Below are 113,666 nucleotides of genomic sequence, written 5' to 3'. Positions count from 1 at the left end.
TCGCCGAAAAGCACAAGGTGACATTGACCATCGTGCCGTCGCCGGTCAGGGCCTTGCAGGTCTTCAGACCGTCGATCGTCAGCGGAACCTTGATGCAGACATTGTCGGCGATCTTGCGGAGGATCTCGGCCTCCTTCATCATCGTTTCATGGTCGAGCGCGACGACTTCGGCCGACACCGGACCGTCGACGAGCGCGCAGATTTCCTTCGTCACTTCCTTGAAGTCGCGGCCGGACTTGGCGATCAGCGACGGGTTGGTGGTGACACCGTCGAGCAGCCCGGTGGCGGCGAGCTCCTGAATGGCGTCGATCTCGGCGGTGTCGGCGAAGAATTTCATGGGTGCGCTTTCCTTTGCGGACGGTGATTCGGGATTGCGATACCCCCTACTGCCCTTTCGGCGCCATTGCGAGGGTGGGAAATTGCTGGCGTTCCATATTTGTTCCGGTTAAGCGATCCGCATGGCCAAAGCGAAACGTCAATATGTCTGCCAGAATTGCGGGGGCGTGAGCTATCGCTGGCAGGGGCAGTGCGCCGATTGCGGCGAATGGAACACGCTGATCGAGGACGTCCCCGAAACGGCGTTTTCGGCGAAGCATGACCTCAGTCGCGGCGGGCGGACGCTGGCGCTCGAAACGCTCGATGCCGACAGCCCGATGCCCGCGCGGATGCTGTGCGGTATCGCCGAGTTCGACCGCGCGCTGGGGGGCGGTTTCGTCGCGGGATCGGCTACGCTGATCGGCGGCGATCCGGGGATCGGCAAGTCGACGCTGTTGTTGCAGGCCGCGGGGCGGCTTGCGAAGGCGGGCAGGTCGGTCGTCTATATCAGCGGCGAGGAAGCGGCAGCGCAGGTGCGTCTGCGCGCGCAGCGGCTGGGGCTCGGCGAGGCGCCGGTCGCGCTCGCGAGTGCGACCTCGGTGCGCGACATCCTCGCGACGCTCGATGGGCGGGGCGCCGATTTCGTCGTGATCGATTCGATCCAGACGATGCACAGCGATGTGATCGACAGCGCGCCGGGCACGGTGAGCCAGGTCCGCGCGAGCGCGCAGGAACTGATCCGCTATGCCAAGGACAGCGGCGCCGCGATCGTGCTCGTCGGGCATGTCACGAAGGACGGAACGATCGCGGGACCGCGCGTGCTCGAACATATGGTCGACACCGTGCTCGCCTTCGAGGGCGAGCGCAGCCACCAGTATCGCATCCTGCGCGCGGTGAAGAACCGCTTTGGCGGAACCGACGAGATCGGCGTATTCGCGATGGGCGAGGAAGGGTTGGGCGAGGTGTCGAACCCGTCGAGCCTGTTCCTGACTGACCGCAGCCGCGACGTCCCGGGATCGGTGGTCTTTCCGGCGCTCGAAGGGACGCGCCCGGTGCTTGTCGAGGTGCAGGCGCTGACCGTGCGGCTGGCGAGCGGCGCGACGCCGCGCCGCGCGGTCGTCGGTTGGGACAGCGGACGCCTCGCGATGGTGCTCGCGGTGCTCGAAGCGCGCTGCGGGCTCCAGATGGGTGCGGCCGAAGTCTATCTCAACATCGCGGGCGGCTATCGCCTCACCGATCCAGCCGCCGACCTCGCGGTCGCCGCGGCGCTGATCTCCGCGTTCAGCGAGCGGCCGGTGCCGTCCGATGCCATCGTCTTTGGGGAATTGTCGCTGTCGGGCGAGGTGCGCCCCGTCGCGCACGACGCGCTACGCTTGCGCGAGTCGGCAAAGCTCGGCTTTTCAAGGGGATGGGGTCCGAAGGCGATGAAGGGTGTGAACGGGATCGATGTGACCGGTTTCGGCCGGCTCGGCGAACTCGTTGACCTGATGCTGGGCCGTGACTAGACCGGCCAGCGCCATCTTTTTCCGTTCGCCCTGAGCTTGTCGAAGGGCTGTTCTTTTCCTTGCGGGGAGAAAAGGACGGTGCTTCGACAGGCTCGGCACGAACGGATTATTGTATGAACTCTGGTTTGATCGCGGCACTATGGGAAGTCTGACGGCCATGGATATTGTCGTGTTGCTGCTCGTGGGCGGCGGCACGATCCTGGGCTTTTCGCGGGGGCTGGTGCAGGAGGTGACCTCGCTCCTCGCGTGGCTGCTCGCCATTCTTGCCGTGCGCTTCTTTCACGCGACGCTGACCGGTCTGATCGCCGATTATATCAGTGCGCCGGGCGGCGCCGCGATGCTGGCTTTCGTGCTGTTGTTCGGTGGCGTGTTCGCGATCGCGAAATGGGGATCGCGGGCCATGGGACAGCGCAGCCGCGCCTCGATCGTCGGTGGCTTCGACCGCGGTCTCGGGGCGGGGTTCGGCGCGGTCAAGGGGCTGGCGCTCGCCACCGTGCTGTTCATGGGAATCACCCTTCTTTATGACATCGGCTATGGCAATAGCGCGCGCCCGGCGTGGATGACGGGCAGCCGCACCTATCCGGCGCTGAATGCCACCAGCGCGGCGCTGAGCAAGGTGATCGCCGAACGCCGCGAGGACGCGCGCGAAACTGAGGCAGCGGCCGCCGAAGCAGGTACGGCGCGATGAGCGCGGCGCTCTATAATCGCGACATATTGTCGCTGGCGGTCGCAACGGCTGACTTTCCGCTGATCGAAAACGCACGCCGCGCTTCGCTGCGCGCGCCGCTTTGCGGCAGCCGGATCATTGTCGACGTCGATGCGGGCGCCGACGGGCTCGTCTCGGCCGTCGGCCTGCATGTCGAAGCCTGCGCGCTCGGACAGGCTTCGGCGGCGCTCCTGGCCCGCCACGCCGCCGGTCGCAGCGCCGACGACTTGCGCGCGACGCGCGACGCGATCGCCGGCTGGTTCGCGGGCGGGGACGATCCGCCCGACTGGCCGGGATTCGATCTACTCGCCGCCGCCCGCGACTATCCGGCGCGTCATGGCGCGATCCTGCTGCCCTTCGATGCCGCGGTCGCCGCGCTCGAAAGCAGGGAAGCGGGCGCATGAGCGGCTTGATCCTTGCCGCTGCGGTCACCGAACGTGCGGCCGAAACGCCGACCGATACCCTGCTGTTCGAAGGGGCGATCCTTCTCGGCGTCGCGACGCTGTTCGTGATGATCTTTCGCCGGCTCGGGCTTGGCGCGGTGCTTGGCTACCTGATCGCCGGTGCGCTCGTCGGCCCGCACGGGCTCGGGCTGGTCGGCGGCGGCGAATCCAAGCTCGCGATCGCGGAGATCGGCATCGCCTTTCTGCTTTTCCTCGTCGGGCTCGAATTGCATCCGCGGCGCCTGTGGGATCTGCGCAAGGCCATCTTCGGTCTCGGGCTCGCGCAGGTGGTCATCACCGGGCTCGTGCTCACCGCGCTGATCCTGCTTACGCAGGGGTTCAGCTGGCAGGCCGCGCTCGTTCTCGGCCTCCCGCTCGCGCTGTCATCGACGGCGCAGGTGTTGCCAAGCCTCAAAAGTTCGGGGCGGATCAACTCGCCCTTCGGGGAAAAGGCCTTTTCGATCCTGCTGTTCCAGGATCTTGCAATCGTACCGATGATCACGATCGTCGCGGCGCTGTCGCGCGCGCCCGCCGACCCGTCGACCCCGCCGGGCGGGATGCTCGCTCTCTATACGGTGCTTGCGATTGTCGGACTGGTGCTCGCGGGACGTTTTGTCGTCAATCCGCTGCTTACCGTCATCGGCCGCTATGGCGAGCGCGAATTGTTCGTGGTCGTCGGCCTGCTCGTGGTGCTGGCGAGCGCCGCGCTGATGCACAGCCTGCATCTCTCGACCGCGCTCGGGGCCTTCATCGCGGGCGTGATGCTCGCCGATTCGCCCTATCGGCACGAGATAGAGGCCGATGTCGAACCATTCCGCCTGATCCTGCTCGGTCTCTTTTTCCTCGCGGTCGGCATGGTGCTGGACGTCAATGTCGTGCTTGCCGACCCGCTCCGCGTCCTTGGCCTTGCCGCGGGGCTCGTCGTGGTCAAAGTCGTCGTGCTGACCCTGCTCGTGCGGGCGTTCGGAAAATCCTGGAAGACCGCCCTCGGCCTTGCGCTTCTGCTCAGCCAGGGCGGCGAGTTCGGTTTCCTGCTTTTCACCCAGGCGCAGCAGGCGTTGCTGATTGCGCCGCAGGCGGCAAGCCTGTTCAGCGCCGTCGTCACGCTGTCGATGGTTTCGACCCCGTTCCTGATGCTTTTCGCGCGCAATCTGGAGTTTGCTCCCGACCGCGACGGTCCCGAGCTGGAAGGCCCCGACGAAGCGCCGCGCGGATCGGCGCTGGTGATCGGCTATGGCCGCTTTGGGCAGATCGTGTCGCAGATGCTGCACGCGGTGGATTGTTCGGTGACGCTGATCGACAAGAAGCCGAGCCAGATCGAGTTGTCGGGCCGCTTCGACACCAAGGTCTATTATGGCGACGGTCTGCGCATCGACCTGTTGCGACGGGCGGGCGCCGACGAGGCGCGACTGATCATCTATTGCATCGACGATGCCTCGGTCGACGCCGATACGCTTGCTCCGATCATCGAGGCCTTCCCACAGGCGAAGGTGCTGATGCGGGTGTTCGACCGCCGGCAATTGATGGCGATCGACGGGGCGGGGACGAGCGGTGCGATCCGCGAGGTGTTCGAAAGTTCGGTCGCGCTTGGCCTGATGGCGCTGGAACAGCTGGAAATCGACCCGCGCGAGATCGAGGATGTCGAAACCGCGCTGCGCCAGCTCGACGAGACGCGGCTTGCGGCGCAGATGGACGAGGGCGACCTGTCGGCGGGCCGCGACCATCGCTTCAAGCCCGGCGGCGGCCGCGAATCGGCGAGCGTGCTCGAAACGCTGCGCCAGCGGCGGCAGGCCGCGAAGCTGGCGCGCGACGAAGAGGAAACGATGCAGGCCGCGGACCCGCGGCCGTCGTCAGCCGGTTGACGCCGCGCCGTCCAGAAAATCGGCCACCATGTCGAGGCCATAGTCTTCGGTCACGAAGCTGCGCCCAATGCCGCGGGTCAGGATCAACGGCAGCTTGCCGCCGCGTACCTTCTTGTCGTGCGCCATATGCGCCGCCAGCGCCGCGCCGCCCGAGTTGACCCCCGCGCTCGTCAGGCTGTGCGGCAGGCCGACACTGGCAAGATGGTCGCGTACGCGCATCGCATCCTCTGGCGAGCAAAGGCCGCGGTCTGCCGAAAACCGGTGCGCCAGAACCATCCCAGCGGCAACCGCTTCGCCGTGGAGCAGGCGATCCGAATAGCCGGTTTCCGCTTCGAGGGCGTGGCCGAAGCTGTGGCCGAGATTCAGGAGCGCGCGGACGTCCTGGGTTTCGCGTTCGTCGGCGGCGACGATCCGCGCCTTTGCCGAAACGCTGTGCGCGATCGCCTTGTGCCGTGCGCCGCTGTCGCCCGCGAGCAGGGCGCCGCCGTTCGTTTCGCACCAGGCAAAGAAATCGGCGTCGTCGATCAAGCCATATTTGACCACTTCGGCATAGCCGGCGGCGAGTTCGCGGCGCGGCAGGGTCGCAAGCGTCGTCGGATCGATCACGACCAGCGCCGGCTGGTGAAAGGCGCCGATCAGATTCTTGCCCGCCGCGACGTTGATCGCGGTCTTGCCGCCCACGCTGCTGTCGACCTGCGCGAGCAGCGTGGTGGGCACCTGCACGAACGAACAGCCGCGTTTGACGATGCTGCATGCGAAGCCCACGAGATCGCCGATCACGCCGCCGCCCAGCGCGATCACATGATCGCCGCGTTCGACGCCTTCGCCGATCAGCCACTCGGTCAGGCGCGCGAGCCCGTCCCAGCTCTTCGTGCTCTCGCCGGCGGGGAGGACAAGCGAGGAGAAGGAAATCCCCTCTGCGGCGAGCGAAGCGCCGACGCGGGAGAGATAGGGGTCGGCGACATGCGTATCGGTGACGATCATCGTGCGCGGGCGTCCGAGCAGCGGCGCAACATGCGCGCCGATGTCCGCGAGCAGCTCGTCACCGATCACTATGGGGTAGCTGCGCTCCCCCAGCTCGACCGTCAGCTTTTCCATGTCGGATCTTCCCATTGTGCCAGAGCCTCCAGTATCGCGCGCACCGTTTGCTCGTGCGGGTTGCTCGCCGAACCGACGCGCAGATGCGCCTCGGCGTAGATGGGATTGCGCACGGCCGCGAGCTCGCGCAGGACAGCGCCCGGGTCGCGATCCTTGAGCAACGGACGGTGGCTGCGGCGTCCGACGCGTTCGACGAGCGTCGGAATGTCGGCATCGAGCCAGATGCACAGGCTGTCCTGCAGGATCAGCGCGCGGGTCTCGTCATTGATGAAGGCGCCGCCGCCGGTCGCCAGGACCAGCGGCTTCCCGGCCAGCAGCCGCGCGATAACCCGGCGTTCGCCATCGCGGAAATGCGCCTCGCCAAACTTTGCGAAAATATCCGAAATCGTCATGCCGGCAGCGCGTTCGATCTCGTCGTCGGCATCCGCGAAAGCCATGCCGAGGCGCTGTGCCAGCCGCCGCCCGATCGTCGACTTGCCTGCACCCATCAGGCCGACGAGCACGATCGGCCGCGAACGGATCGCGGGATCGATGGCCGGGGCCGGGCTTTTCGGGTTTCGCCGCATGATGCGCGCGGCTATACCGCCCGAAGCGCGCGGGACAATGGTTTTCGGCGCGACGATGTAACCAGGGGTCGCCGGGATATTGCGCAATCAAGACAGATCGGGGAAAGGCCGCTGGGTCGGGCGACTGATCGTGGCGGCCTTGCTGCTTGTCGCCTTCGGGCTGTTGCTATTGTTTCTGGGCCGGCCGATCGAGCCGACGATGATTGAGGTGGATGTGACCGACACGATTGCCGCAGGGGCACCCCAATGAGGGCCAGGTCGCTCGCGCTGACGCTTGCCCTGTCGGGCAGCACGCTCGCCGCGGCGCTTATCTTGCCCGTGGTTGCGCAGGAATCGCTGCTCCCCGAGGGGTTCGGGAACCCGCCGGAGGCACCGGCACCGGCACCGGCACCGGCCCCCGCTCCGGCGCCGGCCCCTTCTGCCGCCCCGACCCCGACGCCAGCGGCATCCAGGCCGGGCGGACCGGCTGTGCCGACGGTTGCGCCGACGCTCGGCGCACCCGCCGACGCCGCCGACACCGACGATGGCGAGGCGGCGGAAGAGGACGGCGCACTTTCGAGCCGCCTCAAATACGACCTGCCGCCGGGCGCACGCCGCCTGCTCACGCGGATCGGTCCGCTGACTCCCGAAACCGGCGGCATGGCTCCCGATGCGTTCGGGGCGCGCGGCCAATATGCCGCGGCCATCATGCGCAACACCGACGGCCGGCTCGCGTCGCGCTGGGCGCAGATCCTGCTTCGTCGCGCGCTCCTGTCGGCGATCGATACGCCGAAGACGATCAACGGCGCCGACCTGGCCGCCGATCGCGCGGCCCTGTTGCTGCGGATGGGCGAATCGATCGGCGCGCGGTGGCTCGTGCAGTCGGTCGATTATGACCGGGCAAGCAAACGGCTGGTCTCGGTGGCCCAGCAGACCTATCTTGCAACGGCGGATCCCGCCGGCTTGTGCCCCTATGTCCCGGCGGGCCTGGCACATGGCGATCAGCACAGCTGGCGCCTGGCCGCCGCGATCTGTTCCGGACTGTCGGGCGACGCCGGTCCGGCCGGCTGGGCTATCGGGCGTGTCCGGTCGAGCGGCAAGATCCCGAATTTCGACATTTTGCTGGCGGAGCGCGTTCTTGGTGCCACGGGCGCAGGGCGTCGATCGACGACGATCGAATGGGATAATATCGAGCGGCTGACCAGCTGGCGCTTCGGCATGGCGACCGCGACCTCCATCGGCATCCCGGAAAAGCTTCGGGCCTCCGAGCCCTTCTATATGCGCGGCTGGACGGTGCTCGCTCCGATGACCGACATGGCCGACCGCGTTGCGGCCGCCCCCGACGCAGCGGCGCGAGGCGTGCTGTCGAGCGAGGCGTATGTCTCGTTGCTCAGCGCGGCGTCGAGCGAAGCCGAACCCGCTGCACCGCTGGCGGCACGCGCCGACACGCTCCGCGACGCCTTTGCGGCATCGGCGGCCGCCGATCGCTATGCGGCGATGCAGTCGATGTGGAATGCAGAGGGCGATGGGTTGCATCGCTATGCGGCGCTGATCGCCACGGCCCGTGCCGCCGCGGCACTGCCGACGGGGACAGCGGTCGGCGACGATCCCTGGCAACTTATCGGCTCGATGCTCGCCGGCGGTTACGATCGCAACGCGATGAACTGGGTCCCACAGGTGGATGTCGGAAGCCACGCCTGGGGTGTGCTCGCGGTTGCGTTGCCGAGGCCGCTCAACGGCACCAGCGCGGGACGGATCGGCGAATTTGCCGGCAGCGACGACAGCGCGGACCAGCTCCGTTCCAAGCTGCTTCTTGCGGGGCTGGCCGGCCTTGGGCGGATCGATGCAGGCGCGGCCTCTTCGGCGGCGCAGGACCTGGGGGTCGATCTCGGCAAGCAGACGCGTTGGACGCAGGCTATCGAGGCCGCCGCAGACCGCCGCGAGCCGGGTATGGTCGCGTTGCTCGCGGCAACCGGGATGCAGGGCGACTGGTCGAAGATCCCGCCCTATCATCTCTATCATATCGTTCGCGCGCTGCGCGACGTCGGGCTGGAAGCCGAAGCGCGGATGATCGCCGCCGAAGCGTTGGTGCGTGTCTGACGGCGTGCCCATGGACGGGCAGCGATCATGCAGTCCGTGAGGGACGCGGCGCTGATCGATCGCTTCCTCGAAATGATGGCGGCAGAGCGGGGCGCTTCGCGCAACACGCTCGCGGCCTATCGCCGCGACCTCGATCAGGCGGCACGGCTCGCCGATGGGCGTCTGGCCCAGGCGGACACGGCCTTGCTACGCAAGATCATGGCCGATTATCGCTCGCTCGCGGCGAGCAGCGCGGCGCGCAAATTGTCCGCGCTGCGGCAGTTTTTCGCATTCCTGCTCGATGAAGGCGAACGCGCGGACAATCCGGCGCTGGATATCGCGCGGCCGGCAACCCGGCGGCCGCTACCGCGCCTCCTGACCCACGACGATGTCGAACGGCTGTTCGCGCAGGCCGGCGAAGAGGCCGATGGCGAAGCGCCGCCGGCCGCCGCCGTTCGGCAGCTCTTGTTGCTCGAACTCCTCTACGGCTCCGGGCTGCGCGCGAGCGAACTCGTCTCGCTGCCCCGGCGCGCGATAGCTGGCGAGCGGGCCTTTCTGATCGTCCGGGGCAAGGGCGACAAGGAACGGCTTGTGCCGCTGTCCGAACGCGCCCGGACGGCGCTCGACCGTTGGCTGCCGCTCGCGGGCGACGCCTCCCCCTGGCTCTTTCCGTCGGGGAAGGGGCATGTGTCGCGCGTCCGCCTGTTCCAGCTTCTGCGCGAACTCGCCGCTCGGGCCGGGCTCGACCCGACCGCGATCAGCCCGCACGTGCTGCGCCATGCCTTCGCCACGCATCTTCTGGAAGGTGGCGCCGACCTGCGCGCCTTGCAATTGATGCTCGGCCACGCCGACATCGCGACGACCGAAATCTATACCCATGTCGACAGTCGCCGCCTCGTCGAGCTGGTCAACCGCCGTCATCCGCTGGCGCGGATGGACCGCTCGGCAGGCGTTGACGTCGAAGCGCCATCCGCCTAGCGATTCCGCATGACAGCCTTTCTGGATTTCGAAAAACAGGTCGCCGCGCTCGATCGGCAGATTGCCGAGCTGCGCGATATGGGGGACGACCCCACACTCAATATCGAACAGGATATCGCCCGGCTCGAGGCGAAATCGTCGAAGATGCTGCGCGACATCTATGCGAAGCTGACCCCCTGGCAGAAGACGCAGGTCGCGCGTCACCCCGACCGGCCGCATTTCAAACATTATGTCGCGGGCCTGTTCGACGACTGGATGCCGCTCGCAGGGGATCGCAATTTTGGCGACGATCAGGCGATTCTGGGCGGGCTTGCTCGCTTTCGCGGTCGCCGCGTGATGGTTATCGGCCATGAAAAGGGCGACGATATCCCGTCGCGCATGAAGCATAATTTCGGCATGGCGAAGCCCGAGGGGTATCGCAAGGCGATCCGTCTGATGCAGCTTGCCGATCGCTTCGGCCTTCCGGTCGTCACCCTGGTCGATACGTCGGGCGCCTTTCCGGGCATCCAGGCCGAGGAACGCGGGCAGGCGGAGGCGATCGCACGGTCGACCGAGCAATGCCTCGCGCTCGGGGTGCCGATGGTTGCCGCGGTGGTGGGTGAGGGCGGTTCGGGCGGAGCGATCGCGCTGGCGGCCGCGAACCGTGTCCTGATGTTCGAACATGCGGTCTATTCGGTGATCTCGCCCGAAGGCTGCGCCTCGATCCTGTGGCGCACGTCCGACAAGGCGCCCGAGGCCGCGGCGGCGATGAAAATGTCGGCCGACGACCTACTGGGCCTGAAGGTCATCGACCGCATCGTTCCCGAGCCGGTGGGCGGGGCCCATCGCGCGCCCGAAATCGCGATCCAATCGCTCGGCGACGCAATCGCGAGCGAACTCGATGGGCTCGCCGGCCTGCCGCGCGATGCCTTGCTCGCGGCGCGCGAAGAGAAATTCCTTGCGATGGGGCGGGGTTAGACGGCGATGCGAAGCCTGTGTGCTCCCGCGAAGGCGGGAGTCCATCTCCCGATGGCGCTATTTCAAACCGGCCGGAGATGGGTCCCCGCCTTCGCGGGGACACACGATTTTCAACCGAGTACGATCTTGTGCGGACGGGAACCCGATCGCTTGCGGTGACGTTCCTTTTCAAGCCCCTCCCCCGAAGGAGGGGGGGTGGCAAGGTAAGAGGGAGACGCAATTCATGGCGCGAACGACGCTAACGACGGCGCTGGCGATAGTGCTGGCGGGAGGTGCGATGGCGGGGAGCGGGGTAAGCGGTCCCGCCGAGGCACGGACCAAGACGATCCGGACCGCGACCAACATCACGGCGGCCGAACGCCAGCAGGGCGCCGAAGCTCATCCGCAGTTGCTCCAGGAGTTCGGCGGCGCCTATTCCGGCCCGCAGGCGGCCTATGTGACGCGTGTTGGACAGACCATCGCCGTCCAGTCGGGCATGTCGAACGCGCGCGGCGACTTCACCGTCACGCTGCTCAACTCGCCGGTGAACAACGCATTCGCGATTCCCGGCGGCTATGTTTATGTCACCCGTCAGTTGATGGCGCTGATGAACGACGAGGCCGAATTGGCCGGCGTTCTGGGTCATGAAGTCGGCCATGTCGCCGCGCAGCATAGCAAGAAGCGGCAGAAGCAGGCGACGCAGAACAGCATATTGGGCGTGCTCGGTGCGGTGCTTGGCGGCGCGATCGGCGACAATGGCGGCCTGCTCGGCACATTGGGGGGCTTCCTGCAGAATAATGCCATGAAGGCGGCGCAGCTTGCGACGCTGGGCTTTTCGCGCAGTCAGGAACTGGAGGCCGATCAACTCGGCGTTCAATATCTGAAGAGCGCGGGTTATGATCCGATGGCGCTTTCTACCGTCCTTGCGAGCCTGGCGAACCAGACCAATCTCGAGGCCCAGCTGGCGGGCGGCGATGCGCGGGCGATTCCCGAATGGGCGAGCACCCACCCAGACCCGGCCTCGCGCGTGCGCAATGCGCAGCAGCTTGCAAGCCGCTATGGCAGCGGCGGAGTACGCAATGCCGACGCGTTCATGGCCTCGGTCGATGGCGTGCTCTATGGCGACGACCCCGCCCAGGGCGTCGTCGAGGGACGCCAGTTCCTCCACCCCGACCTCAAACTCGCTTTCACCGTGCCCAACGGCTACGGCATGCAAAATGGCACGACCGCGGTCAGCATCAGCGGCAACGGCGGGCAGGGAGAGTTTTCCACCGCACCCTATAGCGGTGACATGAACGCCTATATCGCGTCGGTACTGAAGAGCGTGGGGGGCGACGCCAACCTGACTCCCGGCACAATCCAGCGTACCACGGTGAACGGAATTCCGGCCTATTACACCACGGTTCGGGCGAACAGCCAGTCGGGGCAGGTCGATGTGACCGTCTTTGCCTATGAATTTTCGCGCAGCAGCGCCTTTCACTTCGTGACGCTGGCAAAGGCGGGCGGATCGGGCACCTTCAATTCGATGTTCGGCAGCCTGCGCCGCCTGAGCGCAAGCGAAGCGGCGGCGATCCGGCCGCGGCGCGTCGATGTCGTGACGGTGAAGAGCGGCGACAGCGTCGCGAGCCTGGCGCGGCGGATGGCCTATGGCAAATACCAGTCCGAGCGGTTTCAGGTCTTGAACCGCCTGGCGTCCAACAGCCGCCTGACGCCGGGCCAGAAGGTCAAGCTGGTCGTTTACGCCGGCCGCTGACACGAAAAAGGGACGGTGGAAGACCACCGTCCCTTCGTCAACTTTGCCGGCGAACCGGCGAAAAGCTGCTTACTTGAGCTCGTCGCCCACCTTGTTGAAGGTGTTGCTCACGCCTTCGCCGACCGAGGTCATCGCAGCGATGCCGGCAACGGCGATCAGAGCGGCGATCAGGCCATATTCGATGGCGGTCGCGGCCTTGTTGTCGCGAACGAACTTTTTGATGAACTTCATGTCTGGTCTCCTGATAAGTCACTTACCCTGTTGACGGTCTGGTCAAGTCAACGACACTCGATCTACGGGGAATTGGTTTTGAAACTCTTAATGGCTCCGGCACTTTCCGATGGCGGCTGTCCCAATTCGGGCAGGCGGCTACATCGCATCTTCGGCTGCAGTCGACACGTTGGTCCACATGTTAATGGCCGCGGTCCCGAAATTGCTTACGGCCCCGACGGCCGCCAGAAAGATAAGGGCCAAAAGCAGCCCATATTCGACGGCTGTTGCGGCCCTGGTCGACCGCATCAGCCCGGCAATCATCTTCATTGTTCCGCCCCTGACTGAAGTTATAGTTCCCGAGGCGTCGAGGATCGCACAGGAAAGTTAACAATTTGACCGTTTCGCTTCCCCCTGAATCGCAAGAAAAATCCCTGATGGTGGTCGCTGTCGCGCTGGTCGACGGCGATGGTCGGCTGCTGGTGCAGCGCCGGCCGGAGGGCACGTTGATGGCGGGCCTCTGGGAGTTTCCCGGCGGCAAGATCGAAGCCGGCGAAACCCCCGAAGCCGCGCTCGTCCGCGAACTCCGGGAGGAACTCGCCATCGACGTCGAGGCGGCGTGCCTGGCGCCCGCCTGCTTCGCGAGCGACCGGATCGGCGACCGGCATCTTCTGCTGCTTGTCTATGCGTGCCGCAAATGGCGCGGGGCGCCGCAGGCCGTCCACGCGAGCGAGTTGCGGTGGGTCCGTCCGGTCGATCTCTATGCGCTCGACATGCCGCCCGCCGACCGGCCGCTCATCGGCCTGCTGGAGGCGCTTCTATAAGCCTGCGCGCCCGACCTTAAGGTTCCTCGCCGTCGCCCCGGGGCTTCAGCGCGTCCGCCAGGGAGGCCGTCCCGCTGCCCCGCCGCGCCGGGCGTGGTTGGTCGGGATGGGGGGCCCAGCCGCTGAAATGGACCAGGCGGAATTCCTCCGCAATGCGGCCGTCGGGATCGGCCTGCGCCGAATAGGCGGCGGCTATTCGCGCGGCTTCTTCGCGGGTCAGCGGTGGCGGGGCCGGAAGCAAGCGGTTCGCCAAGCCTGCGGCCCGAAGGTCGCGGACCAGCGCGAACCAGTCGCCATAGCGCACCGTCAGCGCCTCGACATCGACGACGGGCATGGTGAAGCCGGTTCGTTGCAGCAGGTTGCCCATCGCCGAAAGGTCGATTTGCGGGTGCATGCGCGCGATCGGGCGCACGCCGTCGGCCATGATCGCGCGGCGATGGCGTTTCAGGCTTCCGTCGCCGACGAACGCCCCGAGCAGCAGCCCGTCGGGGGCAAGAAGCGCGTGGAGCCGGACGAGCGCGCCGGGAACGTCGTTCACGCTGTCGAGCCCGCCGGGCCAGACGACCAGGTCAAAGCTGCCGAGGGGCAGGTCCACCGCGTCCGCTTCGCCTTCGATCGCCCCTGCCGTCCGGGCAAGCCGCGGGCCGGCCTCCAGGATGGTCAGTGTGGAGCCGGTCGATCGCAACGCGTCGATCAACCGGGCATCGTGCGCACCGATCAGCAGCGTCCGTTCGAAATCGCGTGTCACCATCGACAGGCGATCGAGCAGCGTCTCGGCGATGATCGGGGCGAGGAAATCGGCACCGGCGGGCAGCCGCGCCATGCGATCGCGCTGCGCACGGTGGCGCGCGCGGGCGAAGAGGGGGGCGGGGGAGGCGGACATGCGGCGCTTGTGCCGCTTCGCATCCTGCTTCACAAGTCCGCTATGGCGATCGATCCGGACCCGGGCAGGGCTGTGCATTCGCTGCGCTTCCTGCGCGGGGCGGGGCGCGCGATCGTCGACTATGCGTTGCCGCCGCGGTGCCCGGCATGCGGAACGATCGTTGGCGCCGACCGCCAATTCTGCCTCGACTGCTGGTCCGGCCTTCATTTTCTCGACGGTCCGGCCTGCATCCGCTGTTCGATACCGCTTCCGCTCGCGCAGCCGGCCGGCGATCTTGAATGCGGCGCCTGCCTGGCCGATCCGCCGCCCTTCGACGGTGCTCCCGCCGCGGTCGCTTATGGGGCCGCTGCGCGCACCGTTGCGCTGCGGCTCAAATATGGCCGTCGACTCGGCCATGCGCGGTTGATGGCGGGATTGATGCTTCGTCCGCTGCGGAGACTCTGCGAAAGTGGCGAGGCCCCGGGTGCCGCCCCTCTGCTGGTGCCGGTTCCGCTGCATCGCTGGCGGCTGTGGTCGCGCGGCTTCAACCAGGCGGGACTGGTGACCGACGAACTCGCGCGGCTCAGCGGCTTTGCGCGCGATCCCGATCTGCTCCTGCGCAAGAAGGCGACGCCGTCGCTGCGCGGCAAGGGCCGCCGCGAGCGCGAGCGTGTCGTCGCGGGTGCTTTTGCGCTCGCGGCCGATGCGAAGTCGCGCGCGGCTGGGCGCCACCTGATCCTGATCGACGATGTGCACGCCAGCGGCGCAACGCTGCGCGCGGCGGCGCGCCTGCTCCGGCGCAGCGGGGCCGCGCGCATCTCGGCGCTCACATGGGCCCGCGTCGTCCCGGAGGCTGCGGCCGCGGGCGACCCATTTGACTTTGCCGCGCTCGATTCCGATATGAGTGACGAAAGGATGACAGGATAGCCCCATGGCGAAAATCGAAGTCTATACGAAATTTCTCTGCCCCTATTGCTCGCGGGCGAAGGCGTTGCTCGAGCGCAAGGGCGTCGAGGTCGAAGAGATCGACGTGACGATGGACCGCGCCGGGTTCGACGCGATGGTCGAGCGCGCCGGCGGACGCCGGACGGTGCCCCAGATTTTCATCGACGGCCGTCACATCGGCGGCAGCGACGAGCTTGCGGCGCTCGATGCAGGGGGCGGCCTCGACCCGCTGCTTGCGAAGGGCTGACCCTTGATCGTCTTCGACCTGTGCTGCCGCGCCGGCGATCATCGCTTCGAAGCGTGGTTCGCCAGTAGCGAGAGCTTCGCCGACCAGCAGGCGCGCGGCCTGATCGCGTGCCCGGTCTGCGGCGACAGCGCGGTGCAAAAGGCGGTCATGGCGCCGCGCGTCGGTGCGAAGTCGAACCAGCGGGGCGCGCCTGCGCCGCCCGCGCCCGCCGCCCCCGACGCGGCACAGCAGGCGGCGTCGGACGCGATGCGCGAGATGCTCGCGGCAATCGCGTCCAGACAGGCGGAGATGCTGCCCCGTTCGCGCTGGGTCGGCCGCGACTTCGCCGATGCTGCCCGCGCGATGCACGAGGGCCGCGCGCCCGAGGACCTGATTCACGGGCAGGCGTCGCCCGAAGAGGCGCGCGCGCTCCATGACGACGGCATCGCGGCCATTCCGCTGCTTGTTCCCGTCGCCCCGCCCGATGCGGTGAACTGACAGTCCGATTGACGCCCTGCCTCCGACGCCGCTACACGAGCCGCGGCGCGCCCGTAGCTCAGCAGGATAGAGCATCAGATTCCTAATCTGGGGGCCACAGGTTCGAATCCTGTCGGGCGCACCATTCTCGAACAAAAGAGAGAACTGCGGGCGTGGTTTTGGCCACGCCCGCTGCAGCACTCCGGGCCAACACGGCCTTGGAGCCGCTGATACGGATTTCCCGATCGTTCACGCGCACTTCGCTCAGCAGCAGCCGGGCATAAGCCTGACGCAGATCAGGCTGGCCGTGATGCAGCTTATCACGGAGAAGCAGTGCCAGCTTCTCGATCTTGGCAGGCGTGATCACCGGCTCGGCCATAGCCAAGCGGCGGGTAAGATCGGAAACTTGCTCGGCGAGTTCATCCCGGCGGAACCGCAGGTTCACCAGACGCTCGCGCATCGAAGCGTCCTCGGCATCCATCAGGCCCCTCTCGACCAGTTCCAGCAGCCGGGCGATGCCTGCTTCGGCTTCCTTGTGGTCCTGGCGCATCTGCCGCAGCCGATCACGGTTGCGGTCCTCGCGTTCCAGAGCGGTGCGCAGATAGTCGCTGAGCAGGCCAACGAGATGTTCGGGCTGCAATATCTGCTTCGTCACCTCGCCGATGACGATTCCGTCGAGCTTGTCCATCGGCATGCGCAGCCCCTTGCAGCCGAAGGGACCTTCCTTGAGGCGGCGCGAGCAGCAGTAGTAGCGATACTGCCCGCCCTTGCCGGTGTTCTGGATCAGGGCCGCGCCGCAATGACCGCAGCGAGCGACACCAGCGAGCAGCGTGGGCGAGTTGACGATGCGCGGAGCGATCCGCTTGGGCGCCCGGCTCTGGAGCAGTGCCTGCACGGCGTTGAAGGTCTTCTCGTCGATGATCGTAGGCACCACGAACGGCACCCACTCTGACGGCGGTCGGGGCCGACCATTGCGGCTGTCGGTGCGATTGAAGTAATGCTGCCCATGATAGGTGGTGGAAGTCAGGATGTCGTGGACACCGCCAGTGGTGAACCTGCGCCCACGCCGCAGGATGCCACGTTCGTTGAGCCATGTGGCAATAGCCTTCACACCCATGGGACGACCCTCGGAGCCTATGGCCATGTCGAAGATCATGCGGACGATCCGCGCCTCGGGCTCGTCGATGACCAGCACCTTCTTGTCCTTGTTGCCACGCCGTTCGGCGATCTCGACGCCATAGCCATAGGGCGGGCGTGAGCCGTTCCAGAAGCCCTGCCGGGCATTCTCCAGCATGGCGCGGTGGACGTGTTTCGCGGTCTCCCGGCTCTGATGCTCGTCGAAGATATGCAGCAACTTGCGGAACATCTCGCCGGTCGGGTCTTGGCCGACCTCCTGCGTGATCGAGACCAGTTCGACCCCGGCTTTCCGCAGCTCGCGCACGTAGAGTTCAGAATGCAGCGAGTCCCGGCTGAACCGGCTCAGCGAATGCACGACCACGAGATCGAAGGGTTTGTCAGTCCGCTTCGCCGTGTGGATCAGTTCCTGAAAAACCGGCCGGTCCTCGTCGAGCGCCGAAGCGCCCGGCTCCGAGAAGATTTGCACGACCTCAACGCCCTGCCGCTGACACCATATGCGGCACTGGGCAATCTGATCGGGGATCGACAGGTCGCGCTCGGCCTGCCGTGCGGTCGACACGCGGACATAGATCGCCGCGCGGGTCATGGGCGGTCACTCCTGGTCGAAGAGGATCGAGTCGATCTCCCTGCCGAGATAGGCGCGCAGGATCGCCACCTCATCGCGCAGCACCGGCATTGCCGCCGGGAAGTCACTGACCACAACCTGCTCATCGCTGACAGGCTGCCTGACCGGCGGCGGAGGCAGAGCCCGCCTGCGCCGGATGACGATCCGACCACTGCGCTTCGGCGCAGGGTGGCCCCTGGACACGGGGCAGGAGGCGGGCTGGGCGTCCATCTCCCATTGTCTACGGGCAACGATCGCATGCAACCAAGACCCAAATATCCGGGCGGGACACAGCCTGTTCCACTTGGCTCGGATCGTGCAATTAATTGCACGAAGTTAACCGACATGGCGCTGTCCTTTCTGCGCTTTGAAACGATCCAGAGCCGCCATTCTCCTGGCCTCGAAGGCGGACTGCACCGCATGATGGGCGCGAGTGCCGTTGGCAAGGATGTAGTATTTGTGCGCAGTCTGATGATCGGCATGGCCGAGGAGATCGGGGACCAACCCCACCATGTCGGGATCGTGATCGACGAAGCTGGTCGCTGCAATGCTGCGGACCAGGTGCGGCCAGACATGGCGACCGAAGGCGGCGCAGGTCCGTTTCTCGATCTGGGCGCGTATCGCTCCTTCCTGCATGGAGCGTCCCCAGCGGTCGATCCAGAGCCTGTCGGTCTTCTCGCCGTTGCTCCGTGCCAGCAGCCTGCGTCGATGATCTCGCAGATAGACATCGACATAGAAGCTCAGCGCCGGGGACAGTTCCCCTTCATAGGCACGGCCGTTCTTCGTTTCCTCAGCACTGAAAGACAGGCGATAGCTGCCGTCGCCGAACCAGAGATGCTCGCCGATCGCGATGGCGGTGAGATTGGCGATCCTCACCGGGCAGCTTACCAGGACCGCGATCAACAGGCCGTCACGCAAGCAGGTCGCCGCATGGTAGCGATCGCCCATGTCCAGCGCCCGGTTCATGAGATCGACACCCAGGGCGAGAAGCTGGCGTGCGTCGACCATGTGACCGCGCTTGTCGCGTTCGGATTTGGCGATCATCTTGAGCCTAGAGACAATCCTCTGGAGCCAGACCCAGTCCTGATCCGGCGCCATGGCCACGAGCATCCGGGTCAGGCCCTCGACCATCATCGCCACACTCCAGGAGGATACCCGTTCCTGAAGCTGGATCACGAATAGCCTGATCCGATCCGCCGTCACCCGCGCTTCGGGCGACAAATCGGGTTCGAGCCAGCCGTTGCGGGCGAGAAAGGACAACCACTGGCCATAGCCTTGCTCGACGATAAGGCAGCGGCGGTCACTCCATTTCCGCGCGGGCTTCGGCCCGGACAAGAAGCTCGTCACCTCGCGGGCATCACGGTATCGCGACTGGTCCATGACCGGCCAGTCATGCAGCTTGATGCAGAGAGGCATCCTCACAGCAGGTCCTCCCTCTCATCGAAACCGCCACCTTCTGTCCGGCGCCTGGCGCGCTTGATCCTGATGCGGGCCGTTTCACGACCGCGCAGAATGTGCTCCTGATAGTGGCGCGATGCCTGACGTTGCTTGGACCGGGCGTAATAGCGCCGGGTCGTGTTGACGTCGCGGTGCCCCAGATGCTGGCTGACCGTGAACAGGGCTTCCGGATTGTCCTGCAGGAACAGTTCCGCCGAGATATGGCGGAATTGATGCGGAGTGATGGCGACGCCCAGCACACGCTTCGACTGCGCCCCCACGGCATAGGCCATCGTCTTGGGATTGATGCAACTGCCGTCGGCCGCCGGAAACAGCCAAGGACTCGCTGACGGACACAGCTTCGGCCGCCAGTCCCGGAGATAGGCTTCGAGCATGGCCACGGTCTGGTCGGGCAGGCGGAAGCGCAAAGGCTCCTCGTTCTTCACTTCCTCGGCGTCATGCTCAACGATCCAGAAAGCATCGTCGCCCTGACCGATCCGCCTGATCGACTTGTCGAGTTCGAGCCCCACAAGATTGGCGCGGCGGACGCTGCAGACGAGAAGCAGTTCGATGGCCATGGCCGTGCGGGCAAGAGCCGGAGCCCAGGATTTGTCCGGGTTCTTGCGCGCGCGTTCGAGCAAGATAAACGGCAGGAGATGGATCAGGTCGCGGAAGCGCGGGTCGTCCAGCCTGTCGAGCAGCGCCCTGTTTTTGGCCGTCATGCCCCGGTGCTGGTCCCGCTGATCACGCACACTGCGGAATATCTGGTCGAGACGGTCGAGATCGCTCTTCGGCAGTTCGCACCAGCGGGCGATGGTCCGGACGCGAAGCGCCAACTGGAACATCTGCGGCGTGATCCTGCCGTCCGCGCGGCTGTGCAGAAACTGCATGACCCGATTGATATTCTCGGGCCGAACCACGTCCGCGAGAGACGACAGGGTGGAGATCGGAACGCCGCCACGAACCAGCGCCGACACGGCAATGGTCACATTGTGGCGATACTGATCGATCGTCGTGGGCTTCAGGGGCTTGTGGTGCTGTGCCTCGAAACAGGATGGCGCCGACAGCGACGCCAGAAACGCCTCCCGTTCCGTCACCAGCCTTTCCGGCCATTGCTCGTCTGCAATCCAGTAGCTGACCCGTTTGAGTGGCGGCGGCGTCAGTTGCGGCAAGCCATTGGTAGAGGCGGCCAGCCTGTTCCATGCCTTGATGCTGCCGCGCAGGACGCCTTCCCAGTCTCCGACCATCGCCTCGTCGCGCAGATGAGCCACGAAACGCTCGATCACCGCGTCCGACATCTTGTGCGGCGGAACACCCAGCCCTGCGGCGAAGTGGAACAGGCGCGAGGTGGCTCGCTGCATCTTGGTGTCGAGCGATGCCTGCAACTCCCCCCACTCGCCCTTGAGCGGAAAACGCGAGCGCGGGTTGACCAGCTTGCCTTGCGTTCGCAGGATGCGGAACGCCTTGCGGGTCCTGGACTTCAGATTGGCAAAAGACTGGTCGGTCATCCCGGCCATGGCTGGAGACAGACTATCCAGCCGCTCGAAAATAAGGCGCTCGTTGGCGGGCGTATCCAGGGTCCCGTGACCAACCAGTTTGTCGACGCCCTTGAGAGCTGAACGCATGAAGGTCACTTCCGCATATGGAGCCCCGCATTTGAGCAGAGCTTCGCGCATATCGCCTACATTGTGGATAGCATAATTCTGATCATACTCACCGTTGTTATGGTCATTCGTGTGCATTGTTATTTATCCTCGCTCATATGTGAAAAATTGTGAAACCCCATATATATTATTCCCTGGCTGTAGTTATTTGGGGTATTCATAAGGATCAGTTGACCTCACCTTTGAGGAACTTAACGAGGTCCGCCTTGTCGATCCTGACCCGGCCTCTTTCCTTGGAGCGGTAGGCGCGAAGCCCCTCCTCGCGTATCCAGCGGCGGACCGTGGGCTGCGACACCTGGGCGAAGATCGCGGCCTGACGCACCGTCAGTAGTTCGACGGGCATGGCGATGGCCGGGGTGGGCGTGGTGGATTTGCGCAGGGGCTGAACCGGACTGGCGGTCTTCCTGCGATTAAGATTGAGCACCTTGGGTCTCCTTCTACCAATGGACCATGCCACCGGGAGGAGACTGTTGGGCTGTGCGATCACGCTGCTACAGGGCAGCGGATCATGGCCTGACAACCACCTCGGCGCCTCGTCGGCGGCGTTGGTGGTTGGGCATAATGATCAGGACTGTGCGGAAATCATCAACAAAATTCGGGGGTGGGACACGCTGCGTCCCACTTGGCAGGTCCCGCTTGGGGAGACGAGGGCGACTGACGTCGCCGGGTTAGTGACGGGCGGCTCCATCATCGGACAAGGTCAGCAGTCCCGCCTGCTCCATCTCCTCCACTTGCGGTATGGACCAACGGTCGTTTTCCTCGCGAAGGTAACGGATCGCTTCCAGCATCTCGTCATCGGCACCGTGCTCGAGGATGAGAGCTTCGATCCGACCGAGCTGTTCGTCGATCCATAAGGCCGTCTCATGCTCCTCGATGTCTTCGAGGGTGGGCGCTTGCCGATCCGTATTGTTCATTTGCCTGTTCCTCATGCTTGACGAGGGGGATGATGCCGAACCCGCCAGGCAGTTCAAGTGTCCGTCGAGGCCCTGGAGCAAAATGCGACCAGAGCAACGCTTCCCGACTGCCTGGCGGAAGCAGGGCTCAGCCGGAATGGCTGCTGGAAAGCAGCTTGGCCAGCGCCTCGGTCAAGGCCGCCTCCTTGTCGCCCAGCCCCCTGCCGGATTTGACGCCGCCATAGGCCGTGATCGCAAGCTGGAATATCTCATATTGATCGGGGGCCAGATACAGGACGACGCAGCGGGCATCGGGGTCCGGCTCCTCGCCCTCCATCAGCTTCTTGAGTTCATAGGCGGAATGCGTCTCGGCAAGATCGAGAAGCTCCTCGCAATTATCCTGGTCGATCTGCGAGGCGATGATCTGGAGTTTGGTCCATCCTATACGCCGTAGCCGATCCGACGCGATGCCCAGATCATGGAAGCGGCGGTCAATCCTCGCAAGCGCATAGGCTTTGCGACGCCCGATTTTCAGCTTTCTCGCGACCGACACGAAATCGTCGGGATGCTCGTCCTGTATCTCGCGCAAGTAACGGGCCGCTTCCAGGAAATGATCGCCGATCATCTCGATGAACGCCTGCGGCACCCTGGGCGCCTTCGATTTTGTCCCTTTCATCTGCTTAAACCTTTGATGTTGTTGGGACTTATTTCCTATGGAAAAGACGCCCTCAGGCAATGGATATTGGTCCGAAAAATGGCTGATTTCCGAGCTTTGAGAGTTAATGGCTTGGTGCAATTAATTGCACGAAAAGGGGCAGGAAGGGAGCGGGTGTCGATTGCTACGCCTTTATTGTCCCCAAAAGCCCTTCACGACGAGGACAAGTTCAAGCACAATCGTAGCCGCCACCATCCAGGTGATCTGGCGCACCTCGCGATGGAGACGGATCAATCTGGTCCGAGCATTGTTCATGGCCTGAACCTGCTTCAACCGGAACAAATGTGCAATCCCGTCATCGTTGCTGCTTGGTGATCAGGCTATGTTTCGATATGGCGCTTGCCAGAAAACTCCGTTGCTTTCTCCGCATCGAACAGTTCGGCGACGTCGACCTTCAAAGCATTCGCAATCCTGACGAGCACCTTCACTGACGGATTGCGGACCCCACGCTCCACCCCACTGATATATCCGCGATCAAACCCGCTGTCGGTCGCGAAATCCTCCTGCGTGATCTCCCGCTCCTTCCGCAGCCGCCTGAGATTCCAACCTATGCGCGTGTGCCTATGCGCGTGTGGACGTCCATTGAGGTGGACGATCAGTTCATGTGACTGATTAGCCCACGACTTATGAGTCTCATTTTTCTGGACGCAATTGCACCGATCACGCAGAGAAGGAGCATGGCAAGGCATCGAGCAGTCCCGGTTCTCATCACCCACGACAACAATCGCAGCGCGTTGACGCGCGTTCGGCTTGGGGGCGGCCTGCATGACGAGAAGTGGCTCCAGGCGCTGATCCATGATCACCCGACTATCCTGCCGATCTCGGACATCGAGCCTGGCTTCAGCGACCTGATCGCCGTCGCCCGCGAAGTTCCCTGCGGCCACGGATTTATAGACAACCTTTATCTCACGCCGTCAGGCGACATCGTGCTGGTCGAAACGAAGCTGTGGCGGAACACCTATCGACGCAACGCCTAGCCCGAGGGGCATCTCGACTTCGATCGATGCGAACGGGTTAGGGAGCGTGAGTGTCTACGTCCGGTCGTTTCCGGGCACTTCAGCCACTTCGCCACCGATCGCCCTGTTTCGGCTGGATTTCAGACATCGGACGGGATGCGGGCGCATGGGGCGCGATCCGGGCCGTCCTGGTGAAACGATATCCTGCATCTTCGCCGGTCGTGCCGTATCATGGCTCGCCCCCCCCCCGCCGGTACCGGATCGTTTTCCCGCTGATTTTTGGCGACTTTGCGGCTGGACGGTTGCCGAGCGCCGTTAAATTGTCCATCCAGTGACGGCATCGACATCGGTCGAGCGCGGCAAATATTTGCGAGGGGGGTGAATGACAAAGCCGGGAGAGCGTTGGCTGCTCGTCGCCCTGACCGCCGCGGGCCTTGGCGCTTGCAGCCCGTTGACTCGCCAGGCGCCGCCGCAATCGGCGATCGCGGTTCCCGATCATTGGTCGGTCGAGACCAGCGCGCGTGCGGCCGACTTGGCGCATTACTGGACGCGCCTCGGCGACCCGCTGGTGGATCGCTATGTGGACCTTGCGCTGGCGAACAATCGCGACATCGCCCAGGCGGCGGCGCGCGTCGCGCAGGCCCGCGCCGGGGTACGCGCCGCGCGCGCAAGCTATTTCCCCCAGATCGACGCGTCGGCGGGGGTGCAGCGCGATGTCGGCGACCTTGCCGACGATCGCTATCAATTTTCAATCGGAGCCGATGCCCAGTGGGAGATCGACCTGTTCGGCCGCATCGGCAACGACGTGGCGGCGTCGCGCGCCGACCTCGCGGCGGCGGGTTATGGCCTGGCCGATGTACGACGGCTGATCGCGGGACAGGTCGCCCAGACCGTCGTTTCGGCGCGCACGCTCGCCGTGCAGCTTGCCATCGCGCGCGAGACGCTGTCGATCCAGGACGAAAATCTGCAGATCGCGCGCTGGCGCCTCCAGGCTGGTCTCGTATCGAGCCTCGACGTCGAGCAGGCGGCGGCGCAGCGGGCGCAGACCGCGGCGAGCATTCCCGCGCTCGAACGCGACCTGGCCCAGGCGGCGAACAGCATTTCGACCCTGATCGGCGAGCCGCCCGGCCCGGTCCGCGCGGCCTTTGCCACCGATACCGCCGCAATCCCGGCGCCGCCCGACGAGGTCGGCCTGGAGGCGCCCGCGGCGATCCTGCGCGCCCGTCCCGACGTCCGGCAGGCCGAAGCGAGCCTGATGGCGGACAGCGCGCGGATCGGCGTCGCGCGCGCGCAATTGCTGCCGCTCGTCCGGCTGACCGGAAATGTCGGCACCTCTGCCTTTGGCGTCGACAATCTGTTCGACATCGTCACCGGCGGTCTGTTCGCCGGGGTCAGCCAGCTGATCTTCGACGGCGGCCGCGCCCGCGCCCAGGTGGCGAGCGCGCAGGCCGCGGCGCAGGCGTCGCTCGCGGCGTGGGAAAGGGCGATTCTCGGCGCGCTCGAGGACGTCGAGAGTTCGGCCGCCGCCGCCAGTGCGGCGCGCGATCGCGTCGACCTCTATCGCACCGCACTCGACGCCGCGAACAACGCCGCGCTGCTCGCCCGCAGCCAGTATCAAAGCGGCCTGATAGACTTCCAGACGCTGTTGACGACCGAAAACCAACTGCTCAGCGCGCGCAATGCGCTCGCGGCGAGCGAAGCCGAACGCGCCAATGCGTTCATCGCGCTCAACCAGGCGCTCGGTGGCGGCTGGGACGAGGCCGCTGCGGACCCGCAAACCCCCGATCCGAGTGAGGGATGAGACCATGACCGACACCCCCGCCGAGCCGAACGAGCTCGACGACTTCCTCGGTGCCAAGCCGCGTCCGCGCTGGCGGCGCTGGATGAAATATTGGCTTCCCGCCATCCTCATACTCGTCCTGCTGTTCGGTATCGCGACCTGTTCGGGCGGCGGCGGCAAGGCCGGATATATCACCGAGCCGGTGACCGAGCGCTCGCTGGCGCTCAGCGTCACCGCGACGGGCAATCTGCGCCCCACCAACCAGGTCGAGGTCGGGTCCGAAGTGTCGGGCAAGATCGATCATATCTATGTCGACGTAAACGATCGCGTGTCGCAGGGCCAGGTGCTGGCGCGGATCAACACCGACGTCATCGAGGACCAGATCACGCAGGCGCAGGCCAATCTCAACGCCGCGCGCGCGCAGGTCGCGCAGGCTCAGGCGACGCTCGATGTCGACAAGGCGCAGCTCGCCCGGCTCGAGACGGTGTTCAAGGTGTCGGGCGGAAAGGTGCCGTCGCAGGTCGAACTCGACCAGGCGAAGGCGTCGGTCAAGCGCGACACCGCCGCGGTCGTCGCGGCGCAGGCGAATGTCCGTGCGGTCGAGGCGCAGCTGTCGTCGGCGGTCACCAACCGCGACCGCGCGGTGATCCGCTCGCCGGTATCGGGCGTGGTCCTTGCGCGGCAGGTCGAACCTGGGCAGACCGTCGCGGCCAGCTTCAACACGCCGACGCTGTTCATCATCGCAGAGGATCTGTCGGCGATGCAGCTTCGCGTCGAGATCGACGAGGCCGATGTCGGGCAGGTGGTCGAAGGGCAACAGGCGACCTTCACCGTCGATGCCTATCCGGGCCGCCGCTTCCCCGCGCGGGTCGAGCGCGTCGACCAGGCTTCGAGCAACACGGCGTCGACCGCCAGCCAGCAGAGTTCGGCGGCGAGTGCGAGCGCCAACGCGGTCGTCAGCTATGAGGCGCGGCTCGCGGTCGCCAACGCCGACGGGTTGCTGCGTCCGGGGATGACCGCCACGGCCACCATCGCGACCGGCAATACCGGCAAACAGCTGCTCGTCCCGAACAGCGCCCTGCGCTTTCAGCCCGACGCGAAGGAGAAGGAGGCCGGAGGCGTGCTCAATCCCGAAATCGGTCTGGAACGCGGCGAGCAGAAGGCGACGATCGGCGTCGGGAGCCGCCAGCGCGTGTGGGTGCTCGAGGCGGAGGACAAGTTGAAGCCGGTCGACGTCGTTACGGGCCAGAGCGACGGGCGACAGACCGCGGTCACGTCGAAAGACCTGCGCGCGGGGATGAAGGTCGTGACCGGCAAGGGAGCCGGCGCCCCGTGAGCACGGCGCCGCCCCGCGACGCGCCGCTGATCGAGCTGGAAGGAATCACCAAGACCTTCGGCACCGGCGAAGCCGCGTTCCAGGCGCTGAAGGGCGTCGACATGCGGATCGACCGCGGCGATTTCGTCGCCGTGATGGGGCCGTCGGGGTCGGGCAAGTCGACGACGATGAACATCCTCGGGTGCCTGGACGTACCGACGAGCGGCGTGTTCCGCTTTCACGGCGTCGAGGTGCAGGCGCTCGACCGCGATCAGCGCAGCCTGCTCAGGCGGCGCTATCTGGGCTTCGTGTTTCAGGGCTTCAACCTGCTGGCGCGAACGAGCGCGGTCGAAAATGTCGAACTGCCGCTGCTCTATCGCGGCGAAAAAAAGGCGGTCCGGCACGAAGTCGCGATGCGCGCGCTCGATCAGGTGGGGCTTGCGCCGTGGGCCGATCACACCCCCGCCGAACTGTCGGGCGGCCAGCAACAGCGCGTCGCGATCGCGCGCGCGCTCGTCACCCAGCCCGACGTCCTGCTGGCCGACGAGCCGACGGGCAATCTCGATAGCGAACGCTCGGTCGAGATCATGCAGCTTCTCACCCGCCTGAATGGCGAGGGCATCACCATATTGATGGTCACCCACGAAGAGGAAATGGCCGATTTCGCGCGCACGATCGTGCGCTTTCGCGACGGCCTGGTCGAAAGTGTCGAGCGCGGCATAGGCGCCCGCACGAAAGGGGGCGCGTGATGCTCGGCATGTTCGGCGCGACGCTCCTGCTCGCCTTTCGGGAGATCCGGCGGCACCTGTTGCGCTCGTTCCTGACGACGCTCGGCATCATTATCGGGGTCGCGGCGGTGGTGACGATGGTGACGCTCGGCAACGGCGTCACCGCGTCGGTCAAGGATCAGATCAGCTCGCTCGGGTCGAACGTCCTGATCGTCTTTCCGGTGCAGGGCGACCGCGGGACGCCGCGCGCGTTCCGGCAGGACGATATCGACGCGGTGCGCAAGCAGATCGCCGGGGTCGAGGAGGTTTCGGGCAGCGTGTCGTCGAGTGCGACCGCCTTTCACAATGGGCAGAGCTGGCGCACGACGGTGCAGGGGGTCGAAAACGCCTTTCTGCGGGCGCGGTCGATCGAGATCGATACCGGCCGCGCCTTTACCAGCGAAGAGATGACCGCCGGGAAGAATGTCTGCCTGATCGGGGTCAAGGTCCGCCAGGCGATATTCGTCGTCGGCGCGAGCCCGCTGGGCGAGAATATTCGCCTCAACAACGTATCTTGCACCGTGGTTGGCGTGCTCAAGGAGCGCGGCGAGGGGGGCGGGCCCGACCAGGACAGCGACAACGTCGTGATGATGCCGCTGAAGACCGTGCAACGGCGTTTCACCGGCAGCAACGACCTCAATTATTTCGTGATCAAATATGACAGCGCCTATTCGAGCGCGACGATCCAGGATTCGCTCGTCCGGCTGCTGCGCGAACGCCGGCTGCTGCAGGAAGGCACCGACAATGACTTCAACATCGTCGATACCGCGCAGGTCAATCAGGCGCTGGGCGCGGCGACCGGGGCGCTGACCGCGATGGTTGCGGTGATCGCGGGGATCAGCCTGCTCGTCGGGGGCATCGGCATCATGAACATCATGCTGGTGTCGGTGACCGAGCGGACGCGCGAGATCGGCATCCGCCTCGCGATCGGCGCGCTCGCGCGCGAGGTTCAGCTGCAGTTCCTGACCGAAGCGGTGGTACTTTGCTGCCTTGGCGGACTGATCGGGCTGGCGCTCGCCTTCCTGCTTTCCTGGGGATTGTCCAGCGCGATCGACGTCCCGTTCATCTTCAACCCCGTGGTCAATGTGCTGAGCTTTCTCTTCTCGGCGCTGATGGGCATTACCTTTGGCTATTACCCGGCGCGGCGCGCGTCGAAGCTCGACCCGATCGACGCGCTCCGCCACGAATAGGCGGCCGCGCGGCGATATGGCTTGCGTCGCGCGCGTCGATCCGATTTGTATCGGACGGGACCGGGTATCGACCGTAATTGCGGCGATGGACGACGGGGTCGGTGGACCCTGCCGGCAAGAGGAGAGGATATGTCCGCCATCCAGCCGATCGACCGGCTCGACACGCACGAGGTGTTCAACCAGCCGCCGCCGTTCGAAAATGTGAACCTGTTTTCGGGCGACCGCGCGCTCGTCGATGCGGTGACGCAGGCGGGTGGAGGCGAACATGCCGGGCGGCTGGCGGCGCTCGGGGAACGCTGTGGCTCGGCCGAGGTGATCGAATGGGGGGTGGAGGCGAACCGCCAGCCGCCGGCGCTCGAAAGCTTCGATCGCTATGGCCACCGCGTCGACGAGGTGCGTTTCCATCCCGCCTATCACCACCTGATGCGGCTGGGGCTGGATAATGGCTTCGCCGCGTCGGCGTGGGACGGCAGCGCACGCGGCCATATGCTGCACGCGGCAATCCTGTTCCTGACCGGGCAGGCCGATTCGGGAACAAGTTGCCCGATGACCATGACCTATGCCGCGGTTCCGGCGCTGCGTGCCGAGGCCGCGGTCGCCGATGTCTGGGTGCCGCGCATCGCCGCGGGACGCTATGACCCCGCGGCTCGCCCGGCCGCGGACAAGGCCGGCGTCACCATCGGCATGGCGATGACCGAGAAACAGGGCGGCAGCGACGTGCGCGCGAACACGACGCGCGCCGAGCCGGCGGGCGACGACGGCTGGTACAGCCTGACCGGTCATAAATGGTTCTGTTCGGCGCCGATGTGCGACGCCTTCCTGACGCTCGCCTATGCCGGGGGCGGGCTGACTTGCTTCCTCGTGCCGCGCTGGCTTCCGGACGGGACGCGCAACGCCGGGTTCCGGGTGATGCGCCTGAAAGACAAAATGGGCGATCGCTCGAATGCCTCGTCCGAAATCGAATATCATGGGGCGCTCGCGCAGCGGCTGGGGGAGGAAGGGCGCGGCGTCGCGACGATCATCCAGATGGTCCAGCACACGCGGCTCGACTGCGTGATCGGATCGGCGCAACAGATGCGAGGCGCGCTCGCGCAGGCCCTGTGGCACACGGCGCACCGATCGGCGTTCCAGAAGCGGCTGGTCGACCAGCCGGCGATGGCCGCGGTGCTCGCCGACCTGGCGGTGGAGAGCGAAGCCGCGACCGCGCTCGGCTTCCGGCTCGCGCAGGCGTTCGACGAGAATGACGCGTTGACGAGGCTGTTGACGCCGATCGCCAAATATTGGGTGTGCAAGCGTGCGCCGGGCCTGGCCTATGAGGCGATGGAGGCGCATGGCGGCGCCGGCTATGTCGAGGCGGGGCCGATGCCGCGCCTGTTCCGCCAGTCGCCGCTCAATGCGATATGGGAAGGGTCGGGCAACGTCATCGCGCTCGACGTCCTGCGCGCGATCGCCCGCGAGCCCGAAGGGGTCGAGGCGTTGCGGGCATTGCTTGCCGCTCCGCGCGGCCGGAATGCGGCCTATGACGCGTGGATCGACGATATCGACCTGGCCGCCGGGCAGGAGGGAAGCGCGCGCCTGCTGGTCGAACGGCTCGCGCTCGCGGCGCAGGCCGCCATCCTTATCGAGCAGGAGAATCCCATGGCCGATGCGTTCTGCCGCTTGCGTCTCGCTTCGCGGGGCAGCGCCTATGGCGCCTTCGACGCCGCCATCGACACGCGCGCGATCATCGACCGCGCGATGCCCGTCGCATGAGCGTCTCGATCGCGAATGACGGCGCGATCCGCACCGTCACCATCGACCGGCCCGCGTGCCGCAACGCCGTCGACCCGGCGACCGCCGACGCGCTGCGCCAGGCGTTCGTCGATATCGAGGCGGACGATAGCGTCGCGGCCGCGGTGCTGACCGGCGCCGGCGGGCATTTCTGCGCCGGCTTCGACCTGAGGGCGGTTGGGTCGGGGGAGGACCGCTACGACCCCGAAGGCGTCGGGCCGATGGGGCCGACGCGGATGCTGCTGTCGAAACCCGTCATCGCGGCGGTCGAGGGCTATGCCGTGGCGGGCGGGCTCGAACTCGCGCTGTGGTGCGACCTGCGGGTCGCGTCGCGCTCGGCGATATTCGGCGTTTTCTGCCGTCGTTGGGGCGTCCCTCTGATCGACGGGGGAACGGTCCGCCTGCCGCGTATCGTCGGGCAGGGCCGTGCGCTCGACATGATCCTGACGGGACGGCCGGTCGATGCGGCCGAAGCGGTCGCGATCGGCCTTGCCAACCGGCTGGCGCCCGAGGGCGGGGCGCTCGCGGCGGCGCAGGCCCTGGCCCGGGACATCGCGCGCTTCCCCGCCGTCTGCATGCGGGCCGACCGGATGTCGGCGCACCGTCAGTGGGACTTCGACCTTGCCGACGCCTTGCGTTTCGAGGGCCGCGAAGGCGCAAAACCACTGAAGGCCGAAGCGGTGGCAGGCGCCGGCCGCTTTGCAGGCGGGGCAGGGCGCGGCGGCCGGGTCGACTAGATCTGCCCGAGCCTATTTGACTGTCATCGGCAGGCCTGCGACGAGAAAGGTCACGCGGCCCGCCGCCGCGGCGACCGCCTGATTGACCCGGCCCGCGGCGTCGCGAAAGCGGCGAGCGAGGGCGTTTTCGGGCACGATCCCCAGCCCGACCTCGTTCGACACGAGCAGCACCGGGCCCGCCGCCGCGTCCAGCGCCGCGACCAGGTCCGCCGCTTCGACCTCGATATCGCGCGCCGCGTGCATCAGGTTCGACGTCCACAGCGTCAGGCAATCGACCAGCAGGATGCGGTCCGGCCCGGCGTGCGCGCCGATGGCATCGGCCAGGTCGAGCGGCGCGTCGATCGTCCGCCATCCGGACCCGCGCTCGACACGATGCCGTGCGATACGATGGGCCATTTCGGCATCATGGGCCTCGGCGGTGGCGATGAACAGCCGCTCGCCCGCGGCCCGCTCGGCCAGCGCCTGTGCGTGGCGGCTCTTGCCCGACCGGGCGCCGCCCAGGATCAGATGGACCGCCGGCGTCACCGGTCCGATCCCCGCGCGATGGCAAGCAGCTCGTCGAGCGCGACATGCCGTTCGAGTTCGGCGGCGATATCGTCGAGCGCGGCATCGACGGCGGCATGATAATCGGCGCCGCCGCCTCGCTGGCCCAAGCGCGCGAGCAGCGCGCCGCGAAAGCCGGGGCTGGCGAGAATGCCGTGGATATAGCTTCCCATCACGCGCCCGTCGGCGCTGATCGCCCCTTCGGTGCGGTGGTCGATCGTGGCAAAGCCGCGCGAGGTGCCGGCTCCGGCGGTCTCGCCCATGTGCATTTCATAGCCGTCGATCGTGGCCCCCAGCGCCGTGCCGGCCACGCGCCGCAAGGTCTTGGCAGGGGCGATCCGCGTTTCGACGTCGAGCAGGCCCAGCCCCTCGACCGCGCTCGCCGCTCCCTCGATGCCGTCGGGGTCGGCGATGCGCCGGCCCAGCATCTGATAGCCGCCGCACAATCCCATCACCGCGCCGCCGCGCCGGTGGTGGGCAAGCAGGTCGATGTCCCACCCCTCGGCGCGCAGCGCGGCGAGGTCGGCAATCGTCGCCTTCGATCCGGGCAGCACCACGAGGGCCGCGTCGGCGGGGATCGGCTGTCCCGGCGGAACCATCACGAGCCGGACGGCGGGTTCGAGTTTCAGCGGGTCGAGGTCGTCGAAATTGGCGATGCGCGGCAGGATCGGGCAGGCGACGACAAGGCCGGCGCCGCACTCCGCGCGATCCTTTTCGAGCACCACGGCGTCCTCGCTCGGCAGATGCTTCGCCGCGGCGAGCCACGGCACGATGCCGAAACCCCGCCAGCCGGTGCGGGCCGCGATCGCGTCATAGCCGTCCGCGAACAGCGCCGCGTCGCCGCGAAACTTGTTGATCAGGAACCCGCGGATCATCGCGGCGTCGGCCGCGTCGATCACCGCTTTCGTCCCGACGAGCGACGCGATCACCCCGCCGCGGTCGATATCGCCGATCAGGAGCACCGGGACGTCTGCCGCACGCGCGAACCCCATGTTGGCGATATCGCCCGCCCGCAGGTTGATCTCGGCGGGCGACCCCGCGCCCTCGACGATCACGAGGTCGGCGTCGCCGCGCAGACGGTCATAGCTTTGCAGAACCTCGGCGAGCAGGCTTTGGCGTGCTTCGCGGAAATTGGCGCTGCCGAGCGTCCCGCGCACCCGCCCGTGGACGATCAGTTGCGAGGTGCGGTCGGCCTGCGGCTTCAGCAGCACCGGGTTCATGTCGCTGTGCGGTTCGACGCGGCAGGCGATCGCCTGCAAGGCCTGGGCGCGCCCGATTTCACCGCCGTCGGCGGTGACAGCGGCGTTGTTCGACATATTCTGCGGCTTGAACGGGCGCACGCGAAGCCCGCGATTGGCGAACGCGCGGCACAGACCCGCGACGAGCACCGACTTGCCGACGTCCGACCCGGTGCCCTGAAGCATCAACGCGCCCATGCCATGCCTCCGGCGATCAGCCACAGGAGCGCGCAGGCGCGGATATGGATGCGCAGCGCGCGGCGAAGGTCGGCGGCGCTTGCGTCGGGGCGACCATCGCCGATCCAGGGTTTGTCGTGCATCGCGCCGTCATAGGCGACCGGCCCCGCGAGGCGAAGCCCCAGCGCGCCCGCCATCGCCGCTTCGGGCCAGCCGGCATTGGGCGAGCTGTGGCGCCGAGCATCGCGCCACAGGATGCGCCAGCCGCCGCCGCCGGCGAGGCACAGCACCACCGCCGCCACGCGGGCGGGGACCAGATTGGCCAGATCGTCGAGCCGCGCCGCCGCCCAGCCGAAGGCGCGCCATCGCTCCTCGCGATGGCCGATCAGGCTGTCCGCGGTGTTGACCGCCTTATAGGCCCACAAGCCGGGCAGCCCGAGCAGCAGCAGCCAGAACAGCGGCGCGGCGACCCCGTCGCAAAAGCTTTCGGCAAGGCTTTCGATCGCGGCGCGGGCCACGCCGGCCTCATCGAGCCCTTCGGTATCGCGCCCGACGATCGCGCTCACCGCAGCGCGCGCCTCGGCGGTGCTCCGTCGCTCGAGCGCGTGGGCCACCGCGGCGACATGGTCGAACAGGCTGCGCTGGGCGAGCGCGGGCCAGGCCATGAGCGCGGTCGCGATCCAGCCGGACGATTCCAACATCACGCCGGCCAGCCTCTGCGCCCCCCATGCGACGGCTGCGGCCGCGCCGACGAGCAGGCCTATCAAAAGACTGCCGAGCGCCCGGCGACGGGCGAAGCTGGAACCGGGGCGATTCCAGCGCGCCTCGCCGCGCTCGATGAGCCATGCGAATGCGCCCACCGGATGCCCGATCCGACGATAGAGTCGCAGCGGCCAGCCGAAGGCAGCGTCGAGCGCCAGCGCGGCGAGGGCGCCCGGCTCAGCCATCGGCCAGCGCCGCGGCCAGACGTGCGCGCGCCGCCGCGTCGCGGGGCAACCCGATGCGCAGCCAGTCGGATCGCGCATCGAAAGGGCGTGTCAGGATCGCCGCGCGCGCCAGTCGCTTGAACAGGGCGGCGGCGTCGGGGGTTTCGACCAGGCGGAACAGCGGGCAGTCGCCTCGCGGTCGAAAGCCTGCCTCGATCAACAGCATATCGAGCGCCGCGACCTCCTGGGCCAGTCGGGTCCGCGTCCGCACGATCCAGTCGGCATCGCGATAGGCGGCGGTGCCGATCGCGACGGCGGCGGCCGATACCGGCCACGCCCCGATCAGTGCGCGCAACTCTGCAAGCAAAGCCTGCGGACCGAGCACGAAGCCGAGACGGACACCGGCGAGACCGAAGAATTTGCCGAACGAGCGAAAGACGATCAGGCGCGTATCGTCGCGAATGCGCGGTGCCGCGCCGATCGCCGGATCGCAATCGGCATAGGCCTCGTCGACCACCAGCCAGTCCGCCGGCGCGCGCCGGTCGAGCAGCGCCCCGATCGTCGCGCTCCCGACGATGCGGCCGTCGGGATTGCCGGGATTGGCGAGGATCAGCGTGCCGGTTTGTTCGCGGATCGCCGGCCAATCGGCGGCCACCGACCCTGCGATCATCGCGCCGTGGGTGCGATAGCCGGGGGCGACATGACAGGCGCGGCCGCCAATCAATCGCCCGATCAGGCGCAACCCGATTTCGCTGCCGGGGACCGCGCAGACATGGCGGGCATCGAGTCCGAAGGCGGCGGCTGCGCTGGCTTCGAGCGCGGCGATCGCCTCGCGTTCGGGCAGCCGGCGCCAGTCGATCGCGATCGTCTCGGCGCCCGGCCAGGGATGCGGGTTGATCCCGGTCGACAGGTCGATCCACGGCGCATCGCCGCTGCCGAACCGCTGCTGCGCCGCGGCGAGGGCGCCGCCGTGCCAGGTCCAGTCGGCGGTCATCCGATATGACTCCAGCCGAGCGCGACGGCCAGCAGCGCGCTCTCGCCGATCTCGATTCCCGCGCCGTGCCCGTCGCCCGAAATCCCGCCGATCCGGCTTTTGATCCATATTCCCCAGGCGATCAGTATCGGTGGCGCCAGCAGCAGCGAGGGGGACAGGAGCGCGGCGGCAACGAGCGCCGCGCTCCACAACAGCAGATGGGCGGGGCGCACCACGCCGCGAAAGGTCGAACCCAGTCCGGCATGCAGGTCGGGCAGCCAGCGCGACCAGAGCAGCGGGCCGATCCGCGCCGCGAATGCGGTGAGCGCGATCGGCGCGAAGGCATTCGCCGCGATCAGGCCGTGGAGCAGTACCAGCTTGGCCAGCACTTGCATCGCGATCGCGGTTACTGCGAAGCTGCCGGCATGTGGATCGGCGAGCACGGCGAGCAGGCGGGCGCGGTCCTTGTGCACCGCGCCCGCAGCATCGGCGATATCGCCCAGCCCATCGAGGTGCAGCGCCCCCGTCACTCCGACCCACAGCAGCAAGGCGGCGAGCGCCCCCGTCCACGGATCGATCCGCGACCCGGCCCAGCCGCCTGCCGCGACGATGACCCCGATGATCAGGCCGGCGGCGGGAAACCAGCACATCGACGCGGCAAAATCCGCTGCGGTCGCGGTGACGCGGGGCAGCGGCAGGCGGGTCAGAAACTGGAGGGCGACGACCAGTCGCTTCACGGCGCGATCTCGACGATTTGCGCGCTGGTGACGTCGCCGCGCCAGACGCGCAGCGATACGAGCACGCCATAAGGCAGGTCGAACGACCATATCTGACTGGGGTCGAACCCGCACAGGCTGTGCAGCGCGGCGCGGATCGTGCCGCCGTGGGTGACGATCAGCGTCGGCAGCGGGTCGAGGGCTACCAGCGCCGCATCGACCCTTGCGACCAGCGACGACCAGCGCTCGCCACCCGGCGGGGGACAGCCGTCGGGGTCATTCCAGAACCGGGCGAGGGCATCGTTGTCGATCTGTGACCCCGCGCGCCCGTCCCACGCGCCGAAGTCGAGTTCGCGCCAGCGGGGATCGACGGTGGGAACGATCCCCTTCGCGTCGCCGATGATGGCGGCGGCCTGTCGGCAGCGCAGAAGGTCCGACGTGACGATCCGCTCCGCCGCGACGCCGCGCGCCTTTGCCGCGCAGGCGGCGACGCCCGCGGCGCTCGATCGCATGTCGGTGCGGCCGAGCAGCAGGCCCGGCGTTTCCGGTGCGCCGTGCCGCAGCAGGTGGAGCGAAAACCCGGTCACGCGGCCCCCGCGACCGCCGCTTCGGCAAAGGTCGCCATCTCTCCATGCGCCGCGAGAGCCGCCCGCACGATGCTCGCCGCGACCGCCGCACCGCTCGCTTCGCCGAGCCGCATGTCGAGCGAGAGCAGCGGATCGAGGTCGAGGATGTCGAGCAGGCGTCGATGCCCCGGTTCGGCCGAGCAATGGCCGGCCAGGCAATGCGCGGTAATCGCGGGGTTGTCGGCGGCCAGCGGTGCGATCGCCGCGCAGCCGATGAACCCGTCGAGCAACACCGGCACGCCAAGCTGCCGTGCGCGCAGGACCGCCCCGGCGATCGCCGCAATCTCGCGCCCGCCGACCCGGCGCAGCGTCTCGAATGCCGACCGCGCGGCATAGTCGTGCACCGCCAGCGCGCGTTCGACGACCCCCACCTTGCGCGCCACGCCTTCGGCATCGACGCCGGTGCCCGGTCCGACCCAGTCCGACACCGCGCCGCCCAAGCTGCGCGCGCAGAGCGCGGCGGCGGCGGTCGAATTTCCGATCCCCATTTCGCCCGGCACGATCATGTCGAGATCGCCCGTCACCGTCGCCGCGCCGGCATTGAGCGCGTCGAGGCAATCGCCCGCGTCCATCGCGGCCGCCGCGGTGAAATCGGCCGTCGGCCGATCGAGATCGATTGCGACCACCGACAATTCCAGCCCCGCCGCCGCCGACAGCGCATTGATCGCGGCACCGCCGGCCTTGAAATTGTCGACCATCTGCCCGGTGACGCTGGTTGGAAAGGCGCTGATCCCGTGCGCCGTGACGCCATGATTGCCCGCGAAGACCGCTACACGCGCGCGGTTGATCCGTGGTTTTTCGCGTCCCTGCCAGCCGGCGAAGAAGATCGCGATGTCCTCCAGCCGTCCCAACGAGCCCGCGGGTTTGGTCAGCTGGGCCTGCCGCGCGCGTGCGGCGGCGGCGGCGGCAGGATCGGGCGCGCGCAAGTCGGCGAGCGCGGCCTCGAAGGCGTCGATGGTCGGAAAGGCGGTCATTCGGCGACAAATCCTGCTGGCGGGATGCGAACGATGAAATGGCCCTTCACCCCGTCGGGCCAGTCCGCATAGGCGACGCGGCCATGCACGCTTTCGGCATAGGCGAGCGCATAGTCGAGGATCGCGCGCGCGGCTGCCGCGTCCGGGGTGAAGCGGCCCAGGACGTACCCGACCTTGCCGGGCGCGCGCAGATGGACGGTGCAATGATCCTGGCAGGCGAACAGGCAGGGCATCGGCTGGATCGCGATGGCGGCATAGCGCGGATCGGCATCGCGAAGCCCGCGCAGGGCCTGGGCGAGGCGCGCGCCGCCGGTCACCCCGGCGGCGTCGCTGCGCTGCCCGGCGCTGTGGCGGCAGGTGTCGCACACCACCACCGCCGGTCCCCCGTCGACGCGCGTCAGCATCTATGCGGCCGCCCGGGCCGGCCGCACCGGGGGAATCCCCAGCGCGACGAGCCCGCGATAGAGGCCATAGAGCGCAATCAGGATCGCGCCGTTGCGCAGCAATTGCTGCGCAAGCAGCGCCGGTGCCAGTGCCGTCGCGACGCCGCCGAGGAACAGCGCCCACATGAGTATCACCAGCTTGAACGCGACAAAGCCCCCGCCGTAGGCCAGAGCCAGCCGCGTCGCGGTGCGCGCGCCGCCGGACCATCGCAGCGCCGCGGCGGCGCCAAGGAGCGCGACGACCGCCGCGCTTCCCAGGCCTGCGCCCCAGCACCAGGTTTCGGCTGTGCGCGGATAGCCGAGGACCAGCAACCCCACCGCCTGGCTCGCGAGCCAGACCGCGAGCATCAGCGCGATCCCGTCGCGCCGCCGCATATGCACCGCGGCCAGCGCCGCCAGCGAGGGGAAGGGCGTGGCGCAGGCCAGCGCGAGCGTCGTCGCCGTGCTCGCCGCGGTGAACAGCGCGATCCACAGCGGCGATGCGCCATCGGCGCGAGCGCGGGCGCCCATCAGAAGCGCCCCCGCAGGCCGGCAAAGATACTGCGGCCGAGGGCGCCATAGCGATAGGCGGTCATATATTGCTCGTCGAACAGGTTTTCGGCGCGCGCGAACAGACTCACCCGCTCCGACAGCGCCACTTCGGCGCGCAGGTCGACGAGGGTGTAGGCGTCGAGCTTCGTCGTGTTCGCCGCATTGTCATAGCTTTTGCCCGACCAGCGCACCGCGGTGCCCAGCGTCAGACCGAACGGAAAGCGATAGCTGGCCGAGGCATTGGCGCTGTGGCGCGGGCGGCGTGCCAGCCAGTTGCCGAAGTTCGCGCTGTCCGGCGAACGATCCTCCGCGACGGTCCAGCTGTAGTTGCCGTCGAGCGACAGCGCCCCGACGGTCAGCGCGGCGGCCGCCTCGATCCCGTGCGCCTTGGCGAGCGCGACATTGGCATAATAGCCCCAGCGCGGCGTCGACGGGTCGCCGGGGACATGGCAGAGCGGATCGCTCGATCCCGTCGAACAGCCGTTATAGACGATCTGCTGCGTCGTCGTGCGGTCGAACCAGGTCGCGCCGACGGTCAGACGGTCGTCCAGAAAATGCTGCTCGATCCCCGCTTCCCAGCCGTGCGCCTGTTCGGGGTTCAGGTCGGCGTTCCCATATTCGCTGAACAGCTGGTACAATGTCGGCGCCTTGAAGCCTTCGCCATAGGTGGCGCGCAGCACCGTGCCGCTGGCAAGCCGCCACACGCCGCCGGCGGAGAACAGGCTTTGCCCGCCATAGCGATTGTGATCGTCGTAGCGGACGCCGCCGTTCAGCGTCAGCCCGTCGAGGGGCTCGATGCTGAGCTGGCCATAGGCGCTGGTCGTTTCGACCCGGCCGCCGACGAAGTCCGGCAGCGGCGTCGCGAGCGCGGCGGCGGGCGATCGGCTTTTGAAGCGCGAGCGTTCATTTTCGAGCCCGAAGATGGCGGTCACGCCCTGCGTGATCGCCAGGCTGCCCTGATATTCCCAGCGCCGGTTCTGCCCGTCGGCCTGAAAGCTGCGCTGACGCTCGCGGTCGGGGTTGAAATTATCGCGGTTGGTGTCGGTATAGGCGAAGGCGACGCGGTTGCGGAACGCGCCGTTCAGCAGGTCGAAATTCACCCCGACATAGCCGACGAACTCCTGATTCAGCCCATAATCGTTCGAATCGCCGTTGAACGCGTCGAATTCGACGCGGCCCGACGAATAATAGCCGCGCAGGTCGACGCTCAGATGGGGCGCAAGCTCGAGCTCGGCGCGTCCCGTCGCGCTGCGGTTACGATAGCCGTCGCGCTCGCCGCCGCCGAATTCGGGGGCGATTGCCGAAATGCCCGCGGTGGTGAAGCTCTGCCCGCCGACCCGCCACGCGAGCGGGCCGCTGCGTCCGCCGATCGCGGCGCGGGCGCTCACCGTGTCGCGCGATCCCGCTTCGACGTCGAAACTGCCTTCGAGCGGCTTTTCGGGCGTGGCGGTGACGATGTTGACGACGCCGCCTATCGCCTGGCTTCCCCACAGGGTCGACTGCGGACCGCGCAGCACTTCGATCCGCGCGATGTCGCCAGTCAGCAGATTGGCGAAATTATAGCCGCCGCCCGTCGACGACGGATCGTTGAGCTTTACCCCGTCGATCACGACGACGGTGTGATCGGATTCGGCGCCGCGAATGCGCAGCGAGGTCGAGGTGCCATAGCCACCGTTGCGCGACAGGCTGACGCTGGGCGTACGCAGCAGCAATTCGGTGACGCCCATGTCTTGCGCACGGTCGATCGCCGCCTTGCCGAGCACGCTTACCGACGCCGGGATCCGGTCGGGGCTGAGCGCGGCGCGGGTCGCGGTGACGACGATGGAGCCGGCGCCTTCGGGCGCGGCGGCATCGGGGGCCGGCGCCTGTTGCGCGTGGAGTGGGGACGCGGCGGCGAGCGCCGCGCAGGATGCGGAGAGGCAAATCGGATATTTGAACACGGGTCTTCCCTTTCGACGACACCGTGCCTCGACGCGCGCGCGCCGGTACCGGGCGCAGCGCGCACAGCACCGGGCGGGCGCCCAAAGGCACGGCCAATGCTGTCGTCTCTCGGGTTCACCCCCGTCCGCCCGGCACACCCTGTCCGCACGAAGGACGACCGCGGCGGGCAGGTCTCCTGGCTTGCGGGTCAACGCCGGTTCGACCGCCTTCTCGGGATGGATGTCCCAATGGCATTCGGCCGATGGCTCGCCGCGTACAGTTGCAGGGGCAGCCGGGGTTTTCCCGTTCCCTTTTGATCCCCGTAAGGGGAACCCGTCGCGTCGCGGGCGTTACATCGAATGCGAAGCGTCGGTCAATTGCTGCGATGCAAAATCGTCAAATCCGGCCAAGGGTCGTCACCGTCGGCCAGTCGCCGTCGGTCTCGACGCGGGCGGCGATGCCATAGACGGCGCGCAGCAATTCGAGGGTCAGCACCTCGGCGGGCGGGCCGTCGGCGGCGATACGCCCGGCATCGACGATCAGCAGGCGATCGCAATAGCGCGCCGCCATCGTCAGGTCGTGGAGCACCGCGATGACCAACGACCCCGCCGACGCTTCGGCGCGCAGCAGGTCCATCACGTCGATCTGGTGCCCGGGATCGAGGCTGGCGAGCGGTTCGTCGGCGATCAATGCGGGTGCCTCGACCGCGAGCGCGCGGGCAAAGAGCACGCGCGCGCGTTCACCGCCCGACAGCTCGGTCGCATCGCGTTCGCGCAGGCTCAGCACGTCGGCGCGTGCCATCGCCCGGTCAATCGCGGCCCGGTCGGCGGCGCCGATCCGCGACATCGGCGCGAGGTGCGGCAGGCGCCCCAGTTCGACCAGCCGTTCGACCGTCAGCGGCCAGTGCAACGATTGCCCCTGCGGCAGATAGGCGACCCGGCGCGCCAGCTCCACGCGGGGCATCGCCTGCGCCGGCCGACCGTCGATCTCGATCCGTCCGGTCGCCGGCACCAGCGCCAGCATCGCGCGCGCCAACGTCGATTTTCCCGCGCCGTTCGGCCCGACGATGCCGGTCAGCGTGCCGGGCGCGAACGCCGCGTCCACCTGATGCAGCACGGCGCGCCGCCCGAGCGTCACCCCGACGCCGGAGAGGGTCAGCGTCACCATAGCCGCCGCTCGCGCATCAGATAGATCAGGAACACCGGTACTCCCAGGAACGCCGTGACGACGCCCAGCTTCAGTTCGTTGGTCGTCGGGACGATCCGCACCCCTATGTCGGCGAGAGTCAACAGCGCGGCGCCGCCGATCGCCGAGGGGAGCAGGATCGCCGACGGGCTGCGATCGGTGAGCGGGCGGATCAGATGGGGCACGATCAGCCCGACGAAGCCGATCGCGCCCGACACCGCGACCGCACCGCCGACCCCGATCGCGGTGCCGAGCAACAGCCGCAGCCGCGTGCGCTTCAGGTCGACGCCGAGAGCCTGCGCGCCGTCCTCGCCCAGCGTCAGCGCATCGAGCGCGCGGCCGTCCCACAGCAGCAGCAGCCCGCCGAGGGCGATGCAGGGCAGGGCAACCCACAGATGCGCGAAAGACCGGTTCTCGAGGCTGCCGAGCAGCCACGTCATGATCTCCATCGCCGCGAAAGGGTTGGGCGACAGGTTGAGCGACAGGCTGATCCCCGCGCCGGCGAGGGTGGCGACCGCGATCCCGGCGAGGATCAGCGTCAATGGGCTTTCGGCGCGTCCCGCGAGCAGGAACAGGATCGCGAGCGCGACGACCGCGCCGCCGATCGCCAGCAGCGGCAACATGGCCGGATGCAGCTCCGCGAGCCCGAAATACAGCGCCGCGACCGCGCCGAGCGCCGCGGCGTTCGAGGTGCCCAGCACCGAGGGTTCGGCGAGCGGGTTGCGCAGATAGCCTTGCAGCGCAGCGCCCGAAAGGCCCAGGATCGCGCCGACCGCCAGCGCGAGCAGCGTGCGCGGCAGGCGCAGGTCGAACAGGATGATCCGGGCGATACGGTCGCCGTCGCCTGCCGCCGCGTCGAACAGTCGGGCAAGGGACAGGTCGACCGGACCGAACAGCAGCGAAGCGAGCGCGGCGGCGATAGCGAGCGCCGAAAGCGCGGCGAGCAATGTCCAGCGGGGCGGGGCGAAGCGCATCAGCTTGCGGCCCCATCGATGCGCGCGATCTGCGCCGCGATGCTCCGCGCCGCATCGACATAGGCGGGGCTGCCGCACACCGTCCATGCCTGCGGCACGCTGATCCGCGGAATGCCGTCGAGCGCGGGGTGGTGCAGCATTTCGCTGCCTTGGTCGGTGACTTGGTTCGTCGCGCTTTCGACGATCAGGAAATCGGGCTTCGCCGCGACCATTTCTTCCAGGCTGACCTGCGACAGCGGCGGCTTGCCCAGTTTTGCGGCGAGATTGACGAGGCCGAGCCGGGCCATCAACTCGTCGACGAGCGTCCCGGTGCCGGTCATATAGCCGCGCCGCTGGTAATAGGCCGCGACACGCCCGCGTCCCGGTTTCGGGAGCCCGGCCAGCGCTCGTTCCATCTGGCTCACCAGTGCTTCGCCTCGCGCGCGGTGCCCGACCGCGACGGCGGTCTGGCGGATCGAGGCGTAAATCTGATCGATCCGGTTCGCCGTGTCGAGATCGAGGAGCGGATACGTCTGTCCGGGCAGCGCGGCGAGCGCGGCGCTGCGGCTCGCGGGCATGCCGACGATCAGGTCGGGCTCGATCGCCAATATCTGTTCGGCCGACTGGCTCAGGATCGGCAGGCCTCGCGCGGCGTCGGCTTCGCCCGACATGTCGGGGTCGGCGGCGTTGCGCGTCAGCCCGGCGATCTGGCTACGGTCGGCGAGCGCGAGAACGAGCTGGTCGGCGCACAGATTGACCGACACGATGCGCTGCGGCACCGCCGCGGCCCTTGCGGGCGCCTGTGGGCCCGCCGCCCACAAGCCGCCTGCACTCGCGAGCAGCAAGGGGACGAGCAGGAGCGGGCGCGCCGTCATGGTCAGAACTCGATCCCGGCCTGCGCCCGGACATTCTGTTCGCGGAAGGGATGTTTGACCGCGCGCATCTCTGTCACAAGATCCGCGGCGTCGATCAGTGCCTGCGGCGCGTTGCGGCCGGTGACGACGACATGGGTCATCGCGGGTTTGGCGGCCAGTACCGCCAGCACCTCTTCGACCGGCAGATAGTCGTAGCGCAGCACGATGTTGAGTTCGTCGGCGATCACCATGTCATACGCCGGATCGGCGATCATCCGCTTGACCTCCTCCCAGCCTTCGCGCGCGACCGCGATATCGCGCGAACGGTCCTGCGTGTCCCAGGTGAAGCCTTCGCCCCGGCGCAGAAATTCGACCCGGTCGGGAAAATGATCGAGCACGACTTGCTCGCCGGTGTCCTGCGATCCCTTGACGAACTGGACGATGCCGACCTGCATGCCGTGCCCGATCGCGCGCATCGCCATGCCGAAGGCGGCGGTCGACTTGCCCTTGCCGGGGCCGGTGTGGACGATCACCAGCCCCTTTTCGACGGTCTTTGCCGCGATCTTCTTCGCCTGTGCCGCCTGCAATGTTCGCATCTTCGCCTTGTGTTCGGCGTCGGTTCGCGCGTGCGTGCCCATCAGAACGCCACCCGCACCCCGCCATAGGCGGCACGACCGGCGCCGCGATAGCTGAAGATTTCCTCATAATCGGTGCCGAGCAGGTTTTCCACGCGCCCGAACAGCGCGAGTCCGTCGGTCAGCCGGTAATCGGCGCTCAGGTTGACGAGCGCATAATCCTTCAGCGTCACCGTTACCGGGATATAGCTGGGGTCGATATAGGCGGCGTCGGTCATCGCGCCATTGTAGCGCAGGGTGAGCGTGCCCGAAAAACGCTGGTCGGCGCTGAAAATCGTGGCGTTCACGCTCCCCATATGCCGTGGGCGGCGTACCTCGCGCGCGCCGTTCTCGGTCGATTTCAGCCAGGTATAGGCCAGATCGAAGCGGATCTGCGGGATCGGCCGGGCGCTTGCGTAGGCTTCGATGCCGTGCTGCTTGCTGTCGGTCGTCCGGTTCGCCGGGGTCGCGACATAATCGGGCGCGGGATAATCGGTGAAAATTTCGTCGGTCAGTTTCGCATCGAACCAGGTCGCGCCAATCGTCGCCCAGCCGTCCGCCCCGAACCGTTGCTCGACCCCGGCCTCCCAGCCCTTCGACTTTTCGGGCTTCAGGTTCGGGTTGCCGATGTAACGCCCGTCCGAATAGCCATAGAGCTCGAAATAGCCGGGGTTCTTGACCCCGGTGCCATAGGCGGCGTGCAGCCGTGTACCCGTCGGCAGGCGATAGCTGCCCTGAACGCGCCACGTCGTCGTGTCGGCGAAGCGGGCGTTTTCGTCGTGCCGCACCGACGCCCCGAGCGAAAGCGCGCCGGCGAGCATTTCATATTGCCCGACGAAGCCGATATTGTCGGTATGCCGCTTGCCCTGAAAGGCAAAGCTCGACGGCGTAATATTCTGGTAGGTTTCGCGCTCGACGTCGACCGCACCGGTCAGGCGGTGGGTGATCGCGTCGCTGCCCAGGCTCAGGCTCGATGTGAAGCTGCCCTTCAGGCGTCGTCCCTTGTCGCCATAATCGAGGCCCGCGGGCGTGAAACTCTTGCGCGTCGTGTCGGCGAACTGCCCCGACAGCGTGCTGACCCAGCGTCCATCCATTGCGGTGAACTGCGCCGAGAGCAGGCCGTAAAGCGCCGCGTTCCGCGAATGGACCCCCGGACTGTCGACCAGATAGCCAAAGGTCGGCCCGGACAACGCCGTGTTGTTCGTGTCGGCGTCGGTATAGCTATATCGCAGCACCCCGGTCAGCGTCAGCGCCTCGCTCGGCGTCCAGTTCAGCTTGGCGCTCGCCCCGACGCTGTCCGACCCGACGTCGCGGCTGCCGCCGCGCGCGGTTGGATAGCCCGATGTTCCATAATAGCTTGCCGATAGCGCGTAATCGACCCTGTCCGTGGCCCCTGCGGCACGGGCCGCGCCGCTGATCGTGCCGAAGCTGCCGCCCTCGATGCGCGCGCGATACCCCGGCGCCTCGCGCCCCGACAGGGTGATATAGTTGATAACGCCGCCGATCGCATCGGAGCCATAGAGCGACGATTGCTGTCCGCGCAGCACCTCGATCCGCGCGGCGGGATCGGCGATCAGCGTACTCAGGTCATATTCGCCCTGATAGGGGTCGGACACTTCGATGCCGTCGATCAGCATCAGCACATGGTTGCTCTCGCTGCCGCGGATACGGATCTGCGTCAGCCCCCCGACGCTGCCGGCGCGGTTGACCGCGATGCCGGGCACGTCGCGCAGGACGTCGGCGACGAAGCGGGTCTGGCGCTGTTCCAGCGTCTCGCTGTCGAGGACGGTAATCGATGCGCCGGTCTCGTCGGCTGCGACGCCTTCGCCCGAGCGCGAGGCGGTGACGACGATGCGGTCGCCGGCGTTCTGGGCGAGCGCCGGCGTCGCGACGAGCAAGGCGGCGATGGAAACAAGCGGATATCTGAACATGGTGGGCCCCGTGCGCCGGCAACGAAGGCTGGAGCCTGCCGATACGCGCGGTCGCGACCGACCGGCGCGGGAGGATGCCGGCCGGCGTTGTCGCCGGCGTCCTCCCGCGCCGAGGCGGCTCCGGCCGCCTGGTCGTCGCTCGACGGAAACCCTCCGTGCCCCGGCCAGTCCCTGGACCCAGGCATTGAGCGACCCACGCCGGCAGGTCTCCTGGCTCGCGGGTCGTCGCCCGATGCACGCCTTCCCGGGCGTTGCGCCCAGTGGCTGGTCCGGCAAGGCCGCACCTGTGCATCGCGCTCGCCGCTTACAGTTGCAGGGACAGCCGCGGAATCGATGGTCCCCCAGGGGGCCATCTCACCGCATTCCCTATTAAGCCCCTTGCGGGGCACCGGCGCGATCTTGCGAACGCCCGAAGACGTCCGCAGCGCCCGCCCATAAAGAAATGCGGCGTTTTCGCAATCGGCTTTTGCAGCGGGTGGCGCGTCAGGCGCGCAGATACTGGCTGGGCGGTACGCCGAAAGCGCGGCGGAACATCGCGGCGAAGCCGCTCGGGCTGTCGTAGCCGACCTCGTACGTCACCTGCGTGATCGACGCGCCCGCGGCGAGCAGCGACAGCGCCTCCATCAATCGCACCTGTTGCCGCCAGACGGCCAGCCCCATACCGGTTTCCTGTTTGAAGCTGCGGGTGAAGGTGCGCCGCCCCATCGCGGCAAGGCTTGCCCAGTCGTCGATGTCGCGCGGATCGGAGGGATCGGCGAGGATCGCGTTACAGACGCGCAGCAGCCGCGGATCGCTTGGCATCGACACCTGGTAGGGCGCGTTCGGCATACGCTCGATCTCTTCGAGCAACAGCGCGATGATCCGCCCCTCGCGCCCGTCGACATCGTATAGCGGCGGAAAGTCGACGACTTCGAGGATCAGCGATTTCAGCAGGTTGGAGACTTCGAAAACCCGGCACTCCTTTGCCGTATCGGCCGGTCCGGTCGGCAGGTAGAGCGTGCGCAGCGACACCGGGCCGCGGCACGCCACTTCGTGCTTCATGCCCGCGGGCAGCCACACCGCGCGCTGGGGCGGAATGACGAAGCTGGTTTCGGGGGTGCGCACCGACATCACCCCGGTCGAGGCATAGAGGATCTGGATGTGATCGTGACTGTGCATAGGATCGACGAAGCCCGCGGGATATTCATCCTGCAGCGCGATCACCGGACGATTGGTGACGAGGACGTCGATGCTGTGCTTCACGGCCCGTTCCCGACAATAACCAGATGATGCGATGATACAGGCCGCGACACGCGCTGGCCAGCGAAGCTGTTGCCAATGGCCTTCGCGACGTGGTGATTGGCCCGAATGCGCGATAGAACGGTGCCGGCAGCCGCTATCCGTGGGGCAACGATAACGGGGAAGGAAAATGCCATATGTCGAAGGGCTTGGATGCCGTGAAGGACGTTATGGTCGATCCTGACATTCGTCGCTTTGTCGAGGCTGTCGCTGCGGCCTATGCGGCGAATCCCCTGCCGGCGGGAAGCGGCGCTGCGGGACGGCGCGCGATCGCCGAGGCGGTGCGCCGGCCGTGGCGCGAGGGCGGCCCGGACATGGCCGAAAGCCGCGACTTCGACATGGGTGGCATCCGGCTGCGGCTCCACCGCCCGGTCGCCGATGCGGTTCTGCCCGTCCTCTTCTATATCCACGGCGGCGGCTGGGTTCTGTTCAGCGTCGATACGCACGACCGGCTGATGCGCGAATATGCCGCGCGCGCCGGCGTTGCCGTGGTCGGCATCGACTATCGCCTGTCGCCCGAGGCGAAATTTCCCGCCGCGCTCGAGGATTGCTCGGCGGCGCTCGACTGGATCGCGGCGCAAGCGGAGGTGCTGCGGCTCGATGCGTCGCGCATCGTGATCGGCGGCGATTCGGCGGGCGCGAACCTGTCGGTCGCCACATGCCTCTCCCGCCGCGCGCGGGGGCTGCCGCTGCCCCAGGGCATGCTCCTAAACTATGGCGCCTTTGCACCCGACCACCTGCCAAGCTATGCCCGCTTCGACGGCCCTCCCTATTCGCTCGAGGTGGACGAGATGGACGCATTCTGGACCGATTATGTCGGCGATCCCGCGCAACTCGGCGACCCGCTCGTCGCGCCGCTGCGCGCCGATCTTGCAGGCCTGCCACCGGCCTTTCTCGCGATTGCCGAATGCGACATCCTCGCCGACTGCAACCACGCCTTTGCCGCCCGGCTTGCCGACGCCGGCGTGCCGGTGCGTGCGGTCACCTATGAAGGCGCCACCCACAGCTTCCTGGAAGCGATGTCGATCGCGCCGCTTGCGCGCCAGGCCCTCGACGATCAGGCGGCCTGGATCGGCGAACGGGTGGGCGCGTGAGGCGTTTCTTCGACGATCGCCAACTCGCGCATGCGCCGGTCCGCGAACTGCATAATGGCGAATGGACCGCCTATGCCGAAAATGCCGAGCGACCGCGGGCGATCCTGGCGGCACTGAGCGGCTGGGAGGCCGTCCGCGATTTCGGCATGGCGCCGATCGCAGCGGTCCATGACGCCGGCTATCTAGCCTTCCTTCAGCGCGCGCATAACGAATGGCGCGCGGCGGGACGCGACGGCGATGCGATCGGCTATACTTTTCCCGTCGTGCGCCGCCGTCCCTTGTCTTTCGGCCGGGTCGACGCCGATCTGGGTGCCTACAGCTTCGATGCCGCGACGCCGATCGCCGAGGGGACGTGGGAGGGGGCCTATTGGTCGGCGCAAACCGCGCTTTCGGCGCTCGATCATCTCGCGGGAACCGGCGAGGCGTCGGCCTTTGCGCTGTGCCGGCCGCCCGGGCATCACGCCGGACGCGACTATATGGGCGGCTATTGCTACCTCAACAATGCCGCGATCGCCGCGCGTGCGGCGCAGGCGCGCGGGCTCGGCCCGGTCGCGGTCCTCGACATCGACTATCATCACGGCAACGGGACGCAGGATATCTTCTACGCCGACGCCGGGGTGTTCTTCGCATCGATCCACGCCGATCCGGCGACCGACTATCCATTTTACTGGGGGCATGCCGACGAGCGCGGCGAGGGGGCGGGCGAGGGGACGACGCTCAATATCCCGCTGCCGCGCGGCACCGACGGTGCAGCCTATGCCCCGGCGCTCGACCGGGCGCTAGCGGCGATCGCCGATTGGGGCGCGCGGTGTCTGGTCCTGTCGTTCGGGGCGGACACGCACAGCAGCGACCCGATTTCATTTTTCCGGCTCGAACGCGACGATTATCGCGCGATCGCAGGCCGTCTGCGCGGGCTCGGCATCCCGGTGCTCATCCTGATGGAGGGCGGCTACGCCGTCGGCGACCTCGGCGGCAATGTCGCGGCGTTCCTCTCGGGGTTCGAGGGGTAACGCCGGCTTTTGGGGTGGCCCCGGCGCAGGCCGGGATCTCGTCGGTGCGCAAAACCGTCAGGGTGAGATCCCGGCCTTCGCCGGGATGACGATGCTGAATAAGTCCGCGATCGGTCGAAGCCGGTGACGCCCGGAAGGAGCGTCCCGCCGGGCCGGCGGGACGCTCCATCTCCTCAATTCAGGCTGAAACGCACCGTCGCGCCGATCGTGCGGGGCCGGGCCACCGAACCTGCAAAGGCGAAGGGGGCGTTCAGAATGCCATATTGATTGAACAGATTCTTGGCGAACAGTCCCAGCTCGACGCGATCGGCAACGGTGACCGACGCGTTGAGATCGACCAGGTGGAAGTCACCCTTTTCCAGCGACCCCGCGAAATCGACCGGCGCCGCCGACAGGTAGCGATGCGCGATCCCGAAGCGCGGCCGCATCGGCGCGTCGGGGAAGGACAGGTCGATCGTGTTCGAGATCGTCCAGTCCGACGCGCCGGGAAGCTGCGTGCCCTTTGCATAGCCGCCGCCGGGCGCGAAGCTGTCGGGAAGCAATTCGGCGAGGCGCGCATCGTTGTAGGAGACATTCGATGCAAAGGTCAGGTTGCGCGTCGGGCGCAGGGTCAGGCTCAACTCGACCCCGTCGATGTTGGCGCCGCCGCCGTTCACCGTATAGGCGTTGAAATCGACCGGGGTGAACAGGCGCGCCTGAATATTGTTCCAGTCGATATGATAGGCGGTCAGGTCGACACTGAGCGTGCGGTCGATCAGGTCAAAGCGGGTTCCGACTTCGTAATTCTTGGTCGTGTCGCTGCCGAACGTCAGCGGCAGGCCCGGCACCGCGGCCGAATAGACATTGATCCCGCCGATGCGGAAGCCTTCCGAATAGAGGGCGTAGACCATGAAATCGTCCGACGGCTTATAGGTCAGCGAGGCCTTTGGAATGAAATCCGAATCCTTGTCCGTGCCCGGCGCGAAGTCGAACGGGGCGATCAGGTTGGCGTTGGGCAGATATTGCAGCCGCGGGCTCGATCTATATTCGAACAGGCGCCCGCCCAGCGTAAGCGTCAGCGTGTCGGTGAAATCGAACGAGGCTTCGCCGAAGATCGCCTTTTCGGTCACGCGGTTGCTGCTGATGGCGCGCGTCGCGAGGTCGCCCGGGGCCAGCTCGCTGGCCGGCTGGCCGTCGAACTCGTCGGGGTTGGCGTCGATGTAATCGCCGATCCCCTCGATATAGGTGCCGTCGGTGTTTGCCGAGCGCAGCTTCGTGTAATTGGCGCCGATCAGCCAGCGGAAGCGCCCGCCGTCGGGCGAGGCGAGGCGAAGTTCGTAATAGTTGGTCTTCGACTTGCCATCGCTGCTCGCCAGCTCGGGCGTATCCGTGCGCGGATCGTTGCCGCCGAAAATCGAATTGTCGAACGCCAGATTGGCCTTCTTTTCGGTGTAGCTGCCGACCGCGGTCAGCGTCGCGAAGCCCAGATCCTGTTCGAGTTTCAGGCTGTGCAGCATGAAGCTCGTGTCCTGGAACTCGGCCACGTTGGTCGCGCGGTCAAAGGTCTTGGGCGGGCCGAACAGCACATAGGTCTGATCGTCCAGATCATATTCCTGATACATGCTGAGCGCCGAAATGCGGGTGGTTTCGGTCGGGGTGAAGACGATCGAGCCGCGCAGGCCGCGAACCCGCAAATCGTTGCTGCCCTTTTCGCCGAGCAGCGTGTTGTCGAGATAGCCCGCGTCGACGCGCTGCAGGCCGACCAGGCGCACCGCCAGCTTGTCCTTGACGATCGGCGCGTTGATCATTCCCTTGACCGCATAGCCCAGGTCGCCGTCGGCATGTTTGGTGGTCGAGACGTTGCCTTCGAAGCCGGCGTCGAATTTCGTCGGGTCGGCCTCGTTGACGACATAGTTGATCGCGCCGCCGAGCGACGACGAGCCAAAGAGCGTGCCCTGCGGCCCGCGCAGCACTTCGACCCGGCTGACGTCGAAGCTGTCGACGTCGGGGATGACCAACGGGAAGCCCGGTTCGATCAACGGGATCTGGTTGAGGTAATAGCCGGTCGTCGCCTGGTTCGCCTCGTGATAGGTGCTCGACGCGACGCCGCGGATGACGACTTCGGAGACGCCCGGCTGATAATCGTTGAACACCACGCCCGGAACGCGGGTGATATAGTCGGACAGGCTCTGGGCGTTGAGCTTTTGCAACGTCGCCTCGCTGACCGCCGAGACCGACCCGCTGACGTCGCGCACCGACTGTTCGCGCTTGGTGGCGGTGACGACGATGTCATTGTCGTCGGTTGCCGTTTCCTGGGCCGCCGCCGTGGCCTGCCCCAGGGCAAGCACGGAAATGCCGCAAACCACGACCCGCTTCATAATCGAATAGGACATTTTTGCCTCCCTTTTGGTATTAAATTCCAAGAGGCACGCTATCATGTTCCACTATTGTGACGGCGAAGGTCGGGCCAGAATGCCGCAATATCGGGCCACGCTCGTGCGGCGATCGGCGCGTCGCCGCCCCTCCAAATTGCCCGAACGATGGATTGGGCGGCCTGATCGGCGCAGTAAGGCGGCGTGGCGGGCATAAGCTGGGCGGCGATTGGGCTCGAACGGCAAAGGGATGGCGATGGCGGAATTGCGGAACGGCACGCGGCGGCAGTTTCTGGGCGGCGCGGCGTTGGTCTCGCTGCTGGCGGCGAACCGCGCGGCGTGGGCGATCGAGGGGGCGGTGACCACGGGCGGCGTCTGGCCCGCGGTTCCCCCGCCGCAGCCCGCGCGCGTCTCGCATGTCGTCGAACAGCTCGGGCGCACGCGCGACGACGTCTATAGCTGGATGCGCTTCAAGCCCGAGGATGGCGAGCGCACGCGCACCAATCTGCCGCCCGCGGTCGCGAAGCTGCTCGCCGACGAAAATGCCTATGCGCAGGCGATGCTGGCGCCGCTGGCGGCGACGCGCGAGCGCCTCGTCGACGCGATGCTCGCGCGCACTGCGGGTGCGGTCGCCAGTCCCCCGATCGAACGTGGGGACTGGGCCTATTCGTCGGCAATCCCCGCGGGGACGACCCATCCGGTGTACAGCCGCCGCCGCGCGGGCGGCGCGGCCGAGGTTCTGCTCGACGAAAATGCGCGGGCCGAGGGGGAGGCCGATTATCGCACCACCGGGCATCAACCGAGCCCCGACCAGCGCTGGTTCGCCTGGGCCGAGGACGTGATCGGCAACGATCGCCACCGCATCATGATCCGCGACAATGCCAGCGGCGAGGTGCGCATCCTGGTTCCGAAGGACGGCTATGGGTACGATGCTATGGCCTTTTCGCCGTCGTCGCGCTGGCTGTTCTGGATCTGGCGCGACGCGAACAACCGGCCGACGCGCCTGTACCGGACGTCGGTCGACGGCAAGATCACCGCGCTGGTCTATGAGGAAAAGGATCCCGCGATCTTCATGGCGGTCCGGCGCACCGCCGCCGACGGCTTCGTCGCGCTGACGCTGTCGGGGCCCGATACCGCCGAAGTTCGACTGATTCCCGCCGGCGACGAAATCGCCGAGCCGCGGACCGTCTGGCCGCGCCGCACGGGCGTGCGCTATGAAATCGACGAATGGGACGGCGCGCTGCTCGCGCTCACCGATTCGGGCGACGCGTTCGACATGAAGATCTTGCGGCTCGATCCGCAGAGCTTCGCAACGCGCGAAACGCTCGTTCCGCATCGGCCGGGGGAACCGATCCTCTCGATCCATCCCTTTGCGACGGCGCTCGTCCGCCTCGAACGGGCCGAGGGTCTGCACCGGCTCGTTCTGCGGTCGCGCGACGGGACCGAGCGCGCGATCGCCTTCGACGATCCCGCCTATGCGATCGAACTATTGCCCGAACAAAGCTATGATGCGTCGTCGGTGCTCATCATCCACCAGTCTCCCAAATCGCCGCCGCGCTGGATCGCGGTCGATCTGGCCAGCGGCGAACAGACTGTCGTCCAGGAAGAAAAGATCGCGAACTTCGATCCCGATGCCTATGACGTCGAACGGATTTTTGCGCGCGCGCCCGACGGCGAGACCGTTCCGGTCACGATCCTGTCGCGCCGCGGAGCGCCCAGGGACGGGTCGCTGCCGCTGCTGCAATATGGCTATGGCGCCTATGGCGTGCCAAGCGACCCGGTCTTTTCGATTCCTGCGCTCACCCTCGTCGATCGCGGATGGCGCTACGCGATCGCGCATGTGCGCGGGGGCTCCGAAAAGGGGCGCCGCTGGTTCCTAGACGGGCGCAAGTTCCACAAGCGCAACAGCTTCACCGACTTCGTGGCCTGCGCCGAGCATCTGTGCGCCGCGGGCTATACCGCGAAGCGCCGCGTCGTCGCCTTCGGCCTTTCGGCGGGCGGGCTGCTCGTGGGGGCGAGCCTGAACCTTGCGCCGACGCTGTGGGGCGGGGTGGTCGCAAAGGTGCCCTTCGTCGACATGCTCAACACGATGAGCGACGCGTCGCACCCGCTGGTGCCGCTGTTCCGCCCCGACTGGGGCGACCCGCTCGCCGACCCGAAGGCCTATGACTATATCGCGTCCATCTCGCCCTATGAGAATGTCCGCGCGGCACCCTATCCGCCCTTGCTTTGCACCGCGGGACTAAAGGACGACCGCGTCTCCTATTGGGAGCCCGCGAAATTCGTCGCCGAGGTGCGTCACCGGTCGACGAGCGGCAATCCGGCGATATTGCGCATCGACATGGACAGCGGCCACCAGGGCAGCGCCGACCTGAAAAGCGAATATGACGAAATGGCGCTGTTCTGGGCGTTCGCGATGCGTTGCGTCGGCGGGGATGGCGGCGAGGGCGAGGGACGCGCAGGCTGAAGCCGTCAGCCGTGCAGGCTCATCAGCGAATCCATCAACCCGTCGTCGGCGCTCGAGCATACGCCGAGTACCAGCGCTTCGTCGCAGCCTTCGGCGACGACATAGGCGTGTCCCATCGACGAATCGATGTAGATGCCCTGTCCCGGGTCGAGCGTGACCGGGTCGTAAAATTCGCTGTGCACCTCTATCCGGCCTTCGAGGACATAGATGAACTCCTCGCCCTGATGGCGCACGAGGTCCCCGAATTCGCGCGCGCTGTGGGCGCGGATGCGGGTCAGGATCGGGATCATGCGCTTCTGGCGCAGGTCGGTGCACAGATAATGATAGTCGTAATTGTCGGTCGTCACCCGCGCCGCCGACTCGATCGTGCCCAGGCTGCGGCGCCCGGTAACGCGCGGGGCGCTACCTTCCTCGTCTTCGGCGAACAGGTCCGACATGCGGATCTTGAGTCGCTGGCTGAGCTGCTGGAGCTTGTCGTAGCTGAGCGTCAGCCGGTCGTGCTCGACCTTCGACAGCGTCGATACGGGAATGCCCGACTGCTCGCTCATTTCCTTGAGGGTCCAGTCGTTACGGCTTCGAATCCCGCGCATTACCGCGCCGAGCGTCGGCGGCTTCGATGGCTCCCCCATTAAAATTTCCATTCCATGTTTGACAATTTTCCAATCAGGATCATTATGTCCCCATCGGGCCAATAACCATTGGTCCTTGGTAAGGGGTCGCGCCGCTCGCCGCAAGGTCTGGCGGACGGGTCCCGACATGGGGGATAAGGTGATGCGTTTTCTTCGCAAGCTGATGGTGGGCCTCGCGGCCTTCGCCGCCTTGCCGCTGGCCTCGGCACAGGGGCCTGTGCCGCAGGCGCCGTCGAAGCCCGACAAGACGGCGGCTCTGCCCGCGTCGGCGGCGCCGTCGAAGCCCGCGACGCTCGACGGGACGGACGTGGAGGCATGGCTGGACGGCTTCATGCCCTATGCGCTGAACCGCGGCCGGGTCGCCGGCGCGGTCGTCGTCGTCGTGCAGGGCGACAAGGTCGTCCTCGAAAAGGGCTATGGCTTTTCCGACGTCGCCTCGCGCAAGCCGGTCGATCCGGCGACGACGCTGTTCCGGCCGGGGTCGGTATCGAAGCTGTTTACCTGGACCGCGGTGATGCAGCAGGTCGAGGCGGGCAAGATCGATCTCGACGCCGACGTGAACACCTATCTCGATTTCAAGATTCCGCCCTTCGCGGGCAAGCCGATCACGATGCGCAACATCATGACGCACACGCCGGGCTTCGAGGAATCGATCCGCTACCTGATCAGCAGCGATCCGAAGGCGGTGATGCCGTTGCAGGACTATGTGAAAAAGGCGCTTCCCGCGCGTGTTTTCGCCCCCGGCAGCACACCGGCCTATTCCAACTATGCCACCGCGCTCGCCGGCTATGTCGTCCAGCGCGTCAGCGGCGAGGAGTTCGACGCCTATATCGATCGGCACATCTTCACCCCGCTCGGGATGAAATATGCGACCTTCCGCCAGCCGCTCCCCAAGGCGCTGGTGCCGTACATGTCCAACGGCTATTCGACCGTTACCGAAAAGGCGAAACCCTTTGAACTGGTCATTCCCGCTCCGGCGGGCAGCCTGTCCGCGTCGGGCGATGCGATGGGCAAATTCATGATGGCGCACCTGGCGGACGGCGGGGTCCTGCTCAAGCCCGAAACCGCGCGCATGATGCACGATTTCCATGCGCCCGGCGTCGGGCCGCTGAACACGATGGCGCTCGGCTTCTACGAACAATGGGTCAACGGCCACCGCGCGATCGCGCATGGCGGCGACACCGAATGGTTCCATTCCTATCTGTGGCTGTTTCCCGACGCCGACATCGGGCTGTTCGTGTCGGTGAACAGCGTCGGCAAGGATGGCGCGGCGGGCGCGATCCGCAGCGCGCTGTTCCACGGCTTCGCCGATCGCTACCTGCCCGGCGACGGGGTTCCCGCCCAGCGCGTCGATGACAAGACCGCGCGCCAGCACGCCGCGATGATGGCGGGCCATTATGTGTCGAGCCGCGGCTCGTTCACCAACTTTATGAGCCTGTTCGGCCTGCTTGGCCAGGCGCAGATCGTCGTAACCGCGGACGGCAAGATCGCGATGCCCGCACTCGACGGCCTGGGCGCCGGCGCGCGCGACTGGGTCGAGGTCGAACCCTTCGTCTGGTACGATCTCGGTACCGGCGAACGGCTCGCCGCCACGGTGAAGGACGGGCGCGTCACCCGCGTCAGCCTGGACGCGGGATCGCCCTTCATGGTGTTCGAGCCCGCGTCGGCGGGGGTCAACACCGCGTGGCTGATGCCCGCGCTGCTGGTGGCGCTGGGCCTCGTCCTGCTCGCGGCGCTGGCCTGGCCCGTCCGGGCGCTGGTCCGCCGCCACTTCGGCGCCGCCTTTGCGCTCGACGGCAGCGCGCGGCGCGTCTGGCGCCTGTCGCGCATCTTCGCGTGGCTGGTGCTCGCGGCGGTTGCCGGCTGGGCGATGCTGATCGCGACCTTCGCGGGCGACATCGGCAGCGTCGGAGGCCCGCTCGACGGTCTGATCACGGTGCTGCGCATCCTGACCCCGATCGCCGCCTTTGGCCTGCTCGCGACCGCGGCGTGGCATCTTTGGCTCTGCGTCTCGGGCAAGCGTCGCTGGACGATGATCGTCGGCGCGCTGCTGCTGCTGTTCGCGGCGCTCGTCCTCGTGTGGGTGACGCTGACCTTCAACCTCTATGGCTTTTCGATGGTATATTGATGGAAACGCAAACCAGACCGCATCTCGCGCTCGACCTTCGGGTCGAGCGCTTTCCCTACCACCAGCCCTTCCGCATTTCGGGGCATGTTTTCACCGAAACCGCGCTGCTCGTCGCCGAGCTTTCGGACGGCGAACAGAGCGGGCGCGGGGAGGGCGCCGGGGTCTATTACCTCGGCGACGATATCGACCATATGCTCGAACAGGCGCAGGGCGCGCGCGCGGCGATCGAGGCCGGCGCGACGCGCCAGGATCTGCAGACGCTGCTGCCGCCCGGCGGCGCGCGCAATGCGCTCGACTGCGCCTTTTGGGAGCTCGAGGCGAAACGGGCCGGCCGTCCGGTGTGGGACCTTGCGGGGCTCGACATGCCGCGGGCGCTTCGGTCGACGCTGACGCTGGGGGCGGACACGCCCCTCGCGATGGCGAAGGCGGCGTTGGCGATCGACCCTCAGGCGCCGGTCAAGGTCAAGCTGACCGGCGATCTCGACGACGATATCGCGCGCCTCGGCGCGATCCGGGCCGCGCGTCCGCGTGCCTGGATCGGGGTCGATGCCAACCAGGGCTATAACCGCAAAACGCTTGCTTCCTTGCTGCCCGTGCTCGTCGAATATGGCATCGCGCAGCTCGAACAGCCGTTGCCGCGCGGTCGCGAGGCCGATCTCGACGGGATCAAGCGGCCGTTGCCCTTCGTCGCCGACGAAAGCGCGCTGTCGCTGGTCGACACGCCCTCGCTCGTCGGACGGTTCGACGTCGTCAATATCAAGCTGGATAAGTGCGGGGGGCTCACCGAGGGACTCGCGATTGCCGAGCAGGCGCGGCGGCTGGGCCTGGATGTCATGGTCGGCAACATGATGGGCACCAGCCTGTCGATGGCGCCCTCCTATCTCGTCGGCCAGCTTTGCGACATCGTCGACCTCGACGGCCCGACGTTTCTCGCGCGCGATCGCGATCCTGGCGTCGCCTATCGGGACGGAATGATCCATTGTCCGGAGAATATTTGGGGATAGCGAATTTCTTGTCCTGAATGGATTGACAATTCTCCAATTAGGACAATAGTCGTAAATATGAAATTTAGTTGAAGGGGAAGGCCGGCGGCCGCCCCGACCGGCGCAGCGACGCGGCGTCGGCGGGTTGCCACTCGCATTGGGAGTTTACGATCGACCGGGGGATCCCCGTCGGTCCCGCAAGGGGGATTGAACATGATATGTAAACGCTATTGGCTTGCCGCCAGCCTGGGTGCGATGATCGCGGCTGTCCCGGCGCAGGCGCAGGAATCCACCGTCGGGGAACGCGAAGGCGAAATCGTCGTCACCGCGCAAAAGCGGGTCCAGAACGTCCAGGACGTGCCGATCTCGATCGCCGTCGTCGGTGGCGAAGACATTCAGGAACAGGGGTCTTCCTCGCTCGTCGACTATGCCGGCTATGTGCCGGGAATGCAGGCCAGCAATACCGGCACGCCCGGCCAGACGACCATCACGCTGCGCGGCGTCGCGCCGCTCAACGGCAGCCAGACCGTCGGCATCTATCTCGACGATGCCCCGGTGGGGTCCAGCGCGATCTACAACCGCGCCGGGCAGTTCACGATCGACCTGATGCCCTATGACATCGAACGGATCGAGGTGCTGAAGGGCCCGCAGGGCACGCTCTATGGCGCCAGCTCGATCGGGGGCCTCGTCAAATATGTCACGGTTCAGCCCGACACGCGCGAATTTCGCGTGCGCGCCGGAGCCGAAGGGTTTTCGATCAAGGATGGCGATGGCCTCGGCTGGGGCGCGCAGACTTTCGTCAACGTGCCGATCGTGACCGACCAGCTCGCGGTCAGCGGCAGCTTTTCCTGGCGCAGCACGCCGGGCTGGGTCGACAGCGTCAACAATGCCGATCTCGACGACCAGAACAGCTATGAACAGCGCGGCGGTCGCGTCGCATTGCTGTGGCAGCCGACGCCCCAGCTCAGCGTCAAGCTCGCGGGAATCTGGCAATCGCTCAATTCGGACGGCAACGGACTCTATGCCGCCGACCTCGACGGCAACCGTCTTGGCGACGGACGGTCGTTCAACAATTATGTGCCCGAATCCTATGATTTCAGCCTCGATTATTATTCGGCGACGATCGATTATGATTTCGGCCCCGCGACGCTGACTTCGGCCACGACATACAGCAAGACGAAGGGCGCGCAGGTTCAGGATGCGAGCTATGCGTTCGGCGTGTTGTTCCCGCTGTTGACCGACGGGGCGATCGATCCGGGCGTCACCCCCTTCTCGCTCGACCTCGGGCTCAAGAAATGGACGCAGGAAGTGCGGCTCGCCTCTTCGGGCGAGGGGCGTTTCGAATGGCTGGTCGGCGGCTTTTTCACCGACGAAACGACCAGCAACGCCCAGCTCGTCCGCTCGTACGACATGGATGGGAACGTGATCGCGCCGCTTGATCCGCTGGCGATCGTCGGCCTGCCGGCGACCTACAAGGAATATGCGGTCTTCGGCAACGGCAGCTTCAAGTTCAGCGACATGTTCGAAATCACGGCGGGCCTGCGCTGGGCGCGCAACGAACAGACCTTTCGCCAGATCAGCGAGGGCGCGATTGTGCCCTCGGCCAACGACCCCGGCACGTCGGCGGAAAGCGTGTGGACCTTTTCGGTCAGCCCGCAGATCCACCTCAACGAGGATGCGATGCTCTATGGCCGCGTTGCGACCGGCTATCGCCCCGGTGGCCCGAACGTCATCGTCCCCAATGTTCCGCCCAGCGTCGATGCCGACCGCATGACCAATTACGAAATCGGCTTCAAGGGCGATGTGGCGGACGGCTTTCTGTCGCTCGATGTCGCCGCCTTCTGGATGGACTGGACCGATATCCAGGTCACGCGGGCCTTCGGCGGCGTGTCGGGCGGGGCGAATGGCGGCAAGGCGACGAGCAAGGGCTTCGAAGGCACGGTCGCGCTGCGGCCTGCGCCGGGGTTCACCCTTACCGCGACGGGCAGCTATACCGACGCTTCGCTCAGCGAGGACGTGCCGGAGATCAGCGGGGTCAAGGGCGACCGCCTGCCCGCCGTGCCGACGTTCAGCGGCGCGCTCCGTGCCGATTACGAGTTCGAACTCGGCGGCGGCAACAAGGGCAGTTTCGGAGCCGGCGTCCGCCACGCCAGCAGCCGCCTGTCGCTCGTAGAGAGCGACCCGCTCGTCGCGCGCGCCCGGCCGTACACGTCGGTCGATCTCAATGCGTCTGTGACCTTCGACGACCATTGGACGCTGCGTGCCTATGCGCGCAACCTGCTCGACAACAAGGGCGAGCTGGCGCGCACGACCATGGCCGACGGGCTCAACCAGCCGAGTTTCCTCGCCATCTCGCCGCTGCAACCGCGTACGGTCGGCGTGGCGCTCGACATGGCCTTCTGAAGGCGTCTGGAGTGAATGATATGAATGCCCCCATCGGCAGGCTCGCCGACGCGATGACGCTGCCGCAGCCCTATCTGCTCTTTCTCGGCGACACCACCGAGCCGAGTTTCGCCAAGACGGCCTTCGGGCTCGCCGATTGGGCGGCCGATCGCTGCGTCGGCGAAATGGCGGTGCCCGGCTGCACCGTCACGACCGGGCTGCCCAGGCTGTCCGCGGCAGAGGCGCACGCCGCCGGCGCGCGGTCGGTCGTGATCGGCGTCGCCAACCAGGGCGGGGTGATCGGCGACAGCTGGGTCGCGGCGCTGATCGAAGCGATGGAGGCGGGGCTCGATATCGTCAGCGGGCTCCACGTCCGCCTTGCGAGCGTTCCCGCGCTCGCCGATGCGGCGCGGCGGACGGGGCGGCGGTTGATCGACGTCCGCACCCCGCCAGCGGGTCTGCCGATCGGGACCGGGCGCAAGCGCAGCGGCAAGCGGTTGCTCACCGTCGGCACCGATTGCGCGCTTGGCAAGAAATACACCGCGCTGGCGCTGCACCGCGCCTTTGTCGAGCGCGGTCTTGCCGCCGATTTCCGCGCGACGGGCCAGACGGGGATCATGATCGCCGGCGGCGGCATCCCGATGGACGCGGTGATCTCCGATTTCGAGGCGGGGGCGGCAGAGGTGCTCAGCCCCGACGCCGCGCCCGACCATTGGGATGTGATCGAGGGACAGGGATCGATCTTCAATCCTGCTTACGCCGCGGTATCGATGGGGCTGCTCCACGGCAGCCAGCCGGACGTCTTCGTCGTCTGCCACGACCCGTCGCGCAAGGTGATCCTGGGGCTCGAGGACTTCGCCCTGCCGTCGGTCGAAGAGGTGATCGACCTGACGATACGGCTCGGCGGCCGGACCAACCCGGCGATCCGCTGCGGCGGCGTCAGCCTCAACACCTCCAGCCTGGGGGCGGGCGAGGCCGAAGCGCTGATGGGGGCCGAGGCGCGGCGGCTGGGGCTGCCCGTCGCCGACCCGATCCGCGGCGGCGACGCCTTCGCGGCGCTCGTCGACAGCTGCCTCGCATGAGCGCCGGCGAAGCCGTCGGCGGGGGAAGCTGGTTCCAGCGCTTCCTGCTGCCGGGTTTCGCTCTCAAGGCCGTCATCATCGGGGGCGGCTATGCGACGGGTCGCGAGCTGGCCGAATATTTCGTGCCGTCGGGGCCGTGGGGCGGTCTTGCGGGCATGCTGCTCGCCACGCTGATCTGGAGCGTCGTCGCGGCGCTGACCTTCACCCTGGCGCGCGCGATGGGTGCTTATGACTATCGCAGCTTTTTCAAAGGCTTGCTTGGCCCATTCTGGGGAGTGTTCGAGGCCGCCTACCTGATCTTCGTGATCCTGATCCTTGCGGTCTTCGGTGCCGCCGCCGGCGCCATCGGCGCCGCGACCTTCGGCTGGCCCGAACTCGCCGGCTCGATCCTGCTCGCGGTCGCGATCCTCGTCACCACCGCCTTCGGCACCGCGGCGGTCGAGCGACTGTTCCAATATGCCTCGATGCTGATCTACGCGATATACGCGATGTTCATCGTCTTTGCGCTGACCAGCTTCGGCGGCCTGATCGAACAGGGCTTCGCCAATGCGCCGCCGCCAGCGGCGGGCTGGATGGCAGGCGGCATCACCTACGCCAGCTATAACATCGTCGGTGCGGTCGTGATCCTGCCGATCCTGCGCCACCTGACCAGCCAGCGCGACGCGGTCATCGCCGGCGTGATCGCGGGGCCGCTGACTATGCTGCCCGCGATCCTCTTTTTCGTCGCGATGATGGCCTTTTATCCGGCGATCGGCGACGAGACCCTGCCATCCGATTTCCTGTTGCGCCAAATGGCGGTCCCGGGATTTCACATCGTCTTCCAGCTGATGATTTTTACGGCGCTCCTCGAAAGCGGCGTCGGCGCGATCCATGCGATCAACGAAAGGATCGCGGGGGCGATGGAGGCACGCGGGCGCGCAGCGCCGGGACCGGGGGCTCGTGCGCTGATCGGCGCCGCGATCCTCGCCGGTTGCATGTTCGTCGCCGCGCGTGTCGGTCTGGTCGAGCTGATCGCCAGCGGTTACCGCTTCCTCGCCTGGCTCTTCCTTGCCACTTTCGTCGTGCCGCTCCTCGGCATCGGCACCTGGCGCCTCGTCAAGGGGCGCGCATCCGCACCACAGGAGGTCCGCCCATGAAATCCGCTCGCGTGCTCGCCGCATCGCTGTTCCTTGCGGTGTCATCCCCCGCCTGGGCCGAACCGCCGTCGGACATCGGCGAAAGCGTCGAGGCGCTGCGCCAGAAGATCGGCGCGGTCGGCGTGTCGATCGCGATCGTCGAGGACGGCCAGACAACGCTCTCGCGCGGCTGGGGCGTCCGCAAGCTCGGCGAGCCCGCGCCGGTCGATGCACAGACGCTGTTCCAGACCGGGTCGACCGGCAAGGCGATGACCGCCGCCGCGCTCGCGGTGCTCGTCGACGAAGGCAAGATCGCGTGGGACGATCCGGTGATCAAGCATATGCCGTGGTTTCGCATGTACGACCCGTGGGTGACGCGCGAGATCACCATTCGTGACCTCCTCGTCCACCACAGCGGCCTGGGGCTTGGCCAAGGCGACCTGATGTTCGTGCCGCGCACCTATCTGACGCGCAAGCAGACCGTCGAACGCGTCGCGTTCCTGAAGCCCAAGACGAGTTTCCGGTCGGCCTATGCCTATGACAACATCCTCTATTCGGTCGCGGGGCAGCTGATCGAAGAGGTGACCGGCCAGCGCTGGGAGGATTTCATCCGCGAGCGCGTGTTGCGCCCCGGCGGGATGCAATATGCGACGAGCGACAGCGAAGACCGCTTCCGCACCCCCGACCGCTCATGGCCGCACGCGCGCCTGTCGGGGCCGTTGCGCGGCGTCGGGCCGCAGCAGGTGCTCGACGAACGCGACGAACTCGGTCGCAACGGCGCGCCCGCAGGCGGGCTCGCGCTCAGCGCCGACGACATGGCGGCGTGGCTCAAGATCCAGCTCGCGCACGGCGCGCTGCCCGGCGGCGGGCGCCTGTTCAGCGAAGAGCAGGCGAAGCAGATGTGGACCCCGGTGACGCCGATGCCGATCACCGAATTGCCCGAGGCACTGAAACCCGCGCAGCCGACGCAGCAGGCCTATGCGCTCGGCTGGCAGGTGCAGGACTATCGCGGTCATCGCATCATCCAGCATGGCGGCGGCGTTTTTGGGTCGATCACCCGCGTCGTGATGATCCCCGACAGGAATGTCGGCTTTGCGATCATGATGAACAGCGAAGACAGCGGCATGCTGCTCGGCCTGACATACGACCTGCTCGACCATTATCTTGATCAGCCCGACTTCGATTGGACGACCAAGTGGGAGGATTGGTACCAGGCGCGGCTCGCGGGCGGCGTGGAATTCCTGAAACAGGCGAAGGCTTCGCCGGCAAAGGTCGGGCCGTCGCTGAAGCTCGCCGGCTATGCGGGACGCTATCGCGATCCGTGGTACGGCGACGTGGTGATCGCACAGGGGACGAAGGGGCTGACGATCGACTTCACCTCGACGCCGCGCATGGCCGGACGGCTCAAGCATTGGCAATATGACAGCTTTGTCACCGATTTCGACGATCCGGCGATCGAACCCGCCTATGTAACCTTCGCGCTCGACGCCGACGGCAAGGTCACCGGGGTGACGATGAAGCCGGTCAGCAAGATTGCCGATTTCAGCTGGGACTATCAGGACCTCGACCTGAAACCCGTGGAGGACAAGAAATGAAGACGCTCGCATTCCTGCTCGCCGCAACGGCGCTCGCCTCTTGCTCGGGCGCGAACGACAAGGCGCCGGCACAGGCCGAGCCGCTGCACAGCCGGTTGCTGACGCTCGACACGCATCTCGATTCGCCGATGAACTTCTCGCGCGCCGGCTGGAGCTTCGCCGACCGGCACGAACTGGCGACCGACCTGTCGCAGCTCGACATTCCGCGCATGAAGGACGGCAATCTCGATGGCGGCTTCTTTGCGATATACACCGACCAGGGGCCGCTGACCGCAAAGGGCTATGCCGACGCGCTCGCGCACGCCCGCAAGCGGTCGGACGAGATCGACAAGATGATCGCCGACAACAGCGATGTCATCGGCGCCGCGCGTACTGCCGACGACGCGCGGCGACTCAACAAGGAAGGCAAGCTGATCGCCTTCAAGTCGATGGAAAACAGCTATCCGCTGGGCGAGGACCTGTCGCTCCTCAAGGAGTTTTACGACAAGGGGGTGCGGCTTGCGGGGCCGGTCCACGGACTCAACAACCAGTTCGCCGACAGTGCGACCGACAAGCCGAAATGGAACGGGCTCAGCCCGCTGGGCAAGAAATGGGTGGCCGAGATGAACCGGCTCGGTATCGTCATCGACGCTAGCCACTCGTCCGATGCGACGTTCGACCAGCTGCTCGCACTGTCGAAATATCCGATCCTGCTGTCGCACTCGAGCCTGCGCTCGGCACACGACCACCCGCGCAACCTGGACGAGGGCCGCTTGAAAAAGCTCGCCGAAAAGGGCGGGGCGATGTGCATCTCGACCATCTATATGTCCGAGATGAACCTGTCGCCCGAACGGGCAAAGCTGTTCGGCGAATATGAGCATATCGGCGATCTGAGCCCCGAAGCGCAGGCCGATCTGGTGCGCCAGTGGCGTGAACTCGACAAGACGGAGCAGATGTGGGCGGCCGACTTCGAGGATTATATGAAGATGGTGCTGCGCGCGATCGAGATCGGCGGCGTCGACCATATCTGCTTCGGCGCCGACTGGGACGGCGGTGGCGGCCTGAAAGGCATCGAGGATATCTCGGCGCTGCCCAAGGTCACCGAGCGGCTGAAGGAAGCCGGATATTCCGACGCCGACCTCGAAAAGATGTGGAGCGGCAACATCCTGCGCGTTCTGGCGGCACAGGGGACGTAAGCGGTCGGGGTCAGGCCGCCAATTCCATCCGTTCCTCCAGTTCGACCGCTGCGACGGCGACCGCCTCTCCGAGTTTGGCGGCGATCACCGACGCCTGATGCGACGCGAGCCCCGCAACGCTGATCTCGATCCGCATCCAGCCCTGGTCGCGCGCCGCCGACATTCCCGAAGGAATGATCGACCGCTGGGCAAAAAAGCCTGCCACGCGGGCGAGCGACTGGGGATCGGCGAGCGCATCGATGCGAAACAGGTGCATGTCAGGCGGCCGCCCGCTGGCCGGTCGCGATGGCTTCTTCGGCCATTTCGTCGGCGACGACCGCCGGCGAACGGCCCTCGCGCGCCGAGCGGTCGAGCAAGGCGGCAACGCGGGGAGCGATGGCGCTGACGCGCGCGTCGACCCCTCGTTCGTCCTCGCCCAGATATTCGGCCGATACGTTGATGATGCCGCCGGCATTGACGACATAATCGGGAGCATAGGCGATGCCGCGCGCAAGCAGCAGGTCGGCGACCTCGGCGCTCGCAAGCTGGTTGTTCGCGGCGCCGCATACCAGCCGCGCCTTCATCGTGCGGACCGTTTCGGCGGTCAGCGCGCCGCCCAGGGCGCAGGGCGCGAAAATGTCGGCATCGACCGCGGCGATCGCATCGACGTCGACAATTTGCGCGCCGTGGATATGGGCAAGCCGGTCGCGGCGCGCGGGATTCGGGTCCGCGATCACGAGGTTCGCTCCCGCCTCGGCGAGGCGGCGGCAGAGGTCCGCGCCGACATTGCCCGTTCCCTGCACCGCCACGGTCAGGCCGTCGAGATCGCTGCCCAGCGCGTGGCGCGCGGCGGCGCGCATCGATTCGAACACGCCTTTTGCGGTCCACGGCGACGGGTCGCCGCCGGCGCGGCCGTTTGCGGGCGGCAAGCCGGCGACGTGGCGGGTCGTGCTCGCGACATCCTGCATGTCGGCGACCGAGGTGCCGACGTCTTCGGCGGTGACGTACAGCCCGCCGAGCGATTCAACCGCGCGGCCGAACGCCCGGAACAGCGCGGTGCGATCGAACCCGCCGGCCGGCTTGCGCAACACCGCCTTCGCACCGCCGAAGGGCAGGCCGGCGAGGGCGTTCTTGTAACTCATGCCTTCGGCCAGCCTCAGCGCGTCGGCGAGCGCATGGTCGGCATCGGCATAGCTCCAGAAGCGGCACCCGCCTGCACCCGGGCCGAGCGCGGTCGAGTGGATCGCGATGAACCCGTCCAGCCCGGCATCGGCGTCGAACAGCCGGATACATTCGACCGGCGGGGTCAGGCGGGTGGGGCGGGCAACCATGATTTTCTCCTCTGGATAGTGACGGGCATTGTTGCACCGGAGGAGAGGAGAAACTTTCTCTAACTTCGCACATATCGCGCAGTTTTGAGGATATTCATTCCCAAAAAATGCGTGTAAGAGGTCAGAATGACCGGTCTCGATCCGTTTGAAGTGAAGATCCTCCGCGAGTTGCAGGGCGATGCAAGCCTGACCACGGCCGAGATCGCCGAGCGCGTCGGCCTGTCGCCGTCGCCGTGCTGGCGCCGTATCGACCGGTTGCAGCGCGAGGGATATATCCGCAAGCGCGTGGCGGTGGTCGACCGCCGCAAGGTGGGGCTCAACGCGCATGTCTTCGCACAGGTGAAGCTCAACGCCCACGGGCGCGCCAACCTCGACGAATTCAGCGCGGCGATCCGCTCCTTTCCCGAGGTGCTCGACGCCTATGTGCTGATGGGCTCGATGGATTTCATGCTGCGCATCGTCGCGAAGGACATCGACGCCTATGAAAGCTTCTTTTTCGAGCAGTTGAGCAAGCTGCCGGGGGTGCAGGAGATCAATTCGACCGTCGCTCTGTCGGAGATCAAGTCGACGACCGAACTGCCGCTGCGCTAGAGTTTGATCCACTAACGTGGAGGCGGCACCGGCCCGCTCCCCCACCCGGCCTCCCATAGCCTGCTATCGTCAGGGAGGCCGGGTGGGGGAGCGGGCCGGTGCCGCGCGATTCAGCGAAGCTGAATCAGACTCTAACCGACGAAGGCGCGCTCGATCACGAAGTCGCCGGGCGCGGCGTTCGAGCCTTCGGCGAAGCCGAGGGCTTCGAGCCGGCCCTGGAACCCCTTGATCATCGCCATGCTGCCGCACAGCATGATCCGGTCGGTAGCGGGGTCGAACGCCGCAGGTCCGGTAAGCGGGTGGCCGAACAGCCGGCCGCTGTCGACATGCGCGTCGATGCGCCCGGTGGTGCGAAACGGCTCGCGCGTCACCGTCGGCAGATAATGGAACTGGAGCAGCGCCTGATCCTGAACCAGCGGGTCGCCCGCCAGCTGGCTTTCGAGCGCGTCGCGAAAGGCGAGGTCGCCGATCTGCCGCACGCAATGGACCAGCGCGACCTGGCCGAAGCGGTCGTAGATGTCGGGGTCGCGCGCGATGCTGAGAAAGGGCGCCAGGCCGGTCCCCGTCGACAGCAGGAACAGGCGTTTGCCGGGGCGCAGCGCGTCGGCGACGAGCGTCCCCGTCGGCTTGCGGCCAAGATAGAGAGCGTCGCCCGGCCGGACCTTTTGCAGGCGCGACGTCAGCGGCCCGTCGGGAACCTTGATCGACAGGAACTCCAGTTCGTCGGCATAGGCGGGGCTGGCGATCGAATAGGCGCGCAGCAGCGGCCGCCCCTCGCCGGGCAGGCCGATCATCACGAACTCGCCCGACCGGAAGCGGAAGGCGGGCGGGCGGCTGATCGAGAAACTGAACAGATGGTCGTTCCAATGGTGGACGCGCAGCACTTGCTCGACGGTCAACGAGGCGGAGGGGGCCAGCCTGGCGGCGGCAGCGATACGGTCGCTCATGGACGGGATCTTTCCTGATGGATGAGTGAGAGAGGCGCGAGGTCGCCGAGGTCGAGGCCGACGCCTGCGAAGCCGCGGGTCGCATTGCCGATGGCGGTCGCGAGCGGCACCACCGCGCCGCGGCCGACGAGCAGTGTGAGCATGTCCTGCGCCCGTTCGGGCCGCCAGCGCGCCGCATCGCCCCACAGCGCGAGCAGCACCGCTTCGTCCTCGACGATCCGCGAGCCGGCGATCGGGGCGAAGGTCATCGGGGCCAGCGCGTCGCGGTTGAGCAGCGCCATCGCGATGTGGAAATCGGGCAGCACTCCATGTGCCCCCATCAGGGCGAACCCGCGGTGCAGCGCCCGCGGCGGACAGTCGCGCCGCTCGGCCGCCTGTGTCCAGCCGCGTATCGCCCACAACAGGAACCGCCCGCTGTTGCTCAGCCGCTCGACGGGCCGGTCGACAAGATCGTACACATCGTCCTCCTGATTTTCGCGATCGAGAGGATCTATGATGTTATTGCGAGTCATTTGCAAATAATTTATAAAGCGCGAACGGAGATCGAGTGCGCCCGAATGCGGCGCTGGCGGCGCGCGCGTCGGCGGCCGCGGTATCGGTCCCCGGCTTCCTGGAAAACAGCCTGGCAAAGGATTATAAGGACGATCTCTACTGACCGCGCCGGGGCGCCGGCCGCACATGCGGTTGCCGAAACGGGGGCGGGCATATTATGCCCCCTGTCCGATATCCCTTTGAAGGCGTCCCGATGCACAGCCCCTATCTGATGATGAACCTGTTGAGCGCGCTCTATTGGTTCGACGAAGCGCTTCAGGCGGCGCTCAAGGAAGCCGGTATCCCGAATGTGACGCGCGCGCAGTCGATGCTGATCGCCAATATTTCGGCCGGCGAGCACCGCGCGACGCGGATCGCCCGCAATCTGGGCGTGACGCGCCAGGCGATCAGCCTGATGCTCGGCGAACTCGAAGCGCGGGGAATCGTCGAGATCGTTCCGGATCCCGACGACCGGCGGGCGCGCATCGTGCGCTTTGCCGACGAAGCGAACGAGACGCGGCGCGCGGCGTCGAAAATCCTCCATTATCTTGAGCTGAAGCTGGTCGAACGGGTCGGCCTGCCGGCCTATCACGGGCTTCGCGACGCGCTGCGGATGGATTGGGGGGAACCGCCGAAAGTCCCGGCAGACGTCATCTCCGCCGCGGAGATCGATGGCGTATCGGGATAGGCTGGCCCCGATATTTTGTTAAGTTTCTTGACATAATTAGAAGTCTATCTATTCTTCGTCCCGACAGGCCGATTCCGGCCGGCTGGGGAGAGGATGGTCATGAATATCGCAGTTCAGGCGCGCCACGCGGAGGAGGAAGCCTTTGCCGACCGGCGCATTCCAAAGGGCGGCGACTGGCTTTCGCGCGAAGAGCTGGCGGCGCTGACGCCGGAGGAGCTGGTCCGGCGGACCACGGCGCTGAAGCCGCTGGTCGCCGCGCATGCCGCCGAGTGCGAGGAACTTCGCCGGCCCGTCGACGCCGTATGGAGCGCGATCCGCAAGACGGGAGTATTTTATCACTTCGTGCCGAAACGCTATGGCGGGCTCGAGTTCGATATCGACAGCTTTATCGATGCGATGCTCCCGATCGCCGAGGGCTGTGCCTCGACCGGCTGGGTCACCGCCTTTTGCGTCGAACATAACTGGATGCTCGCGCAGTTCCCCGAAAAGCTGCAGGACGAAACCTTCGGCGGCGATTTCCCCTATATCATCGCGCCGGGTGCGACTAATCCCCCCGGCGTCGCACAGCCGGTGGACGGCGGCTATCGCCTAACCGGCCGCTGGAAATGGGGCACCGGAATCATGCACGCCGACTGGGTGATGATCACCGGCATGGTCCCCGGTGAAAATCCGCCGCGGCAGCTGTTCCTCACGCTGCCGGCGGACGAGGTCGAGGTGCTCGATACATGGCATGTCGACGGGATGGCCGGTACCGGCAGCAACGACATCCGGTGCGAGGACATCTTCGTTCCCGAACATCGCGTGATGGACATGGGCGAGATGCGGATGGGCTGTGCGCCGGGCGCGACGATCCACGCGCACAATCCGATCTACCGCATGCCGATGACGCCGTTCCTGGCGATCACCGCGGCGATCGCGGCGGTCGGCGTCGCGCGGTCGGCGGTCGAGAATTTTCGCGAGCGCATTGGCGTGCGCACCATGTTGGGCACGACGGTCAAGCAGGTCGAAAAGGCCTCCGCACACATGCGGCTCGGCGAGGCGGCCGCGAAGACGCAGACCGCCGAGATGATCCTGCGCGAAGTCGGGCGCCGCAACGTCGCGCTGACCGAAGCGGCGGGATCGGGCCTGGTGAGCAACGAGGACCGTATCGCGATGCGCGCGCAGGTCGCGCTCGCCATGGATTTGTGCCGCCATGCGGTGCGCCTGCTCGTCGACGGCGCGGGATCGAGCGCGCACATGCTATCGAGCCCGCTACAGCGCGCGATGCGCGACATCAACGTGATGGCGAGCCACGTCGTCTACGACTTCGACGCCGCAACCGAATTGCTCGGCCGCTCGCTGATCGGGCTGTCGCCCAACACGCCGGTCTTCTGACCGGCCGAAAATAATACGCAAGATGCTTGACAAAAAAATGGATGCAGGCATTATCTTAGAATACTAAGAAAAGGCATCGAACCGGTATTGGGAGGTGCGAAGATGCGGGAGAGAATGGAGATGGATCGGCGGACGTTGCTCGCCGGAGGCTCGGCGGCGATCGTCGCGGCGCACGGCGCGCGCGCCGATGCCGCGGCGTCGACACCGGCAAAGCCCCGCAAGCGCCGCGCGCGGCCGAATATCCTGCTGATCGTCAACGACCAGGAACGCGCGCCCGCCGACATTCCCGCGTCCTTGCCGCTTCCAGCGCACGAATGGCTGCGCGAACGCGGGATATCGTTCGACCGTTTCCATGTGAACACGACGCCGTGCGGGCCGTCGCGATCGAGCATCTATACAGGGCTGCACACCCAGCATACCGGCGTCTATGCCAACCCCAATTCGCCGCCCTATCCCGAGCTCAGTCCCGACATTCCGACAATCGGCACGATGCTGCGGCAGGCGGGGTATCGCACCACCTACAAGGGCAAATGGCACCTTTCGAACATCAACAAGGGACTGAATTTCCGCGGTGTCGCGGGCGGGATATTCCCCAATACGGTCGACGTGCTCGAGCCGTTCGGCTTTGGCCAGTATAATTTCGACGGCGAGCGGGTCGGCCTGACGTGGGAAGGGTTCATCAACGATGGCGTGACCGCCGCCGAAGCGGTCGGCCAGCTTCGCGCCTATGCCGCCGACGATGAGGATGCGCCGTGGTTCATGGCTGTCAATTTCGTCAATCCGCACGATATCATGTTCTTTGACGCGACCGGCGAGGGGGAGGAGACGCGGATGCGTCCCAACCTGGTCGCGCCGCTGCTGCCCGCCCCCGGCGACCCGGTCTACGACCGCGATTGGGGCTTTGCGTTGCCGCGCAGCTTCCATGCCGACGACCTGTCGCGCAAGCCGCGCGCCCACGCCGCGATCAATGCGAGCGAATATGCCTTTTACGGCAAGATGCCGCACGGCGACGAAGCGGTGTGGAGCCGCAACCTCAACTATTATCTGAACTGCATTCGCGACGCCGACCGGCACATGAAGACGGTGCTCGACGCGCTCGCGGCGTCGGGCGAACTCGACAATACCATCATTCTCTTCACCTCCGACCACGGCGAGCGCGCCGGCGCCCACGGGATGCGGCAGAAGGGCGGCACGATCTACAAGGAGGATGTCGGCGTGCCGCTGATCGTCGTCCATCCCGACCTGCCGGGCGGGCGGTCGACGCGGGCGCTCGGCAGTTCGGTCGACCTCGTGCCGACGATCCTGGCGATGGCGGGGGTGTCGGAGGCCGAGCGGCGCGAGCGGCATCCGGCGCTCGCCGGGCATGATTTGTCGGCGGCGGTCGCGTCGCCAACGGCGCGCACCGGTCGCGATGCGGCCGGGATATTGTTCAACTATGCGGTACGCTATGGGTGGAATGCGCCCGACGTGGCGCCGGGCGTGACCGAGGCGAAACCGCTGGCGGAGAACGACCTGATGCTGCGCCGCCTGCATCGCGGCGTCCACGACGGACGCTACAAGTTCGCGCGCTATTTCGCGCCGGCGCAGCATCATGTGCCGCGGCGCTGGGACGACCTGGTCGCTTATAACGACCTCGAACTTTACGACACCGCGACCGACCCCGACGAGATCGACAATCTCGCCTGGCGGCCGGACGCGCACAAGATGCTGATCGAGCGCCTGAATTCCCAGACCAATGCGCTCGTTGCAGCCGAAATCGGCGCGGATGACGGCGCCGAATATCCGGGTCCGGCTTCGCAATACAGGACATTGAAGCTGACCTGATCCGTCCACTTGGGGAGAGGGATATGACCATTGCGAGATTGTTTTGGGGGAGCGCGCTCGCGCTCGCCCTGGGGACGCCTGCGCTTGCGCAACAGGCGGATGCGGAGGGCGCGGCGGCGCGCGACGACGATCCGCAGGCGATCATCGTCACCGCGACGCGCCGCGAACAGACGCTTCAGGAAGTCCCGATCTCCGTCGCGGTCGTCGGCGGCGACCAGATCGAAAAGCAGGGCATCCTGCTGTTCGACGACGTGCAGGACAGCGTGCCCAACCTTCAGATCGACCGTACCAACGGCAATTTCGCGATCACGATGCGCGGGCTTGGCGCCGGGACCGGCAACCTGTCGTTCGAGCAATCGGTCGGGCTGTTCATCGACGGCGTCTATCTGAGCCGCTCGCGCGCGTTCCAGAACCCGCTGCTCGACATCGAACGGGTCGAGGTGGTGCGCGGGCCGCAGGGAGCGCTGTTCGGAAAGAATACCAACGCCGGCGCGATCAGCGTCGTCACCCGGCGGCCGACGCGCGACTTCGAAGGATTCCTCCGCGCCTCCGGTGAGGTCGAACATGGCGGCTGGAACCTGGAGGGTGCGATATCGGGGCCGGTTTCCGACACGGTCAGCGTGCGGCTGACCGGGCGCGCCGGTGCGATCGGCGATACGATGACCAACACGATCACCGGGAAAGGCCAGAACGGCGCGCATTACGAAGCGGTACGGGGCCAGATCCTGTGGGAGCCGACCGACGGCTTCGACGCCTTGCTCAAGGTCGAGCATTCGTCGAACCGGATCGACGGCGGGACGACGGTGTTCAACTATATCGGCGATGCGGGCTGCGCGCTGTGCGATGCGGTTCGCAATTCGGGGGAGGAGGTTCCCGAATATCCGAGCTTCCGGCGCGCGGCGCGGACGGTGAACCCCGAATATGACGATACCGAAACGACGATGGCCCAGTTGACGATGACACTCGACGCCGGCGACTGGACCTTCACCTCGGTCACCGCGTACCAGGAACTCGATGGCGGGGTGAATTCGGATTATGACGGACCGCTGACCTTCCTCGAATCCGACATTACCGAACGTTCGAACTCGCTGTTCCAGGAAGTGCGCGCCCAGCGCCCGATCGGCGACGACGGATCGTTCATCGCCGGGCTGACCTATATCGACACCGATCTGCACATCCAGCAGGCGTCGCTGTTCAACGCGGCGAGTGCGGGCAGCCCCGCCCCGCTCAACGGCCTGTCGACGCGCCAGTTCGACCAGGCGGGCCGCTCGCTGTCGCCCTTCGTGTCGGTCGAGGTGCCGGTCGGCCCGCAGGTGATGCTGAGCGGCAGCCTGCGCTATTCGCACGAAAAGCGCGACGGGCGTGCGCGCTCGTTCAACGACGGCGTCTTTCCGCCGACCTATCTGCCCTATGATCTCGACGAAACGCGCAAGGAAAGCCTGTGGGACTATTCGCTGCGCGCGCGCTACGAATTCAGTCGCGACGCTTATGTCTACCTGAGTTACGCGACCGGGACCAAGGGCGGCGGCTTCGTGTCGAACGACGCGTTGCTGCTCTATAACATCCAGAACGGCATCGCGACCTTCCAATATGATTCCGAGCGGGCGCGGTCCTGGGAAATCGGCGGAAAATTCCGCTTCCTGGACGGCAAGGGCAATTTCAACATCGCGCTGTTCCGCACCAACTTCAGCAACTTGCAAGTGTCCGAATACAACGGCACCGCCTTCGTCACCGGCAATGCCGCGTCGGCGATCGCGCAGGGGATCGAGGTCGACACCGACATCGGGCTCGGCGAGTACTGGCGGGTCGGGGGCAGCCTTGGCTACCTCGATGCCCATTACAAGGATTATCCCGGTGGCGCCTGCCTGTATGACGCGCCCGCAACCTGCACGCCGCAAACGAACAACCTGGCCGGCGTTCGCCTGGTGCGTGCGCCCGAATGGACCGCGAGCGGCTTCGTCGAGGGCAAATATCCGGTATCGGATCGCCTCTATGCGCTCGCGCGGCTGTCGGCGAACCATCAGTCGCGTTCGTTCTTTCAGCCCGACATGAACCCGCTCAATTCGCAAGGCGCCTTCACCAAGCTCGATGCGCGGCTCGCGGTCGGGCGCGAGGACGGCCGCTGGGAACTCGCGCTTGTCGGGCGCAACCTGACCAACAAGCTGACGACGACGCAGGGATTCAACACCCCGGTCTTTGGCGGCAACAGTCATATGGCGATGGTCGGGGCGCCGCGGACGGTGACGGTGCAGCTCTCGCTGGACTTTTGACGATGGCGGCGGCGCCGGCGGACCTGCTGTTGCTGGCCGGGGGAATCCGTCCCGGCTCGCTGAACGAACAGCTGATCGGCTGCGCCGCCGACGCCGCGCGCGGCCTGGGCATGCGAACGACCCGCCTGTCGCTGTCCGACTATCGGCTGCCCCTGTTCGGCGCCGACGCCCGGGCGGTCGACGAGGTGCCCGAGGCGATCGCCCTGAAGCACGCCTTCAGCGGCCATGCCGGGGTCATCCTGGCGAGCCCCGAGCACAACGGGTCGGTTACCGCGATGCTCAAGAACGCGATCGACTGGCTGTCGTGCCCGAGCGGGGAGGAGCCACCGCAAGCCTATCGCGCCTTTCGGCGCAAGGCCTTTGGCCTCGTATCGGCGTCGTCGAGCCCGTTCGGCGGTCTGCGCGGCCTGTCGCAGCTGCGCCAGATCCTGACCACGGTGCAGGCTTTCGTCGTGCCCGAGCAACTCAGCGTGCCGCACGCGCACCGGGCGTTCGACAGCGAGGGCCGCCTTGCCGATCCCGTTCTGGACCGGCTGATGACCGAGCTGGTGCGGTCGGTCGCGGAGGTTGCGCGGCGTTAGGGAGCAAGGGCGATGCTGGCGAAGACGGAGCCGTGCGAGTGGACCCAATATTGGGATTTCGCGGACAGTCTCGGCTATCTTTCCCGGCTGATCTTTCGATCCTTTTCGGCGTTGCGCGAAGCCGAAACCATCGTGCACGGCGTCTCTGCCGGACACTGGACCTTCCTGCGCCAGCTTTGGCGCGAGGACGGAATCAGCCAGCACGAGCTGAGCTGCCGGCTCGCGATGCGCGATGCGACGACGGCGGTGGCGCTGCGCGGGCTGGAGGGCGCGGGGCTGGTCCATCGCCGCGTCAACCGCCGCGATCGCCGCGAAACGCTCGTCTATCTGACGCCGCACGCCCGGCGGCTTGCGCGCGTCCTGCTGCCCGTGACGCGCGAGGTGCAGGCGCTCGCGACGCGCGACTTTTCAGAGGAGGAGATCGAGGTCCTGCGCCGCCTGATGCTGCGTGTGATCGGCAATCTCGCCCAAGCGGAGGTGGACCCTAGGTAAGCTCGAAGACGTCGTAGCGCACCGCGCCGCCGATCGTCGCGCCCATTCCGACCGCCACGATGTCGTTGAGCCAGGCATAGCGTTCGTCGCCCGTTTCGAAGATCGGGGCGGTGCGGAAATAGATTTCGGCGCGCTCGGCATCGGTCTGTGGCCCGCCGTTGCGCGCGTGCCGGTGCGCGACCGACAAGGGCCTGAGGACGCCGCGATAGGATACGTATATCAGCGCGCCGTCATGCGTTTCCAGCGTAATCCGCGCATCAAGGCGCAGCGTGTCGTTGTCGTCGATCGTTGCCCAGTCGCCGCCGCTGGGCATCACGCGTCCGCGCAGGCGCTCGCCCTCGACCTCTCCGCCGGTGAGCGCGGCGATCATGCGGCGGCCGAAATGCGCCTTGCCGATCATCTGTTGCGGCTCGGTGAAGGCCGCGCGATACGAACAAAGATAGCGAAAGGCGGGTTCCTGCATGATCGTTCCTTTGGGAAGCGGGCGGCGGGTAATGGCCCGCCGCGGCGCCGTCAGAAGTTGAACGCGACCGTCGCGCCATAGGTGCGAGGCGGGGCGTAGGGCGTGAGAATCTGGCGATAGGGGCCGAAGTAGGTGACATAGGTCGGCACCAGCTCGTCGGTCAGATTCTTGCCCCAGAGCGATATTTCCCAAGCATCGCCGGGCCCCCCGAGCGACAGGCGGGCGTCGAGATTCTCATGCGCGGGCCAAAGCTGCTGCGGGATGTTCGACGCTTCGAAATAGGCGTCGCCGACCCAGCTGTAGTCGACGCGCAGCTTGGCCGACATATCGCCCAACGGGGCCTCTATCTGGCCGCCGACGTTGAATTTGTTCTTCGGCGAACGCGGCAGTTGGTTGCCGGTATAATCCTGGCCGGGGATCGCATATTCGGTGAACTGCGTGTCGAGATACGCATAGCTGCCGTCGAGTTGCAGCCATTGGGCCGGGCGCAGGACGGTTTCGATTTCGAGGCCCTTGATCCGCGCCTTGGCGGCATTGCTGACGACGACGCAGCACAGCGGGACGAGCTGCGAAATCTGAAGGTCCGAATAATCGGTGCGGAACGCGGCAATATTGAGGCGCAGCTTGCGGTCGAACCAGTCGGTTTTGGCCCCGATTTCATAGCCCCATGCGAATTCGGGATCATAGGGGGTGGACGCCCCCGCCGCGGTGCCCGAAATTCCCTGGAAGCCGCCGCTCTTGTATCCGCGCGCGACGGATGCGTAGAGCAGCACGTCGTCGGTCGCCTTCCAGTTGAGGGCGAAGCGCGGGGTGAAGGCTTTCCAGCTCTTTTTGCCGGTCACGTCGTAGCCGGCGAGCGAGCCCAGCGGCGGCGGCAGGCCCGGGCCGTCGTCGGCCTTGTAGCCGGCGAAGCGCCCGCTCTTGCGCTCCCACGTCATGCGCGCGCCGAGCGTCGCGGTGAGCGACGGCACGATCTCATAATCGACCTGGCCGAAGATCGCGAAGCTGCGCGCGTTGACCGATTGCGGGTAGATGCCGGTGCCCGAGCTTGCCGGGGTCGGGAAGTCCTGGATCTGTCCTTCGATGCGGTCGTTATTCTCTTTCAGGAAATAGAGGCCGGTCTGACCCTTCAACCGACCGGCCCAGGCGTCGAAGGCGAGGCGCAGTTCCTGGCTGAACTGGCTGTTGTTCTCTTCGCCGAAGCTCGTCGATTCGATCTGCGCCGGCGGGTTGATCGGATTGCTGAAGAAGGGCGTGACGAAGTTGAACTTCACCTTGCGCAGCGCGGTGAGCGACGTCAGCGTCCCGAACGGCAGGTCGAGGTTGGCCTCTGCCGAATAGGTCTGGATCGTTCGCTTCACCTCGCCGTCGATATAGGCGTTCACGACGCGCGGGTCGGGATTGATGCCGGCGCAATGGATGCCGCCGTCGAAGCTGGCATCGCAGTTATTGTGGCGCGGATTGCCCTTTTGATCCTGATGCGAGACGTCGGCGCGCAGGATGATGTCGAGCGTGTCGGTCGGCACGAAGCGCAGCGCGACCCGCCCCGTCGTCAGGTTCAGGTCGTTGACGTCGTTGCCCGTCGTTTCATTATATTCGAAGCCGTCGCGCTGTTTGTGCGACAGGCCGGCCGACAGATAGACGGTGTCGCTGAGCGGCATGTTGCCGCGCGCGGTCACCCCGAAGCGGTTGTAGTTGCCGTAGGTCCCTTCGAAATGGAAACTCTCTTCGTCGTCGGGCTTGCGGCTGATGAACTGGACGAGGCCGCCGATCGCATTCTTGCCGAACAGCGTGCCCTGTGGGCCGCGCAGCACTTCGACCCGTTCGAGGTCGAGCGCGTCGAGATCGGGCGTGCCGCCGCGTCCGGCGTAGATCCCGTCGACGAAGACCACGACCGACGGGTCGCCGCCGGCATTCTGGCTGATTCCCGGCGCGCTGCCGATGCCGCGCATCGCGAAATTGGTGTTGATCGGGTCGACCGCGCTGACCGCGAGCCCCGGCGTCCGCACGGCGATGTCCTGAACCGACTCGATATTGTTGTCGCGAAGCTGTTCGGACCCGAAGGCGGTGACCGAAACGGGGACGTCCTGCAGGCGCTGTTCGGTACGCTGCGCGGTCACGATGATGTCGCCGCTGTCGTCGCGCGCGTCGTCCTGTGCCGCGGCCGGAACCGCGAAAAGGACGGCCCCGGCGAGCAGCAGGGCGCGGCTATGCTCGATATTCCTCGACATGATCTTCTCCCATCCGCTTGTTTTATTTTTCCGGACCGTCATTATGCGGCCTATGATTACTTAGGTAACTAAGTATATTTCGCTTTGTATATGCTCGTTGTCTTCCCGGTGCAAGAGGGGGGCGAGCGACGGGATGGAGAGGGAAGATGCAGCGAGCGCGCGGGGCCGAAACCGGCTCGATCGGGCGAGAAGATCCCCCGTGGCCACGTCCGGCCTATAGCTGGTACGTCGTCGGCGTCCTGCTGCTCGCCTATACGCTTTCGTTCGTCGACCGGATGATCTTGACGCTGCTGGTCGCGCCGATTCGGGCCGCGCTCGATATTTCCGATACCGAGGTCAGCCTGCTTATCGGGCTTGCCTTCGCGCTCTTCTACACGCTTCTCGGCCTGCCGCTCGCGTGGATCGCCGACCGGTACAGCCGGCGCAACCTGATCGTCGCAGGGGTCGGCCTGTGGAGCGTGATGACGGCGGGATGCGGCTTTGCCGGCAGCTATAGCGCGCTCTTTCTGGCGCGGATGGGGGTCGGGGTGGGCGAGGCGACGCTGTCGCCCGCGGCCTTTTCGATGCTGAGCGATTATTTTCCGAGGGACCGGCTGGCGCGCGCGATGGCGGTCTATTCGATCGGAGTGCCGCTTGGGTCGGGGATCGCCCTGATCCTCGGTGCTTTCGTCGTCCAGGCGGTGCTGTCGGCGCCCGATGTCGTCATTCCGTTTTTTGGCGCGATGGAGGCGTGGCGGCTGATCTTCCTGTGGGTCGGGGCGCCGGGGCTGCTGCTCTGTCTGTTGCTGTTCACCGTGCGCGAACCGCTGCGCCGGGGGCGTGCGGCGGCCGCGGCCTCTGGCGCGCCCGCGCCAGGGTTGATCGCGCACCTGCGGGCTCATCGCGCCGCCTTTGGCGCGCTGTTCGCGGGCATGTCGCTGATCGGCATCGTCATGTACGGTGCGATGGCGTGGATACCCACCTTCTTTGCCCGCAGCTTCGGCCTGCCGGTTACCGAGGCCGGGCTGTGGTTCGGCATTATCATGGCGACCGGCGGCGCGGCGGGCCTGCTGATGGGCGGGGCGCTCAGCGACCGCTGGTTCGCGCGCGGTGTCGGCGACGCGCACCTGCGCGTCATGCGCCTGTCGATCCTGCTTGGCGGGCCGCCATTCCTGACGATGACGCTGATGCCCGGCGCGAACTTCGCCTTTGCGGCGCTGGCGCTCGCCTTTCCGTTCCTGACGATGCACGGGGTCGGGACCGTCGCCCTTCAGCTGATCACGCCGAACGAGTATCGAGCGCGGATGACGGCGCTCTATTTCTTCGTCGTCAACCTGACCGGGCTCGGCTTTGGCCCGATGCTGATGGCGTTGCTGACCGATCATGTCTTTGGCGACGATGCGATGCTGCGCTATTCGATGGCGGTCGTGATGGGATTCGCGCTGCCGGTCGCGGCGATCGTCCTGACGCTGGGATTTCGCGGCTATGCGCGGAGCGTCGCGCAAATGTCGGAGCCTGCACGGGGGTAAGGGGAGAAGAGTGGGCGTGACGAAGCTGATCTGGACGAGCGCCGCGAGCGTGATGGGGCTGGCTCTGCTCGGCGCTTGCGGCGACAGAGGCGGCGACGCGGCGCGGGAGGCGGCGGCGCAACCGCGTAGCTGCCCGAAGCTCGCCGATACCCCCGTCAAGCTGGCCGGGGGCACGTTCGCGATGGGCGAGGACGATGTCTATGCCGAGGAAGGACCGGTCCGCGAAACGCGCGTCGCCGGCTTCTGGATCGACCCGCACGAGGTTACCAACCGCCAGTTCGCCGCTTTCGTGAAGGCGACCAACTATGTCACCGTGGCCGAAAAGCCCGTCGATCCCAAGCAGTTCCAGGTGCCCGCGGACCAGATCCCCGCCGATATGCTGAAACCCGGATCGGCGGTGTTCACGCCGCCCGATTTCCCGTCGAACAATTACAACGACTGGTGGAAATATGTCCCGGGGGCAAACTGGAAGAAGCCCTATGGCCCGACCGGACCCGCCGAGGTTGCCGACGAGCCTGTCGTCCATCTGGCGTGGGACGATATGGCGGCTTATGCGAAATGGCGGGGCGGCCGGCTGCCGACCGAGGCCGAATGGGAATATGCGGCGAGCGCGGGCAAGCGATCGGCCAATGTCCAGCCGGCCGAAGCGAACAGCTGGCAAGGCGCCTTCCCGAATTTCAACGCGGCGACCGACGGGTTCAAGGGCGTGGCGCCTGTCGGCTGTTACAAGCCCAATGCCAACGGGTTGTACGACATGGTTGGCAATGTGTGGGAAGTCGTTTCGGACTTTTACCGTCCCGGCCACGATCCCGCCGACCGCGATAACCCGACAGGACCCGACCGGAACCATGCCTATGATCCCTATAATCCCGGGATGCCGTCGCGCACGGTGAAGGGCGGTAGCTATCTTTGCGCGCCCAACTATTGCCAGCGCTATCGCCCTGCGGCGCGGCAGGGGCGCGATCCGGGATTGGGGACGAGCAACGTCGGATTCCGCCTGGTCTACGACCGCGCGCCGTCCTAGCGAACGACCGATTTGTAGCGAGGGTCTAGGTCGACCGCGCGCGCTTCGTCGGCGGCGGCGCGATCGGGCTTGCCCATCCGGCGCCAGAGCTGCGCGCGGTGATAATAGCCGCTCGCGCTGGCGGGCGCGTGGCGGACGGCCCGGTCGAGATCGGCCATCGCGCGGTCGAGGTCGTCGCGGCGCGCGAAGATGAGGCCGCGGTTGAGATAGGCGAGCGACTGGTCGGGAAGCGCGTCGATCGCCCGGTCGAAGGCGAGGGTGGCGGCGTCGAGGTCGCCTTGCCATGCAGCGGCCAGCCCTTCGTCCAGATGAGTTCGCGCGGCGCGCCGCTGCGCCGCCGACCCGCCCTTGAGCAGCCCGGCGCAGCGGGCCGGGTCGTGCGCCGGGTCGTCGATCGTGCAGGCGTTCCAACCGCCGCGCGCGGCCTGGGCTCCCCGAGCCCGCGCGGCACCGGTGACGACGATGTTGTTCTCGGCCAGCGGCGGCGGTGGCGGCGCGGCTGGCGCCGGCGCGAAGGCGGCGGGCGGCGATGGCGCGCGCGCGGCGGCGCGTCGGGCCTGCGCGGTGACCGCAATCTCGACCGGCTCGGCGGCGGCCCGGTCCGCCGGCGGCGCGGGCTTGGCGGGCGCGGATTTGGCGGGGGCGGCATCGGCGGAGGCTTCGCGGTTGCTGGCGGTATCCGCGTCGGCCGGGGCAGCGGCGGGCGGCGCCTTGGCCCGTTCGGCAGGCGCGGGCGCGGCGATATCGGACGGCGGCGGCGCCACTGCACGCGTTGCGGGGGCCGTCATCTCGAGCCGGGCCATCCGCGGTTCGGCCGCGCGCCGTTCGGGTTTCTCGCGCGGGGATTCCACGAGCGTCGAGGGCCGGTCGAGCGCGATGCGCGCAAGCGGCAGGCTGATCGCGGCGACCAGCGCGAACGCGGCGATGGCCTGAACCTGCGGGCGGCGGATCTTATCCCATACGCCCCGCTGCGGCCTGGCCGCGCGCGCGGGTTTGCGGGGATCGCTTGCCTCGCCGCCGAACCGGCGCGCCGCCTTTGCGATCGCCGCTTCGCGGCGCGCGGGCGCCGGGGGTGGCGGGTCGGGAAGCAGCCGCCCGATGTCCCCGTCCGCGCTCATCGTCCCGCCGCTCCGATCGACGCCGGCGACCGACGGTCGGCGAACGTGCCGGCGGGGTGGGGAAGGGAGGCAGCCATGACGATCATCTTATAGCCCGTTTCGGGCGCGCGTCGATGCTGGGAGGCGGCGGCGCGATCCGTGCTGCGCCGCCGCCTCGCCGATGGCTCGATCCTAGCGGTCGAGGCGTGCCATCGACCCCGCGGTCCTGGCAGCACGGACGAGCTGGACGAGTTCGCTGCGATAGCCATAGTCGTCGTCGCCGCGCGCCGCCGAAACGATCGCCAGCACATCGTCATAGGTCATCGCCCCGTTGTAGCGGCCGCCACGAAGCAGTTCGGCGAAGGCCGCAACCCCCGCCGCGAACCGCGCATCCCGCGGCGCATCGGCGAACCGTGCGACCTCGACCCGCCGGTCGATCGGTGTCGAGATCAGCGTGCTGCGATCCGATTTCGGCAGTTTGTAGCGGATCTTCACAAAGCCATATTCGCCATTCGCCGCGGCCGCGCGCGGCGCGGGTACGGGCTTGCCATAACGCAGGTCGCCCATCGTGCGCGGTCCGCCGACGGGAACGATCTCGTAAAGCGCGGTTACCGTCTGTCCCGACCCGACCTCGCCGGCGTCGACCTTGTCATTGTCGAAATCGTCGCGATTCAGCAGGCGCGTCTCATATCCGATCAGGCGATATTCGGCGACGGTCGCGGGGTTGAATTCGACCTGGATCTTCACGTCCTTGGCGATCGGGAACAGCGTCGAGGTCGCCTCTTGAACCAGCGTCTTGCGGGCTTCGCCGACGGTGTCGATATAGGCGGCGGCGCCATTGCCGTTCTGGGCGAGCGCCTGCATCAGCGCGTCGTTATAATTGCCCATGCCAAAGCCCAGCACCGAGAGAAACACGCCCTTGCCCCGCTCGTGCTCGATATAGCCCTTGAGCTCCTCCTGATTGGTGATGCCGACGTTGAAATCGCCGTCGGTGGCCAGGATCACCCGATTGACGCCCTGGGGATCGAGATTGCTTTCCGCAAGCGCATAGGCCTGCCTTATGCCTTCGGCGCCCGCGGTGCTGCCGCCCGCGCCGAGCCGGTCGAGCACGGCGAGGATCTTGCCCTTCTGACTCGCCGGGGTCGGCTCGAGCGCGGTGCCCGCGCTGCCGGCATAGGTGACGATCGCCACCCGGTCGTCGGCGCCGAGCTGGTCGAGAAGCATCGCGAGCGACTGTTTGACCAGCGGGAGCTTGTTCGGGGCGTTCATCGACCCCGACGTGTCGATCAGGAAGACGAGGTTGGCGCGCGGGCGTTCGGCCTTTTCGATCGCATAGCCCTTGATTCCGATCCGCACGAGCTTGCGACCTTCTTTCCAGGGGCTCGGGAAGACCGCGACATTCGAGCGGAAGGGCTGGCTCGCGTCGGTCGGCCCGGCATAGTCGTAGGGGAAATAGTTGACCATTTCTTCGGTCCGCACCGCCGCCGGCTGCGGCAGGACGTTCCGGTCGAGCGAGGCGCGTACGAAGGAATAGGACGCGGTGTCGACGTCGATCGAGAAGGTCGATACCGGGTCCTGCTGCGCGACCTTGAAGCTGTTCTGGTCGGTCGCGGTAAATTTGTCGCGGCCGACGTCCTGATAATAGGGCGGTGGCCGGTCGCCGGGATAGGGCATAATCCCGCTGGGCGCGGCGCGCACCATCAGGGCGGGCGGCGGCGGGGCGGCCGGAGCCGGATAGGCCTGGGCTTCGGCCGCGACGTCGAGCCGCTGGCGTTCCGCGCTGGCGGTCTTCGATGCGGTCACTGCAATCTCGGCCGACGGCGACGCCGTGTCGGGGCTGGCATTGTTCGAACAGGCGGCGGCCAGCAGGATCGTCAGTCCGGCGGCCGGGGCAAGATAGGGACGGGGCATAAAGGATCTCCCTGAGGCGTGCGGCGCGATATTGCCCGCATGTAACTGGGACGCCCCATCTCCGGATTTCCTTGGGAGAATAATCGATCGTTAGCGTTTTCCGCCTTGCGCGCCCGCCAGCAGGCGCCGGATTTCGTGCATCCGCCACGATATCGTCGCCTCTGCGACGCCCAGGATTTCGGCGGCCTCTGCATGAGTCAACTGCTGTCCCGCGACGAGGATCGCCGTGTCGCGCAGGTCGGGCTTCAGCCGGGATATCGCGCTTTCGATCCATACCGCATCGTAAAGGTCGCGGCCGTCCGGTACGCGCGCGAGCCCCGCCATCACGGTCAGGCGGCCGGCGAACCCCGCAAAGGATCGTCGCCGGCGCCGCAGGTCGCGGCACGCGTTGACCGTTATGCGGAACAGCCATGTCGTGAATTTGGCGTCGCCGCGAAAGCCGGCCAGCTTGTCGGCGAGCAGGCAACAGACGTCCTGCACGATATCGTCGGCGTCGGCACGCGAGCCCGTCATCTGCCAGGCAAGGCCGTGAATCCGGTCGTAATGGCGGCGGAGCAGGCGCTCGAATGCGTCGCGATCACCCGCGATCGCGGCGGCCAGCGTTTCGGATTCCGTCTGATCGGGCAGCACCATCGATCAGGGCTTGGCCGCGGAGCCGTTGCCGGTTCCGTTCCCGCACTGTCGCTTCCCCATCGGCCAGCCAGCCCCCTGCGTTGCGCCAAGGCGATTCTTGTGCCCGATCCGCGCGGCCGATGCCACCGTCTAAGCTTGCGATCTGAGCCTCCAATCGGAAAATAATATCCCAAATGGAAAATTTGCGCTGGAAATCCCGTGCTGCTCGTTCATGTTTATGCCGTTCGATTCGGAGGGGAGAGTCTGATGCCCGAAGCCTGGAGCCGTTTCCGCCTGGCCGCGTCGGCCCTGCTGCTGGCGATCGCCGGCCCTGCGCCGCTGCAGCCCGCGGCGATCGCCCAGCCTGCCGTTGCGGCGCCGGCGGCAAAATCGGGCTATGAGGCCGAGGATGTCATGATCCCCGTGCGCGACGGGGTCCGGCTCCACGCTCAGGTCTGGCGTCCGAAGGGGGTGACCGAACCCCTGCCGATCCTGATGACCCGGTCGCCCTATGGTTTCACCAGGGAGCGCATCGAGACCGGCCTGTCCGAAGGCGGCGCCTATGCCGAGCTGGCGGCCGACAAGTTCATCTTCGTTTTTCAGGACATTCGCGGCCGCTTTGGTTCGGAGGGCGAATTCGTCAACCTGCGCCCGCTCAAAAGCGCGCCCGACGGGATCGACGAGGCGACGGATACCTATGATTCGATCGACTGGCTGGTGAAGCAATTGCCCGTCAACAATGGCAAGGTCGGGGTTTTCGGCGTGTCCTATGGGGGCTGGACCGCCGCGGTGGCGACCGCCGAGCCGCATCCCGCGCTCAAGGCCGTGACCTCGCAGGCATCGCCCGAGGACATGTTCATCGGCGACGATTTCCTGCACAACGGCGCCTTCCGGCTCGACTATGCCTGGTCGTGGGTGTCGGCGCTCGAAACCGACGGGCGTACGATGACGATCTTCGATTTCGGGACCGACGACGCCTATGACTGGTACCTGAAGCAGGGCGAGTTGGCGACGATGGACCGGCGCGAACTGGGCCGGACGATGCCGAGTTGGCAGAATTTCGTTTCGCATCCGAATTACGACGATTTCTGGCGCGCCAGCCGCACGTCGCAGATGATGCCCGCGAAGGTTGCGGTGCCCAACCTGATCGTCGCAGGCTGGTGGGACCAGGAGGATTTCTATGGCCCGATGACCATCTATGCCAACCAGGAAAAAGGCGATGCGCGGGGGCTGAACTATCTGGTGGTCGGGCCGTGGAACCACGGCGGCTGGCGCGGCGAGGGCAGCAGCTATGGCCCCTTCGAGCTTGGCAGTGCGACCGGGACATGGTTCCGCACCGCGGTCGAGCTTCCCTGGTTCCGCTATTGGCTGAAGGGCGAAGGGACGCTCGATCAACCCGAAGCACTGGTTTTCCAGTCCGGGACGAACAGGTGGCAGCGGCTGTCGCGCTGGCCGGCGGCGGACAGCGAGGCGCGCAACCTCTATTTTCACGGCAACGGGACGCTGTCGTTCGAGCCGCCGGCGACCGACGAGGGGGTGAGCCGCTTCGTGTCGGACCCCGCCGACCCCGTGCCGTATCGCGACCGCGCCGTGCTCAAGCCGTTCCTGGCACCGGGGTCGACCTGGTCGACGTGGATCGCCGACGACCAGGCCCCGTTTGCAGCGCGCGACGACGTGCTGTTCTGGCAAACCGAGCCGCTGAACGAAGACGTCACCGTTGCGGGCAATATCGCCGCGCGCCTGTTTGCGAGCACCACCGGCTCTGACGCCGACTGGGTGGTCAAGCTGATCGACGTCTATCCGTCCGACGCCGGCACGCCCCAGGCGCTGCGCGGCCGCCAGCGGATGATCGCGAACGACGTGTTCCGCGGCCGCTTTCGCGAAAGCTATGAACGGCCGAGCGCAATCGCGCCCGGACGGGTCCTCGAATACAGGATCGACCTTCATTCGGCATCGCACGTCTTTCGCAAGGGGCACCGCATCGCGGTGCAGGTCCAGAGCAGCTGGTTCCCGCTGATCAACCGCAATCCCCAGACGTTCGTGCCGAACATCCTGAAGGCGCAGCCCGCCGACTATCGGACGCAAACCCATTCGGTCTTCTATACGCGCCGCTATCCGTCGGCGATTTCGATGGCGGTGCTGCCAGCCGGCAACTGACGCGAAATGGCGGTGGAGCCAGTCACCTGCGAACCGCTCTCTGGTGCGCCTTTCCCGTTTTGACGGGAATTTAACGGGAAATCGGCTGTTTTCGGCCACAGATGCTCGACACGGAAGGCCGCAAAGCCCCGATTTTCGCCGATATACCAACGGAATTCCCGTAAACCAATAACGGGAATTTATTTCCGCTCTTCATGCGTTGGCCGGGATGCTGGCGCCGCCCTGCCGGGAATTATGCTTCCCGGCGGGCCGGATCATGCGCGCCGTCGATCGAGAACTGATCGAGGAGCGCAAGCATAGCCTCAAGCCTGGATCGAAGCGTCGCCACCTCGAGGGCGAGCAACACGTCGCGTCGTCCCGCTGCGACCAGGATCCGGGTCAGCACCGGGTTGGAATTGCGCATCAGCGCCACCAGGTGGCGCCCCCGCGGCGCATGCGATCCAGCGAACCAATGCTTGACGCTCCGCTCGCTCGCACCGGTCCAGCGCATAGCTGTTTTTACGCCCTGATGAGTCCGCCCCAGATCCGTATCCAGAGCTTCCGCTATCATCATGGCAAAAGCCACATCCTCTTCGTCGAGGTGCAACTTCTTGCCCTTTTTCGGCAACATCTTTCCTCTCCTTGATAGCTATAGTCCCAGCGGGACGAGCGCGCCGAATCGCGACGGCACCCGGCAATCCGCGATCAATTTGAGGTGTTTGAGCTGTAAGGATCGGAGGCGGCAAAGTTGCCGAGATGGAGAGATCTTGAGCCTGACCTGAAAGGAGAAGGAGGCCCGCTCATTCGCGCCGCGGAATATGTCCGCATGTCAACCGATCATCAGAAGTATTCGACCGAGAATCAGGCCGACGCAATTCGGCACTATGCCGCTGTTCGCGGGATCGAAATCGTCCGCACCTACGCCGACGCTGGAAAGAGCGGCCTCAGGATCGATGGCCGGGATGCACTCAAGCAGCTGATCGACGACGTCCAGGCCGGCACTACCGATTTCACCATGGTGCTGGTCTATGATGTCAGCCGGTGGGGGCGTTTTCAGGATGCCGATGAAAGCGCGTATTACGAATATATCTGCAAACGCGCCGGGATCGCTGTCGAGTATTGCGCCGAGCAGTTCGAGAATGATGGAAGTCCGGTCTCCACGATCGTCAAAGGCGTCAAACGCGCCATGGCTGGAGAATATAGCCGCGAGCTATCCACCAAGGTTTTCGCCGGTCAGGGGCGCCTGATCGAGAAAGGCTACCGACAGGGAGGTCCCGCGGGCTTTGGGCTTCGTCGAACTCTGATCGATGAACATGGGAACGTCAAAGCCGCCCTGGCTCGCGGCGAGCACAAGAGCATCCAGACGGATCGGGTGATCCTCACACCCGGCCCGGGAGAGGAAGTCGCGATCGTCCGCGAGGTATATCGCGCCTTCGTCCACGACAAGCGAGGTGAGCAGGATATAGCCGACGACCTCAACCGTCGCGGTATTCCAACTGACCTTGGCCGTGCCTGGACGCGAGGAACGGTCCACCAGCTGCTGATCAATGAGAAATATGTCGGCGACAATGTCTGGAACCGGCGCTCCTTCAAGCTGAAGAAAAAGCGCGTCCGCAACGATCCCGACATGTGGATCCGCGCGCAAGGGGCCTTTGAGGCGATCGTCCAAAGGGACATTTTCGAGGCAGCCCGAGCAATCATCAATGCGCGCTCCTTCCGCCTTTCCGACGATGAGATGCTCTCGGCCCTTCGCGGGCTTTACGAACGCGAGGGGCTGCTCTCCGGAATCATCATCGACGAGTGTGACGGAATGCCGTCGAGCAGTGCCTTCAATTCCCGTTTCGGCAGTCTCCTGCGCGCTTACAGCCTGGTCGGATTCAGGCCGGATCGCGATTATCGCTATGTCGAGATCAACCGTTTCCTGCGCGATCTCCATCCCGACGTTCTCGATAAGGTCCTGGACGGCTTTCGGGGCATGGGCAGCGAAATCCAGCGAGAGGAAGAAACCGGTCGCATCATCGTCAACGACGAATTCAGCGCCAGCTTGGTCATCGTCCGCTGCACCTCGACGCCCACGGGCTTGCTCCGGTGGAAACTGCGTTTTGACACATCCCTCGGCACGGACATCACCATCGTGGTGCGGATGGATTCCGCGAACCGTGCGCCTCTTGATTATTATCTGTTTCCCAGGATCGACATCGCTTCCGACCGCGTGAAGCTTGCCGAGGAGAACGGCCTCTCCCTTGATGCCTACCGGTTCGAAAGCCTCGACTATCTCTACGAGATCGCAGCCCCAGTCAGCATAGCGGAGGCCGCCTGATGGTTACATCGCTTCCCCAGAACATCGAAATGATCCCGATTTCCAAGATCACCGTGCTGAACCCCCGGGCACGGAACAAGCGGCAGCACCGGGAAATCGTGAACAATATCGAGGCCATCGGACTCAAACGTCCCATAACGGTCAGCCGTCGAACCGGTCCGGGAGGCCCGCGCTATGATCTGGTTTGCGGCGAAGGTCGCCTCGATGCCTTTCAGATGCTCGGCCAGACGGAAATCCCGGCTGTGGTTATCGAAGCGCCGGAGAGCGATTGTCTGGTCATGAGTCTGGTGGAGAACATTGCTCGCCCGGTGCAGCGCCCCATCGACGTCATGAAGGAAGTGGGCGCCCTACGTTCACGAGGACATAGTGAAACAGAAATCGCCCAGAAGATCGGCGTCAGTTCTTCCTGGGTAAGCCTGGTGCTGTCGTTGCTGGAGCGCGGCGAGGAGCGCCTGCTCGCAGCCGTCGAGACAGGCCTGATTCCGATTACGCTCGCCATGGAGATCGCCCGCTCCGAAGCCGATGATGCGCAGGATGTGCTCCTGGACGCGTATGATAAAGGGAATCTTCGCGGAAAGAAGCTCGCGGCGATGCGCAGGCTTCTCGACCTGAGGGCCCGTAACCGCAACAAAGGACTACCCCGAGGTCGGCTTGGGCAGAAGGGCGGCAATCGGCGCCTGACCGCCAACGACCTGATGGAAATTTATCAGCGCGAGGCAGAGAAGCAGCGTCTGCTCGTCAAGAAATCGGATTATGCTCAAACGCAGCTGCTTTTCATCGTTGAGGCGATGAAGGACCTTCTTGCCGATGATGGGTTCAGCACATTGCTGCGGGCGGAAAGACTCGAGAAGATGCCGCGAGCCCTGCAATCACGGATGGCCGGTCATGTCGATGAGTGACTGGCCCACGCGCACCGAAGGAGACGGTGCCGCCATTGCCAACGGGCGAGTGGTGCTTGCATTCGACCGGGAATGCGTAACGGTCCCCGTTGAAGCCATCGTGCCGCTTAAAAAGCTCCGTGAAGGCGTTCATCAAAGCAGGAAATATGCACAGATCGTCAGTTCCATAAAGGCGGTCGGCCTGGTGGAAGCCCCGGTGGTAATCCCCGATCCCCAGAACTCCGGAAGCTATTTTCTTCTCGACGGCCATTTGCGTATCGAGGTGCTCAAGGAACTCGGCGTTCCCACGGTCGAATGCCTGATCGGCCGAGACGAGGAAACCTATACCTACAACAAGCGGATCAACCGCCTGCCTCCCGTCCAGGAGCATCGGATGATCGCCCGCGCGATGGAGCGCGGCGTGCCTCAGGAAAGGATAGCCGAAGCGCTGGGAATCGAGGTCCAGTCGGTTCGCAAAAAGTTCCGGCTGCTCGACGGCATTTGCGGCGAAGTCGTGGAAACCCTGAAGGACACCAATTGCTCCATGAAGGTGTTCGACGTTCTGCGGCGCATGTCCACACTGCGGCAGATCGAGGCCGCCGATCTGATGATCGGACAGAATAATTTCACGGTCATGTTCGCCCGGGCTCTGCTCGCCGCAACACCGGAAGACCAGTTGGCCAAGCCACCTCCGAGAAAGAACGGCGCAGTGCCAAATCCAAACTGGCAGCAGATAGCCCGCATGGAACGGGAATTGGCGGTTCTGCAAACACGCATAAAGTCGGTCGAGGACAGCTATGGTATCGACAATCTGCATCTGACGCTTGCCCGCGGATATCTTGCGAAGTTGCTCGGCAACGCCGCGATCGTTCGCTGGCTGTCACATCATCGACAGGAATATCTCGCTGAGTTTCAGCGGGTCGCCGAGATCGACACCCTCGCTGGAGCATCCGAACCGGCCTGACGAGTTGATGGGGACCCGGACCCGATAAGCGCGGGGACCATGGGAGACGCCGCACAGTGGGGCGGATCGAGCATGGCGGTGGGGATGGCGGCGAACCCGCACGGAGCCCACTAGGCTGGCCGCTATCAGGTCCAGCTGCATGCGGAAGCATTACCGCTCCCGCGTCTTGGGCCGGTGTGCCGGCTTGGCCAACCGGCACACCGGTCACAAACGCCACTGTCCGAGGCTCAACCTTTTATCACTGGCGCCTGCGGGTCATCCCGCCAGTTGGCGCGCAACCGGCTCTTCGCCCAGGATCAGGCGGCGAAGCCGCCCCAGAATATCGGTGCTGTTGGCGACGTCGATGCTTGCGGTTTCCAGGATCGTGGCGTGTCCGGTAATCGCATAACGCCCATGAACCGTGTCATCACCGCCGAGGCCCGGATGGTGGGGATAGAGCAGCGTCAGGCGCGGCGCGTCATAGAGCTGGGCATAGGCCATCATCTGGTAGACATCGGCCTGCGAGACGCCCTGCTTGGGATCATCGATCCGCGCGGATATCCGCTTCCACTTGGTGTCGATGACATGGACGACCCTGCCGCCCTGGCGGATCAGGATATCGGGCCGGGTCTGGAACAGGGCGCGCCCGCTGTCCTGCGCGCTCAGACAGAACAGCCGTCCGCCCTGCAACGAAACGGTAAACCCGGTTCCTGCCAAGGCGCGGGCGATCAAGTGCCCGACATATTCCTCGAACAGCGCATTCATCTCAAACAGCATGGCGGTGCCCTGGCCGGCGCCGCCGGTGGTCGTCTGATAGTGGTCCTGCAAAAAGAGCCGGGCCATAGCGAAGAGCTCCTGCCAAGACCGGTTGGTGCGGTCGATCACCACCTGGTCCCAGCGCAGCGCGGACACCGGCACGTCGGTAATATCGGCATAGACAAAGGCCAACTCACGCAGGCGTTGCTGGTTGGCGGGCCGCCGCGAGAGACGCGCCAGGCGCAGCACGGCCGCTTTCATGATCCGGTTGAGCGGCGTGTCTTCGGACAGAAGATCGAAGCGGCAGGCAAGGCACGATGGGGTGACCGCATGGCGGGTGAACTGGCGGGTGATATCGAGTTGGCCGCGCAAGGTCGGCAGATCGTCCTCGCAAGTGATATAGCGGCGCGGCATGCCCTTGCGCAGCGCTTTGGTCAGCTTGTCGCAAAAGATGCGGATCAGGATTTCGAGCAGGGTCTCGCGCTGCCAGGCGAGATCGGTGATGACGCCGAGGTCAATTTTCAAATCCAGCGCGACGGCCAGCATATGCACCAGGCGCTTGCGGATCGCCGCGTTCTGGTGATCGGTTGTTTCACCGGGCGCCACATCGATCTTGGGCAGGATCTCCAGGCTCGCATCGCCCGCTGCCAGAATTCCGACCACGCCGCGCGCGCGCAAGGCATGCCGGCCATGTTCGAGTACGCCGCTGCCGCCGCGTCCGGCAAAGGCCGAGCGCGCTGCCAGTGCCGCCAGCCTCTCGGCATGACCGTCGGGAATCTGCCCCGCGCCTTCGCCATAGGCGAGCTTGTCCCATTCCCGAACCGTATAAACGGGCATCAGGCGGCAAACTCCGAAAAGTCGAAGCGGGCCTTGACGCTCCAGCGCAGCTTGTCGCCGCCCAGCTCATCGTCGGCAAAGCCGGCCGGCGCCGTCAGCCGCCGTGCTTCGAGGAAATGGGAGCCATTGGTGCCGTCGCCATCGCCCAGCACCGCGGCGACCTTTGACCAATCCTCGTAGAAATACTCGGTCAAGAGCGGGATAACCTTATGGCGCATGACGTCTTCGACATCGGCGCGGTCACGGCAGCTGGTGAAATAGGCGTGGCCGATCTGGTGTTCGCGATCGAAGAGATATTCGATCCGCTCGTTGATCGTGTGCAGCAGCTTGCACAGATCGATCCCCTCGAGATTTGCGGCATCAAGCCCTCTGGCCGCCAGCGCCTGGCGCAGTTCTTCGACATCGGGCATCAGCTCGCGGAAGGTGAAGCGGCGGCGCAGAGCGGTGTCGAGCAGCGCGATCGACCGGTCCGCCGTGTTCATGGTGCCGATGATGTGCAGGTTGGCCGGCACACCGAAACTCGTCCCCGAATAGGGAAGCCGCACCCGGACCTCGTTTTCACAGCCGAGCCGCTTGTCGGTTTCGAGCAGCGTGATCAGCTCGCCGAACACCTTTGAGATGTTGGCCCTGTTGATCTCGTCGATAATCAGGACATGCGGCCGCGCGCCGGCTACTGGCCGCTCGGCATTGGGATCGATCACCACCGCTTCGAGCGCATCCCAGTCGATCCGGTCCGGATCAAGCCGATAGGCTGACTGGCGACGGAAATTACGAGCGTAGAATGGCGCGCGCTCGGCGCCATTATCATCGCGCCAGATCCATTCGACACTGCGCCGGTGTGGATGGAAATCGGCGTCGGCATCGAAATAATACTCGCCGCTCACCCGGCCAAAGGCACGGTAGCTGTCACGGCCATCGGAGATGACGACATAGTCGCCGACCTGCAGGCCGGAGCGAAAGGCGTAAAGCATCTCGATATTGGGGTCCTTGCCGGATGCGTCGGGATCCCTCTCCTCGTTCCACGTTTTCCGGATTTCTTCGAAATCATCAAAGCGCTCGTCGGACCAGTCGATATCGCCGCCCCAGCCGAGATGGATCAGCCCGCCATCGAGCCCTTCGCGGATCCGGTCTTCCTGGCTGCCGCGCTGACCGAGCGCGATCTTGTAGATCGGGCGCGAGCGATCGAGCCGCTTGGCCGGCGCATCGCCGGTGTCGAGCCGCGCTCTCTCGCTGATGATCTTGAACACGCCGGCATGGGGCTTGAGACTAAAGCCACCCGAAGTGCTGGCAGCCTCATCGTCGCCTTCCTGTTCGACTCCTGTCGTCGGCCGCAGCCCCTCGACGAAATCCTCGTAGGCGAAGGACTGGTGAAAGGTGACGAACTCGATCCGTCCTTCGCCGGCAAGACGGCGATACTCGGCCATCAGGGCGTCGCGGTCATCGCGCAGTGGTTCGGCCGCGGCATCGCCCAGGCAAAGCCGCACGGCCTCCCAGGCCGTGGCATAAGTCTTGCCGGTTCCGGGCGGGCCGTAAAGGATGAGATTGGTGGTCGCCGGCATCGCGGTCATGGGTTCAAAGGTCATGGTTTGGTGCCCTTCCGCTGAGGCGAGCTGGTAGGTGAAAACGGTGGAACTGCTAGGATTTGGCAGCGTGTGCGAGGGCGCCGGGACGTTGGCGAGCTTCTGAAATTTCTCCCCGCCGAGCGCGCTGCAGATCGCCGGGAACGCGTCGCGTAGCCCCATGTCGCGGCCAAGATCGCCGGCGCGGATTGCAATGTCTGGCGCGCCGTTCTCACGGGCCGGTTCGACATAATAGTTTCGCGCACAGAGCCGGATGCGATCTGCGTCGCGGATCAGATGCTCGTAGCGCTCGGGCGGGGTGACCGGGGCGTCATCGGCATCGATGATGATGTAACCCGCATTGTGGAGCTGGGCCGCGGCATCGGCCTTCTGTCCCCACCCGCCATTGAGCTGCGTCTTGCCGCGCAGGAAGCCGACGATCGGCTTGGACGGATAGACGCGACCCGGCCGCGCGCGTGTCGAGCGCACCCAATAGTCCCGCGGCTCGCCAAAGGCCTCAAAGATGGCGGCGTGCTCGCCCGACTGGCGGTAGCTATCATAGGCGTCCATCGCCGCCTCGACGTCAAGGCGAGATATTGGCTCGCCGCTGGTGGGCCGCTTTCGTTTAACGCCGGGATTTTCTTTCCAATGATCTCCGTTGCTATTTCCGTCGATCACGATGCCTGCCGCCAGACTCGGGCTACTGAACACATGGTCCTTGGTAAAACGAAGCAGGGCTGGATTGTCGTCAGGAACGAGGATTCCTTCCTGCACGAGCCGATCCCGCTCCCCCCGATTTCGTTTCACGGTTGGAGACCCATTGCGCATCGCTGTAGAGCCTGCGCGAATGAGAAAACCCGCCGGAACTCGTTTTCCGAATGCCAGCGCCAATTCTTTCTGAATGACTAGCCAGTCGTCACCCTCAACTTCAACCAAAGCTATCCCCCAATGTTCTGAAGGCTGGGTAATGCACAAAGTGTGTTTACCAATCGCATCTGTTCGACCGTTTCGCATTTTGCTTCGCGCAGCCGCGGCGCTCCGAACACCAGCGCCAGTCCCTTGGCGCGCGAGACGGCCACGTTGATACGGTTGAGCGAGAACAGGAAATCCATGCCGCGCGGTGTCTCCTCGACCGAGGAGGCGGTCATGGACACCAGGCAGACGGGTGCCTCCTGCCCCTGGAATTTATCGACCGTGCCGACACGAATGCCAGCAGGCAAGGCATCCTGCAGGGCATTGACCTGCGCGTTGTAGGGCGCAACGACAATGATATCGGCGGGCTCAAGGACCCGCGTTGCCCCATCCTTATCGGTCCAGGTTCCTGAGAGCAGGTCGTCGATCGACGCCTGAATGGCGGAGACTTCCTCGGCCGCGATCTGGGCATTGCCCTCATGCGCGACCGGCACCCAGAAGGCACCTGCTTCAGGACAGCCGGTCCCGCGCACGGCCTGAAAGGTGGTGTCGGGATCGCTGACCAGCCGGCCCTCATAGACCTGCTGCGAAATAAACCCGCACACATCGGGATGCATGCGGCGTGAGACCGGCAGGAAGATGCCGCGATCGGGCGGGATGGTGGCGTGTTCGCCCAGCATCCACTCGAGACAAGAAAGGTTGGCCGGATCGGGGTGAGCGCCCTGGATGACCTGCGGCAATTGACGCGGATCGCCGACTAAGACGATGTTGCGCGCGCAGCGTCCCATGGCGACCATATTGGCCAGCCCCACTTGCCCGGCTTCGTCGACGAAGAGCCAGTCGAGCGCCTGCTCGTGCTCCGACCGGGCAAAAAAGAAGGCGGTGCCGCCGACCACATGGGCGCGGCTCCAGAGGGAATCGTCATTGGCCGTCGCGCGGATGACGCCGAAACAGTCATCCGGATAACCGTCTTCGCCGCTGCTGACCTTGTGCCCGATGCGCAGCCCCGGAACAGGATCTCCATCTTCTTGCGCGGCAAGGCATCCCATCAGCACATTGCGGATCGCCTCGTGGCTGTTCGAGGCCACGCCAACGCGGTGCCCCTGGCGCACCAGCGCTAGAATAGCCCGCGCGGTGACATAGGTCTTGCCGGTTCCCGGCGGCCCCTGGATCGGCAGCACAGTGCCATCCATGGCGGCGATCGCCGCGATCGTGCCGGTCAGGGGATCGGCGCCATTGAGCAGATCGGCGTGTGGTCCCGTCACCAGACGTGGGGCCGTGCGCGCCAGCAGATCATTGAGCGCGGTCAGGCGGCGCACGCCACATTGATCCTCGATTACATCACGCAGGGCCGCGGCAATGACGTCCGTATTGAGCGGCCAGTCGGGGTGGAGCGTCAGGCGATCGGTCAAAAGATGCGCCTTGGCCGCCCCGGCCTTGATCGCGATGATCCGCTCGGAGCGGTCGAGCTCTTCGATGCTGACAGTCACCGGCGGTCCGTCGATGACCGGAACCGTCGCTTTGCGCCCGGCGCGCAGCTTGGTCTCCTGAAGCGGAAAACGATAGCGGCGCAGCACCGAGCGTTTGACGGGTTCTGCCGGACCTATGGCTTCCAGACCGGCCAGTGCATCGAGATCGTCGATCAGCTCATCCTCGTCCTTGCCAGCGCTGTCGAAAACCGCCCATTGCGCCGGCTTGGCCTCGCGCTTGTGGAACAGGCCGAGGTTGAACAACATGTCTTGCCGCTCCTGCGGCAGACCGGATGCGGCAAGCCTCGCGCGCAACGCCTGCGTATCGGCGTCCTCCTCGACTTCCTTGTCGCCGGCATCCACCGCAAGTACCGGCCAGGGCGCGGCGGGACGGATGCTCACCAACCAGTCGCGCAGCTCCTCGGTCGAGATACAGTCGATGCGGTTATAGTCTTCGATCTCGTCGAGGATCGTTTGTTCGCCGGTTTCGCGCCAGCGCTCATAGGCAACGACCGAACCGCCGGCGGTTTTGACCTCACCCTCGCGCACACGGCCATAGAAGGCTTCCATCGACTTGATCGAATAATTGGCTTCCGAGCCAATCAGCGCGCCGCGCACCACCGCGAAAAGATCGACAAAGCGCCGCTCGCGCAGCAGGCGGTCGAGAAAGGCCTCGCCGATTCCATATTGTGCGGTCAGCCGCCGCAAGGCGGTGATCTCATAGGGCGCATAGTGATAGATGCGCGCTTCGGGACAGGCCGCGAGCCTTTGCCGAAAAAACTCCAGAAGGTCCGCCAAAGCCCGCGCTTCGGCACCGTGATCGTGCGCCCAGAAAGCCTTGAACTGGCCATCGAACCAGACACCGTGGAGATATTCGAGGCCACCTTCGTAATGCGGATCGCCCTCGATATCGTAGAAAAGATCGCCCGGCTGCGGCGCGGGCAAAAGATCGAAGCCCTTGCTGGGTTCAGCCTCACGCAGCTCAAAGGCCGGCGCCCCGGTCTTGCGGGCGTGCTGCAGGCGCGCCTGTTCGATATGGCGACCCGGTGGGTGTAGCGCGCGAGGTAAGCGAGCACCGCCTCGGGCCCGGCGAACGGCGGCTTGGCATAGACGACCCAGCGCTTCTTGCGGACCGGCGAGAGGTGCCGCAGGAAAGCGCGCCGTTCGGCGAGATGCGTGAGGCTGCCAAAGAAAGCGAGCTTGCCGTCATCGTGCAGCGCGCGCAGCCGGGTCAGGAACAGGCGTCGGAACAGGGCACCAAGGACGCGGACCGGGAGCAGGAAGGCGGGGCGCGCGGATATCCAGCGCGTTCCATCGCGCGATAGGCCGCCGCCGGGCACGATCATGTGGATATGCGGATGATGGGTGAGCGCCGAGCCCCATGTGTGGAGGACGGCGGTGATACCGATCCGGGCGCCGAGGTGCTTCGGGTCGGCGGCGATGGTGAGCATCGTATCGGCGACGGCCTTGAACAGCAGATCATAGACCAGCGCCTTGTTGTAATAGGCGATCGCGGTAACCTCGGCAGGCAGCGTGAACACGACGTGGAAATAGCCGACCGGGAGGAGATCAGCCTCGCGGGCTTCGAGCCAGCTGCGCGCGGCGGCGCCCTGGCACCTGGGGCAGTGCCGGTTGCGGCAGCTGTTATAGGCGATCCGCCAGTGCCCGCAGTCGGTACAGGCCTCGACATGACCGCCGAGCGCGGCGGTGCGGCAATGCTCGATCGCCGACATGATCTTGAGCTGATGCAGGCTGAGGTGCCCGGCATGGGCCATGCGATAGGCAGGCCCCGCGGCACGGAAGATGTCGGCGACCTCGAGAGAGGCGCGCATCGCTTCAGCCGTCAGACGCCTCTTCGTCCGGCGCGACCAGCGCGAGCCGGTCGAGCGGGCTGGTCACCGCGCGCATCGTCTTCGTTGTGACCTTCGTGTAAAAGGCGGTGGTGTTGAGTGCGGAATGACCGAGCATCACCTGGATGACGCGGATATCGACGCCATCCTCGAGCAAGTGCGTGGCGAAGCTGTGGCGCAGGGTGTGCGGTCCGACACGCTTGTCGATATCCGCGGCCTAGGCTGCCTCGACGACGATCCGATAGAGCTGGCGCGTGCTGATCGGCGCCGAAGCGCTCTGGCCCGGGAAGAGCCAGCCATCGGGAACGAGGATGCCTTGTTGCCGTCCGGCACGCCACCAGTCGCGCAGCAACAGGAGCAGGCCTTCGGGCAGCATCGCGTTGCGGTAGCGGCCGCCTTTACCGCGCTCGATCCGCAACAGCATGCGCTTGCTGTCGATATCGGTCACCTTCAGCGCAGACACCTCGGCGACACGCAGTCCGGCACCATAGGCGACCGACAGCGCCGCCTGGTGCTTGAGGCAGCGGGTCGCATCGAGCAGCCGCTTCACCTCGGCCATGGTCAGTACGACGGGGATCTTGCGAACCTGCCTGGTGCGGACCAGCTTGCGCGCGAGGTCGGGGCGGTCGAGCGTATGCGTGAACAAGAACCGCAGCGCCGAGACGATGCTGTTCATCGTCGGCGCCGGTACGCCCGCCTCGTGCTGCTCGAACTGGAACTGCCGGATATCCTCGGCGGTCGCGGTATGGGGCGAGCGCCCCAGCCAGGTCGCGAACCGCCCGACGTCGCGCAGATAGTTACGCTGCGTCTCGCGCGAAAACCGGCGCATGGCCATGTCGTCGATCAGCCGCTGGCGCAGTGGGCTGATCGGGCCAATCTGGATAAGCTCATTCATCGTTCGACTCCTCAGTTGAAGGAGTCGAAAAGCTCTGCCTATGGCAGACGACGTTCAATCAGCCGCGGCGCTCGCTGGGCCGCTTTCCATCGCTGCTAAAGCCAATCCGCGATAGCGGTTCGTGCAACGGCCAATCTCCGTTGCCGATTATCGTCGACAAGCTCCTGAAGGAGGATATTGAGAACCACCTCGGGTAGGTGTTTTCGGCATAATTCTACCCTGATGTGTGCCGCTTGCGCGATCAGCTTCGTCGCGCCCCTTGGCTAGGTTAGCGATTACACCGACGCACCCGCGAGCATCGCCATGATTTCGTCGCCATGCTCTCCCAAGGTCGGTGCCGGGCGTGATATGGACAGGCGGGGGCCATCGATGCGGATGACCGGCGCAGTACTCCAGTGGCTGCCGACGTAGCGGCGCTTGATCCGGGTCCAGGCTCCCGTTTGGCTGAGATGCCTTTCAACGGGAAGATCTTCGGCCCTGTTGACCGGTGCCGCCGGAACGCCCGAGGCCTGGAGTGCATCGGCTGCCTCGGCCGCCGTCATCGATGTCACCGACGCATGGAGCGCGGACTCGATCGCGTCGCCGTGGAGATTGCGGTCCGCGATGCTGGCCCACTTCGTGGCCCATTCCGGTTTGCCCAGCCAGCGGGTGAGAGCGGCCCACTGCGCGCTGTCCCGAACGACGGCCGCCACATAGCCGTCGCTCGCGGCGGCGACGCAGCGTGGCGCATGGTGCGTCGAACGACTGCCGAGCCGCTGCGGGGGGCCTTCGGTCTGTGCGCGAATGATGGCGTCGGCGCCGAGCTGGAACAAGCATTCGACCTGTCCGAGGTCGAACCATGTACCGCCAAGCGCCGCTCTTCCGTGAAGGCCGGCAAGCGCGGCGATGGCACCATAGATGCCGGCGACGGGGTCTCCGAGCGCGGTATGCTGCAGGACAGGCGGCCAGGTGGCTTCGCCGTTGACATGGGGCATGCCGGATGCGTGCTCGACGGTGGAACCGTAAGCGCGAAAGAAGCTCCAGGGGCCGGAGGCGCCGAAGGCGCCCATCGATACCATGACAAGACCCGGACGGAGCCCGAGCAGATGGTCGGGGTCGAGACCGAGCTTTTTCATCACTCCGGGTGCATAATTTTCGATCACGATGTCCGATCGGCGCACCAGCGTCTCGGCAAGTGTACGTCCGCGTTCGTCGGTAAGGTCGAGGCAGACGCCTCTCTTGTTGCGATTCATGATGAGAAAGGCGGGCATCACTTCATATTTTGGCGGGTCGGATGCCCCCGGCGGTTCCCAGCCACGCCACCAGTCATAATGGGTCTCCGACTCCACCTTGATGATATCCGCACCGAGATCGGCAAGCAGCCGCGTGCACATCGGTCCCGCCCAGCCCATCGAGAAATCGGCAACGCACACGCCGTCGAGTGACGCGGCGGGCAGGCTTTCGGGGGGGCTTTCGGCGAAGGCCTTCCCGTCGTGGTGAATGCGGAATGGTAATAGCGGTGCGATGACGCCTTCGGCACCCGGCAGCGGAGCGAAGCTTTCGCGCTCGCGCCAGTGGGGCGTTGCCAGAAGCTCGCGATGGTTCGGCACGGGAGCGAGCGGGACGCGGCGGCGCTGGCCCTCCATCAACCAGTGATCGGTGGTTTCGCCCGACAGGATTGCGGCGAATGCGGCGTCGAGGGCTTCGGCGTTCTCGACACGCGCGAGCGACGTCGCGAAGCGGGGATCGGTCGCCCAGTCGGGGTGGCCGACCATATCGGCCAGCGCCGCCCATTGAGCGGGCGTGAGCGCGGTGACCCCGATCCAGCCGTCGCGCGTCGGATAGACGGTGGTCGGATGGTTCGTCGCAAAGCGATTGATCCCGGTGCGGCCGGGCGAAGCGGATCCTGCTTCGGCGAGGGGCGGCGAGGGTTCGGTGAAGCACATGGCCGCTTCGAAAATATTGACGTCGACGCGCTTTGCCGCGCGACCTCGCTTGCGCGACCAGAGCCCGGCGAGCGCCCCCACGACGAGCGTCGCGCCGGCTGTGATTTGCGGCGCAAAGCCCTGCGGAAGCATCGGCGGTCCGTCGGCGGCGCCGAAGGATGCGGCGATGCCGATCAGTGCCTGAATCAGGGCATCGTCGCCCTGCCAGCCGCGATAGGGCCCGTCGTGACCGAACCAGGTGATGCCGAGGCGGAGCGCGTCGAAACCCTGTTCGGCGAGGAACGTGTCGACCGCTTCTACAGCCGCCGGCGATTGGCCAACAAGAACCGCGCGATGCGAAGGCAGGGTCTCCGCCAGCCGGCCGAGACCTTCGTCGAAGGTGTCGATGAACGACTTGTCCTGGTCGAGCCAGAGGTCGACGGCATCGGCATCGCGGGGGGGGCGTATTGCGGACGCGCCATACACGGGCGCCCAGGACGGACAGGATCCGGCCGCAGTAGCGCGCGGCGATGTCGTCCGACATTTCGAGGACCGCAATTCCGTCAAGCGGCCGAGCTTCGGCGCGAGTATGCAATTCCATCGATTAGCCTCTCCGTCGATCGACTCCAAACCCGCGCCCGAAGACGGGAGGGATGGGTCGTGATCGATGATAACGCGTTACCAACGAGAGGCAAGAGCCATATGCGTTCGTGGGTGCGACGCGCCGGCTGACGCGCCGAGAATCGCGCTGAGAGGGTCGGGTCTGGAAACAATAACTCAGTATAACAATATCTTGCTTCTTTCCAGAGCGCGCTACCGAAAGTCTGTTGACACTTGCTCCGATTCGACGATAACCATTGGTATCGCGTTACCAAGGTGATTTGCGGACTTGCAAGGCCGCTGGGTTCCTTGGGCGCGAAAAAACATAATCAGTGGCGACCCGCGATCGTGGGCGCTGGGACAGGAAGAGGATAGGGCATGTTGAAGAGGCTCTTGTTGTCGTCCGCGGTGCTGCCGCTGACGCTGTTTCACGTCGCCCATGCTGCGGCCCAGGAAGCCGCTCCGCCTGAACCCGCCGATGAGGGGGCGAGCCATCCGGGCTTCACCGACATCATCGTCACCGCGCGGCGCGTGGAAGAGAATCTGCAGCGCGTCCCGACCTCGGTCACCGCGGTAAGCGGCGACATGTTGCGCACGGAAAGCGTGATCGCGGTCAAGGATCTGCCGAAGCTTGCGCCTTCGCTCAGCGTCGTTTCCTATTTCAACGACATGAACGCCCGCTTCTCGGTGCGCGGCCTGTCGGCCGGCGTCACCACCTATTTTGCCGAGGCTCCATGTTGTGGCGGCATTGCCAGCGCACCCTTTCTCGATATCGCATCGGTTCAGGTGCTGAACGGCCCGCAGGGCACGTTGTTCGGGCGATCGAGCGCGGCCGGTGCTGTCCTGATCACCCCGCAAAAGCCTGAATTCAACAAGTGGGGCGGGTTGGTCGACATGACCGTGGGCACCTATGGCCGGGTTCAGTTCACGGGCGTGGTGAACATTCCTGTGATCGACGATCGTCTCGCGATCCGCCTGGCCGCAAACGCCAATCGCGTCGGCGGCTACACCAAGCAGTTCGGGACGAGCAAGCGTCTCGATGATGTCAACAACCAGCAGTACCGCCTTGGCGTGGCGTTCAAGTCCGGGGCGCTGGAGAACACGCTTTTCGCTTCCTACGAAAACATCGACCAGTCGGCGACCGGTTCGGTGCTGGCAGGGTACAAGCCGACCCATGCCAATCTGACTCCCGCTTTTCTCGCCATACTCGAGGCGGAGACAGCACGTTTGGAGCAGGGCGGGAAAAAGGCTGCACGCATCACCGCCCCAACCTATGACGGGCAGGCGCAGTTGACTCAGATGAAGCATGCCAGCGTCGTCAACAACACGCTGATCGAGGCGATCGATACCGGTTCGACACGCATCAACATCAAGAACATCTTCTCGTTCGACTCCTTCACCTCGAACAGCGCCGGTTCCTATGACGGCGTCGGGGGTATCCTGCAGGAAGGGGCTTTCGCTTCCGCGAACTACAGCAATTTCGGTTCAAACAACCAGGTCGGGACGATGCTGAGGGCCAAGCTGGGCCCCGCGCTTCACACCTACACCAACGAGCTTCAACTCCAGGCCGAACTGTGGGACGGTCTGTTGAAGGCCAATGTGGGGGGCTTTTACCAGCACCAGCGGGCGCCCGAGAACATGGAAGGCACCACGAACGTCTACAAGCTCTACGGCAATCCGAATGGCTATTTGAATGCGGTAGGCTTCGTCAAGCGGTCGGTGGCGAAGGAAAAGGCGGTTTTCGGACAGGCTACGCTCGACCTTTCACATGCCGGTATCGAAGGCCTCAGCATCACCGGCGGGTATCGCTACAGCTGGTCCGATTCCGCGCTGACGACGGTCGCCCCGGTCCGCAATGCGGTCACGGGCAGTTTCGAGCCGGGGACGACCGAGACGAATTCGGCCACGAAGAGCAAGGGCTATAACTATACGCTGTCCATCCAGCAGCAGTTCACGCCCGACATCATGGCCTATGCCTCGGCAACGCGGGCCTATGTTCCGGGCGGCGTGAATGCGATCAATCCGCCTCCCGGCGCCAATCTTCCGGGCTATAAGCCCGTCTATGATGCTGCGACGGTGAACACGCAGGAAATCGGTCTGAAGACCCAATTCTATCTTGGTGATGTAGCGGTGCGGTTGAATACCGCCGCTTACAACACCGATTACAAGAATATCGCCCAGACACTGCTAGGCCTCGTCGATGGCGTATCCTATCGCTACCTCGCCAATATCGCCGCAATCCAGCTGCGCGGTGTCGAAGTGGCAGGCACAGTGGTGTTCGACCCGAGCTTCAGCGTGAATTTCGGCTATTCCTATAACCATGCGAAATACAAGACGTGGACGGGCGTCGATCCGTATAACACGGCACGCCCCGGCGACGCGGTTTGCGTCCCCGAATCGCCGGATGGCGTCTGTTTCCTCGATCTCAGCAACAACCCGTTGCCCTATATGCCGAAACATTCGGGCAATGTGACGTTCCAGTACACCGCGCCGCTCGGTGCTGACGTCGGCGAACTCGGGCTGTCGGCGTCGATCTTCGCGCAGAGCCGCGTATATTATGTCGCGGCGGCGGCGCGTGACCTTCAGCTCTATCCGGGCGGGCTCGATGCCATCTCGCAAGCCTCTTACGGTACGGTCAATCTGCGGGCGGAACTTCGCGACGTGGGCGGATCGGGTTGGAACAGCGCGGTCTTCGTGAACAACCTCACCGACAAGCTCTATGCCACGGGCAAGGTCGCGCAGCTTCACACGCTCGGCTTCGCCGCGGCAAACTACGCCCCGCCGCGCATGTTCGGACTCCAGGTCTGGAAGAAATTCTAGAACTCTAGCACTAGGAAGGCGCAAACATGGCAACGCAACAGATCCGTCCCGGCGTGGACAGTATCTCGCCGGAATTGAGCGCGCGGTTCGACGAACTCGACTTGTGGAACAATGCGCGCGATCTGGTGGAGGATGGCTACACGATCATCCAGGATCCCGCCGCTCACGCGATCACCGACGAACTGCGCGAGGCAATCCTGCGGCTTTCGCAGACGTCGGATGCCGAAAACAAGGGGCGGCGCGCGGGGCTTTTGCTCGGCCGCGATCCGGTCTTTGCGAAGGCGGTCACGGTTCCGCGACTACTGGCGCTGGCGGAATTCCTTCTCGGGCGCGGGATGCTGCTGAGCCAGCTTCTGGGAACGATCCGGGGGTCGGGCGGCGGAAATCTGGGGCTGCACGCGGACAATAGCTGGTTTCCGGAGCCGTTTCCGTCCTGGGAAATCATGTGCACCGCCTGCTGGGTCACCGACGAGTTTACCGAAGAACATGGTGCGACGATGATCATCCCCGGGACGCACAAGCAAAAGCGCCACCCGCCGCGCGACGTCCGCAAGTCGCTGGAAGGCGCCCGGGCCATTGTCGCGCCGAAAGGATCGATATGCCTGTGGGACGGGTCGGTGTGGCACGGCAATTACGCGCGTAAAACGCCCGGCGAACGGGTGGTGCTGCATACGACCTTCACGCGGCTGGGGATGCAGCCGATCGACGATTACAGCCATCTCGACGATGCATGGCTGGAACAGAATGCCTCCGAACTTCGCGGCCTCCTTGGCCGTGACCTTTTCTTCCATTCGACCACCGAAACGAGCGGGCAGACGGATCAGGAAAAACTGCGTCATACCTACCGCTTGGTTCACGGCCCGCAGGGATATTGACCGGCTACGCCGCCAAGGAGACGAAATGAGCGACATCTGGAGTGGAAGCGCGGTGCCGTCGGCGGAGGCCTGCGTGACGGGACCGCTGCTGGAACGCCACGCGCGGGAAACGCCCGACAAGCCATTCGCGATCTTCGACGACGGCAGCAACTGGACTTATGCCGAAACGCTGACCATCGTCCGGAAATTGGCGGGCGGGCTTCGCGCGCTTGGCGTCGAGCAGGGCGATTACGTCAATGTCTGGCTGCCCAACGGGCGGGAAACGGTTGCGGTCTGGCTGGCGATCAACTGGCTGGGCGCAATCTATGTTCCGATCAACCTGGCGTATCGCGGCAATATCCTCGAACACGTAATCGCGAATGCGAATGCGCGGTTGATGATCGCGCAATCGGATCTTGTCGAACGGCTGCGCCCGATCGACCGAGCCCGCCTGGCCGACATTGTCGTGCTCGGAAATACGCCCGAACCAATGGACGACATACGCTTTCACGAATGGGAGAGTCTTGACGGGCCGCAGGTCGCGGCGCCGGCACAGGTCATGCCGTGGGACGTGCAGATGGTGATCTATACGTCCGGAACGACCGGCCCTTCGAAGGGCGTCCTCGTCACCTATTGTCACAGCTATACATCGGTCAACGCGGCGTTCGGCTACGTCGGGCCCGAGGATCGCTATCTCGTCGCGCTGCCGCTGTTCCATATCTCCGGAACCGGGGGCGTTCTGCTCGCGCTTTATGGAGGGGCGTCCTTTGCGCTGATCACGCAATTTTCGACCTCGAATTTCTGGCGTGTCGTACGCGAGACCGGGACCACCTGCCTTGTCCTTCTCGGCGTAATGGCTGCTTTCCTCGCCAAGGAGCCGCCGCGCGACGACGATCGCGATCATCCGCTGCGATCGGTCATGATGGTACCCTATACCGAGGATGCCGCTATCTTCGAAAGCCGCTTTGGGTGCGAAGTGCGGACCTGCTTCAACATGACCGAGATATCGACCCCGCTGGTCGCCGAGCCGGGCGGCAATTTTCCGGTATCAAGCTGCGGCACGGTTCGCGCCGGGGTCGAGGCGCGGCTCGTCGATGCCCATGACATCGATGTGGTCGATGGCGAGATCGGCGAACTTATCCTGCGCTGCGACCGTCCCTGGTCGATGACGACAGGTTACCTCAATAACCCCGAAGCGACCGCAGCGGCGTGGCGCAATGGTTGGTTCCACACCGGTGACGCGTTTCGGCGGGATGAGGCGGGCAATTATTTCTTCGTCGACCGGATCAAGGATGCGATCCGGCGTCGCGGCGAGAATATCTCTTCCTTCGAGGTCGAGAGCGATGTCTGCTCGCACGCGTCGATCCGCGAGGCCGCCGCGATCGGCGTTCCAAGCCCCTTTGGCGAGGAAGACGTGATGGTCGTCGTGGCTCCCGCGCCGGGCGAAAAGGTCGATCCGCGAAAGCTCATCGAGTTTCTGGAGCCGCGCATGGCCGGCTTCATGCTGCCGCGCTATATCCGCACGATGGCCGATCTGCCGAAAACGCCGACGCAAAAGGTGCAGAAACACCTGCTACGCGCGGAGGGAGTCACGACCGACACCTTCGACCGGCTCGCTTGATCGCCCGGCAATTATGAGGGGCCGCTGCGGCCCCTCTTTTCATTACCAACTGTCTATGAACGGGCGCTTTTTCTTGCCGGTTCGCACGGGGGCGGGAATGCTTTCGAGCCCCGCGACGATATGCGCCCGCGTTTCGGCGGGGTCGATCACTTCGTCGAAGTCGAAACCCATCGCGGTGCTGATCGCCTTGCCGTTTTCATAGGATGCGGCGACGCGCTGTTCGTACCAGCGCTGGCGCTCGTCAAGATCGGCGATCGCTTCCATCTCCTTGCGGTATCCCAGCTTGACTGCGCCCTCCAGTCCCATGCCGCCGAATTCGCCCGTGGGCCACGACAGGGTGAAAAAGGGCGCCTGGCTGTGGCCGCCGACCATCGCCATCACGCCAAGGCCATAGCCTTTGCGCAGGACGACCGAGAATAGCGGAACCGTCAGGTTCGGGCCGGTCACGAACATTCGGCAGCAATGCCGGATCAGCCCCGTCTTTTCGGCTTCCGGACCGACCATATTGCCCGGCGTGTCGGCAAGAACGACGATAGGAATGTCGAACGCGTCGCATAATTGCATGAATCGCGAGCATTTGTCGGCGGCATCGGCATCAACCGCGCCGCCCAGATATGCCGAGTTATTCGCGATGATGCCGACCGGGCGGCCCTCGATCCGCGCCAGCGCGGTGATCGCCGCGCGGCCGAATTTTTCACGAAGCTCGAGGACCGAACCGATGTCGGACAACGTCTCGATGATTCGGCGGACATCATAGGCCCGCAGACGATTCTCCGGGACCATGCCGCGCAGGAGCCGTTGGTCGGCAACCTCCCACTTGGGCAGGCGCCCCTGGAAATAGGACAGATATTTCTGCGCGATCCGCACGGCATCGGCTTCGTCTTCGGCCAGAATGTCGATGACCCCGCCCGCCGCCTGGACATCGGCCGGGCCGACCTCTTCCGGCGTGTAGACGCCGAGACCGCCGCCTTCGATCAGCGCCGGACCACCGACGCCCATCGTCGTGTCCTTTGTCGCGATCACGACGTCGCAGCATCCCAGCAAAACGGCGGCGCCGGCGAAACAGCGACCGTTGGCGATCGCGATCTGCGGTACGAGCGCGCTCAGGCGACCTTGCAGCGCAAAAGCACGCGTATTGAATATGCCGCCGCCGGCTGGCCGGTCGGTGTCGCCGGGGCGACCGCCGCCGCTTTCGGCAAACAGGATGACGGGAAGCTGCCAGCGCTCGGCCAATTCCAGCATTCGGTCCGTCTTTTCGTGATTCTTGAGGCCTTGCGTGCCGGCCTGGACCGTATAGTCGTATGACATCACGACGCAGCGCGACGCATCGGCGCCGAATATATCGCCGTTGACCCGCCCGATCCCGGTGACCATGCCGTCGGCTGGCGTCGTGCGGACGAGGTGATCGACCGGATGGCGCAATCGTTGGCCCGCGATGACCAGCGAGCCATATTCGATGAAGCTGCCTTCATCGACGATGTCGGCGACGTTCTCCCGCGCCGTCCGATATCCGCGGGCCCGCCGCTTCGCGACGGCATCGGGGCGGGCGGCATCAAGCGTCAGCGCGCGGCGTGCCTGCAATTCGGCAAGGTCGGCGCGAATATGGTCGGGGTCGAAGTCCGCGCTGGCCTCGATCGCTGACAGGCCGACATCGGCTTCCTCGAAGAACAGGATGGGATTGCCCTCCGATATCACGGCACCGACCGCGTGCGGCGATAGCCGGACATAGCCTGCGGTTGGCGCGGTTATGACATGTTCGAGTTTCATCGCTTCCATGATCGCGATCGGTTGGCCTGCCGCGACCGCCTCGTTCGCTTCCGTCAGCAGGGCGATGAGCGAGCCGGTCATCGGTGCTGCGATCGCGATCGTTCCGGCGGGCGCTTCCATCACGCGATCCGGCGATTGCGCTTCGTCGGCGGGACTGAGCGACGGATCGGGTCTCAATTCGTCTGCTCGTTCGAGAAGTAGGCCCAGATTGCGCTCGATGAACAGCGTGTCGAACGTCCCGCCCGCGACCTCGGGATGCTGCAATAGCGCCCGCAGGAAGGCGAGGTTGGTGTCGATGCCGTCGATAAAAAACTCGCCGAGAGCGCGGTCGGTCAGCCGCGTCGCGCTCGCGAGACCTCCGGTCGGCGCGGTGGCGATCACCTTGGCGAGCAGGCTGTCGAAGCGGGGATTAGGCTGATATCCTTGGCTGCCGCAGTCGTCGACGCGCACGCCGGGGCCCGCCGGCACTTCGTAACGGCGGATGCGGCCTCCGGACGGCCGCGGCATCCCATCCTCGCCAATCGTTTCCGCGTTCACGCGTGCCTGAATGGCAATGCCGCGCGGGGCTGGAATCCGATCCTGCAGCAGGTCGAGGTCGCGGAGCGACGCTCCATCTGCGAGCATCAACTGGATATCGACCAGGTCGAGCCCGGTAACGGCTTCGGTCACCGTATGCTCGACCTGCAGCCGGGCATTGGCTTCGATGAAGTAAAAGCTGCCGGTATCCAGATCGACGAGAAACTCCACCGTCCCGACGCCGCGATACTTCACGGCTCTGCCGATAGCGATGGCGGCATCGAACAGCCGGTGGCGCAGCGCCATGTCGAGACCGGGTGCGGGGGCCATTTCGACAATCTTCTGCCGCTGACGCTGCAAGCTGCATTCGCGGTCCCACAGATGGACGACGTCACCGGTGCCATCGCCGACGATCTGGACTTCGACATGACGCGCGCGGCCGACGAGCTTTTCGCAATAGACGGCGTCCGATCCAAAACCGGCGAGCGCTTCCGAACTGCAGCGCCGATGCGTGTCGGCGACTGCCTCGCGATCGTTGATCGGCCGCATGCCGCGCCCCCCGCCACCGGCCACCGCCTTGATCATCATCGGGCCGTGACGGTCGAAAAAGGCGAGGGCCTGTTCGACGTCGACCGGCCCGTCGCTTCCGGGCAGAACGGGAATCCCGGCCGCCAGCGCGATCGCGCGGGCCCTGGCCTTGTCGCCGAGCGACGTCAGCGTCGCGACCGTGGGGCCGACAAAGACCAGGCCTGCCTTTTCACAATGCCGGGCAAGTCCAGCGGACTCGCTCAGGAAACCATAGCCGGGATGGACGGCATCGCAGCCTGCTTCGCGCGCTGCGCCGACGACCGCCTCGACATCGAGATAGGCGGCGGGGCCAGTTCCGGGAAGCGCGACCGCCTCATCGGTCCTGCGGATGTGCAAGGCGTCGCCGTCGTCGGCGGAGTGGATGCCGACGGACAGGATGTCGCGAGCGGCTGCGGCGCGAGCGATACGAACGGCAATCTCGCCGCGATTGGCTATCAACAGTTTCTTCATGATCTAGGCCGCCGTTTCGCGCGCGATTGTGTCGTGAAGCTGGCGCAAGACCGCCATCACCGGTTCCGACGCCTTGTGGTTTCCGACGCGGATCGTCATGCGTCCCTCGGCAATCATCGCGCGCCGGTGATCGTTGGCCGCGTCCAGCATCTCCTTCGTGGCGCCGTCATAGATCAGCATCGCCCCCGGCAGCGCAGCCGCATGCTCGGCAACCAGCGCAAAATCGGCGTCAGGGTTGGGCGCATCGCGGAACCGAACCGCGCCGTCTTCGATCTGGGCGGCCCAGAAGCTGGTTCCTCCCTCGGGAGGAACGGAGGTAAAGGTTTCGGACAGCGAGAAATGATGGCCTGCCAGGCGGTCACTGCTGTCAGCGACCAGTTGTGCCAGCAGCTCCTTGATCCGTTCTATCCACCGTGGGTCAGCAAAATTCATCGTCATTCTTTCGATTCCAGTTCGTGCAGGATGCGGGCATGCTTGTCGCGGTCGAGGTCGTAGAACCACATGATCGACATCGCGATTGCGGTGAAAACGAGCATCATGGGGCCATAAAGAAGCGCCAGATGGACGGTGGCGTCGCGCGGCACGGCCTCGACCGCGACGCCTTGGGGGAAGCGGATCAGATCGAGCGCCACCCCGGCGAGCGCGCCGCCGAGCCCCAGCGCCGCCTTGCGCGTGAACGCGCTGACCCCGAACAGAAAGCCCTCGCTGCGACTCTTGAACCGCAACTCATACGCATCGGCGATGTCCGCGAGCATGGCACCCGCAATCACCATCGCAGGGCCGCCGGCAAGCGATGCAAAAAATGCCGCCGCGGCGAGTAGGGCGGTCAAGGCTTCGGGGCTGTCGGGAGGGGTGAGGAGGCCTGTCTCTCGCAGACCTATCGGCGTCACGTTGAGCGCGACCGATACCACGACCGACACCACATAGGCCGTGCGCTTGTCGAACCGGTCGGCCAGTGCGCGAGCGAACAGCGATCCCAGCATGAAGCCGAAGGCCGCGCCGAGGAACACCCATTGGATACCCCATGTCGGCAGCTTCCAGTAGAAAGTGTTGACGTGCACCGCGAGGGCCGCCTGCACGCCGCCGAGGACATAGGAAATCAGGATCGCGATGAAGTAGATCGCAAAGGTGCGGAGCCGGAAAGCATTGACGAGATTGCTCAGCATCGGTTCGTGAAACTGACCGCGGCCTTGCGACTGCATCCGGGAATAATATTGCATCGCACGCTTTTGGGTTGTTGCGGCGGATACCAGAATCGCAATCAGCGCAATCACGCCGCAGGTCAGCGCGAGCGGGGGATAGGCCGCCTCGTTCAACTGCCCCTGCGGATATTCGGGGGTCGCGCGAAAGAATATGCTGAAAGCGACCGCAAGGACGATCAAGCGCCCCGTAAACGCAAAGATATTTCTGTAGCCGGACACCGAAATCCGCTCGTCGAAATCGGTCGAAAGTTCGGCGCCGAGCGCCATGTGGGGGATGAAATAGAAGGATTGCATCAGCCGGCAGAAGGCGGTGAAGCCGAGCAACCAGAAAAACGTCCCGCATTGCCCGAGGCCTGCAGGCGGATCGAAGAGCATATAGAGGGCGAAAGCGAGCGGTATCGGCGCCAGATAGAGATAGGGATGCCGGCGGCCGAGCCGCGTAGCGATCCGGTCGGACAATTGTCCGATCAGCGGGTCTGAAATGCCATCGAACAGCAAGGCGATCAGAAGCGCGAGGCCGACCAGCGAACCCTGCAGCCCGATGACCTGGACATAATAGAAAAAGAGAAATGTCTCGAGCGTCGCGGTCTTCACGCCCTCGGCCATTTCACCGAGGCCATATCCCAATTTCGTCCTGATCGAGAGCCGGTCGGCGCTCATGTTCTCGCGGGAAGTCCAGCCGATGTTGGACGAAGGGGTGTCGTCGATGGCCGGGGGTAAACCCGGGACAGCTTCCTTCATCCTGCTCTCCACTTTTCACGCTCATTGATCGCGCGCGAATCTTATGGTAATACGTTACCAACGGCATGCCATCGCGCGATCGGCTAGTCAATGAGGTGGGTTGCAGGAGGTGAAACAGACGATATAGCGGCGGTGTTATGACGGATGCCGAAGACGGGGTGGGCCGGGGCGGCCATATGTTCGACAAGCGAGCTGCGACCTTGCTGGAAGCGGCACAGGCGATTGTTCGCGAGACGGGAAACTTCGATCTGCCGATGCGGACGCTGGCGGCGCGCGCGCAGGTCAGCCTGCGCACGCCCTATGAGGTGTTCGGGTCGAAGAACGGCATCATCCGCGCGCTGCTCAAATCGGAACAGGAAGAGTTCAGGGAGATCGTCAGAAATTACCGGTCCATCGATCGGCTCGAGATGTTCTTCGACCGGACGTTGCTCGGCATGGAGTTTTATGCGCGCGAGCAGCCCTTCTATCGGGCGCTGTTCCGGGCAACCCAGGCGTTTTCGGGCGGCGACGAAACCGAGCCCGCGCGCGAGATGCTGCCCATCTATGCCAATATGGTTCGCCGGGCGATCGAAGAGGGCTTCCTGCGCGATGATCTGAACATCACGAATATCGCCGAAATCCTCACCGACCTGTTTGCGGCGAACCTGCGCAACTGGGCGTCCAGCGATTTCGACATCTGGCTCGCCGGGCAGAAAATCTGCTTCGGATTTTCGCTCGCGCTTGCCGGCGTCGCTATGCCGCAATGTGTCGAGCGGCTGCACCTGAGCGCCCGGACTTACGACAAAGCGATTCAGGATTATCCCGGCGGAGCAGCGATCCCCGTCAGGTAATCCCGCGCTTCTGCCAGAATTCCGACCCGTGGACCTGGTCGTATGTCTTGCGCAGCAACTCGCGGTCGTTCTGTTTGAATGTCGGACTGCGTCCGAGGAAGATTTCCCGGCCCAGCAAGCGGGGGAGTTCGGGGTCCTTGCCGGCGAACCAATCCTCGCCCAGATGGTCGTAATTCTCGATCGGCTGCATGCCGATCCGCGTATACGTCATGTGCAGAACGACACGCTCGCCGGGGATCTGGCGTGGGTAATTGCCGTGCCATACCGATCCGTCCCACAGGCAGATCGCGCCCTTGGATGCGACGATGGGTTGCGCGCCTTCCGGCTCTGCGCGTTCTTCGGGCGATGGATGACGCTTCAGCTTGTGCGAACCCGGAACGACAAGCGTCGCGCCGGATTCCTCGGTGAACTCGTCGGTGACCAGGCAGGCCGTGCACATGATCTCCCATTCCGGGAAGGGTGCGGGAAACCAGCTATTGTCCGCGTGGAGACCGAGAGAGCCTTTTCCTGCGCGCCGGCGCGAGCCGGACAATTGCGAGAAAAGTGCGCCTTTGCCGAGTAGATATTCGACCAGTGTCAAAAGCTTTGGCGTCGATATGGCGTCGGCAAAGATGGGATCCTCGCCCAATATCGTGAAACGCGTCGGGGCTTTTTCTTCATCTCCTGCCGCCACGGTGCGAATGATTGCCTCACGGACGTCATCGACAATCCGGTCGGTGCGCTCGTCGTGGAATATGGTGTATCCCCACCGGTCCAACTCGGCGACATTCTCCTCGAGCCCTTGTTCGATAATGCGGTCGTGCAGCTTTTGCATGGCATTTGATCTCCTCTGTCGGGAGACAGGTAACATGTTACCAATGCTGCGCAAGATGTTTTCTCTGTTGGCGCATGACGAAAGCGTGCTCCCACGCCGGCAAAACTCCGCGTGTGCGCAATGCCCGCAGTCTCAACACCCACTATTAACCCATCAGCTCGTTGCTGTGCCGTCGATAGCGAGGTCCGCTTCTCTCGGTTTCGATCTAGGCTTCGTGGACAAAGCTTGACTGTGGACTCGGACCTTGATTCAAGGCTGGCTTTTGGAGGCTGCCTTGGGCGAGCGGATTGGCGTTACAGACGAAGAATGGGAAGTGATCGGGCCGCTA

Annotated in this window: 98 protein-coding genes, 1 tRNA gene, 3 pseudogenes and 2 riboswitches (1 of these 104 running past the window's edge); of the genes and pseudogenes, 50 read left to right on the top strand and 52 right to left on the bottom strand. The window is 65.7% G+C overall.

Annotated elements, in window-relative coordinates:
* Positions 1 to 337, bottom strand: the 5' portion of a protein-coding gene (fsa, locus tag AC58D2_RS03430) for a fructose-6-phosphate aldolase (protein WP_497387344.1). It extends 314 nt beyond the left edge of the window; 337 of the gene's 651 nt are visible here — the first part of the coding sequence; it begins with the start codon at positions 335 to 337; its stop codon lies beyond the left edge, outside the window.
* A 121-nt stretch (positions 338 to 458) separates the two neighbouring features.
* Between fsa and radA the strand changes: the two genes are divergently transcribed.
* From radA to AC58D2_RS03410, 4 genes are all read left to right on the top strand, one after another.
* Positions 459 to 1,820: a DNA repair protein RadA gene (gene radA, locus AC58D2_RS03425; RefSeq protein ID WP_497387342.1), complete on the top strand. Its 1,362-nt coding sequence runs from the start codon at positions 459 to 461 to the stop codon at positions 1,818 to 1,820.
* 139 nt (positions 1,821 to 1,959) lie between these two features.
* Positions 1,960 to 2,508, top strand: a complete 549-nt coding sequence (locus tag AC58D2_RS03420; RefSeq protein ID WP_497387340.1) for a CvpA family protein — start codon at positions 1,960 to 1,962, stop codon at positions 2,506 to 2,508.
* Entirely contained in the window at positions 2,505 to 2,930 is a 426-nt protein-coding gene (locus AC58D2_RS03415; protein WP_497387338.1) for an iron-sulfur cluster assembly scaffold protein, read from the top strand. Before AC58D2_RS03420 ends, AC58D2_RS03415 begins: the two co-directional genes overlap by 4 nt.
* Positions 2,927 to 4,831, top strand: a complete 1,905-nt coding sequence (locus AC58D2_RS03410) for a cation:proton antiporter domain-containing protein (RefSeq protein WP_497387336.1) — start codon at positions 2,927 to 2,929, stop codon at positions 4,829 to 4,831. The genes AC58D2_RS03415 and AC58D2_RS03410 overlap by 4 nt, the downstream gene beginning before the upstream one ends.
* On the opposite strand, the gene aroB is transcribed toward AC58D2_RS03410, so the two are convergent.
* Together aroB and AC58D2_RS03400 are read right to left on the bottom strand one after the other, a co-directional pair.
* Complete coding sequence (gene aroB, locus AC58D2_RS03405; protein ID WP_497387334.1) at positions 4,820 to 5,929, bottom strand: 3-dehydroquinate synthase; 1,110 nt, start codon at positions 5,927 to 5,929, stop codon at positions 4,820 to 4,822. The genes AC58D2_RS03410 and aroB overlap by 12 nt on opposite strands.
* Complete coding sequence (locus tag AC58D2_RS03400; RefSeq protein WP_497387332.1) at positions 5,917 to 6,495, bottom strand: shikimate kinase; 579 nt, start codon at positions 6,493 to 6,495, stop codon at positions 5,917 to 5,919. Before AC58D2_RS03400 ends, aroB begins: the two co-directional genes overlap by 13 nt.
* A 79-nt stretch (positions 6,496 to 6,574) precedes the next feature.
* On the opposite strand from AC58D2_RS03400, the gene AC58D2_RS03395 reads away from it, so the two are divergent.
* The 5 genes from AC58D2_RS03395 to AC58D2_RS03375 all read left to right on the top strand — a co-directional run bounded on the left by AC58D2_RS03395 (position 6,575) and on the right by AC58D2_RS03375 (position 12,220).
* Entirely contained in the window at positions 6,575 to 6,745 is a 171-nt protein-coding gene (locus tag AC58D2_RS03395) for a hypothetical protein (RefSeq protein ID WP_497387330.1), read from the top strand.
* Positions 6,742 to 8,574 (top strand): hypothetical protein, encoded by a 1,833-nt coding sequence (locus AC58D2_RS03390; protein ID WP_497387328.1) that lies wholly within the window; start codon positions 6,742 to 6,744, stop codon positions 8,572 to 8,574. Before AC58D2_RS03395 ends, AC58D2_RS03390 begins: the two co-directional genes overlap by 4 nt.
* A 27-nt stretch (positions 8,575 to 8,601) precedes the next feature.
* Positions 8,602 to 9,531, top strand: a complete 930-nt coding sequence (locus tag AC58D2_RS03385) for a tyrosine recombinase (RefSeq protein WP_497387326.1) — start codon at positions 8,602 to 8,604, stop codon at positions 9,529 to 9,531.
* 9 nt (positions 9,532 to 9,540) lie between these two features.
* A complete protein-coding gene (locus AC58D2_RS03380) occupies positions 9,541 to 10,488 on the top strand; it encodes an acetyl-CoA carboxylase carboxyltransferase subunit alpha (protein ID WP_497387324.1) in 948 nt (315 codons plus the stop codon).
* 223 nt (positions 10,489 to 10,711) lie between these two features.
* Positions 10,712 to 12,220: a M48 family metalloprotease gene (locus AC58D2_RS03375; protein ID WP_497387322.1), complete on the top strand. Its 1,509-nt coding sequence runs from the start codon at positions 10,712 to 10,714 to the stop codon at positions 12,218 to 12,220.
* A gap of 69 nt (positions 12,221 to 12,289) precedes the next feature.
* Here the strand turns inward: AC58D2_RS03375 and AC58D2_RS03370 are convergent, their stop codons facing one another.
* Together AC58D2_RS03370 and AC58D2_RS03365 are read right to left on the bottom strand one after the other, a co-directional pair.
* Positions 12,290 to 12,451 carry a Flp family type IVb pilin gene (locus AC58D2_RS03370; RefSeq protein WP_497387320.1) on the bottom strand — a complete coding sequence of 54 codons (162 nt, stop codon included), beginning with the start codon at positions 12,449 to 12,451 and terminating at the stop codon, positions 12,290 to 12,292.
* A gap of 138 nt (positions 12,452 to 12,589) precedes the next feature.
* On the bottom strand, positions 12,590 to 12,760 hold the full coding sequence (locus AC58D2_RS03365) for a Flp family type IVb pilin (protein WP_497387318.1): 171 nt from the start codon (positions 12,758 to 12,760) through the stop codon (positions 12,590 to 12,592).
* Between the two features lie 107 nt (positions 12,761 to 12,867).
* On the opposite strand from AC58D2_RS03365, the gene AC58D2_RS03360 reads away from it, so the two are divergent.
* Positions 12,868 to 13,254: a (deoxy)nucleoside triphosphate pyrophosphohydrolase gene (locus AC58D2_RS03360; protein WP_497387316.1), complete on the top strand. Its 387-nt coding sequence runs from the start codon at positions 12,868 to 12,870 to the stop codon at positions 13,252 to 13,254.
* A 16-nt stretch (positions 13,255 to 13,270) separates the two neighbouring features.
* On the opposite strand, the gene AC58D2_RS03355 is transcribed toward AC58D2_RS03360, so the two are convergent.
* Positions 13,271 to 14,137, bottom strand: a complete 867-nt coding sequence (locus AC58D2_RS03355) for a methyltransferase domain-containing protein (RefSeq protein ID WP_497387314.1) — start codon at positions 14,135 to 14,137, stop codon at positions 13,271 to 13,273.
* Between the two features lie 42 nt (positions 14,138 to 14,179).
* On the opposite strand from AC58D2_RS03355, the gene AC58D2_RS03350 reads away from it, so the two are divergent.
* The 4 genes from AC58D2_RS03350 to AC58D2_RS03335 all read left to right on the top strand — a co-directional run bounded on the left by AC58D2_RS03350 (position 14,180) and on the right by AC58D2_RS03335 (position 15,909).
* Entirely contained in the window at positions 14,180 to 15,043 is an 864-nt protein-coding gene (locus AC58D2_RS03350; RefSeq protein ID WP_497387312.1) for a ComF family protein, read from the top strand.
* 4 nt (positions 15,044 to 15,047) lie between these two features.
* Positions 15,048 to 15,308, top strand: coding sequence for a glutaredoxin 3 (grxC, locus tag AC58D2_RS03345; protein WP_497387310.1), 261 nt, complete (start codon positions 15,048 to 15,050; stop codon positions 15,306 to 15,308).
* A 3-nt stretch (positions 15,309 to 15,311) separates the two neighbouring features.
* Positions 15,312 to 15,785, top strand: coding sequence for a DUF1178 family protein (locus tag AC58D2_RS03340; RefSeq protein WP_497387308.1), 474 nt, complete (start codon positions 15,312 to 15,314; stop codon positions 15,783 to 15,785).
* A gap of 47 nt (positions 15,786 to 15,832) precedes the next feature.
* Positions 15,833 to 15,909, top strand: a tRNA-Arg gene (locus AC58D2_RS03335).
* Here the strand turns inward: AC58D2_RS03335 and AC58D2_RS03330 are convergent.
* Positions 15,868 to 16,881 (bottom strand): recombinase family protein, encoded by a 1,014-nt coding sequence (locus AC58D2_RS03330; RefSeq protein WP_497387872.1) that lies wholly within the window; start codon positions 16,879 to 16,881, stop codon positions 15,868 to 15,870. The genes AC58D2_RS03335 and AC58D2_RS03330 overlap by 42 nt on opposite strands.
* Here AC58D2_RS03330 and AC58D2_RS03325 point away from each other — a divergent pair.
* Positions 16,798 to 17,022, top strand: a complete 225-nt coding sequence (locus AC58D2_RS03325) for a hypothetical protein (RefSeq protein ID WP_497387306.1) — start codon at positions 16,798 to 16,800, stop codon at positions 17,020 to 17,022. The two genes, AC58D2_RS03330 and AC58D2_RS03325, sit on opposite strands and share 84 nt — an antisense overlap.
* A 24-nt stretch (positions 17,023 to 17,046) precedes the next feature.
* Here the strand turns inward: AC58D2_RS03325 and AC58D2_RS03320 are convergent.
* The 6 genes and pseudogenes from AC58D2_RS03320 to AC58D2_RS03295 form a co-directional block, all read right to left on the bottom strand.
* Positions 17,047 to 17,487, bottom strand: a pseudogene (locus AC58D2_RS03320) (recombinase family protein); the annotation flags it as partial.
* Positions 17,488 to 17,841: 354 nt separating this feature from the next.
* The gene (locus AC58D2_RS03315; protein WP_497387870.1) at positions 17,842 to 18,921 is read right to left on the bottom strand and encodes a tyrosine-type recombinase/integrase; all 1,080 of its coding nucleotides are present in this window, start codon (positions 18,919 to 18,921) and stop codon (positions 17,842 to 17,844) included.
* A 2-nt stretch (positions 18,922 to 18,923) separates the two neighbouring features.
* Positions 18,924 to 20,618, bottom strand: coding sequence for a site-specific integrase (locus AC58D2_RS03310; protein ID WP_497387304.1), 1,695 nt, complete (start codon positions 20,616 to 20,618; stop codon positions 18,924 to 18,926).
* Positions 20,619 to 20,772: 154 nt separating this feature from the next.
* Positions 20,773 to 21,030 carry a helix-turn-helix domain-containing protein gene (locus AC58D2_RS03305; RefSeq protein WP_497387302.1) on the bottom strand — a complete coding sequence of 86 codons (258 nt, stop codon included), beginning with the start codon at positions 21,028 to 21,030 and terminating at the stop codon, positions 20,773 to 20,775.
* A 244-nt stretch (positions 21,031 to 21,274) separates the two neighbouring features.
* The gene (locus AC58D2_RS03300) at positions 21,275 to 21,520 is read right to left on the bottom strand and encodes a hypothetical protein (RefSeq protein ID WP_497387300.1); all 246 of its coding nucleotides are present in this window, start codon (positions 21,518 to 21,520) and stop codon (positions 21,275 to 21,277) included.
* A 127-nt stretch (positions 21,521 to 21,647) separates the two neighbouring features.
* On the bottom strand, positions 21,648 to 22,235 hold the full coding sequence (locus AC58D2_RS03295; protein WP_497387298.1) for a hypothetical protein: 588 nt from the start codon (positions 22,233 to 22,235) through the stop codon (positions 21,648 to 21,650).
* Between the two features lie 18 nt (positions 22,236 to 22,253).
* On the opposite strand from AC58D2_RS03295, the gene AC58D2_RS03290 reads away from it, so the two are divergent.
* Positions 22,254 to 22,529, top strand: a complete 276-nt coding sequence (locus AC58D2_RS03290) for a hypothetical protein (protein ID WP_497387296.1) — start codon at positions 22,254 to 22,256, stop codon at positions 22,527 to 22,529.
* 5 nt (positions 22,530 to 22,534) lie between these two features.
* Here AC58D2_RS03290 and AC58D2_RS03285 read toward each other — a convergent pair whose 3' ends face one another.
* Complete coding sequence (locus tag AC58D2_RS03285) at positions 22,535 to 22,903, bottom strand: helix-turn-helix domain-containing protein (protein WP_497387868.1); 369 nt, start codon at positions 22,901 to 22,903, stop codon at positions 22,535 to 22,537.
* On the opposite strand from AC58D2_RS03285, the gene AC58D2_RS03280 reads away from it, so the two are divergent.
* The 7 genes from AC58D2_RS03280 (at position 22,841) to AC58D2_RS03250 (ending at position 30,729) form a co-directional block, all read left to right on the top strand.
* Positions 22,841 to 23,191, top strand: coding sequence for a hypothetical protein (locus AC58D2_RS03280; RefSeq protein WP_497387889.1), 351 nt, complete (start codon positions 22,841 to 22,843; stop codon positions 23,189 to 23,191). The two genes, AC58D2_RS03285 and AC58D2_RS03280, sit on opposite strands and share 63 nt — an antisense overlap.
* Positions 23,192 to 23,552: 361 nt before the next feature.
* Complete coding sequence (locus AC58D2_RS03275) at positions 23,553 to 24,971, top strand: efflux transporter outer membrane subunit (RefSeq protein ID WP_497387294.1); 1,419 nt, start codon at positions 23,553 to 23,555, stop codon at positions 24,969 to 24,971.
* 4 nt (positions 24,972 to 24,975) lie between these two features.
* Positions 24,976 to 26,286: an efflux RND transporter periplasmic adaptor subunit gene (locus AC58D2_RS03270; protein ID WP_497387292.1), complete on the top strand. Its 1,311-nt coding sequence runs from the start codon at positions 24,976 to 24,978 to the stop codon at positions 26,284 to 26,286.
* Positions 26,283 to 27,014 carry an ABC transporter ATP-binding protein gene (locus AC58D2_RS03265; RefSeq protein WP_497387290.1) on the top strand — a complete coding sequence of 244 codons (732 nt, stop codon included), beginning with the start codon at positions 26,283 to 26,285 and terminating at the stop codon, positions 27,012 to 27,014. The genes AC58D2_RS03270 and AC58D2_RS03265 overlap by 4 nt, the downstream gene beginning before the upstream one ends.
* Before the next feature lie 8 nt (positions 27,015 to 27,022).
* Positions 27,023 to 28,222 carry an ABC transporter permease gene (locus AC58D2_RS03260; protein ID WP_497387866.1) on the top strand — a complete coding sequence of 400 codons (1,200 nt, stop codon included), beginning with the start codon at positions 27,023 to 27,025 and terminating at the stop codon, positions 28,220 to 28,222.
* Between the two features lie 129 nt (positions 28,223 to 28,351).
* Positions 28,352 to 29,974: an acyl-CoA dehydrogenase family protein gene (locus AC58D2_RS03255; protein ID WP_497387288.1), complete on the top strand. Its 1,623-nt coding sequence runs from the start codon at positions 28,352 to 28,354 to the stop codon at positions 29,972 to 29,974.
* Positions 29,971 to 30,729 carry a crotonase/enoyl-CoA hydratase family protein gene (locus tag AC58D2_RS03250; RefSeq protein WP_497387286.1) on the top strand — a complete coding sequence of 253 codons (759 nt, stop codon included), beginning with the start codon at positions 29,971 to 29,973 and terminating at the stop codon, positions 30,727 to 30,729. The genes AC58D2_RS03255 and AC58D2_RS03250 overlap by 4 nt, the downstream gene beginning before the upstream one ends.
* 12 nt (positions 30,730 to 30,741) lie before the next feature.
* On the opposite strand, the gene cobU is transcribed toward AC58D2_RS03250, so the two are convergent.
* The 16 genes from cobU to AC58D2_RS03170 all read right to left on the bottom strand — a co-directional run bounded on the left by cobU (position 30,742) and on the right by AC58D2_RS03170 (position 46,575).
* Positions 30,742 to 31,254: a bifunctional adenosylcobinamide kinase/adenosylcobinamide-phosphate guanylyltransferase gene (gene cobU, locus AC58D2_RS03245; protein ID WP_497387284.1), complete on the bottom strand. Its 513-nt coding sequence runs from the start codon at positions 31,252 to 31,254 to the stop codon at positions 30,742 to 30,744.
* The gene (locus AC58D2_RS03240) at positions 31,251 to 32,708 is read right to left on the bottom strand and encodes a cobyric acid synthase (protein WP_497387282.1); all 1,458 of its coding nucleotides are present in this window, start codon (positions 32,706 to 32,708) and stop codon (positions 31,251 to 31,253) included. The genes cobU and AC58D2_RS03240 overlap by 4 nt, the downstream gene beginning before the upstream one ends.
* On the bottom strand, positions 32,696 to 33,634 hold the full coding sequence (gene cbiB / locus AC58D2_RS03235) for an adenosylcobinamide-phosphate synthase CbiB (RefSeq protein ID WP_497387280.1): 939 nt from the start codon (positions 33,632 to 33,634) through the stop codon (positions 32,696 to 32,698). The genes AC58D2_RS03240 and cbiB overlap by 13 nt, the downstream gene beginning before the upstream one ends.
* Positions 33,627 to 34,607, bottom strand: a complete 981-nt coding sequence (locus AC58D2_RS03230; protein WP_497387278.1) for an aminotransferase class I/II-fold pyridoxal phosphate-dependent enzyme — start codon at positions 34,605 to 34,607, stop codon at positions 33,627 to 33,629. Before AC58D2_RS03230 ends, cbiB begins: the two co-directional genes overlap by 8 nt.
* A complete protein-coding gene (locus AC58D2_RS03225; RefSeq protein ID WP_497387276.1) occupies positions 34,604 to 35,323 on the bottom strand; it encodes an adenosylcobinamide-GDP ribazoletransferase in 720 nt (239 codons plus the stop codon). Before AC58D2_RS03225 ends, AC58D2_RS03230 begins: the two co-directional genes overlap by 4 nt.
* On the bottom strand, positions 35,320 to 35,889 hold the full coding sequence (locus AC58D2_RS03220) for a histidine phosphatase family protein (protein ID WP_497387274.1): 570 nt from the start codon (positions 35,887 to 35,889) through the stop codon (positions 35,320 to 35,322). The genes AC58D2_RS03225 and AC58D2_RS03220 overlap by 4 nt, the downstream gene beginning before the upstream one ends.
* Positions 35,886 to 36,902, bottom strand: a complete 1,017-nt coding sequence (gene cobT / locus AC58D2_RS03215) for a nicotinate-nucleotide--dimethylbenzimidazole phosphoribosyltransferase (RefSeq protein ID WP_497387272.1) — start codon at positions 36,900 to 36,902, stop codon at positions 35,886 to 35,888. The genes AC58D2_RS03220 and cobT overlap by 4 nt, the downstream gene beginning before the upstream one ends.
* Positions 36,899 to 37,306 (bottom strand): DUF1636 domain-containing protein, encoded by a 408-nt coding sequence (locus AC58D2_RS03210; protein ID WP_497387270.1) that lies wholly within the window; start codon positions 37,304 to 37,306, stop codon positions 36,899 to 36,901. Before AC58D2_RS03210 ends, cobT begins: the two co-directional genes overlap by 4 nt.
* Positions 37,307 to 37,855 carry a hypothetical protein gene (locus tag AC58D2_RS03205; RefSeq protein WP_497387268.1) on the bottom strand — a complete coding sequence of 183 codons (549 nt, stop codon included), beginning with the start codon at positions 37,853 to 37,855 and terminating at the stop codon, positions 37,307 to 37,309.
* Positions 37,855 to 39,801 carry a TonB-dependent receptor plug domain-containing protein gene (locus AC58D2_RS03200; protein ID WP_497387864.1) on the bottom strand — a complete coding sequence of 649 codons (1,947 nt, stop codon included), beginning with the start codon at positions 39,799 to 39,801 and terminating at the stop codon, positions 37,855 to 37,857. Before AC58D2_RS03200 ends, AC58D2_RS03205 begins: the two co-directional genes overlap by 1 nt.
* A 164-nt stretch (positions 39,802 to 39,965) precedes the next feature.
* A riboswitch (cobalamin riboswitch) is annotated at positions 39,966 to 40,148 on the bottom strand.
* Between the two features lie 44 nt (positions 40,149 to 40,192).
* A complete protein-coding gene (locus tag AC58D2_RS03195) occupies positions 40,193 to 40,963 on the bottom strand; it encodes an ABC transporter ATP-binding protein (protein ID WP_497387266.1) in 771 nt (256 codons plus the stop codon).
* A complete protein-coding gene (locus AC58D2_RS03190; protein ID WP_497387264.1) occupies positions 40,957 to 41,955 on the bottom strand; it encodes a FecCD family ABC transporter permease in 999 nt (332 codons plus the stop codon). The genes AC58D2_RS03195 and AC58D2_RS03190 overlap by 7 nt, the downstream gene beginning before the upstream one ends.
* Positions 41,955 to 42,809: an ABC transporter substrate-binding protein gene (locus AC58D2_RS03185; protein WP_497387262.1), complete on the bottom strand. Its 855-nt coding sequence runs from the start codon at positions 42,807 to 42,809 to the stop codon at positions 41,955 to 41,957. The genes AC58D2_RS03190 and AC58D2_RS03185 overlap by 1 nt, the downstream gene beginning before the upstream one ends.
* Before the next feature lie 2 nt (positions 42,810 to 42,811).
* The gene (gene cobO, locus AC58D2_RS03180; RefSeq protein ID WP_497387260.1) at positions 42,812 to 43,426 is read right to left on the bottom strand and encodes a cob(I)yrinic acid a,c-diamide adenosyltransferase; all 615 of its coding nucleotides are present in this window, start codon (positions 43,424 to 43,426) and stop codon (positions 42,812 to 42,814) included.
* Positions 43,426 to 45,333, bottom strand: coding sequence for a TonB-dependent receptor plug domain-containing protein (locus AC58D2_RS03175; RefSeq protein ID WP_497387258.1), 1,908 nt, complete (start codon positions 45,331 to 45,333; stop codon positions 43,426 to 43,428). Before AC58D2_RS03175 ends, cobO begins: the two co-directional genes overlap by 1 nt.
* Before the next feature lie 183 nt (positions 45,334 to 45,516).
* Positions 45,517 to 45,740: riboswitch (cobalamin riboswitch) on the bottom strand.
* Between the two features lie 76 nt (positions 45,741 to 45,816).
* Positions 45,817 to 46,575, bottom strand: a complete 759-nt coding sequence (locus AC58D2_RS03170; protein ID WP_497387256.1) for an AraC family transcriptional regulator — start codon at positions 46,573 to 46,575, stop codon at positions 45,817 to 45,819.
* Between the two features lie 173 nt (positions 46,576 to 46,748).
* Here AC58D2_RS03170 and AC58D2_RS03165 point away from each other — a divergent pair, with 173 nt between their 5' ends.
* Positions 46,749 to 47,705: an alpha/beta hydrolase gene (locus AC58D2_RS03165; protein WP_497387254.1), complete on the top strand. Its 957-nt coding sequence runs from the start codon at positions 46,749 to 46,751 to the stop codon at positions 47,703 to 47,705.
* The gene (locus tag AC58D2_RS03160) at positions 47,702 to 48,715 is read left to right on the top strand and encodes a histone deacetylase family protein (RefSeq protein WP_497387252.1); all 1,014 of its coding nucleotides are present in this window, start codon (positions 47,702 to 47,704) and stop codon (positions 48,713 to 48,715) included. The genes AC58D2_RS03165 and AC58D2_RS03160 overlap by 4 nt, the downstream gene beginning before the upstream one ends.
* A gap of 173 nt (positions 48,716 to 48,888) precedes the next feature.
* Here AC58D2_RS03160 and AC58D2_RS03155 read toward each other — a convergent pair whose 3' ends face one another.
* On the bottom strand, positions 48,889 to 51,087 hold the full coding sequence (locus AC58D2_RS03155; RefSeq protein WP_497387250.1) for a TonB-dependent receptor: 2,199 nt from the start codon (positions 51,085 to 51,087) through the stop codon (positions 48,889 to 48,891).
* 235 nt (positions 51,088 to 51,322) lie between these two features.
* Between AC58D2_RS03155 and AC58D2_RS03150 the strand changes: the two genes are divergently transcribed.
* Entirely contained in the window at positions 51,323 to 53,533 is a 2,211-nt protein-coding gene (locus tag AC58D2_RS03150; RefSeq protein WP_497387248.1) for a S9 family peptidase, read from the top strand.
* A 5-nt stretch (positions 53,534 to 53,538) separates the two neighbouring features.
* On the opposite strand, the gene AC58D2_RS03145 is transcribed toward AC58D2_RS03150, so the two are convergent.
* Positions 53,539 to 54,174: a helix-turn-helix domain-containing protein gene (locus AC58D2_RS03145; protein WP_497387246.1), complete on the bottom strand. Its 636-nt coding sequence runs from the start codon at positions 54,172 to 54,174 to the stop codon at positions 53,539 to 53,541.
* 130 nt (positions 54,175 to 54,304) lie between these two features.
* On the opposite strand from AC58D2_RS03145, the gene AC58D2_RS03140 reads away from it, so the two are divergent.
* From AC58D2_RS03140 to AC58D2_RS03110, 7 genes are all read left to right on the top strand, one after another.
* On the top strand, positions 54,305 to 56,290 hold the full coding sequence (locus tag AC58D2_RS03140) for a serine hydrolase domain-containing protein (protein WP_497387244.1): 1,986 nt from the start codon (positions 54,305 to 54,307) through the stop codon (positions 56,288 to 56,290).
* Positions 56,290 to 57,294: a dipeptide epimerase gene (locus AC58D2_RS03135; protein ID WP_497387242.1), complete on the top strand. Its 1,005-nt coding sequence runs from the start codon at positions 56,290 to 56,292 to the stop codon at positions 57,292 to 57,294. The genes AC58D2_RS03140 and AC58D2_RS03135 overlap by 1 nt, the downstream gene beginning before the upstream one ends.
* 192 nt (positions 57,295 to 57,486) lie before the next feature.
* Positions 57,487 to 59,676, top strand: coding sequence for a TonB-dependent receptor (locus AC58D2_RS03130; protein WP_497387240.1), 2,190 nt, complete (start codon positions 57,487 to 57,489; stop codon positions 59,674 to 59,676).
* A 20-nt stretch (positions 59,677 to 59,696) separates the two neighbouring features.
* Positions 59,697 to 60,737, top strand: a complete 1,041-nt coding sequence (locus AC58D2_RS03125; protein ID WP_497387238.1) for an N-acetyltransferase DgcN family protein — start codon at positions 59,697 to 59,699, stop codon at positions 60,735 to 60,737.
* Positions 60,734 to 61,873 (top strand): YkvI family membrane protein, encoded by a 1,140-nt coding sequence (locus AC58D2_RS03120; protein ID WP_497387236.1) that lies wholly within the window; start codon positions 60,734 to 60,736, stop codon positions 61,871 to 61,873. The genes AC58D2_RS03125 and AC58D2_RS03120 overlap by 4 nt, the downstream gene beginning before the upstream one ends.
* Complete coding sequence (locus AC58D2_RS03115) at positions 61,870 to 63,447, top strand: serine hydrolase (protein ID WP_497387234.1); 1,578 nt, start codon at positions 61,870 to 61,872, stop codon at positions 63,445 to 63,447. The genes AC58D2_RS03120 and AC58D2_RS03115 overlap by 4 nt, the downstream gene beginning before the upstream one ends.
* Positions 63,444 to 64,622 (top strand): dipeptidase, encoded by a 1,179-nt coding sequence (locus AC58D2_RS03110; protein ID WP_497387232.1) that lies wholly within the window; start codon positions 63,444 to 63,446, stop codon positions 64,620 to 64,622. Before AC58D2_RS03115 ends, AC58D2_RS03110 begins: the two co-directional genes overlap by 4 nt.
* Positions 64,623 to 64,632: 10 nt before the next feature.
* Here the strand turns inward: AC58D2_RS03110 and AC58D2_RS03105 are convergent, their stop codons facing one another.
* Together AC58D2_RS03105 and AC58D2_RS03100 are read right to left on the bottom strand one after the other, a co-directional pair.
* The gene (locus AC58D2_RS03105; RefSeq protein ID WP_497387230.1) at positions 64,633 to 64,878 is read right to left on the bottom strand and encodes an ACT-like domain-containing protein; all 246 of its coding nucleotides are present in this window, start codon (positions 64,876 to 64,878) and stop codon (positions 64,633 to 64,635) included.
* Between the two features lies 1 nt (position 64,879).
* On the bottom strand, positions 64,880 to 65,932 hold the full coding sequence (locus tag AC58D2_RS03100; protein WP_497387228.1) for a Leu/Phe/Val dehydrogenase: 1,053 nt from the start codon (positions 65,930 to 65,932) through the stop codon (positions 64,880 to 64,882).
* Between the two features lie 126 nt (positions 65,933 to 66,058).
* Here AC58D2_RS03100 and AC58D2_RS03095 point away from each other — a divergent pair, with 126 nt between their 5' ends.
* Positions 66,059 to 66,523 carry an Lrp/AsnC family transcriptional regulator gene (locus tag AC58D2_RS03095; RefSeq protein WP_497387226.1) on the top strand — a complete coding sequence of 155 codons (465 nt, stop codon included), beginning with the start codon at positions 66,059 to 66,061 and terminating at the stop codon, positions 66,521 to 66,523.
* Between the two features lie 131 nt (positions 66,524 to 66,654).
* Here the strand turns inward: AC58D2_RS03095 and AC58D2_RS03090 are convergent, their stop codons facing one another.
* Entirely contained in the window at positions 66,655 to 67,470 is an 816-nt protein-coding gene (locus AC58D2_RS03090; protein WP_497387224.1) for a ferredoxin--NADP reductase, read from the bottom strand.
* A complete protein-coding gene (locus AC58D2_RS03085; protein ID WP_497387222.1) occupies positions 67,467 to 67,982 on the bottom strand; it encodes a hypothetical protein in 516 nt (171 codons plus the stop codon). Before AC58D2_RS03085 ends, AC58D2_RS03090 begins: the two co-directional genes overlap by 4 nt.
* A 233-nt stretch (positions 67,983 to 68,215) precedes the next feature.
* Between AC58D2_RS03085 and AC58D2_RS03080 the strand changes: the two genes are divergently transcribed.
* The 6 genes from AC58D2_RS03080 to AC58D2_RS03055 all read left to right on the top strand — a co-directional run bounded on the left by AC58D2_RS03080 (position 68,216) and on the right by AC58D2_RS03055 (position 75,230).
* Positions 68,216 to 68,689, top strand: a complete 474-nt coding sequence (locus AC58D2_RS03080; protein WP_497387220.1) for a MarR family winged helix-turn-helix transcriptional regulator — start codon at positions 68,216 to 68,218, stop codon at positions 68,687 to 68,689.
* Positions 68,690 to 68,788: 99 nt separating this feature from the next.
* Positions 68,789 to 70,063 carry an acyl-CoA dehydrogenase family protein gene (locus tag AC58D2_RS03075; RefSeq protein WP_497387218.1) on the top strand — a complete coding sequence of 425 codons (1,275 nt, stop codon included), beginning with the start codon at positions 68,789 to 68,791 and terminating at the stop codon, positions 70,061 to 70,063.
* Positions 70,064 to 70,165: 102 nt separating this feature from the next.
* Positions 70,166 to 71,887, top strand: a complete 1,722-nt coding sequence (locus tag AC58D2_RS03070; protein ID WP_497387216.1) for a sulfatase family protein — start codon at positions 70,166 to 70,168, stop codon at positions 71,885 to 71,887.
* A gap of 23 nt (positions 71,888 to 71,910) precedes the next feature.
* Positions 71,911 to 74,157, top strand: coding sequence for a TonB-dependent receptor (locus tag AC58D2_RS03065; protein ID WP_497387214.1), 2,247 nt, complete (start codon positions 71,911 to 71,913; stop codon positions 74,155 to 74,157).
* A 2-nt stretch (positions 74,158 to 74,159) separates the two neighbouring features.
* Positions 74,160 to 74,738, top strand: a complete 579-nt coding sequence (locus AC58D2_RS03060) for an NADPH-dependent FMN reductase (protein ID WP_497387211.1) — start codon at positions 74,160 to 74,162, stop codon at positions 74,736 to 74,738.
* Between the two features lie 12 nt (positions 74,739 to 74,750).
* A complete protein-coding gene (locus AC58D2_RS03055; protein WP_497387209.1) occupies positions 74,751 to 75,230 on the top strand; it encodes a MarR family winged helix-turn-helix transcriptional regulator in 480 nt (159 codons plus the stop codon).
* Here AC58D2_RS03055 and AC58D2_RS03050 read toward each other — a convergent pair.
* Both AC58D2_RS03050 and AC58D2_RS03045 read right to left on the bottom strand, forming a co-directional pair.
* Positions 75,223 to 75,693, bottom strand: a complete 471-nt coding sequence (locus tag AC58D2_RS03050; RefSeq protein ID WP_497387207.1) for a DUF3237 domain-containing protein — start codon at positions 75,691 to 75,693, stop codon at positions 75,223 to 75,225. The two genes, AC58D2_RS03055 and AC58D2_RS03050, sit on opposite strands and share 8 nt — an antisense overlap.
* Before the next feature lie 50 nt (positions 75,694 to 75,743).
* On the bottom strand, positions 75,744 to 77,924 hold the full coding sequence (locus tag AC58D2_RS03045) for a TonB-dependent receptor (RefSeq protein WP_497387205.1): 2,181 nt from the start codon (positions 77,922 to 77,924) through the stop codon (positions 75,744 to 75,746).
* Between the two features lie 146 nt (positions 77,925 to 78,070).
* Here AC58D2_RS03045 and AC58D2_RS03040 point away from each other — a divergent pair, with 146 nt between their 5' ends.
* Both AC58D2_RS03040 and AC58D2_RS03035 read left to right on the top strand, forming a co-directional pair.
* Positions 78,071 to 79,432, top strand: coding sequence for an MFS transporter (locus tag AC58D2_RS03040; RefSeq protein WP_497387203.1), 1,362 nt, complete (start codon positions 78,071 to 78,073; stop codon positions 79,430 to 79,432).
* Positions 79,433 to 79,448: 16 nt separating this feature from the next.
* A complete protein-coding gene (locus AC58D2_RS03035) occupies positions 79,449 to 80,456 on the top strand; it encodes a formylglycine-generating enzyme family protein (RefSeq protein WP_497387201.1) in 1,008 nt (335 codons plus the stop codon).
* On the opposite strand, the gene AC58D2_RS03030 is transcribed toward AC58D2_RS03035, so the two are convergent.
* The 3 genes from AC58D2_RS03030 to AC58D2_RS03020 all read right to left on the bottom strand — a co-directional run bounded on the left by AC58D2_RS03030 (position 80,453) and on the right by AC58D2_RS03020 (position 84,097).
* A complete protein-coding gene (locus AC58D2_RS03030) occupies positions 80,453 to 81,574 on the bottom strand; it encodes a tetratricopeptide repeat protein (RefSeq protein WP_497387199.1) in 1,122 nt (373 codons plus the stop codon). The two genes, AC58D2_RS03035 and AC58D2_RS03030, sit on opposite strands and share 4 nt — an antisense overlap.
* A gap of 171 nt (positions 81,575 to 81,745) precedes the next feature.
* The gene (locus AC58D2_RS03025; protein WP_497387197.1) at positions 81,746 to 83,464 is read right to left on the bottom strand and encodes a vWA domain-containing protein; all 1,719 of its coding nucleotides are present in this window, start codon (positions 83,462 to 83,464) and stop codon (positions 81,746 to 81,748) included.
* A gap of 90 nt (positions 83,465 to 83,554) precedes the next feature.
* Positions 83,555 to 84,097 (bottom strand): RNA polymerase sigma factor, encoded by a 543-nt coding sequence (locus AC58D2_RS03020; protein ID WP_497387195.1) that lies wholly within the window; start codon positions 84,095 to 84,097, stop codon positions 83,555 to 83,557.
* Between the two features lie 246 nt (positions 84,098 to 84,343).
* Between AC58D2_RS03020 and AC58D2_RS03015 the strand changes: the two genes are divergently transcribed.
* Positions 84,344 to 86,233, top strand: coding sequence for a CocE/NonD family hydrolase (locus AC58D2_RS03015; RefSeq protein WP_497387193.1), 1,890 nt, complete (start codon positions 84,344 to 84,346; stop codon positions 86,231 to 86,233).
* Between the two features lie 232 nt (positions 86,234 to 86,465).
* Here the strand turns inward: AC58D2_RS03015 and AC58D2_RS03010 are convergent, their stop codons facing one another.
* The gene (locus tag AC58D2_RS03010) at positions 86,466 to 86,843 is read right to left on the bottom strand and encodes a hypothetical protein (RefSeq protein ID WP_147041982.1); all 378 of its coding nucleotides are present in this window, start codon (positions 86,841 to 86,843) and stop codon (positions 86,466 to 86,468) included.
* A 195-nt stretch (positions 86,844 to 87,038) separates the two neighbouring features.
* Here AC58D2_RS03010 and AC58D2_RS03005 point away from each other — a divergent pair, with 195 nt between their 5' ends.
* From AC58D2_RS03005 to AC58D2_RS02995, 3 genes are read left to right on the top strand one after another with little or no spacing between them, the layout of a single operon-like run.
* On the top strand, positions 87,039 to 88,532 hold the full coding sequence (locus AC58D2_RS03005; protein ID WP_497387191.1) for a recombinase family protein: 1,494 nt from the start codon (positions 87,039 to 87,041) through the stop codon (positions 88,530 to 88,532).
* Positions 88,532 to 89,431, top strand: a complete 900-nt coding sequence (locus tag AC58D2_RS03000) for a plasmid partitioning protein RepB C-terminal domain-containing protein (RefSeq protein WP_497387189.1) — start codon at positions 88,532 to 88,534, stop codon at positions 89,429 to 89,431. The genes AC58D2_RS03005 and AC58D2_RS03000 overlap by 1 nt, the downstream gene beginning before the upstream one ends.
* Positions 89,418 to 90,374: a plasmid partitioning protein RepB C-terminal domain-containing protein gene (locus AC58D2_RS02995; protein WP_497387187.1), complete on the top strand. Its 957-nt coding sequence runs from the start codon at positions 89,418 to 89,420 to the stop codon at positions 90,372 to 90,374. Before AC58D2_RS03000 ends, AC58D2_RS02995 begins: the two co-directional genes overlap by 14 nt.
* 255 nt (positions 90,375 to 90,629) lie before the next feature.
* Here AC58D2_RS02995 and AC58D2_RS02990 read toward each other — a convergent pair whose 3' ends face one another.
* The 6 genes and pseudogenes from AC58D2_RS02990 to AC58D2_RS02965 form a co-directional block, all read right to left on the bottom strand.
* Positions 90,630 to 91,787, bottom strand: coding sequence for an McrC family protein (locus AC58D2_RS02990; protein ID WP_497387185.1), 1,158 nt, complete (start codon positions 91,785 to 91,787; stop codon positions 90,630 to 90,632).
* A 158-nt stretch (positions 91,788 to 91,945) separates the two neighbouring features.
* Positions 91,946 to 94,480, bottom strand: a complete 2,535-nt coding sequence (locus AC58D2_RS02985; RefSeq protein ID WP_497387183.1) for a DUF4357 domain-containing protein — start codon at positions 94,478 to 94,480, stop codon at positions 91,946 to 91,948.
* A complete protein-coding gene (locus tag AC58D2_RS02980) occupies positions 94,444 to 96,867 on the bottom strand; it encodes a TM0106 family RecB-like putative nuclease (protein ID WP_497387862.1) in 2,424 nt (807 codons plus the stop codon). The genes AC58D2_RS02985 and AC58D2_RS02980 overlap by 37 nt, the downstream gene beginning before the upstream one ends.
* A 32-nt stretch (positions 96,868 to 96,899) precedes the next feature.
* A pseudogene (locus AC58D2_RS02975) lies at positions 96,900 to 97,718 on the bottom strand (IS91 family transposase); the annotation flags it as partial.
* Between the two features lie 4 nt (positions 97,719 to 97,722).
* A pseudogene (locus tag AC58D2_RS02970) lies at positions 97,723 to 98,631 on the bottom strand (tyrosine-type recombinase/integrase).
* A 275-nt stretch (positions 98,632 to 98,906) separates the two neighbouring features.
* Positions 98,907 to 101,021, bottom strand: a complete 2,115-nt coding sequence (locus tag AC58D2_RS02965) for a CaiB/BaiF CoA-transferase family protein (RefSeq protein WP_497387181.1) — start codon at positions 101,019 to 101,021, stop codon at positions 98,907 to 98,909.
* 492 nt (positions 101,022 to 101,513) lie between these two features.
* Between AC58D2_RS02965 and AC58D2_RS02960 the strand changes: the two genes are divergently transcribed.
* From AC58D2_RS02960 to AC58D2_RS02950, 3 genes are read left to right on the top strand one after another with little or no spacing between them, the layout of a single operon-like run.
* On the top strand, positions 101,514 to 103,955 hold the full coding sequence (locus AC58D2_RS02960) for a TonB-dependent receptor (RefSeq protein WP_497387179.1): 2,442 nt from the start codon (positions 101,514 to 101,516) through the stop codon (positions 103,953 to 103,955).
* Between the two features lie 26 nt (positions 103,956 to 103,981).
* Entirely contained in the window at positions 103,982 to 104,830 is an 849-nt protein-coding gene (locus AC58D2_RS02955) for a phytanoyl-CoA dioxygenase family protein (protein ID WP_497387177.1), read from the top strand.
* A gap of 25 nt (positions 104,831 to 104,855) precedes the next feature.
* Positions 104,856 to 106,430 carry an AMP-binding protein gene (locus tag AC58D2_RS02950; protein ID WP_497387175.1) on the top strand — a complete coding sequence of 525 codons (1,575 nt, stop codon included), beginning with the start codon at positions 104,856 to 104,858 and terminating at the stop codon, positions 106,428 to 106,430.
* A gap of 42 nt (positions 106,431 to 106,472) precedes the next feature.
* On the opposite strand, the gene AC58D2_RS02945 is transcribed toward AC58D2_RS02950, so the two are convergent.
* From AC58D2_RS02945 to AC58D2_RS02935, 3 genes are read right to left on the bottom strand one after another with little or no spacing between them, the layout of a single operon-like run.
* Positions 106,473 to 109,751 carry an acetyl-CoA carboxylase family protein gene (locus AC58D2_RS02945; protein ID WP_241940805.1) on the bottom strand — a complete coding sequence of 1,093 codons (3,279 nt, stop codon included), beginning with the start codon at positions 109,749 to 109,751 and terminating at the stop codon, positions 106,473 to 106,475.
* A 3-nt stretch (positions 109,752 to 109,754) separates the two neighbouring features.
* Positions 109,755 to 110,189, bottom strand: a complete 435-nt coding sequence (locus AC58D2_RS02940) for a hypothetical protein (protein WP_241940806.1) — start codon at positions 110,187 to 110,189, stop codon at positions 109,755 to 109,757.
* A complete protein-coding gene (locus AC58D2_RS02935) occupies positions 110,186 to 111,694 on the bottom strand; it encodes an MFS transporter (RefSeq protein WP_241940807.1) in 1,509 nt (502 codons plus the stop codon). The genes AC58D2_RS02940 and AC58D2_RS02935 overlap by 4 nt, the downstream gene beginning before the upstream one ends.
* A gap of 137 nt (positions 111,695 to 111,831) precedes the next feature.
* Between AC58D2_RS02935 and AC58D2_RS02930 the strand changes: the two genes are divergently transcribed.
* The gene (locus AC58D2_RS02930; protein WP_241940808.1) at positions 111,832 to 112,524 is read left to right on the top strand and encodes a TetR/AcrR family transcriptional regulator; all 693 of its coding nucleotides are present in this window, start codon (positions 111,832 to 111,834) and stop codon (positions 112,522 to 112,524) included.
* Here AC58D2_RS02930 and AC58D2_RS02925 read toward each other — a convergent pair.
* Positions 112,517 to 113,338, bottom strand: coding sequence for a phytanoyl-CoA dioxygenase family protein (locus tag AC58D2_RS02925; protein WP_241940809.1), 822 nt, complete (start codon positions 113,336 to 113,338; stop codon positions 112,517 to 112,519). The genes AC58D2_RS02930 and AC58D2_RS02925 overlap by 8 nt on opposite strands.
* Positions 113,339 to 113,666: the final 328 nt, after the last annotated feature.

The sequence above is a fragment of the Sphingopyxis sp. CR5 genome (genome assembly GCF_059693785.1).
This window is presented reverse-complemented; position numbering and strand designations above follow the sequence as displayed.

Coding starts and splice junctions, on each gene's coding strand:
- AC58D2_RS03085 (WP_497387222.1), bottom strand. CDS start 67,982: ATGACTCGCAATAACATCATAGATCCTCTCGATCGCGAAAATCAGGAG.
- AC58D2_RS03125 (WP_497387238.1), top strand. CDS start 59,697: ATGAATGCCCCCATCGGCAGGCTCGCCGACGCGATGACGCTGCCGCAG.
- AC58D2_RS03025 (WP_497387197.1), bottom strand. CDS start 83,464: ATGCCCCGTCCCTATCTTGCCCCGGCCGCCGGACTGACGATCCTGCTG.
- AC58D2_RS02930 (WP_241940808.1), top strand. CDS start 111,832: ATGACGGATGCCGAAGACGGGGTGGGCCGGGGCGGCCATATGTTCGAC.
- AC58D2_RS03410 (WP_497387336.1), top strand. CDS start 2,927: ATGAGCGGCTTGATCCTTGCCGCTGCGGTCACCGAACGTGCGGCCGAA.
- AC58D2_RS03285 (WP_497387868.1), bottom strand. CDS start 22,903: ATGCCTTGCCATGCTCCTTCTCTGCGTGATCGGTGCAATTGCGTCCAG.
- AC58D2_RS03030 (WP_497387199.1), bottom strand. CDS start 81,574: ATGAGCGCGGACGGGGACATCGGGCGGCTGCTTCCCGACCCGCCACCC.
- aroB (WP_497387334.1), bottom strand. CDS start 5,929: ATGGAAAAGCTGACGGTCGAGCTGGGGGAGCGCAGCTACCCCATAGTG.
- AC58D2_RS03255 (WP_497387288.1), top strand. CDS start 28,352: ATGTCCGCCATCCAGCCGATCGACCGGCTCGACACGCACGAGGTGTTC.
- AC58D2_RS03005 (WP_497387191.1), top strand. CDS start 87,039: ATGTCAACCGATCATCAGAAGTATTCGACCGAGAATCAGGCCGACGCA.
- AC58D2_RS03055 (WP_497387209.1), top strand. CDS start 74,751: ATGCTGGCGAAGACGGAGCCGTGCGAGTGGACCCAATATTGGGATTTC.
- AC58D2_RS03210 (WP_497387270.1), bottom strand. CDS start 37,306: ATGCTGACGCGCGTCGACGGGGGACCGGCGGTGGTGGTGTGCGACACC.
- AC58D2_RS03280 (WP_497387889.1), top strand. CDS start 22,841: ATGAGTCTCATTTTTCTGGACGCAATTGCACCGATCACGCAGAGAAGG.
- AC58D2_RS03205 (WP_497387268.1), bottom strand. CDS start 37,855: ATGGGCGCCCGCGCTCGCGCCGATGGCGCATCGCCGCTGTGGATCGCG.
- AC58D2_RS03360 (WP_497387316.1), top strand. CDS start 12,868: ATGGTGGTCGCTGTCGCGCTGGTCGACGGCGATGGTCGGCTGCTGGTG.
- AC58D2_RS02940 (WP_241940806.1), bottom strand. CDS start 110,189: ATGACGATGAATTTTGCTGACCCACGGTGGATAGAACGGATCAAGGAG.
- AC58D2_RS03380 (WP_497387324.1), top strand. CDS start 9,541: ATGACAGCCTTTCTGGATTTCGAAAAACAGGTCGCCGCGCTCGATCGG.
- AC58D2_RS03315 (WP_497387870.1), bottom strand. CDS start 18,921: ATGCCTCTCTGCATCAAGCTGCATGACTGGCCGGTCATGGACCAGTCG.
- AC58D2_RS03400 (WP_497387332.1), bottom strand. CDS start 6,495: ATGCGGCGAAACCCGAAAAGCCCGGCCCCGGCCATCGATCCCGCGATC.
- AC58D2_RS03385 (WP_497387326.1), top strand. CDS start 8,602: ATGCAGTCCGTGAGGGACGCGGCGCTGATCGATCGCTTCCTCGAAATG.
- grxC (WP_497387310.1), top strand. CDS start 15,048: ATGGCGAAAATCGAAGTCTATACGAAATTTCTCTGCCCCTATTGCTCG.
- AC58D2_RS03165 (WP_497387254.1), top strand. CDS start 46,749: ATGTCGAAGGGCTTGGATGCCGTGAAGGACGTTATGGTCGATCCTGAC.
- AC58D2_RS03185 (WP_497387262.1), bottom strand. CDS start 42,809: ATGACGGCGCGCCCGCTCCTGCTCGTCCCCTTGCTGCTCGCGAGTGCA.
- AC58D2_RS03060 (WP_497387211.1), top strand. CDS start 74,160: ATGGCGGCGGCGCCGGCGGACCTGCTGTTGCTGGCCGGGGGAATCCGT.
- AC58D2_RS03415 (WP_497387338.1), top strand. CDS start 2,505: ATGAGCGCGGCGCTCTATAATCGCGACATATTGTCGCTGGCGGTCGCA.
- AC58D2_RS03300 (WP_497387300.1), bottom strand. CDS start 21,520: ATGAACAATACGGATCGGCAAGCGCCCACCCTCGAAGACATCGAGGAG.
- cobO (WP_497387260.1), bottom strand. CDS start 43,426: ATGGGCACGCACGCGCGAACCGACGCCGAACACAAGGCGAAGATGCGA.
- AC58D2_RS03375 (WP_497387322.1), top strand. CDS start 10,712: ATGGCGCGAACGACGCTAACGACGGCGCTGGCGATAGTGCTGGCGGGA.
- AC58D2_RS03390 (WP_497387328.1), top strand. CDS start 6,742: ATGAGGGCCAGGTCGCTCGCGCTGACGCTTGCCCTGTCGGGCAGCACG.
- AC58D2_RS03115 (WP_497387234.1), top strand. CDS start 61,870: ATGAAATCCGCTCGCGTGCTCGCCGCATCGCTGTTCCTTGCGGTGTCA.
- AC58D2_RS03130 (WP_497387240.1), top strand. CDS start 57,487: ATGATATGTAAACGCTATTGGCTTGCCGCCAGCCTGGGTGCGATGATC.
- AC58D2_RS03140 (WP_497387244.1), top strand. CDS start 54,305: ATGCGTTTTCTTCGCAAGCTGATGGTGGGCCTCGCGGCCTTCGCCGCC.
- AC58D2_RS03145 (WP_497387246.1), bottom strand. CDS start 54,174: ATGGAAATTTTAATGGGGGAGCCATCGAAGCCGCCGACGCTCGGCGCG.
- AC58D2_RS02945 (WP_241940805.1), bottom strand. CDS start 109,751: ATGAAGAAACTGTTGATAGCCAATCGCGGCGAGATTGCCGTTCGTATC.
- AC58D2_RS03270 (WP_497387292.1), top strand. CDS start 24,976: ATGACCGACACCCCCGCCGAGCCGAACGAGCTCGACGACTTCCTCGGT.
- AC58D2_RS03120 (WP_497387236.1), top strand. CDS start 60,734: ATGAGCGCCGGCGAAGCCGTCGGCGGGGGAAGCTGGTTCCAGCGCTTC.
- AC58D2_RS03350 (WP_497387312.1), top strand. CDS start 14,180: ATGGCGATCGATCCGGACCCGGGCAGGGCTGTGCATTCGCTGCGCTTC.
- AC58D2_RS03080 (WP_497387220.1), top strand. CDS start 68,216: ATGCACAGCCCCTATCTGATGATGAACCTGTTGAGCGCGCTCTATTGG.
- AC58D2_RS03195 (WP_497387266.1), bottom strand. CDS start 40,963: ATGGTGACGCTGACCCTCTCCGGCGTCGGGGTGACGCTCGGGCGGCGC.
- AC58D2_RS03275 (WP_497387294.1), top strand. CDS start 23,553: ATGACAAAGCCGGGAGAGCGTTGGCTGCTCGTCGCCCTGACCGCCGCG.
- AC58D2_RS03045 (WP_497387205.1), bottom strand. CDS start 77,924: ATGTCGAGGAATATCGAGCATAGCCGCGCCCTGCTGCTCGCCGGGGCC.
- AC58D2_RS03290 (WP_497387296.1), top strand. CDS start 22,254: ATGGCTGATTTCCGAGCTTTGAGAGTTAATGGCTTGGTGCAATTAATT.
- AC58D2_RS02925 (WP_241940809.1), bottom strand. CDS start 113,338: ATGCAAAAGCTGCACGACCGCATTATCGAACAAGGGCTCGAGGAGAAT.
- AC58D2_RS03370 (WP_497387320.1), bottom strand. CDS start 12,451: ATGAAGTTCATCAAAAAGTTCGTTCGCGACAACAAGGCCGCGACCGCC.
- AC58D2_RS03020 (WP_497387195.1), bottom strand. CDS start 84,097: ATGGTGCTGCCCGATCAGACGGAATCCGAAACGCTGGCCGCCGCGATC.
- AC58D2_RS02950 (WP_497387175.1), top strand. CDS start 104,856: ATGAGCGACATCTGGAGTGGAAGCGCGGTGCCGTCGGCGGAGGCCTGC.
- AC58D2_RS03015 (WP_497387193.1), top strand. CDS start 84,344: ATGCCCGAAGCCTGGAGCCGTTTCCGCCTGGCCGCGTCGGCCCTGCTG.
- AC58D2_RS03260 (WP_497387866.1), top strand. CDS start 27,023: ATGTTCGGCGCGACGCTCCTGCTCGCCTTTCGGGAGATCCGGCGGCAC.
- AC58D2_RS03105 (WP_497387230.1), bottom strand. CDS start 64,878: ATGCACCTGTTTCGCATCGATGCGCTCGCCGATCCCCAGTCGCTCGCC.
- AC58D2_RS03110 (WP_497387232.1), top strand. CDS start 63,444: ATGAAGACGCTCGCATTCCTGCTCGCCGCAACGGCGCTCGCCTCTTGC.
- AC58D2_RS03310 (WP_497387304.1), bottom strand. CDS start 20,618: ATGCGCGAAGCTCTGCTCAAATGCGGGGCTCCATATGCGGAAGTGACC.
- AC58D2_RS03090 (WP_497387224.1), bottom strand. CDS start 67,470: ATGAGCGACCGTATCGCTGCCGCCGCCAGGCTGGCCCCCTCCGCCTCG.
- AC58D2_RS03075 (WP_497387218.1), top strand. CDS start 68,789: ATGAATATCGCAGTTCAGGCGCGCCACGCGGAGGAGGAAGCCTTTGCC.
- AC58D2_RS03095 (WP_497387226.1), top strand. CDS start 66,059: ATGACCGGTCTCGATCCGTTTGAAGTGAAGATCCTCCGCGAGTTGCAG.
- AC58D2_RS03240 (WP_497387282.1), bottom strand. CDS start 32,708: ATGGGCGCGTTGATGCTTCAGGGCACCGGGTCGGACGTCGGCAAGTCG.
- AC58D2_RS03065 (WP_497387214.1), top strand. CDS start 71,911: ATGACCATTGCGAGATTGTTTTGGGGGAGCGCGCTCGCGCTCGCCCTG.
- AC58D2_RS03175 (WP_497387258.1), bottom strand. CDS start 45,333: ATGTTCAGATATCCGCTTGTTTCCATCGCCGCCTTGCTCGTCGCGACG.
- AC58D2_RS03420 (WP_497387340.1), top strand. CDS start 1,960: ATGGGAAGTCTGACGGCCATGGATATTGTCGTGTTGCTGCTCGTGGGC.
- AC58D2_RS03070 (WP_497387216.1), top strand. CDS start 70,166: ATGCGGGAGAGAATGGAGATGGATCGGCGGACGTTGCTCGCCGGAGGC.
- cbiB (WP_497387280.1), bottom strand. CDS start 33,634: ATGGCTGAGCCGGGCGCCCTCGCCGCGCTGGCGCTCGACGCTGCCTTC.
- AC58D2_RS03250 (WP_497387286.1), top strand. CDS start 29,971: ATGAGCGTCTCGATCGCGAATGACGGCGCGATCCGCACCGTCACCATC.
- AC58D2_RS03155 (WP_497387250.1), bottom strand. CDS start 51,087: ATGTCCTATTCGATTATGAAGCGGGTCGTGGTTTGCGGCATTTCCGTG.
- AC58D2_RS03135 (WP_497387242.1), top strand. CDS start 56,290: ATGGAAACGCAAACCAGACCGCATCTCGCGCTCGACCTTCGGGTCGAG.
- cobT (WP_497387272.1), bottom strand. CDS start 36,902: ATGACCGCCTTTCCGACCATCGACGCCTTCGAGGCCGCGCTCGCCGAC.
- radA (WP_497387342.1), top strand. CDS start 459: ATGGCCAAAGCGAAACGTCAATATGTCTGCCAGAATTGCGGGGGCGTG.
- AC58D2_RS03150 (WP_497387248.1), top strand. CDS start 51,323: ATGGCGGAATTGCGGAACGGCACGCGGCGGCAGTTTCTGGGCGGCGCG.
- AC58D2_RS03365 (WP_497387318.1), bottom strand. CDS start 12,760: ATGAAGATGATTGCCGGGCTGATGCGGTCGACCAGGGCCGCAACAGCC.
- AC58D2_RS02955 (WP_497387177.1), top strand. CDS start 103,982: ATGGCAACGCAACAGATCCGTCCCGGCGTGGACAGTATCTCGCCGGAA.
- AC58D2_RS03190 (WP_497387264.1), bottom strand. CDS start 41,955: ATGCGCTTCGCCCCGCCCCGCTGGACATTGCTCGCCGCGCTTTCGGCG.
- AC58D2_RS02935 (WP_241940807.1), bottom strand. CDS start 111,694: ATGAAGGAAGCTGTCCCGGGTTTACCCCCGGCCATCGACGACACCCCT.
- AC58D2_RS03230 (WP_497387278.1), bottom strand. CDS start 34,607: ATGACCGCCGACTGGACCTGGCACGGCGGCGCCCTCGCCGCGGCGCAG.
- AC58D2_RS03355 (WP_497387314.1), bottom strand. CDS start 14,137: ATGTCCGCCTCCCCCGCCCCCCTCTTCGCCCGCGCGCGCCACCGTGCG.
- AC58D2_RS03100 (WP_497387228.1), bottom strand. CDS start 65,932: ATGGTTGCCCGCCCCACCCGCCTGACCCCGCCGGTCGAATGTATCCGG.
- AC58D2_RS02960 (WP_497387179.1), top strand. CDS start 101,514: ATGTTGAAGAGGCTCTTGTTGTCGTCCGCGGTGCTGCCGCTGACGCTG.
- AC58D2_RS03000 (WP_497387189.1), top strand. CDS start 88,532: ATGGTTACATCGCTTCCCCAGAACATCGAAATGATCCCGATTTCCAAG.
- AC58D2_RS03010 (WP_147041982.1), bottom strand. CDS start 86,843: ATGTTGCCGAAAAAGGGCAAGAAGTTGCACCTCGACGAAGAGGATGTG.
- AC58D2_RS03330 (WP_497387872.1), bottom strand. CDS start 16,881: ATGGGTGTGAAGGCTATTGCCACATGGCTCAACGAACGTGGCATCCTG.
- AC58D2_RS02995 (WP_497387187.1), top strand. CDS start 89,418: ATGTCGATGAGTGACTGGCCCACGCGCACCGAAGGAGACGGTGCCGCC.
- AC58D2_RS03040 (WP_497387203.1), top strand. CDS start 78,071: ATGCAGCGAGCGCGCGGGGCCGAAACCGGCTCGATCGGGCGAGAAGAT.
- AC58D2_RS03050 (WP_497387207.1), bottom strand. CDS start 75,693: ATGCAGGAACCCGCCTTTCGCTATCTTTGTTCGTATCGCGCGGCCTTC.